The sequence below is a fragment of the Pseudomonas sp. LPB4.O genome (genome assembly GCF_038383825.1).
In the GTDB taxonomy this organism is placed as follows: domain Bacteria; phylum Pseudomonadota; class Gammaproteobacteria; order Pseudomonadales; family Pseudomonadaceae; genus Aquipseudomonas; species Aquipseudomonas putida.
In genome coordinates, this window is record NZ_CP151298.1 from 5,460,513 (window position 1) to 5,572,841 (window position 112,329).

The 112,329-nt window shown below is 63.3% G+C and carries 103 protein-coding genes and 2 tRNA genes (1 of these 105 cut by a window edge); 48 read left to right on the plus strand and 57 right to left on the minus strand.

Translation table 11 applies throughout. The annotated features are described in order from the left end of the window. Positions 1-982 carry the 3' portion of a bifunctional DedA family/phosphatase PAP2 family protein gene (locus MRBLPB4O_RS24725; RefSeq protein WP_341796870.1) on the plus strand. It extends 335 nt beyond the left edge of the window, so 982 of the gene's 1,317 nt are visible here — the last part of the coding sequence; the start codon falls outside the window, past its left edge; it ends in the stop codon at positions 980-982. Between the two features lie 66 nt (positions 983-1,048). On the opposite strand, the gene MRBLPB4O_RS24730 is transcribed toward MRBLPB4O_RS24725, so the two are convergent. From MRBLPB4O_RS24730 to MRBLPB4O_RS24740, 3 genes are read right to left on the minus strand one after another with little or no spacing between them, the layout of a single operon-like run. Continuing rightward, positions 1,049-1,639 carry an LON peptidase substrate-binding domain-containing protein gene (locus MRBLPB4O_RS24730; protein ID WP_016501812.1) on the minus strand — a complete coding sequence of 197 codons (591 nt, stop codon included), beginning with the start codon at positions 1,637-1,639 and terminating at the stop codon, positions 1,049-1,051. A gap of 9 nt (positions 1,640-1,648) precedes the next feature. Continuing rightward, the gene (locus MRBLPB4O_RS24735; RefSeq protein WP_341796871.1) at positions 1,649-2,365 is read right to left on the minus strand and encodes an LrgB family protein; all 717 of its coding nucleotides are present in this window, start codon (positions 2,363-2,365) and stop codon (positions 1,649-1,651) included. Next, the gene (locus tag MRBLPB4O_RS24740) at positions 2,362-2,724 is read right to left on the minus strand and encodes a CidA/LrgA family protein (RefSeq protein WP_341796872.1); all 363 of its coding nucleotides are present in this window, start codon (positions 2,722-2,724) and stop codon (positions 2,362-2,364) included. The genes MRBLPB4O_RS24735 and MRBLPB4O_RS24740 overlap by 4 nt, the downstream gene beginning before the upstream one ends. Positions 2,725-2,867: 143 nt before the next feature. On the opposite strand from MRBLPB4O_RS24740, the gene MRBLPB4O_RS24745 reads away from it, so the two are divergent. The 9 genes from MRBLPB4O_RS24745 to MRBLPB4O_RS24785 all read left to right on the plus strand — a co-directional run bounded on the left by MRBLPB4O_RS24745 (position 2,868) and on the right by MRBLPB4O_RS24785 (position 14,269). Beyond that, positions 2,868-3,323, plus strand: coding sequence for a MaoC family dehydratase (locus tag MRBLPB4O_RS24745; RefSeq protein ID WP_174370692.1), 456 nt, complete (start codon positions 2,868-2,870; stop codon positions 3,321-3,323). Positions 3,324-3,523: 200 nt separating this feature from the next. Continuing rightward, the gene (prmA, locus tag MRBLPB4O_RS24750; protein ID WP_341796873.1) at positions 3,524-4,402 is read left to right on the plus strand and encodes a 50S ribosomal protein L11 methyltransferase; all 879 of its coding nucleotides are present in this window, start codon (positions 3,524-3,526) and stop codon (positions 4,400-4,402) included. A gap of 42 nt (positions 4,403-4,444) precedes the next feature. Further along, complete coding sequence (locus MRBLPB4O_RS24755) at positions 4,445-5,803, plus strand: DUF3426 domain-containing protein (RefSeq protein ID WP_341796874.1); 1,359 nt, start codon at positions 4,445-4,447, stop codon at positions 5,801-5,803. A gap of 256 nt (positions 5,804-6,059) precedes the next feature. Beyond that, positions 6,060-7,073, plus strand: coding sequence for a tRNA dihydrouridine synthase DusB (gene dusB / locus MRBLPB4O_RS24760; RefSeq protein WP_341796875.1), 1,014 nt, complete (start codon positions 6,060-6,062; stop codon positions 7,071-7,073). Beyond that, a complete protein-coding gene (fis, locus tag MRBLPB4O_RS24765) occupies positions 7,070-7,390 on the plus strand; it encodes a DNA-binding transcriptional regulator Fis (protein WP_003249693.1) in 321 nt (106 codons plus the stop codon). The genes dusB and fis overlap by 4 nt, the downstream gene beginning before the upstream one ends. Before the next feature lie 81 nt (positions 7,391-7,471). Beyond that, a complete protein-coding gene (purH, locus tag MRBLPB4O_RS24770; protein WP_258909627.1) occupies positions 7,472-9,079 on the plus strand; it encodes a bifunctional phosphoribosylaminoimidazolecarboxamide formyltransferase/IMP cyclohydrolase in 1,608 nt (535 codons plus the stop codon). 182 nt (positions 9,080-9,261) lie between these two features. Further along, complete coding sequence (gene purD / locus MRBLPB4O_RS24775; protein WP_019472784.1) at positions 9,262-10,557, plus strand: phosphoribosylamine--glycine ligase; 1,296 nt, start codon at positions 9,262-9,264, stop codon at positions 10,555-10,557. Positions 10,558-10,707: 150 nt separating this feature from the next. Next, positions 10,708-13,479 carry a hybrid sensor histidine kinase/response regulator gene (locus tag MRBLPB4O_RS24780; protein ID WP_063422759.1) on the plus strand — a complete coding sequence of 924 codons (2,772 nt, stop codon included), beginning with the start codon at positions 10,708-10,710 and terminating at the stop codon, positions 13,477-13,479. 193 nt (positions 13,480-13,672) lie between these two features. Continuing rightward, positions 13,673-14,269 carry a MarC family protein gene (locus MRBLPB4O_RS24785; protein ID WP_016501822.1) on the plus strand — a complete coding sequence of 199 codons (597 nt, stop codon included), beginning with the start codon at positions 13,673-13,675 and terminating at the stop codon, positions 14,267-14,269. Here MRBLPB4O_RS24785 and MRBLPB4O_RS24790 read toward each other — a convergent pair. From MRBLPB4O_RS24790 to cobG, 7 genes are all read right to left on the minus strand, one after another. Then, positions 14,266-14,889: a hypothetical protein gene (locus MRBLPB4O_RS24790; protein ID WP_341796876.1), complete on the minus strand. Its 624-nt coding sequence runs from the start codon at positions 14,887-14,889 to the stop codon at positions 14,266-14,268. The genes MRBLPB4O_RS24785 and MRBLPB4O_RS24790 overlap by 4 nt on opposite strands. Further along, a complete protein-coding gene (locus MRBLPB4O_RS24795; RefSeq protein ID WP_341796877.1) occupies positions 14,886-15,575 on the minus strand; it encodes a hypothetical protein in 690 nt (229 codons plus the stop codon). Before MRBLPB4O_RS24795 ends, MRBLPB4O_RS24790 begins: the two co-directional genes overlap by 4 nt. 59 nt (positions 15,576-15,634) lie before the next feature. Continuing rightward, positions 15,635-16,315 (minus strand): hypothetical protein, encoded by a 681-nt coding sequence (locus tag MRBLPB4O_RS24800; RefSeq protein WP_341796878.1) that lies wholly within the window; start codon positions 16,313-16,315, stop codon positions 15,635-15,637. 93 nt (positions 16,316-16,408) lie between these two features. Further along, a complete protein-coding gene (gene cobJ, locus MRBLPB4O_RS24805; RefSeq protein ID WP_341796879.1) occupies positions 16,409-18,106 on the minus strand; it encodes a precorrin-3B C(17)-methyltransferase in 1,698 nt (565 codons plus the stop codon). Continuing rightward, a complete protein-coding gene (locus tag MRBLPB4O_RS24810) occupies positions 18,094-18,825 on the minus strand; it encodes a precorrin-2 C(20)-methyltransferase (RefSeq protein ID WP_016501827.1) in 732 nt (243 codons plus the stop codon). The genes cobJ and MRBLPB4O_RS24810 overlap by 13 nt, the downstream gene beginning before the upstream one ends. Beyond that, the gene (locus tag MRBLPB4O_RS24815) at positions 18,825-19,451 is read right to left on the minus strand and encodes a precorrin-8X methylmutase (protein ID WP_016489386.1); all 627 of its coding nucleotides are present in this window, start codon (positions 19,449-19,451) and stop codon (positions 18,825-18,827) included. The genes MRBLPB4O_RS24810 and MRBLPB4O_RS24815 overlap by 1 nt, the downstream gene beginning before the upstream one ends. Next, complete coding sequence (gene cobG, locus MRBLPB4O_RS24820) at positions 19,444-20,775, minus strand: precorrin-3B synthase (protein ID WP_341796880.1); 1,332 nt, start codon at positions 20,773-20,775, stop codon at positions 19,444-19,446. Before cobG ends, MRBLPB4O_RS24815 begins: the two co-directional genes overlap by 8 nt. 244 nt (positions 20,776-21,019) lie before the next feature. Here cobG and cbiE point away from each other — a divergent pair, with 244 nt between their 5' ends. The 5 genes from cbiE (at position 21,020) to MRBLPB4O_RS24845 (ending at position 25,481) form a co-directional block, all read left to right on the plus strand. Beyond that, the gene (cbiE, locus tag MRBLPB4O_RS24825; protein ID WP_341796881.1) at positions 21,020-22,231 is read left to right on the plus strand and encodes a precorrin-6y C5,15-methyltransferase (decarboxylating) subunit CbiE; all 1,212 of its coding nucleotides are present in this window, start codon (positions 21,020-21,022) and stop codon (positions 22,229-22,231) included. Further along, positions 22,224-23,318 (plus strand): cobalt-precorrin-5B (C(1))-methyltransferase, encoded by a 1,095-nt coding sequence (locus MRBLPB4O_RS24830; protein WP_341796882.1) that lies wholly within the window; start codon positions 22,224-22,226, stop codon positions 23,316-23,318. The genes cbiE and MRBLPB4O_RS24830 overlap by 8 nt, the downstream gene beginning before the upstream one ends. Further along, the gene (locus tag MRBLPB4O_RS24835; RefSeq protein ID WP_341796883.1) at positions 23,315-24,034 is read left to right on the plus strand and encodes a cobalt-precorrin-6A reductase; all 720 of its coding nucleotides are present in this window, start codon (positions 23,315-23,317) and stop codon (positions 24,032-24,034) included. Before MRBLPB4O_RS24830 ends, MRBLPB4O_RS24835 begins: the two co-directional genes overlap by 4 nt. Before the next feature lie 128 nt (positions 24,035-24,162). Next, the gene (locus MRBLPB4O_RS24840) at positions 24,163-24,600 is read left to right on the plus strand and encodes an NfeD family protein (protein WP_341796884.1); all 438 of its coding nucleotides are present in this window, start codon (positions 24,163-24,165) and stop codon (positions 24,598-24,600) included. Positions 24,601-24,626: 26 nt separating this feature from the next. Next, positions 24,627-25,481, plus strand: coding sequence for an SPFH domain-containing protein (locus MRBLPB4O_RS24845; protein ID WP_016501834.1), 855 nt, complete (start codon positions 24,627-24,629; stop codon positions 25,479-25,481). A gap of 69 nt (positions 25,482-25,550) precedes the next feature. Here the strand turns inward: MRBLPB4O_RS24845 and MRBLPB4O_RS24850 are convergent. After that, positions 25,551-26,911 (minus strand): IS3 family transposase gene (locus tag MRBLPB4O_RS24850; protein ID WP_341796297.1). Its coding sequence is split into 2 segments (ribosomal slippage): positions 25,551-26,443 and positions 26,443-26,911, totalling 1,362 coding nucleotides; the frame shifts between segments, so codons are not numbered across the junction. A gap of 219 nt (positions 26,912-27,130) precedes the next feature. Here MRBLPB4O_RS24850 and MRBLPB4O_RS24855 point away from each other — a divergent pair. From MRBLPB4O_RS24855 to MRBLPB4O_RS24910, 12 genes are all read left to right on the plus strand, one after another. Further along, positions 27,131-27,520, plus strand: a complete 390-nt coding sequence (locus MRBLPB4O_RS24855; protein WP_341796885.1) for a DUF2946 domain-containing protein — start codon at positions 27,131-27,133, stop codon at positions 27,518-27,520. A 46-nt stretch (positions 27,521-27,566) separates the two neighbouring features. Next, on the plus strand, positions 27,567-28,052 hold the full coding sequence (locus tag MRBLPB4O_RS24860) for a copper chaperone PCu(A)C (RefSeq protein WP_063422750.1): 486 nt from the start codon (positions 27,567-27,569) through the stop codon (positions 28,050-28,052). A 22-nt stretch (positions 28,053-28,074) separates the two neighbouring features. Continuing rightward, on the plus strand, positions 28,075-28,506 hold the full coding sequence (locus MRBLPB4O_RS24865) for a DUF2946 domain-containing protein (RefSeq protein WP_341796886.1): 432 nt from the start codon (positions 28,075-28,077) through the stop codon (positions 28,504-28,506). 66 nt (positions 28,507-28,572) lie between these two features. Continuing rightward, positions 28,573-30,639 carry a TonB-dependent copper receptor gene (locus tag MRBLPB4O_RS24870; RefSeq protein ID WP_341796887.1) on the plus strand — a complete coding sequence of 689 codons (2,067 nt, stop codon included), beginning with the start codon at positions 28,573-28,575 and terminating at the stop codon, positions 30,637-30,639. Between the two features lie 58 nt (positions 30,640-30,697). Further along, positions 30,698-32,065, plus strand: coding sequence for a PepSY domain-containing protein (locus tag MRBLPB4O_RS24875; RefSeq protein WP_341796888.1), 1,368 nt, complete (start codon positions 30,698-30,700; stop codon positions 32,063-32,065). Positions 32,066-32,241: 176 nt separating this feature from the next. Then, entirely contained in the window at positions 32,242-33,648 is a 1,407-nt protein-coding gene (gene cycA / locus MRBLPB4O_RS24880) for a D-serine/D-alanine/glycine transporter (protein ID WP_016501840.1), read from the plus strand. A gap of 188 nt (positions 33,649-33,836) precedes the next feature. Beyond that, positions 33,837-35,102 carry an urea ABC transporter substrate-binding protein gene (gene urtA, locus MRBLPB4O_RS24885; protein ID WP_016395201.1) on the plus strand — a complete coding sequence of 422 codons (1,266 nt, stop codon included), beginning with the start codon at positions 33,837-33,839 and terminating at the stop codon, positions 35,100-35,102. A gap of 177 nt (positions 35,103-35,279) precedes the next feature. Beyond that, positions 35,280-36,728, plus strand: a complete 1,449-nt coding sequence (gene urtB, locus MRBLPB4O_RS24890) for an urea ABC transporter permease subunit UrtB (RefSeq protein WP_232099868.1) — start codon at positions 35,280-35,282, stop codon at positions 36,726-36,728. Next, positions 36,728-37,807 (plus strand): urea ABC transporter permease subunit UrtC, encoded by a 1,080-nt coding sequence (gene urtC, locus MRBLPB4O_RS24895; protein WP_258654149.1) that lies wholly within the window; start codon positions 36,728-36,730, stop codon positions 37,805-37,807. The genes urtB and urtC overlap by 1 nt, the downstream gene beginning before the upstream one ends. Then, entirely contained in the window at positions 37,804-38,661 is an 858-nt protein-coding gene (gene urtD, locus MRBLPB4O_RS24900; RefSeq protein WP_338745388.1) for an urea ABC transporter ATP-binding protein UrtD, read from the plus strand. The genes urtC and urtD overlap by 4 nt, the downstream gene beginning before the upstream one ends. Before the next feature lie 98 nt (positions 38,662-38,759). Next, on the plus strand, positions 38,760-39,458 hold the full coding sequence (gene urtE / locus MRBLPB4O_RS24905; RefSeq protein ID WP_043200837.1) for an urea ABC transporter ATP-binding subunit UrtE: 699 nt from the start codon (positions 38,760-38,762) through the stop codon (positions 39,456-39,458). A 31-nt stretch (positions 39,459-39,489) separates the two neighbouring features. Next, positions 39,490-40,005, plus strand: a complete 516-nt coding sequence (locus MRBLPB4O_RS24910) for an N-acetyltransferase family protein (RefSeq protein ID WP_341796889.1) — start codon at positions 39,490-39,492, stop codon at positions 40,003-40,005. A gap of 68 nt (positions 40,006-40,073) precedes the next feature. Here MRBLPB4O_RS24910 and MRBLPB4O_RS24915 read toward each other — a convergent pair whose 3' ends face one another. Beyond that, entirely contained in the window at positions 40,074-40,379 is a 306-nt protein-coding gene (locus tag MRBLPB4O_RS24915; RefSeq protein ID WP_016501846.1) for a chaperone modulator CbpM, read from the minus strand. A 2-nt stretch (positions 40,380-40,381) separates the two neighbouring features. Further along, entirely contained in the window at positions 40,382-41,335 is a 954-nt protein-coding gene (cbpA, locus tag MRBLPB4O_RS24920) for a curved DNA-binding protein (RefSeq protein WP_341796890.1), read from the minus strand. 164 nt (positions 41,336-41,499) lie between these two features. Between cbpA and MRBLPB4O_RS24925 the strand changes: the two genes are divergently transcribed. Further along, positions 41,500-42,771 (plus strand): Hsp70 family protein, encoded by a 1,272-nt coding sequence (locus MRBLPB4O_RS24925; RefSeq protein WP_016501848.1) that lies wholly within the window; start codon positions 41,500-41,502, stop codon positions 42,769-42,771. Between the two features lie 37 nt (positions 42,772-42,808). Here the strand turns inward: MRBLPB4O_RS24925 and MRBLPB4O_RS24930 are convergent, their stop codons facing one another. The 3 genes from MRBLPB4O_RS24930 to MRBLPB4O_RS24940 form a co-directional block, all read right to left on the minus strand. Then, entirely contained in the window at positions 42,809-43,816 is a 1,008-nt protein-coding gene (locus MRBLPB4O_RS24930) for a hypothetical protein (protein WP_016501849.1), read from the minus strand. A gap of 70 nt (positions 43,817-43,886) precedes the next feature. Further along, positions 43,887-44,174 (minus strand): PsiF family protein, encoded by a 288-nt coding sequence (locus MRBLPB4O_RS24935; RefSeq protein WP_341796891.1) that lies wholly within the window; start codon positions 44,172-44,174, stop codon positions 43,887-43,889. A gap of 62 nt (positions 44,175-44,236) precedes the next feature. Next, entirely contained in the window at positions 44,237-45,025 is a 789-nt protein-coding gene (locus MRBLPB4O_RS24940) for a helix-turn-helix transcriptional regulator (RefSeq protein ID WP_341796892.1), read from the minus strand. A 251-nt stretch (positions 45,026-45,276) separates the two neighbouring features. Here MRBLPB4O_RS24940 and MRBLPB4O_RS24945 point away from each other — a divergent pair, with 251 nt between their 5' ends. Continuing rightward, entirely contained in the window at positions 45,277-46,149 is an 873-nt protein-coding gene (locus MRBLPB4O_RS24945) for a DMT family transporter (protein WP_341796893.1), read from the plus strand. Here the strand turns inward: MRBLPB4O_RS24945 and MRBLPB4O_RS24950 are convergent. After that, the gene (locus MRBLPB4O_RS24950) at positions 46,146-47,036 is read right to left on the minus strand and encodes a triacylglycerol lipase (RefSeq protein ID WP_341796894.1); all 891 of its coding nucleotides are present in this window, start codon (positions 47,034-47,036) and stop codon (positions 46,146-46,148) included. The two genes, MRBLPB4O_RS24945 and MRBLPB4O_RS24950, sit on opposite strands and share 4 nt — an antisense overlap. Positions 47,037-47,159: 123 nt before the next feature. On the opposite strand from MRBLPB4O_RS24950, the gene osmE reads away from it, so the two are divergent. Then, on the plus strand, positions 47,160-47,501 hold the full coding sequence (gene osmE / locus MRBLPB4O_RS24955) for an osmotically-inducible lipoprotein OsmE (RefSeq protein WP_016501854.1): 342 nt from the start codon (positions 47,160-47,162) through the stop codon (positions 47,499-47,501). A 42-nt stretch (positions 47,502-47,543) separates the two neighbouring features. Beyond that, positions 47,544-48,074 carry a ferritin-like domain-containing protein gene (locus MRBLPB4O_RS24960; protein WP_049274600.1) on the plus strand — a complete coding sequence of 177 codons (531 nt, stop codon included), beginning with the start codon at positions 47,544-47,546 and terminating at the stop codon, positions 48,072-48,074. Between the two features lie 111 nt (positions 48,075-48,185). Here the strand turns inward: MRBLPB4O_RS24960 and MRBLPB4O_RS24965 are convergent, their stop codons facing one another. Then, the gene (locus tag MRBLPB4O_RS24965; protein ID WP_341796895.1) at positions 48,186-50,252 is read right to left on the minus strand and encodes an AsmA family protein; all 2,067 of its coding nucleotides are present in this window, start codon (positions 50,250-50,252) and stop codon (positions 48,186-48,188) included. A gap of 341 nt (positions 50,253-50,593) precedes the next feature. On the opposite strand from MRBLPB4O_RS24965, the gene MRBLPB4O_RS24970 reads away from it, so the two are divergent. The 3 genes from MRBLPB4O_RS24970 (at position 50,594) to MRBLPB4O_RS24980 (ending at position 53,017) form a co-directional block, all read left to right on the plus strand. Beyond that, entirely contained in the window at positions 50,594-51,091 is a 498-nt protein-coding gene (locus MRBLPB4O_RS24970) for a phage infection protein (protein ID WP_341796896.1), read from the plus strand. Positions 51,092-51,213: 122 nt separating this feature from the next. After that, a complete protein-coding gene (locus MRBLPB4O_RS24975) occupies positions 51,214-51,846 on the plus strand; it encodes a TetR family transcriptional regulator (RefSeq protein WP_016501858.1) in 633 nt (210 codons plus the stop codon). A gap of 73 nt (positions 51,847-51,919) precedes the next feature. Further along, the gene (locus tag MRBLPB4O_RS24980; protein ID WP_341796897.1) at positions 51,920-53,017 is read left to right on the plus strand and encodes an AGE family epimerase/isomerase; all 1,098 of its coding nucleotides are present in this window, start codon (positions 51,920-51,922) and stop codon (positions 53,015-53,017) included. A gap of 101 nt (positions 53,018-53,118) precedes the next feature. Here MRBLPB4O_RS24980 and MRBLPB4O_RS24985 read toward each other — a convergent pair whose 3' ends face one another. From MRBLPB4O_RS24985 to MRBLPB4O_RS25010, 6 genes are all read right to left on the minus strand, one after another. Further along, positions 53,119-53,886, minus strand: coding sequence for an SDR family oxidoreductase (locus tag MRBLPB4O_RS24985; RefSeq protein WP_341796898.1), 768 nt, complete (start codon positions 53,884-53,886; stop codon positions 53,119-53,121). 692 nt (positions 53,887-54,578) lie between these two features. Continuing rightward, positions 54,579-55,295 (minus strand): ABC transporter ATP-binding protein, encoded by a 717-nt coding sequence (locus MRBLPB4O_RS24990; protein WP_043198088.1) that lies wholly within the window; start codon positions 55,293-55,295, stop codon positions 54,579-54,581. Continuing rightward, positions 55,292-56,167, minus strand: coding sequence for an ATP-binding cassette domain-containing protein (locus MRBLPB4O_RS24995; protein WP_063423426.1), 876 nt, complete (start codon positions 56,165-56,167; stop codon positions 55,292-55,294). Before MRBLPB4O_RS24995 ends, MRBLPB4O_RS24990 begins: the two co-directional genes overlap by 4 nt. Next, entirely contained in the window at positions 56,164-57,465 is a 1,302-nt protein-coding gene (gene livM, locus MRBLPB4O_RS25000) for a high-affinity branched-chain amino acid ABC transporter permease LivM (RefSeq protein WP_016501862.1), read from the minus strand. The genes MRBLPB4O_RS24995 and livM overlap by 4 nt, the downstream gene beginning before the upstream one ends. Before the next feature lie 2 nt (positions 57,466-57,467). After that, the gene (locus MRBLPB4O_RS25005) at positions 57,468-58,382 is read right to left on the minus strand and encodes a branched-chain amino acid ABC transporter permease (protein ID WP_016489422.1); all 915 of its coding nucleotides are present in this window, start codon (positions 58,380-58,382) and stop codon (positions 57,468-57,470) included. 154 nt (positions 58,383-58,536) lie between these two features. After that, on the minus strand, positions 58,537-59,673 hold the full coding sequence (locus MRBLPB4O_RS25010; protein WP_174370709.1) for a branched-chain amino acid ABC transporter substrate-binding protein: 1,137 nt from the start codon (positions 59,671-59,673) through the stop codon (positions 58,537-58,539). A 469-nt stretch (positions 59,674-60,142) separates the two neighbouring features. Here MRBLPB4O_RS25010 and pncB point away from each other — a divergent pair, with 469 nt between their 5' ends. Both pncB and nadE read left to right on the plus strand, forming a co-directional pair. Beyond that, the gene (pncB, locus tag MRBLPB4O_RS25015; RefSeq protein WP_341796899.1) at positions 60,143-61,348 is read left to right on the plus strand and encodes a nicotinate phosphoribosyltransferase; all 1,206 of its coding nucleotides are present in this window, start codon (positions 60,143-60,145) and stop codon (positions 61,346-61,348) included. 3 nt (positions 61,349-61,351) lie between these two features. Continuing rightward, positions 61,352-62,179, plus strand: coding sequence for an ammonia-dependent NAD(+) synthetase (gene nadE / locus MRBLPB4O_RS25020; RefSeq protein ID WP_016501866.1), 828 nt, complete (start codon positions 61,352-61,354; stop codon positions 62,177-62,179). 114 nt (positions 62,180-62,293) lie between these two features. Here the strand turns inward: nadE and azu are convergent, their stop codons facing one another. Continuing rightward, positions 62,294-62,743 carry an azurin gene (gene azu, locus MRBLPB4O_RS25025; protein WP_016501867.1) on the minus strand — a complete coding sequence of 150 codons (450 nt, stop codon included), beginning with the start codon at positions 62,741-62,743 and terminating at the stop codon, positions 62,294-62,296. A 349-nt stretch (positions 62,744-63,092) separates the two neighbouring features. Here azu and MRBLPB4O_RS25030 point away from each other — a divergent pair, with 349 nt between their 5' ends. Then, entirely contained in the window at positions 63,093-63,680 is a 588-nt protein-coding gene (locus MRBLPB4O_RS25030) for a TIGR00730 family Rossman fold protein (RefSeq protein ID WP_341796900.1), read from the plus strand. A gap of 128 nt (positions 63,681-63,808) precedes the next feature. Here the strand turns inward: MRBLPB4O_RS25030 and MRBLPB4O_RS25035 are convergent, their stop codons facing one another. After that, positions 63,809-66,109: a YgiQ family radical SAM protein gene (locus tag MRBLPB4O_RS25035; protein WP_341796901.1), complete on the minus strand. Its 2,301-nt coding sequence runs from the start codon at positions 66,107-66,109 to the stop codon at positions 63,809-63,811. 186 nt (positions 66,110-66,295) lie between these two features. Between MRBLPB4O_RS25035 and MRBLPB4O_RS25040 the strand changes: the two genes are divergently transcribed. Next, on the plus strand, positions 66,296-67,063 hold the full coding sequence (locus MRBLPB4O_RS25040) for an RHS repeat-associated core domain-containing protein (RefSeq protein ID WP_341796902.1): 768 nt from the start codon (positions 66,296-66,298) through the stop codon (positions 67,061-67,063). A 156-nt stretch (positions 67,064-67,219) separates the two neighbouring features. Here MRBLPB4O_RS25040 and dnaB read toward each other — a convergent pair whose 3' ends face one another. The 7 genes from dnaB to rnr form a co-directional block, all read right to left on the minus strand. Next, positions 67,220-68,617: a replicative DNA helicase gene (gene dnaB, locus MRBLPB4O_RS25045; protein WP_341796903.1), complete on the minus strand. Its 1,398-nt coding sequence runs from the start codon at positions 68,615-68,617 to the stop codon at positions 67,220-67,222. Between the two features lie 114 nt (positions 68,618-68,731). Then, on the minus strand, positions 68,732-69,178 hold the full coding sequence (gene rplI, locus MRBLPB4O_RS25050; RefSeq protein ID WP_012316464.1) for a 50S ribosomal protein L9: 447 nt from the start codon (positions 69,176-69,178) through the stop codon (positions 68,732-68,734). Between the two features lie 20 nt (positions 69,179-69,198). Then, entirely contained in the window at positions 69,199-70,062 is an 864-nt protein-coding gene (locus tag MRBLPB4O_RS25055) for a hypothetical protein (RefSeq protein ID WP_043198105.1), read from the minus strand. Positions 70,063-70,095: 33 nt separating this feature from the next. Further along, entirely contained in the window at positions 70,096-70,326 is a 231-nt protein-coding gene (gene rpsR / locus MRBLPB4O_RS25060) for a 30S ribosomal protein S18 (RefSeq protein WP_003249563.1), read from the minus strand. A 28-nt stretch (positions 70,327-70,354) separates the two neighbouring features. Continuing rightward, positions 70,355-70,780, minus strand: a complete 426-nt coding sequence (gene rpsF / locus MRBLPB4O_RS25065) for a 30S ribosomal protein S6 (RefSeq protein ID WP_003249557.1) — start codon at positions 70,778-70,780, stop codon at positions 70,355-70,357. 305 nt (positions 70,781-71,085) lie between these two features. After that, positions 71,086-71,832 carry a 23S rRNA (guanosine(2251)-2'-O)-methyltransferase RlmB gene (rlmB, locus tag MRBLPB4O_RS25070; protein ID WP_016489436.1) on the minus strand — a complete coding sequence of 249 codons (747 nt, stop codon included), beginning with the start codon at positions 71,830-71,832 and terminating at the stop codon, positions 71,086-71,088. Continuing rightward, the gene (gene rnr, locus MRBLPB4O_RS25075; RefSeq protein WP_341796904.1) at positions 71,829-74,414 is read right to left on the minus strand and encodes a ribonuclease R; all 2,586 of its coding nucleotides are present in this window, start codon (positions 74,412-74,414) and stop codon (positions 71,829-71,831) included. Before rnr ends, rlmB begins: the two co-directional genes overlap by 4 nt. A 272-nt stretch (positions 74,415-74,686) precedes the next feature. Here rnr and MRBLPB4O_RS25080 point away from each other — a divergent pair. From MRBLPB4O_RS25080 to MRBLPB4O_RS25095, 4 genes are all read left to right on the plus strand, one after another. Continuing rightward, a tRNA-Leu gene (locus MRBLPB4O_RS25080) sits at positions 74,687-74,773 on the plus strand. 88 nt (positions 74,774-74,861) lie between these two features. Beyond that, a tRNA-Leu gene (locus MRBLPB4O_RS25085) sits at positions 74,862-74,948 on the plus strand. Between the two features lie 185 nt (positions 74,949-75,133). After that, the gene (locus MRBLPB4O_RS25090) at positions 75,134-76,147 is read left to right on the plus strand and encodes an extracellular solute-binding protein (protein WP_016501876.1); all 1,014 of its coding nucleotides are present in this window, start codon (positions 75,134-75,136) and stop codon (positions 76,145-76,147) included. Beyond that, positions 76,147-77,712 (plus strand): iron ABC transporter permease, encoded by a 1,566-nt coding sequence (locus MRBLPB4O_RS25095; protein ID WP_016489439.1) that lies wholly within the window; start codon positions 76,147-76,149, stop codon positions 77,710-77,712. The genes MRBLPB4O_RS25090 and MRBLPB4O_RS25095 overlap by 1 nt, the downstream gene beginning before the upstream one ends. 101 nt (positions 77,713-77,813) lie before the next feature. On the opposite strand, the gene MRBLPB4O_RS25100 is transcribed toward MRBLPB4O_RS25095, so the two are convergent. The 13 genes from MRBLPB4O_RS25100 to MRBLPB4O_RS25160 all read right to left on the minus strand — a co-directional run bounded on the left by MRBLPB4O_RS25100 (position 77,814) and on the right by MRBLPB4O_RS25160 (position 92,798). Further along, complete coding sequence (locus tag MRBLPB4O_RS25100; RefSeq protein WP_341796905.1) at positions 77,814-78,281, minus strand: DUF2867 domain-containing protein; 468 nt, start codon at positions 78,279-78,281, stop codon at positions 77,814-77,816. A gap of 98 nt (positions 78,282-78,379) precedes the next feature. Next, positions 78,380-80,314, minus strand: a complete 1,935-nt coding sequence (locus MRBLPB4O_RS25105) for a methyl-accepting chemotaxis protein (protein WP_338745405.1) — start codon at positions 80,312-80,314, stop codon at positions 78,380-78,382. A 198-nt stretch (positions 80,315-80,512) separates the two neighbouring features. Continuing rightward, positions 80,513-81,805: an adenylosuccinate synthase gene (locus MRBLPB4O_RS25110; RefSeq protein ID WP_016489441.1), complete on the minus strand. Its 1,293-nt coding sequence runs from the start codon at positions 81,803-81,805 to the stop codon at positions 80,513-80,515. A gap of 56 nt (positions 81,806-81,861) precedes the next feature. Next, complete coding sequence (locus MRBLPB4O_RS25115; RefSeq protein ID WP_258909694.1) at positions 81,862-83,049, minus strand: ATP phosphoribosyltransferase regulatory subunit; 1,188 nt, start codon at positions 83,047-83,049, stop codon at positions 81,862-81,864. Positions 83,050-83,350: 301 nt separating this feature from the next. Further along, positions 83,351-84,220, minus strand: coding sequence for a protease modulator HflC (hflC, locus tag MRBLPB4O_RS25120; RefSeq protein WP_197898565.1), 870 nt, complete (start codon positions 84,218-84,220; stop codon positions 83,351-83,353). After that, complete coding sequence (gene hflK / locus MRBLPB4O_RS25125) at positions 84,220-85,401, minus strand: FtsH protease activity modulator HflK (RefSeq protein WP_016501881.1); 1,182 nt, start codon at positions 85,399-85,401, stop codon at positions 84,220-84,222. Before hflK ends, hflC begins: the two co-directional genes overlap by 1 nt. 96 nt (positions 85,402-85,497) lie before the next feature. Continuing rightward, entirely contained in the window at positions 85,498-86,799 is a 1,302-nt protein-coding gene (gene hflX / locus MRBLPB4O_RS25130) for a ribosome rescue GTPase HflX (RefSeq protein ID WP_341796906.1), read from the minus strand. A 12-nt stretch (positions 86,800-86,811) separates the two neighbouring features. Then, positions 86,812-87,072 (minus strand): RNA chaperone Hfq, encoded by a 261-nt coding sequence (gene hfq / locus MRBLPB4O_RS25135; RefSeq protein WP_016489445.1) that lies wholly within the window; start codon positions 87,070-87,072, stop codon positions 86,812-86,814. Positions 87,073-87,166: 94 nt separating this feature from the next. Beyond that, positions 87,167-88,138 (minus strand): tRNA (adenosine(37)-N6)-dimethylallyltransferase MiaA, encoded by a 972-nt coding sequence (miaA, locus tag MRBLPB4O_RS25140; RefSeq protein ID WP_341796907.1) that lies wholly within the window; start codon positions 88,136-88,138, stop codon positions 87,167-87,169. Between the two features lies 1 nt (position 88,139). Beyond that, positions 88,140-90,038 (minus strand): DNA mismatch repair endonuclease MutL, encoded by a 1,899-nt coding sequence (gene mutL, locus MRBLPB4O_RS25145; RefSeq protein ID WP_341796908.1) that lies wholly within the window; start codon positions 90,036-90,038, stop codon positions 88,140-88,142. Then, on the minus strand, positions 90,035-91,465 hold the full coding sequence (locus MRBLPB4O_RS25150; RefSeq protein WP_341796909.1) for an N-acetylmuramoyl-L-alanine amidase: 1,431 nt from the start codon (positions 91,463-91,465) through the stop codon (positions 90,035-90,037). The genes mutL and MRBLPB4O_RS25150 overlap by 4 nt, the downstream gene beginning before the upstream one ends. An 11-nt stretch (positions 91,466-91,476) precedes the next feature. Next, complete coding sequence (gene tsaE, locus MRBLPB4O_RS25155; RefSeq protein WP_016501886.1) at positions 91,477-91,950, minus strand: tRNA (adenosine(37)-N6)-threonylcarbamoyltransferase complex ATPase subunit type 1 TsaE; 474 nt, start codon at positions 91,948-91,950, stop codon at positions 91,477-91,479. Beyond that, positions 91,938-92,798: an NAD(P)H-hydrate dehydratase gene (locus tag MRBLPB4O_RS25160; protein ID WP_341796910.1), complete on the minus strand. Its 861-nt coding sequence runs from the start codon at positions 92,796-92,798 to the stop codon at positions 91,938-91,940. The genes tsaE and MRBLPB4O_RS25160 overlap by 13 nt, the downstream gene beginning before the upstream one ends. 65 nt (positions 92,799-92,863) lie before the next feature. On the opposite strand from MRBLPB4O_RS25160, the gene queG reads away from it, so the two are divergent. Next, on the plus strand, positions 92,864-93,928 hold the full coding sequence (queG, locus tag MRBLPB4O_RS25165; protein ID WP_341796911.1) for a tRNA epoxyqueuosine(34) reductase QueG: 1,065 nt from the start codon (positions 92,864-92,866) through the stop codon (positions 93,926-93,928). A 26-nt stretch (positions 93,929-93,954) separates the two neighbouring features. On the opposite strand, the gene MRBLPB4O_RS25170 is transcribed toward queG, so the two are convergent. Further along, positions 93,955-94,566, minus strand: coding sequence for a trimeric intracellular cation channel family protein (locus MRBLPB4O_RS25170; protein ID WP_003249516.1), 612 nt, complete (start codon positions 94,564-94,566; stop codon positions 93,955-93,957). A 91-nt stretch (positions 94,567-94,657) separates the two neighbouring features. After that, entirely contained in the window at positions 94,658-95,200 is a 543-nt protein-coding gene (gene orn / locus MRBLPB4O_RS25175) for an oligoribonuclease (protein WP_043198134.1), read from the minus strand. Between the two features lie 152 nt (positions 95,201-95,352). Here orn and rsgA point away from each other — a divergent pair, with 152 nt between their 5' ends. Beyond that, on the plus strand, positions 95,353-96,384 hold the full coding sequence (rsgA, locus tag MRBLPB4O_RS25180) for a small ribosomal subunit biogenesis GTPase RsgA (protein ID WP_341796912.1): 1,032 nt from the start codon (positions 95,353-95,355) through the stop codon (positions 96,382-96,384). A gap of 112 nt (positions 96,385-96,496) precedes the next feature. Here rsgA and motB read toward each other — a convergent pair whose 3' ends face one another. Then, complete coding sequence (gene motB / locus MRBLPB4O_RS25185; RefSeq protein WP_341796913.1) at positions 96,497-97,519, minus strand: flagellar motor protein MotB; 1,023 nt, start codon at positions 97,517-97,519, stop codon at positions 96,497-96,499. 3 nt (positions 97,520-97,522) lie between these two features. Beyond that, positions 97,523-98,374 carry a flagellar motor stator protein MotA gene (gene motA / locus MRBLPB4O_RS25190; protein WP_016489455.1) on the minus strand — a complete coding sequence of 284 codons (852 nt, stop codon included), beginning with the start codon at positions 98,372-98,374 and terminating at the stop codon, positions 97,523-97,525. Positions 98,375-98,504: 130 nt separating this feature from the next. On the opposite strand from motA, the gene MRBLPB4O_RS25195 reads away from it, so the two are divergent. From MRBLPB4O_RS25195 to asd, 3 genes are read left to right on the plus strand one after another with little or no spacing between them, the layout of a single operon-like run. Next, on the plus strand, positions 98,505-100,040 hold the full coding sequence (locus MRBLPB4O_RS25195) for an HDOD domain-containing protein (RefSeq protein ID WP_341796914.1): 1,536 nt from the start codon (positions 98,505-98,507) through the stop codon (positions 100,038-100,040). A gap of 44 nt (positions 100,041-100,084) precedes the next feature. Continuing rightward, positions 100,085-100,894 carry a rhodanese-like domain-containing protein gene (locus tag MRBLPB4O_RS25200; protein ID WP_341796915.1) on the plus strand — a complete coding sequence of 270 codons (810 nt, stop codon included), beginning with the start codon at positions 100,085-100,087 and terminating at the stop codon, positions 100,892-100,894. A gap of 9 nt (positions 100,895-100,903) precedes the next feature. After that, positions 100,904-101,767 carry an archaetidylserine decarboxylase gene (gene asd / locus MRBLPB4O_RS25205; RefSeq protein ID WP_341796916.1) on the plus strand — a complete coding sequence of 288 codons (864 nt, stop codon included), beginning with the start codon at positions 100,904-100,906 and terminating at the stop codon, positions 101,765-101,767. Between the two features lie 299 nt (positions 101,768-102,066). Here asd and serB read toward each other — a convergent pair whose 3' ends face one another. Continuing rightward, complete coding sequence (gene serB, locus MRBLPB4O_RS25210) at positions 102,067-103,281, minus strand: phosphoserine phosphatase SerB (protein WP_341796917.1); 1,215 nt, start codon at positions 103,279-103,281, stop codon at positions 102,067-102,069. A 134-nt stretch (positions 103,282-103,415) separates the two neighbouring features. On the opposite strand from serB, the gene MRBLPB4O_RS25215 reads away from it, so the two are divergent. Further along, on the plus strand, positions 103,416-104,873 hold the full coding sequence (locus MRBLPB4O_RS25215; protein WP_258654178.1) for an AhpA/YtjB family protein: 1,458 nt from the start codon (positions 103,416-103,418) through the stop codon (positions 104,871-104,873). A 168-nt stretch (positions 104,874-105,041) separates the two neighbouring features. Here MRBLPB4O_RS25215 and MRBLPB4O_RS25220 read toward each other — a convergent pair whose 3' ends face one another. The 6 genes from MRBLPB4O_RS25220 to MRBLPB4O_RS25245 all read right to left on the minus strand — a co-directional run bounded on the left by MRBLPB4O_RS25220 (position 105,042) and on the right by MRBLPB4O_RS25245 (position 112,240). After that, positions 105,042-105,752 carry a PqiC family protein gene (locus tag MRBLPB4O_RS25220; protein WP_063423446.1) on the minus strand — a complete coding sequence of 237 codons (711 nt, stop codon included), beginning with the start codon at positions 105,750-105,752 and terminating at the stop codon, positions 105,042-105,044. 172 nt (positions 105,753-105,924) lie between these two features. Beyond that, positions 105,925-108,183: a DNA topoisomerase IV subunit A gene (gene parC / locus MRBLPB4O_RS25225; RefSeq protein ID WP_019471318.1), complete on the minus strand. Its 2,259-nt coding sequence runs from the start codon at positions 108,181-108,183 to the stop codon at positions 105,925-105,927. A 10-nt stretch (positions 108,184-108,193) separates the two neighbouring features. Further along, positions 108,194-108,712, minus strand: coding sequence for a TIGR02281 family clan AA aspartic protease (locus MRBLPB4O_RS25230; protein WP_341796918.1), 519 nt, complete (start codon positions 108,710-108,712; stop codon positions 108,194-108,196). After that, positions 108,709-109,695, minus strand: coding sequence for an esterase-like activity of phytase family protein (locus tag MRBLPB4O_RS25235; protein WP_041167913.1), 987 nt, complete (start codon positions 109,693-109,695; stop codon positions 108,709-108,711). Before MRBLPB4O_RS25235 ends, MRBLPB4O_RS25230 begins: the two co-directional genes overlap by 4 nt. Further along, entirely contained in the window at positions 109,692-111,596 is a 1,905-nt protein-coding gene (gene parE / locus MRBLPB4O_RS25240) for a DNA topoisomerase IV subunit B (protein ID WP_341796919.1), read from the minus strand. The genes MRBLPB4O_RS25235 and parE overlap by 4 nt, the downstream gene beginning before the upstream one ends. A gap of 35 nt (positions 111,597-111,631) precedes the next feature. Beyond that, complete coding sequence (locus MRBLPB4O_RS25245) at positions 111,632-112,240, minus strand: YqiA/YcfP family alpha/beta fold hydrolase (protein WP_012274480.1); 609 nt, start codon at positions 112,238-112,240, stop codon at positions 111,632-111,634. Positions 112,241-112,329: the final 89 nt, after the last annotated feature.

Sequence of the window (112,329 nt, forward strand, 5' to 3'; positions counted from 1 at the left end):
CATCGCCAGCCTGCTGGTGGGGCGCTTCATCGGGCCGCTGCGGCCCATGCTGCCAATGGTCGCCGGCATGTTCGACATGCCCCTGCCGCGCTTCATCGCCGTCAGCCTGGTGGCCGGCGCCGGCTGGTCGGTGGCCTACCTGCTGCCAGGCTGGGCCACCGGCGCGGCCATGCGCCTGCCGCTGCCGGAAGGCTTCTGGCTGGATGCTGGCATCATCGCCGGCACCCTGGCAGTCATCATCGGCTTTAGCCTGACCACCAGCATTCGCGACCAGCGCCATGGAACACGACTGATCGCCGGCATGAGCTTCGCTGCCTTGGCCGGAGTATTTTTTGGCTGGCCTTACCTGCACGAGTTCGACCAAGGCGTGATGACACTGGTACAGGAACATCGCAGCCAGGCCATCGATGGCGCCGTGGTACTGGTGACCCGGCTGGGCGATTTCCGCACGCAACTGTTTCTTGGCGGCCTGCTGACCGGCCTGCTGCTGCTTGCCCGGCAATGGCGGCACGCCTTTTTTGCCGCCGGCGCGCTGATGGGCACGGCAATCGCCAACGGTACGCTGAAATGGCTGTTCGCCCGCGCAAGGCCGGAAGTGCTGACCGACCCACTGACCAGCTACAGCATGCCCAGCGGGCACAGCTCGGCGTCGTTTGCGTTCTTTCTGGTGATGGCGGTACTGGCAGGGCGCGGCCAGCCGCCACGGATGCGCCTGACTTGGGTGATGCTGGGTTGTATTCCGGCGCTGGCGATTGCCCTGTCACGGGTGTACCTGGGGGCGCACTGGCCGACCGATATCCTGGCTGGGGCGCTGCTGGCGTGCTGCGTGTGTGCGCTTAGCCTGGCAGTGGTGCAGCGCCAGCAAACACTGCCGGCCCTGCCGCTGCGGGTGTGGTGGCTGGTGTTGCCAGCATGTATAGCGCTGCTGGCGTTCTTTGCCATGCATGCGCTGCCGCAGGCTTTGCTCAGATACCAGTACTGACGTCGCCCTCACTGGCCTCTTCGCGAGCAAGCCCGCGAAGAGGCCAGCCCAAGCAGCACAAAGAGGTCAGGCGAAAAGCTCACCCTGAATCCGCTCCAGCAATTTCTGAATCTCCCCCAATCGCTGCTGCGGCGAGTCAAGGGTCAGCAGGTCCAGCTTGTCTTCTTCCATGAACGGCAGCAGGTACGCCAGCTGATTGGCCAGCGCCTGGCGCCCGTCCACCGGGCGCGGCATGTCCAGCGCCTCGACCATCGGGTGCTCGCCCAGCGCCACCAGCAGCGCCAACAGGTCGTCATCGGCCTCGAGCAACGGGCTGTCCGCCTGCTCCGGTAGCCATTGCACCTGCCCCACCAGCAACTGGTCCTTCTGCACTTCGGTGCTTTCCAGGTTGAAGCGCCGTACGCCCTCGACGCGAATCCCCAGCAAACCGTTGTCCTGCTGCACGAAGTCGCGGATCACTGCTTCACAGCCGATCGACGCGACCATCGGTGGCGCCTTGCCAACCTGCTCGCCCTCCAGGATGCAGACCACCCCAAAGCCTTCGCCCTGCTTCATGCAGCGCCCGATCATGTCCAGGTAGCGTGCCTCGAAAATCTGCAAATCGAGAAAGCAACCCGGGAACAGCACGGTATTGAGCGGAAACAGCGGTAGTGTCATCACAACTCCTCAAGCCACCAGGCTGACCGCCAACGGCAGGAACACTGCCGTGGCTACCCCCATCAAGCTCATCGCCAGCGCGGCAAAAGCGCCGCATTCGTCACCTTCCTGCAGGGCGACCGAAGTACCCACCGCATGCGCGGTCACACCCAACGACATGCCGCGCGCCTCAGGGCTGTGCACGCCGAAGCGGCTCAGCAGCGCCGGGCCGAAGATCGCGCCGATCACCCCGGTGATCAGTACGAACACTGCCGCCAGCGCCGCCACACCACCAATCTGCTCTGCGACCAGCATGGCGATTGGCGAGGTCACCGACTTGGGTGCCATGGTCATCAGGATCATGTGCTCGGCACCGAACCACCAGCCTAGCAACAGGCAGCAGAGCGTGGCGAACAGCCCCCCGATTACCAGCGTAGTAAATGTGGGCCAGAACAGCTGCCGGATACGCCGCAGGTTGAGATAGAGCGGCACGGCCAGCGCCACGGTGGCGGGGCCCAGCAGGATGTTCATGATTTCGGTGCTGTTGCGGTACTCGCTGTATTCGATGCCGCACAGCAGCAACACGCCGATTACCAGCAACATCGACACCAATACCGGCTGCAGGAAGATCCAGCGGGTTTTCTCGTAGGCCGCCAGCACCACCTGGTAGGCACCGAGCGTAATACCGATACCGAACAGAGGATGGTGCACCACGGCATTCAGCGCGCCTTGCCAATCGAGCATCATGGCTGCTCCTCGCGCTTGCCCTGGCGATGCATGAGCTTTTGCATCAGCACACCAACAAACACCAGCGTTAACAGGCAGGAAATCAGCAAGGCGCCGGCAATCGCCCAGAAGTCAGCGGCGATGTCCTTGGCATATACCATCACCCCCACTGCTGGCGGTACCAGCAACAGCGGCAGGTATCGCAGCAGGCTGCTGGCCGCCTCGTTCAGCGGCTTGCCCACCTCCCCACGGGCCATGAGGAAGAACAACAGCAGCACCAGGCCGATGATCGGCCCCGGCAGAAATGGCACCAACAGGTGATTGATCGCCGTCCCCAGCAGCTGGAACAGCACCAGCCAGGTCAAACCACGCAACAGCATAAGCATCTCCCTCGGGCATGGCCGCCATTATAAGCACGCGCAGCTATAGACCGATATTCGCCGAAAAGCACACAACTTGACTGAAACGGTTCGCCGTGCTGATCTTGCACTTTCGTACCAACTGACAACCTGGAGAGTCCGCGATGCCCTATGTACCGGTTACAGAGCTTTCGCAATATGTTGGTAAGGAACTGGGCCGCTCCGACTGGCTGAAAATCGACCAGCAGCGCATCAACCTGTTCGCCGAGGCGACGGGCGATTTCCAGTTCATCCATGTCGACCCTGAAAAGGCGGCCAAAACCCCGTTTGGCGGCACCATTGCCCACGGCTTCCTGACATTGTCACTGATCCCCAAGCTGATCGAGGACATCCTGGTCCTCCCAGAAGGGCTGAAGATGGTGGTGAACTATGGGCTGGACAGCGTACGGTTCATTCAGCCGGTCAAGGTCAACAGCCAGGTTCGGCTGAAAGTGGACCTGGCCGAAGTGGTGGAGAAAAAGCCGGGGCAGTGGTTGCTCAAGGCGATTGCCACGCTGGAAATCGAGGGTGAAGAGAAGCCTGCCTATATAGCTGAGTCGCTCTCGCTCTGTTTCGTCTGATTTATCCCCGGGGGCGCTACGCGCCCCATTCGCAGCACAAGGCTGCTCCTACAGGGGTATGCGATCTCCTGTAGGAGCAGCCTTGTGCTGCGAATGGGCTGCACAGCAGCCCCCGATCCACAAATCTTCCGCACTCGCGTAGACTGCCAGCCTCCGCGCAGCCTAGGGCTGCCCCTGTCGATTTACCAAAGGTGCCCGCCATGCCCTGGCTGCAAGTACGCCTGGCCATCAGCCCGGAACAAGCCGAAACCTACGAAGATGCCCTGCTCGAAGTAGGCGCCGTCTCGGTCACGTTCATGGACGCCGAAGATCAACCGATCTTCGAACCAGACCTCAACACCACCCCGCTGTGGTCGCACACCCACCTGCTGGCCCTGTTCGAGGCCGATGCCGAGCCCGAGCAGGTGTTTGCTCACCTGCGCCTGCTGACCGGCGCCGAGCTGCCACAGCACCAGGCTGAAGTGATCGAGGACCAGGACTGGGAGCGCAGCTGGATGGACAACTTCCAGCCCATGCGTTTCGGCCGCCGCCTGTGGATCGTGCCAAGCTGGCACGAGGCCCCGGAAAAGGACGCCGTCAACCTGCTGCTGGACCCGGGCCTGGCCTTCGGCACCGGCACCCACCCCACCACGGCCCTGTGCCTGGAATGGCTCGACGGCCAGCAACTCGAAGGCACCCAGGTGCTGGACTTCGGCTGCGGCTCGGGCATCCTGGCCATCGCCTCGCTGCTGCTGGGCGCCCGTGAAGCAGTCGGTACCGACATCGACGTGCAGGCCATCGAGGCTTCGCGCGACAATGCCCAGCGCAACGGCATCGCCGATGACAAGCTGGCCCTGTACCTGCCCGAGCACATGCCGGCCATGCAGGCAGACGTGCTGGTCGCCAACATCCTCGCTGGCCCGCTGGTGTCGCTGGCGCCGCAGTTGTCCGGCCTGGTGCGCCCTGGTGGCCTGCTGGCACTGTCCGGCATTCTGGCCGAACAGGGCGAGGAGGTGGCCGCGGCCTACGCCGCCGACTTCGAGCTGGACCCGATCGTCGTCCGCGACGGCTGGGTGCGCATCAGTGGTCGCCGCCGCTAAGCGGGCCTAGAATATCTCTCTGCATAGCTCCCGGATTGCCGCATGACCGACAGTTTCGTCACCCAGTGCCCGCATTGCCAGACCAGCTTTCGCGTCACCCACCACCAGTTGAGCGTGGCCCGCGGCGTGGTTCGCTGCGGCCATTGCCTGCAGGTGTTCAATGCCGCCAAGCAACTGCTGGAGCAGAACCGCGCCAGCGCACCTGAGGTGCCGGTAGCGGCGCCTGTGCCAGCGGCACCTGCCGAGCCAGTGGTCGAGCCGCCGGTTACCCCCGAGCCTGTCACCCGCGAGCGCAGCATCACGCCTGACGAGGACTGGGCCCTGACCGCCCAGGCGCTGGACGCACTCGACCTCGACCAGGAACTGGCACGCCTGGAGCGGCGCGGCCAGCCGGCCCCGGCACGCCCCGCCAACCTGGATGGCGGGCTGCAGGCGCGCCGTGACGAACTGCACCCGGACGAGCATGCGGACGACCTGTTCGGCAACGCCACCGATGAGCCCTTCGAGCCGCAAACGCCGGCAGAGCCCGCACCTGTGTTGCTGGAGCCGCAGCCGCTGGAGCTGGACCTGGAGCCCGTACCCGGCGAGCGCACCGAGCCGACCCTGGGCCGTAACCTTGACCTGGACATCGATGACGAGCCGCCCGTACACCGCGCAGCTGAAATCGACGACCAGCCCGCCTTCAGCGAACCGCTGCGCACCCGTGATGACGAAATCCCGGAAAAAGGCCTGAGCGCCCGCGACGATGAACCGCTGGCGCTGCACCTGTCGGCGCGCGACGACGACCCTGTCGAGCCGCTGCCGGGTGAACGCCTGGAGCCAGGCCTTGCCAGCAAGCCCGAGCGCCCGGCGCGCAAGGAGCCGCTGGTCGATGTGGTGGACGACCCGCTGCAACTGGGCTGGGAAAAACCCGCGCCCAACTGGGGCAAGCGCCTGCTGTGGGGCTTCCTGACCCTGCTGGCCGCTGGCCTGCTGGCATTCCAGTATGTGTGGTTCCACTTCGACGAAATGGCCCGCCAGGACCAGTACCGGCCGATCTTCCAGCAAATTTGCCCGATCGTCGGGTGCCAGGTGCCGACCCGCGTCGATATCGCAAGAATCAAGAGCAGCAACCTGGTGGTGCGCAGCCACCCGGACTTCAAGGGCGCACTGATCGTCGATGCGATCATCTACAACCGTGCACCGTTCGCCCAACCGTTCCCGCTGCTGGAACTGCGTTTTGCCGACCTCAATGGCCAGCTGATCGCCAGCCGGCGCTTCAAGCCCAGCGAGTACCTGTCCGGCGAGTTGGCCGGGCGTGGCGACATGCCAAGCCAGACGCCCATCCATATCGCCCTGGACATCCTCGACCCGGGGCCAAAGGCCGTGAACTACAGCCTCAGCTTCCGCTCGCCGGAATAGTCAGCACAACCCTGTGGGAGCGGGCATGCCCGCGAACACGGGCAAAGCCCGTGCCATGCACCGCGGCGTCTGCTTCGCGGGCGCGCCCGCTCCCACAGGGGTCCGCGCGATACCCGGGTCTTGGCTCATACCAAAAGTCATAAGCCGACAACTGTTCAGATTTTATCCAAATCCATCTTTATCCGGTCACCGAGAGCGGGTATCATGCCCACCCTTTTTCGAACTCCAAGATTCGGCCCCACAACAGGGATCACCTATGTCGGCGGTACGCATCGGCCCATACACACTACGTAACAACCTGATCCTCGCGCCCATGGCCGGGGTCACGGACCAGCCTTTCCGTACACTTTGCAAGCGTCTGGGCGCGGGCATGGTGGTGTCGGAGATGGTCTCCAGCGACATGAGCCTGTGGAACAGCCGCAAGTCGAGCCTGCGCCGCATCCATGAAGGTGATCCCGAGCCACGCTCGGTGCAGATCGCCGGTGGTGATGCGCAGATGATGGCTGCGGCAGCAAAGGCCAACGTCGAGGCGGGTGCCCAGATCATCGACATCAACATGGGCTGCCCGGCAAAAAAAGTCTGCAACAAAGCTGCAGGCTCTGCTTTATTGAGAGATGAAGCCTTGGTCAGCGAGATCCTCAACGCCGTGGTCGGCGCTGTGGACGTCCCGGTGACCCTGAAGATCCGCACCGGTTGGGACCGGGCAAACAAGAACGGCCTGAACGTGGCGAAGATCGCCGAACAGGCCGGCATCCAGGCGCTGGCGGTGCATGGCCGCACACGCGCCGACCTGTACACCGGCGAAGCCGAATACGACACCATCGCGGCCATCAAGCAAGCGGTGTCTATCCCGGTCTTTGCCAATGGCGATATCACTTCGCCAGAAAAGGCCCGGGCGGTGCTGGATGCCACCGGGGTCGACGGCCTGTTGATCGGCCGGGCTGCCCAGGGGCGGCCATGGATCTTTCGCGAGATCGAGCATTACCTGCGCACTGGCGAATACCTGCCAGCGCCGCAACTGGACGAAGTGGAACGCATCCTGCTGGAGCACCTGGCCGCGTTGCATGCCTTTTATGGCGATGTGATGGGCGTACGTATCGCCCGCAAGCACGTTGGCTGGTACCTGGCAACACGACCCGGCGGCAAGGAGTTTCGCTCCCGGTTCAACGCTTTGGAAGAGACACAAGCGCAGTGCGCCAACGTTCGTGCGTTTTTCAGCGAGCGTCGACAGAGCCTTGAGACAGAGGACGGACAAGGGGTGGCCGCATGACGATGATGACCGAGAATTTTGTGAGTGGAACAACGCCCGTGAGCGACAACGCCAACCTGAAACAGCACCTCAACACGCCGAGCGAAGAGGGCCAGACCCTTCGCGACAGCGTCGAGAAGGCGCTGCACAACTACTTCGCCCACCTGGAAGGCGCGACCGTGACGGACGTGTACAACCTGGTGCTCTCCGAAGTGGAGGCGCCACTGCTCGAAAGCGTGATGAACTACGTGAAGGGCAACCAGACCAAGGCCAGCGAGATGCTCGGGCTGAACCGAGGCACCCTGCGCAAGAAGCTCAAGCAGTACGACTTGCTGTAAGCCAGAATCCCAACCAGAAAAGGCGGCTCCCTGAACAGAGGCGCCTTTTTTGCAGACTCCACCGCGTTATTGGAACCCGAAATGACCGACCAGACTACCCGCCTGCCAGTCCGCCGCGCCCTGATCAGCGTCTCCGACAAGACCGGTATCCTCGAATTCGCCCGTGAGCTGCAGCAGCTCGGTGTCGAGATCCTGTCCACCGGCGGCACCTACAAGCTGCTGAAGGACAACGGCGTGAACGCGGTGGAAGTGGCCGACTACACCGGCTTTGCCGAAATGATGGATGGCCGGGTCAAGACCCTGCACCCGAAAATCCACGGTGGCATCCTCGGCCGTCGCGGCACCGACGACGCCATCATGAACGAGCACGGCATCAAGCCGATCGACCTGGTTGCGGTCAACCTGTACCCGTTCGAAGCCACCATTTCCAAGCCTGGCTGTGACCTGCCGACCGCCATCGAGAACATCGACATCGGCGGCCCGACCATGGTCCGTTCGGCAGCCAAGAACCACAAAGACGTCGCCATCGTGGTCAACGCCAGCGACTACGCCGGCATCGTCGAAGGCCTCAAGGCCGGCGGCCTGACCTACGCCCAGCGCTTCGACCTGATGCTCAAGGCGTTCGAGCACACTGCTGCCTATGACGGCATGATCGCCAACTACATGGGCACCATCGACCAGGCCAAGGACACCCTTTCGACTTCCGCACGCAGCGAATTCCCGCGCACCTTCAACAGCCAGTTCGTCAAGGCCCAGGAAATGCGCTACGGCGAGAACCCGCACCAGAGCGCGGCGTTCTACGTAGAAGCCAAAAAAGGCGAAGCCAGCATTTCCACCGCCACCCAGCTGCAGGGCAAGGAGTTGTCGTTCAACAACGTGGCCGACACCGACGCCGCACTGGAGTGCGTGAAGAGCTTCGTCAAGCCAGCCTGTGTCATCGTCAAGCACGCCAACCCGTGCGGCGTGGCCGTTGTGCCTGAAGACGAAGGCGGCATCCGCAAGGCCTACGACCTGGCCTACGCCACCGACACCGAGTCGGCCTTCGGCGGCATCATTGCCTTCAACCGCGAACTGGACGGCGAAACCGCCAAGGCCATCGTCGAGCGCCAGTTCGTCGAAGTGATCATCGCCCCGAAAATTTCCCAGGCCGCCCGCGACGTTGTAGCTGCCAAGCAGAACGTACGCCTGCTGGAGTGCGGCGAGTGGCCAGCTGAGCGCGCTGCCGGTTGGGACTTCAAGCGCGTCAACGGTGGCCTGCTGGTGCAAAGCCGCGATATCGGCATGATCACCGCAGACGACCTGAAGATCGTCACCAAGCGTGCCCCGACCGAGCAAGAAGTCCACGACCTGGTGTTTGCCTGGAAAGTGGCCAAGTTCGTCAAGTCCAACGCCATTGTCTACGCCAAGCAGCGCCAGACCATCGGCGTCGGCGCTGGCCAGATGAGCCGCGTCAACTCCGCCCGCATTGCTGCAATCAAGGCCGAGCATGCTGGCCTGCAAGTGCAGGGCGCGGTCATGGCATCGGATGCGTTCTTCCCGTTCCGTGATGGCATCGACAATGCGGCTAAAGTGGGTATCAGCGCCGTGATCCAGCCGGGTGGCTCGATGCGTGATGCCGAAGTCATTGCCGCTGCCGATGAGGCAGGTATCGCGATGGTGTTCACCGGTATGCGCCACTTCCGCCACTGATTTACGGCAATCGGCCGCACTGAAGCAGGCATCTGCTGCGTTGGGGCCGGTTCCGCTGATGCTCATTGCCAGAAGGCAACTCCGCTCATCGGAACCGGCCCCGCCTTGCATCTACCTGCTTCATTGCGACCTCGTACAGCGTGAGGCTTCGCTTTGCGCCCGAAAGAATTCGAGGTTTTGACATGAAAGTTTTGATCATCGGCAGCGGCGGCCGTGAGCACGCCCTGGCCTGGAAAGTTGCCCAGGACCCACGCGTCGAGAAAGTCTTCGTTGCCCCAGGCAACGCGGGTACCGCCATTGAAGCCAAGTGCGAGAACGTCGCCATCGACGTGTGCGCCCTGGAACAACTGGCCGATTTCGCCGAGAAGAACGTCGACCTGACCATCGTCGGCCCGGAAGCACCGCTGGTCATCGGTGTGGTCGACCTCTTCCGCAGCCGTGGCCTGGACTGCTTCGGCCCAACCAAGGGTGCGGCCCAGCTGGAAGGCTCCAAGGCCTTCACCAAGGACTTCCTGGCGCGTCACAAGATCCCGACCGCCGACTACCAGAACTTCACTGAAATCGAGCCGGCGCTGGCCTACCTGCAGGAAAAAGGTGCGCCGATCGTGATCAAGGCCGACGGCCTGGCTGCGGGCAAAGGCGTGATCGTCGCCATGACCCTCGAAGAAGCCGAAGCCGCCGTGCGTGACATGCTGGCCGGCAACGCCTTCGGTGAAGCCGGTTCGCGTGTGGTGATCGAAGAGTTCCTCGACGGCGAAGAAGCCAGCTTCATCGTCATGGTCGACGGCCACAACGTGCTGCCCATGGCCACCAGCCAGGACCACAAGCGCGTCGGCGACCAGGACACCGGCCCGAACACGGGCGGCATGGGTGCCTACTCCCCTGCCCCGGTCGTTACCGCCGACGTGCACCAGCGCGTGATGGACCAGGTAATCTGGCCAACCGTGCGCGGCATGGCCGAGGAAGGCAACGTCTACACCGGCTTCCTCTATGCTGGCCTGATGATCGACAAGGCAGGCAACCCCAAGGTCATCGAGTTCAACTGCCGCTTCGGCGACCCAGAGACCCAGCCAGTCATGCTGCGCCTGGAGTCGAGCCTGGTGCTGCTGATCGAAGCCGCCTTCGCCAAGGCGCTGGACAAGGTCGAAGCCCAGTGGGACCCACGCCCGAGCCTGGGCGTTGTGCTGGCGGCTGGCGGTTACCCGGGCGACTACGCCAAGGGCGACGTGATCAGCGGCCTGGACGCAGCAGCCAAGATCGAAGGCAAGGTATTCCATGCCGGTACTTCGCTCAAGGACGGCCAAGTGGCCACCAACGGCGGGCGCGTGCTGTGCGCCACGGCAATGGGCAGCACGGTTGCCGATGCGCAGCAGCAGGCTTACCGCCTGGCCAAGGAAGTGAGCTGGAACGGCAGTTTCTACCGCACTGACATCGGCTACCGGGCCATTGCCCGCGAGCGCGGTGAGCACCAGCAGTAAGCATTACCGGAACGCCGTGCCGCCCAAGGCTGTCAACCGCCCGGCGCACGGCATCCGGCTCGTCGACAAGGCCCGGCACGGGCCTTGCCTTCGACTTGGCGCGCCGCGCATAGTTAGTACCCGGCACATCGGCTAAGAAGGGATCTCGTAGTGCGTCGGCTTCGGATTGCCTCAGCTCTGATCGTCACCTTGCTGACCCTGCTCTGCATGTTCCCGGCTGCAGCCGAACATGACGCAGGCTGGACCGTTTTGCTCGACGAACAGGCCAACCTGCAACTGAGCGATGTACGCTCGGAGCGCTACCGCAACCAGTTCAGCCCGCTGGTGCTTACCGAGCTGGATGCCGCCCCGCCGGAACAGGCCTTGTGGCTGCACTACCGCCTGGAACCAGGCGACCAGGAGCAACTGCTACGGGTATTCGCCCCCGACCTGTCTGGCCTTGATCTCTACGCCCTCGAAGGCGACCAACTTCTGCGTCAGCTGCACCACGGGCGCCAGGCCGGCAATGCCAGCCCGACCCTGCGTGGCAGCGACCATGTACTGCCCCTGCCCAACAGCAAGCAACCGCTGGACATCTACCTGCGCCTGGTCTCCGAGCACCAGTTGCGCCCAGCCATCAGCCTGGAACCTGCGGCCGTAGCCGCCTCGGACCAGAGCCAGCCACTGTTGTTCGGCATGCTGTTCGGCGGCCTGGTCATGTTGATCCTGCACAACCTGATCCGCTTCCTCTACAGCCGCTCCACCACCACCCTGATCCTGGCGTTGTACCACGGCCTGATGCTGCTCAGCGGCCTGATCCTGCTGAACCTCAGCGGCCCCTGGTGGCACGTCTGGCACAACGCGCAAACCCCGGCCGCCTACCTGACACTGGTACTGGCCGGCCTGGCGGGGCTGTATTTCACCCAACACTTCTTCAACCCGTGCAACTCACCCCGGCTTAACCGCCTGCTGCAGGGCGAAATGCTGGTGGTGGGGGTCAGCGGGCTGGTGCTGTTGTTTGTCGACACCCTCCCCCTCAACCTGATGACCTACGCCCTGATGGCGTTGGGCAGCGTGAGCATGCTGCTGGTCAGCAGCTACCACTGGTACCGGGGTTACGCGCCTGGGCGCCTGTTCAGCCTGGCCATGGTGGTGTTCAACCTGGGCGGCCTGGTGCTGCTGCCGGCACTGCTGGGCCTGACCCGCACCTCGACGCCTTGGCTGCTGTGCGTCCTGCTGGGGCTGGCCGTGGCCAGCGGCCTGCTGCTCAACCTGGCAGTCAGCGAGCGCCTGCGCCGCATGAGCGAGGAGCGCTTCAGCGCCAGCCGCGCCCTGGCCGCCAGCGATGCCGAAATAAACGCCAAGGCCGAGTTCCTGGCCAAGATCAGCCACGAAATCCGCACCCCCATGAACGGCGTGCTGGGCATGACCGAGCTGCTGCTGGGCACACCGCTGTCCGTCAAACAACGTGACTACGTGCAGACAATCCACAGCGCCGGCAACGAGCTGCTGACGCTGATCAACGAGATTCTCGACATTTCCAAGCTGGAGTCCCGGCAGATCGAACTGGATGACGTGCAGTTCGACCTCAACGCGCTGATCGAGGACTGCCTGAACATCTTCCGCGCCAAGGCCGAGCAGCAGAACATCGAGCTGATCAGCTTTACCCAGCCGCAAGTACCGCGGGTGATCAGCGGCGACCCGACACGCCTGCGCCAAGCCTTGTCGAGCCTGCTGGAAAACGCCCTGAAAAACACCGACCAGGGCGAGATCCTGCTGGTCGTGGCGCTGGACCAACGGGGTGAGCTACCGCGCCTGCGCATCGCCGTGCAGGACAGCGGCGAGCCGTTGGCCGCCGCAGACCGTGAAGCCTTGTTGCAAGCCGAGTTGCACAGCCACCACTTCCTGTCCAGCAACAAGCTGGGTGGCCACCTTGGGTTGGTCATCGCCAAACAGCTGATCGGCCTGATGCAGGGCGAGTTCGGCATCAAGAGCAGCACCGGCATGGGCAACACCCTGTGGTTGACCCTGCCGCTGGACCCTTCTCGCCTGGAACAGCCACCGACCGACCTCGACAGCCCGCTGCGCGATGCCCGCGTGCTGGTGGTGGACGACAATGACACCTGCCGCAAGGTGCTGGTGCAACAATGCAGCGCCTGGGGCATGAATGTCAGCGCAGTGCCATCAGGCAAGGAAGCCCTGGCCCTTCTGCGCACCAAGGCCCACCTGCGCGACTACTTCGACGCGGTGCTGCTGGACCAGAACATGCCCGGCATGACCGGCATGCAGCTGGCCGCCAAGATCAAGGAAGACCCGAGCCTGAACCACGACATCCTGGTGGTGATGCTCACCGGCATCAGCAATGCGCCGAGCAAGGTCATCGCACGCAATGCCGGGGTGAAGCGGATACTTGCCAAGCCGGTGGCCGGCTACACGCTGAAAACCACCCTGGCCGAAGAACTGGCCCAACGCGGCCGCGATCAGGCAGTGCCGGCCAGCCTGCCCGGTGTTCCGCAGGCACTGGACCTGCCCGGCGACTTCCGCGTGCTGGTTGCCGAAGACAACAGCATTTCCACCAAGGTGATACGCGGCATGCTTGGCAAGCTGAACCTTGAGCCGGACACCGCGTGCAATGGCGAAGAGGCCCTGCAGGCGATGAAAAACCAGCGCTATGACCTGGTGCTGATGGACTGCGAAATGCCGATTCTGGACGGTTTCTCGGCCACCCAGCAGCTGCGCGCCTGGGAAACCGCCAACCAGCGCCAACGCACCCCGGTGGTGGCACTGACCGCGCACATTCTTACAGAACACAAGGAACGCGCCCGTCTGGCGGGCATGGACGGCCACATGGCCAAGCCGGTCGAGCTGTCGCAGTTGCGCGAGCTGATCCAGTACTGGGCCAATCACCGGGAAGCCAAGGTGGACCCGGCGCATACGTCCTAGACTACGCTGTCGAGCAGTGAACACTGCTCACAAGATCTCTACGGCCCCTGTGGGAGGGGGCGCGCCCGCGAAGAAGCCACCTCGCTGTATGGCACCGGCTCTGCCGGTGTTCGCGGGCATGCCCGCTCCCACAGAGATAGCGCACTTGTGCACCGAGCGCGCATCCTTTTTAAGTTTCCGAGGATCAGCACTCATGCTCCATGAGTTGTTCAGCGTCTACCTGAAAATGCTTGTGCTCTACAGCCCGTTCTTCGTGCTGTCGTGCTTCATCAGCCTCACCCGCGGCCACTCCAGCAAGGAACGCAAGCAACTGGCCTGGAAGGTAGCCTTCGCAGCCCTGCTCGCCAGCGTGCTGCTGTACCTGTTCGGTCGGGTGATCTTCGGCATTTTCGGCATCACCGCCGACGCCTTCCGCATCGGTGCCGGCAGCGTGCTGTTCATCTCGGCATTGGGTATGGCCCAGGGCAAGCCGGCGGTGCAGGCCGACAACGTGCAGCAGGATGTGACCATCGTGCCACTGACCATTCCGCTGACGGTGGGTCCCGGTACCATCGGGGCCCTGTTGGTGATGGGTGTGAGCCAGCCGCACTGGGACGACAAACTGCTGGCCATCGTCAGCATCGCGCTGGCCAGTTTCACTGTCGGCCTGGTGCTTTACCTGTCGCACGGTATCGAGCGGATCCTGGGCGACCAGGGCCTGCAGATCGTCAGCCGTCTGATGGGGCTGTTCGTCTGTGCCCTGGCGGCGCAGATCATTTTTACCGGGATCAAAGGGTACCTGGTGCCTTAGATGGCATAGTCATGAATGCGCGCGAGGGATACCTTGACGACGCTTTCCTGCACTTTTGGCATTACGCTGTTCTCGAAGGCCAGAATATTGAACCGGACCAGCTCCGCACGCACATTCTTGTAACTGCGCTTGCGGCTGATGAACCCTGCACTGAAAACAGACTGCTTGTCCGTTTCGTGGTAAATCACCATGTCGACACGGTTATTACCGGCCGGCGCGCAGGCCAACACTTGAAAGTGCTGCATCTCGAATGCCTTTTTCTCAAGTTCCTTCAGCACCGACGGCTTGGTCAGCAACGCTTGAATGGACACTTTGACCGACGACGCAAAGCTGTCCCCGGCAGTTTTAGACAGGGTCTGCAGCACGTGGTCCGTCTGTTGCGTACGCGTCTTGTCCGGCCAATGAATCTGCTCAGCCGTTACCGCATCCCACCCCATGAATTTGAGCTGGTTACGGTAATAAGCGAACCAGTCTTTAATCAGCCCCTCTTTGAAAGCGGCCTCGGTGGCTCTTTCGGCCATTGCCAAGGCCAGCTTCACCTTGTTTTTCTGCGCGGCGTCGACGCCCGGCAAGAACGAAACAATCCCAGCGCCGATCACGGCAGACGTGGTTTCACTCATGATGCTGCTCCTGTGGGTTGTGCGTAAGGGTCGAACCGGTAGACGGCCTGTGCATCCTTGGTTTTCATCAAGGCCTGCAATTCATCACGCTGGCGTTGAAAGCGCCCTTCATCCAACGCCAGGGAAACGCCGTTGAACTCGGCCTCGCCCTCAAGTACTTGTTCGCCCAGAAATGTCTCCAGCGAAACCAGCGAGAGTGGCTTATCGATTTGCAGCGAGATGCTGCACAAGTCCAGCGCCGGCCCCGGCTTGAGTACGCCAAGTTCGATGACCAGGGTGGAGCACTGCGCCAGATCATGCGCGCAGAAACTCAGCAAGTGCCGGAAGCCTTCGGCAGACTGGCCAAGGCCCGTTTTTATCGCCGCCAGCACAGCCTCATGGCGAAGCGAACGCATCTTCAGCCACGCTTCAAGTGGCTGTATATGCGCGTTGCGCACAGGTCGCCCCAACGGTTTCAGGTCATGGGTACTGGCCAGCTTGATCCAGCCCAGTTGGCGGTAGGCCTCCCGATACGCGGCATACCAGTTTTCATAATTGTCAACGCGTGAACCGGCGTGCTTGTTGGCTACCAACTGCGCGTACAGGACTGAATCGAAAGCGGCCTGGCGTTGTGCCTCGACTGCGCCTGGCGAATACAGCACTGCTGTTCCGCCAATCAACATCAGTTGCTCAGCTGCTCTATCCATCGTGTTACCTCGTCACAAAGAACCGAACAAGGCGGCGTTGCGACTACGCCGCCGAGCAATCAGATGTCGTACTCGAGCACGTTCTCGACACTGCGCACGCCGAGTTTGTTTTCTACGGTTTCGCGGACTTTGTCGTAGACAAAGTTATTGAGGGTGAGCACTGCCGTGCCGGCGTAGTAAGCGGCCCTGTCCAGCTTCCACTGGATGCCCAGCACGTCGTCGTCCAGTGTTGGGGCAGAGGTCTGGATGCAGCTCACCACCATGACCACATCGTTGTTTGCGGTTTCAATACAGGCGGCCATGCCAACCATACCCCTGGCTTTGTTCTTGCGCTTGTGGTCGAGCACCTTGGCGTCGTTTTCGACAGTGGTCATTTTGTCGAAGGCCCGCTTTGCCACTTCACCCAGCTTGGTGCCACCCAGCACCGCATTGCCAACCACACCTATGGTGCGGATGGCCACGGCGCCTACGGTGACGGACAGTTCCACCGAAGTTTCAAGTTCGAAGCTACGACGTGGGATGGTAAAGCCAAGGTCTCGCATGACATCGATGAATTTTTCGTACCACTCCCGGCTCTGCTTTTCGGCGTCAAAAGCTTTGTCGGCGACCAACGTGGCGAAGTGGAAGGCATTCTTCACATCATGACGGCTCTGCGCAGACATGCCCGCGCCGCAGGCAAGCAGGTTGCCGTCTACCAGGATGGCGGCATCGGTGGTGGTGATTTGGGTTGCATCGGACATCTGGAAACTCCTTGATGGTTGCCCCTTGAACCAGGGGCAATCACCTTAGCCAGCGCGCTGGCCACAAAGCGCGCTGAAGAGTTTCCGACGCAACTAGTTGGCAGTGGGGTACCAACGCGGCGTGTAGGCCCACACCCCGCCCGACAGACGAGGGAATACACAGGTTGTAGAGGAGCCGACCAGAACCATGGTGCGCATATCGACCATTTCCGGCAGCAGCTCGGCCAAGGTGACTACCTTAAGCGTCTGCCCCGGCCTACCGATGTCGCGCCCAAGGACTACAGGCGTGTTCCCCTCGCGGTGGCGACGCACAACTTCCAGGGCCACCCCGAGCTGGTGCGGCCTGGACTTGGAAATCGGGTTGTAGAAGGCCAGCACCAGGTCAGCCTGGGCCGCCAGGTCCAGGCGCTTTTCAATGATCGACCAGGGTTTGAGGTTGTCCGACAGCGACATCACACAGAAGTCATGCCCCAGCGGTGCCCCCGCCTGCGCAGCGGTAGCGAGCGAGGCCGACACCCCTGGCAAGATCTCGAGGTCGACGCGATGCCAGGCGGGGTCGCTGGATTCGTGCAGCGCTTCGAGCACTGCAGCGGCCATGGCGAACACGCCTGGGTCGCCCGACGAGACCACCACCACCGAACGGCCTTGTGCCGCCAGCTCGAAGGCATGCCGGGCGCGCTGCATCTCTTCACGGTTGTCGGTGCAGTGCAGCACCTGGTCGTCACGGAACGGCCCGGCCATGCGCACGTAGGTTTCGTAGCCGAGGATGTCCTCGGCGCGTGCAAGTTCTGCCTTGACCGCCGGCACCATTAGCTCGGCAGCGCCGGGGCCGAGGCCGATCACCGCCAGCCGGCCACGACGGCGGCCGACCTGCGCGGCATCCACCGGCGCCGGGGCCACGGCGATGACGGTATCCGCCTGCTCGATCAGCTCGGCGCCGGGCAGCGCCTGGGCCAGCATGCCTCGCAGGTCGCCAGGCTTGGCCGCAAAACGCAGCGCCACGCCAAGGGCCTGCGCGGCCTCGTGCAAGGCTGCATCAGCCATGGCGTGCTCGCCAGCCAGCAGGCAAGCCAGCGATTGTTCGGCGATACCCGCCGCCTGCAGCGCGGCGCGGATGCTTTGCAGGTCAGCGGTATCGACGCCCACCACCACCGAACGCGGGTGGATCAGCAGCTCATCACGGCTGCTCGGGCGTGCCTGATGGCCGACATGGATGGTGCGCCGGGCGCTCTCGCTGGCGGGGAGCTGCGCCTGCTCCAGCCAAGGTGCATCGCCTTCGACACGCACCGCCTCGCCAGCCAGCAAATCAGAGACAAAGCGCTTGCCTTGCTCGATATCCGCCAGTGCATAACCCTGCGGCGGGTTCAGCAGGCAAGTGCCGAAACGCAGCTCGCCACTGGTGGTAATCGCAGCAGCAACGCCCAGGACCTCTGCGATTTCGCGTGCCATCACGTTCACGCCACCCAGGCCACCGAGCAGCGGCACCACCGCACTGCCATCTTCGGCCACGGCCAGAACCGGCGGCTCGCTGCCCTTCTCGCTGAGCAGGCTGGCCAGGCTACGGATGACAATTCCCGCAGCGCACAGGGCGATGATCGGCGTATCCTGCTGATACAACCCGCGCAGGGTGTCGCCGAACGTGCTGTACGATTGGTCTGCACCCTCGACACGCCCCTCCAGGCCATGGATCGTGGCCTGTGGATAACAGTGCTGGATACGCTGCGCCGTCGCCAGGCTGCCCGGGCCAAGAATGATGATCGCCGGCGCCTTGTGGATGTTCAGCCCTGCCATTTTTCCCCCGGCACGATGATCAGCGAGAAGTACGGCGACGACTGTGGATCAACCTGATCGAGCGGCACGATCTTCTGGTTGGCCATGGTGGCCCGCTCCACATACAGCGCGCGCCCGTCCAGGCCCAGTTCGGTCAGTACTTCGCGTACTTTCGGGAAGTTGCGCCCAAGCTTCATGATCACTGCTGCATCGGCGTCGGCCAGGCGGCGCTTGAGCTCCTCGGCGGGCAACACGCCAGACAAGACCGAGAGGCTCTGGTTGCGGTACACCAGCGGCGCACCCAGCACCGAGGCGCCACCGAGCATCGAGCACACGCCAGGGATCACTTCAGCCTCATAGCGCTGGGCCAGGCGGTCGTGCAGGTACATGTAGGACCCGTAGAAGAACGGGTCACCTTCGCAGATCACCGCCACGTCGCGACCGGCATCCAGATGCTCGGCCACCTGCACGCTGGCTTCGTCGTAGAAGTCGCTGATCACCTGCTCGTAGGACAGCGGCGCCGGCAGGGCTTCGGTGGTGACCGGGTACACCAGCGGCAACAGCGTCTGCTGCGCTTGCAAGTGTGCCTCGATGATGCCGAAGGCATTGCCACGCTTGCCCTTGGCCACGAAGTAGCCGACCACTGGCGCTTCGCGCAGCAGGCGCAGGGCCTTGAGGGTGATCAGTTCAGGGTCGCCCGGGCCCACGCCCAGGCCAAGCAGACGTCCACGCGGCGCCATCACTCCACCTCCGTGGCCAGGGCGTTGACCGCGGCGGCGGCCATCGCGCTACCGCCCAGGCGGCCTTGCATGATCACGAATGGCACACCACGGCTGTCGGCGGCGAGCATCGCCTTGGACTCGGCAGCACCGACGAAACCGACCGGGAAGCCGAGGATCAGCGCCGGCTTGGGTGCACCGGCGTCAATCATCTCCAGCAGGTAGAACAGGGCGGTGGGCGCATTGCCGATCACCACCACACTGCCTTCCAGGTACGGGCGCCACAGTTCAAGGGCTACGGCAGAACGGGTGTTGCCGGCGTCCTTGGCAAGGCCCGGTACGCTTGGGTCGCGCAGGGTGCAGATGACTTTGTTGTCGGCTGGCAGGCGGGCCCGGGTGATGCCTTCGGCGACCATGTGCGCATCGCACAGGATTGGCGCGCCGTTAAGCAGCGCCTCGCGCCCGGCCCGGCCGGCGCCTTCGGAGAACTGCAGGCCATCGATGGCATCGACCATGCCACAGGCGTGGATAACGCGTACGGCGAGCTTTTCGAGGTCTGCGGGGATCCGCTCGAGTCGGGCTTCCTCACGGATGATCCGGAAGGAATTGCGATAGATCTCCTGACCATCGCGGATGTAGTCAATCATCAAGGTGCTCCGTCGGCAGGTCGAGCATGGCGCCTGCTTCATTCAAGGTAAGGTCGGTGGCGCGCAGGGCGCCGAAGCCCGGCTGGCGCGCGTCACGCAGATAGAGGTCATATCGGCCCGGCGAGCGGGCCAGCAGGGTGGCCGGGGCAACATGGGCCACGGCGCAGGAACGGGGGCAGCCGGACAAGTGCACGCTGGCAGGCACGCCAGGGCCCAGCAGCGCGGCAAGGGCAACGGCGTCGGCCTTGGTTTCGCCAAGGGCCTTGGCGCAGCCGCTGGCACCCGTGCAGGCGCTGATACGCGCCAGCGGCTCGTGGTCGTGGCACAGCAGGCCCAGGGCCGAGAGTTCAGCCTGGGCCTGGTCGATGAAGTCGGCTTGCAGGTTGGTCAGCACCAGGCTTTGCCATGGGCTGAGATGCAAGCTGCCATCGCCCCGCTCACGGGCAACCTGCGCGGCGCCGCGCAGCATGGCCGGGGTCAGGCGGCCTTGCGGCGGGGCGATGCCAAGGGCAACGCCATCTGCCTGCGGCAGCGTGCCCAGCCAGGAGGCGCGGTGATGTTCACGGCGCCAGGCGAGCACGGCGGCATCGCGGCGGATGCCCAGGCCGAGCCCATCGACGAAATCGCTTGCCGGGCACACCTCGAGCAGCTGGCGCATGCGCGATTGCATCGGGGTTGCCAGGTCGAGGAAGCGCTCCAGCACCGCACGCACCAGCGCCAGGCCCTGCGCCAGTGGCACGGCGCCGAGCACCTGGCCGTCCGCCGGGCAGCCCGCCAGGCCAAACGCCAGCCAGGTCTGCTGCTCCAGACGCAGGGCCGATAGCCACAGGTCGTGGGGGTGTTCGAGCATGGTCAGGCGCTCGCCGGCATCCAGCTGCACGGCAAACTTGGCCGACAACTGGTGAAAGCGCGGGGTCCCTTCCAACAGGTCGAGGATCTGCCCCGCCAAAGGCCGTGCGTCCAGCAGCATCGCCGGGTCATGCCCGGCCAGCGGGCTGAGCATCAGGTTGCGCACATCGTCACCGGCCGCGTCGCGCGGGCCCAGGCCAGCGGCGAGCAGGGTCTCGACCAGGGCGCGATGCTCGTTGCCAATGCCGCGAATCTGCAAATTGCCACGGTTGGTGGCCTCGATCACGCCGCCGGCGAAGCGCTCGGCCGCCGTCGCCACCGCTTCGGCCTGTTCGGCCAGCAGCAGGCCGCCCGGCAGCTTGATGCGGCAAATGCCGCCATCACGGGCACTGACAATGCGCCACAACCCCGGGCAGGCCGAGGGGCGGGGCGAAACGTTGGGGGCATGGGCCTGCGTCAAAGGGGCGTCCGGCAATCTGTGAAAATGCGCTTGAGTGTAGAAGGCGCGGTATTATGCCTGCTTTGTCCGGCGGCATGAAAAGCCGGTGGTCGAGCATCCTCAGCGATTGAGGAGAAATCCAGGGCTGTTTCGCCCTCTTCGCGGGCACGCCCGCTCCCACAGGATCATCGCTACCCTCAATGGCTGCGCTGTACCTGTGGGAGCGGGCGTGCCCGCGAAGGGGCGCGAAGCGGCCCCAAAAAATGGCGGAATGAAATACATGGCACCCTGGCTGACAGTAGTAGGCATTGGCGAAGACGGCTTCAGTGGCCTGGGCAAACAGGCCCGGCGCGCGCTGCTGGGCGCTGCGCGGGTCTTCGGCAGCCCGCGCCAGCTGGCCTTGCTGCCGCGCTGCGTGCCCGGCGAGCGGCTGGGCTGGCCAAGCCCGTTCTCGCTGGCCCCGGTGCTAGCCTTGCGCGGCGAACCGGTGTGCGTGCTGGCCAGCGGCGATCCGATGTTCTTCGGCGTCGGCGCCAGCCTGGCGCGGCAGGTGCCCGCCGATGAAATGCGCGTGCTGTCGATGCCCTCCTCCTGCGCCCTGGCCGCTGCCCGCCTGGGCTGGCCGTTGCAGGAGGTGCAGGTTGTGTCGCTGGTGGCGCGGCCACTGGCGGCGCTGAATGCCCACCTGCACAGCGGCATGCGCCTGCTGGTGCTGAGCAACGATGGCGACAGCCCGGCGGCAATTGCCGCACTGCTGCGCGAATGTGGCTTCGGGCCAAGCCGCCTGCGGGTTTTCGAGCACCTGGGTGGCCAGGAAGAACGCGAGTTGGCCGGTACCGCCCAGGACTGGCCGCACGCCGATATCGCCACGCTCAACCTGGTGGCCATCGAGTGCCTGGCCGCACCCGATGCGCCACGCCTGCACCGGCTGGCCGGGCTGCCCGACAGCGCCTTCCGGCACGACGGCCAACTGACCAAGCGTGACGTGCGCGCCATCACCCTGGCGCGCCTGGCGCCTCAGCCCGGCGAACTGCTGTGGGACGTGGGCGCGGGCTGCGGCTCGATCGGCATCGAATGGATGCGCGCCCACCCGGCCTGCCGCGCCTTGGCCATCGAGGCCGACGAAGGCCGACAAGGCTTCATCGAACACAACCGTGACGCGCTGGGTGTACCCGGCCTGCAACTGGTCTGCGGCAAGGCGCCTGCGGCACTGCAAGGCCTGGCGCAGCCCGATGCAATCTTCATCGGCGGCGGCGTCACCCGCGAAGGCGTGCTGGACCTGTGCTGGGCCAACCTGCGCCCAGGCGGCCGGCTGGTGGCCAATGCAGTGACCTTGCAAAGCGAACTGGCCCTGGCGCATTTCCGCGAGCAGCACGGTGGTGAGCTGACCCGCATCCATGTCGCCCATGCCCAGCCCCTGGGCGCGTTCGACACCTGGCGCCAGGCGCTGCCGATCACCCTGCTGGAAGTGGTGAAACCCGTCGATGCGTGAAGAAACCCGTGAACAGCCCGCGCCCCTGCGCAGCGGCCTGACCACCGGCAGCTGCGCCACCGCCACCAGCCTGGCAGCCGCTCGCTTGCTGCTGAACGGCGAAAGCAGCGACGCCGTCAGCATTACCCTGCCCAAGGGCAAGGTGGTGCAGATGCGCCTGGAATTCTGCCGCCTGATTGGCGAGCGTGCCGAAGCCGGAACCCTCAAGGATGCTGGCGACGACCCGGACGTGACCCACGGCGCCCTGCTCTACAGCCAGGTACGCCTGCTGGGCGAACCGGGTATCCGCTTTGTCGCCGGGGCCGGCGTTGGCACCGTGACCCGCCCGGGGCTGGTGCTGGCGGTGGGTGAGCCGGCCATCAACCCGGTGCCACGGCGCATGATCACTGAACACCTGCAACGCTTGGCCGACGAGTGCGGCTACCTCGGTGGTTTCGAGGTCACGGTCAATGTGCAGGGCGGCGACCAACTCGCCCTCAAGACCATGAACCCGCGCCTGGGCATCCTCGGCGGGCTGTCGATCCTCGGCACCAGCGGCATCGTGCGGCCGTTCTCCTGTGCGGCCTACATCGCTTCGATCCATCAGGGCATCGACGTGGCCCACACCAACGGCTACACGCACATCGCCGCCTGCACCGGCAACGCCAGTGAAGACACCATGCGACGGGTCTACGGCCTGCCGGAAATCGCCCTGATCGAAATGGGCGATTTCGTCGGCGCAGTGCTCAAGCACCTGCGCAAGGTGCCGGTGCCACGCCTGACCCTGTGTGGTGGCTTCGGCAAGATCAGCAAACTGGCCGCCGGGCACATGGACCTGCACAGCCGCCATTCCAGCATCGATTTGCCGCAACTGGCCGGCTGGGCGGCAGACATTGGCGCTGACGAGACGCTGCAGGCGGCCATCATCGGCGCCAACACCAGCCAGCAAGCGCTCGCCCTGGCTCATGCGGCCGGCATTGGCCTCGGTGACGCGGTGTGTGCCCACGCCCTGGCCTTCGCCCGCAGCGTCGTGCCGGCGCAGGTGCAAGTGGAAGTGTTCGCCATCGACCGCCAAGGCGGCATCGTTGGCCAGGCAGGTGTGCAATGACCACGCGCATCCTGCTGCTGGGCGGTGTCACTGAAGCCCTGGCCATCGCCCGCCGCCTCGGCCCACAGCATGTTTATAGCCTGGCCGGTATCGGCCGCGTGCCGCAGGACCTGCAATGCCAGGTGCGGGTCGGGGGTTTTGGCGGTGCCGAGGGCTTGGCCAGCTACCTGCGCGAGGCGGGTATCACACTGCTGATCGATGCCACCCATCCCTATGCCGCGCAGATCAGCCGCAATGCCGCCAGCGCCGCACGCAACGCTGGCATCCCGTGCTGGGCCTTGCGCCGCCCGGCCTGGCAGGCGCAAGAGGGGGATGACTGGCGCGAAGTCGAGGACTGGGCGGGGCTGATGGACGCGCTCAAACCGTTCCGCAGGCCGCTGTTTACGCTGGGGCGTGAGCCACTGCAGCACCTGGACGAGATTCCGCCGGAGCAGTTCTGGACGCTGCGTGCGCTGGAAGCGTGCCCTGGTAACGAGCGCTGCGAAGTGATTGGCGCGCGTGGGCCGTTCCATATCGAAGATGAGCGGGCGTTGTTCCAGCGCTGCCACATCGATGTGCTGATCAGCAAGAACAGCGGCAGTGTGGCGACCGAGCCGAAGCTGGAGGTAGCGCGGGAGCTTGGCGTGCCGGTGCTTGTCCTGAAACGTCCGACACTGCCGGAGGTGGACCGAACATTCGACTCACTGGCGGACCTGGCAACAGCGCTCGCCCTCTAGGCGCTGCCCTTTCGCGACACAAAGGCGCTCCTACAACGATTTCAGACTTTTCTTCCAACTAACCCAGTGGCCCGTTGCCGCTCTGCTGCCTTAAACTCGACGCCCCTCCCCCGGAAGGTTTCACCCATATGGAAATGCAATGGTGGATCTGGCTGGTCTTCGGTGTCGCGCTGATCCTGCTTGAACTGGTCCTGCCGACGTTCTTCATCCTCTGGTTCGGCATCGGTGCCGTGCTGGTCTCGCTCATCTCGCTCGCCGCACCCAGCCTGCAACTGGACATGCAGGTGCTGCTGTGGGTACTGCTGTCGTCTGTCACCACCGCGCTGTGGTTCAAAGTGTTCCGGCGCAAGCAGCCGGATGTGCGCTGGACCGCCGACAGCGTGATCGGCGAAGTGGGCTTGCTGACCGCTGGCGTTTCGGAGTTCCAGAAAGGCCGTGTGCGTTTCCAGAAGCCGATTCTTGGCAGCGAAGAATGGACCTGCATCGCCGACAGCGAGATCCCGGTTGGCGAACGGGTGCGCCTTACCGCCATTGAGGGCAACACAGCCCGTGTCATCCGGGCCTGAATCCGCACTAAAAGGAATTTCGCATCATGACCAGCCTCATCGTTGTCGCCGCCATCGCCCTGTTCGTCCTGATCACCGTGTTCAAGGGGGTACGTATCGTGCCCCAGGGCGAGGAATGGATCGTCGAGCGCCTTGGCCGCTACCACAGCACCCTCAAGCCCGGCCTGAACATCCTCATCCCGTACATGGATGTGGTCGCCTATCGCCTGCCGACCAAGGACATCATCCTCGATGTGCAGCAGCAGGAAATCATCACCAGAGACAACGCCGTGATCGTCGCCAACGCCCTGTGCTTCGCCAAGGTGGTCGACCCGCAGAAAGCCTCCTATGGCGTGCAGAACTTCTCGTTCGCCGTCACCAGCCTGACCATGACTTCGCTGCGCGCCATCGTCGGTGCCATGGACCTGGACGAAGCGCTGTCCAGCCGCGAGCAGATCAAGGCACGCCTGCGCGAGGCGATGTCGGAGCAGACCGAAGACTGGGGCGTGACCGTGCGCTCGGTGGAAATCCAGGACATCAAGCCTTCGGAAAACATGCAACTGGCCATGGAGCGCCAGGCGGCGGCCGAGCGTGAGCGCAAGGCCGATGTAACCCGCGCCGAAGGTGCCAAGCAGGCCGCGATCCTGGAAGCGGAAGCACGCCTGCAGGCGGCCAGGCTGGATGCCGAAGCACAGATCAGCCTGGCCGAGGCTTCGGCGCGGGCGATTTCGCTGGTCAAGGAAGCGGTGGGCAACGAGACCGTGCCGGCGATGTATTTGCTGGGTGAGCGTTATGTCGGGGCCATGGAGAACCTGGCGAGCAGCAACAACGCCAAGGTGGTGGTGCTGCCGGCGGACCTGCAAGAGACCGTACGCGGGCTGATGGGCCGAAACAAGGCTTGAGATTGATTTCACCCTCCGCGGGCACGCCCGCTCCCACAGATTGGACTGCCCCCCAAAAGTTGGACAGTTTCAGCTAGCAGACTCAGCAGCATGGGCCCTGTATTCCACAGGGCTCATGCCATTGAGCTTTAGCTTGATGCGGTCATGGTTGTAGTAGTGGATGTACTCGTCCAGACCGGCTTTCAGTTCTTCAACGCTCTCGAAACGCTTCAGGTAGAAAAACTCGGACTTAAGCGTACCAAAAAAGCTCTCCATTGCCGCATTGTCCAGGCAGTTTCCTTTGCGTGACATGCTCTGGTTCAGTCCTCGCTCTGCCAGCTTATGGCGGTACTGGGAGTGCTGGTAGTGCCACCCTTGATCCGAGTGAAGCACCAGCTTCGGCTTGTTTCCCAGGCGCTTGAAGGCCTTGTCCAGCATGTTGGTAACCAGCCCGAGGCAAGGCCTGCTGGCCACTTCGTATGCCACGATTTCGGCGTTGTACAAGTCCATCACAGGAGAGAGATAGACCTTTTTCTCAGCTACTTTAAACTCGGTCACATCGGTCACCCACTTCTGATTCGGGCGCTGCGCGAGGAAGTTTCGCTCCAGCAGGTTAGGCGCGATAGTGCCGACGACGCCCTTGTACGACCGATACTTTTTGGGCCGTACGAGTGAGCGAAGATCAAGCGCGACCATCAAGCGTTCTACGACCTTCTTGTTAACCAAGGTGCCGGCGTTGCGGATCACCGCCGTCACACGCCGGTAACCGTAGAGCCCTTTTTCCTCGTGATAGACACGCTGAATCAGCTGTTTCAGGACAGCATGCTTGTCAGGTTTGGCCTGCGCCTGAAGTTGGTAATAGAACGTGCTGCGAGGTAAGTCAGCCAGTTGCAGAACGGCGGCCAAGGGAAACCTGTCCTTGAGCGCCGACACGATCAGGGCTTTTTGGGCTGACTTCGCTCCTGCTTCTTCAGTTCTTCCAGCTTTTTTAGGTAAGCGTTCTCCATACGCAGCCACTCAAGCTCAGCCAGCAACTGGTCGCGGCTTTTATCGGTGTCATCGGACGTCGTAGGTTTTATGGGGTAAGGCTTTTTCGACATGGCAGCGGGTTTTCTTCTCTTGGGAGCAGGTAAATCCAGACTCCCACTGTAGTGCTGCCGCGCCCAAATGCCTATCTGCGAGGACTGACCAAGACCAAAATGGGCGGCGGTCTGGCGCAAGGAAAGCTGATGCTTGTGCATGTACTCAAGGACTGAGCGCTTGTAGGCCGTGCTGTACCGCTGGCCGGTTTTGCGCAGGCTGAACTGACCATGCTTCTGGAAAGCGGAGAACCAGCGCCGCAGCAGGCTGAAGTCCACTGCAAATCGCCGAGCTACTGTTCTAAATCCTTCACCACCCTCCAGGTAGGCCTGGACGGCGGTGAGCTTGAATTGATCTGAGTACTTGCTCATGTGAACACCCCAAGAAATTGGATTGGTGTCCAACTTCCTGGGGGCAGTCCAGATACCCCCGCAGCTCTCAAGGTTGTTGGTAATCCTGTGGGAGCGGGCGTGCCCGCGAAGCCGGCGACACCGATTCAACTGCCTGCCTGCGTCACTTCACCGCACCCCGCCATTTTTACCTATACTGCGCCTTACAATAGCCACCACGATTCCTGACCGGATCTCTCCATGCCCCCACGTCGGCACATCGCCTGGATAGCCTGCCTTGCAGTGCTGTTCAACCTGCTGGCCATGCCGCTGGCCTCTGCCGTGCCCAAGGGCCCGGCCGAGCAGCTGCTGTGGGGGGCTTTCTGTTCCAGCATGGCCAACAAGGCCAATGTCGACGTCCAGGCCCTGGCCAAGATCGACCTCGGCCCGCAAAGCGACGACAGCGCCAGCATGATGAATTGCTGGTGCTGCTCGGGCGCTGCACCACTGCTGGCCCTGCCCGGCTACCCGCCGCAGCTGCACAACCCGCCAACACTGTTTGCCGGCCTGCTGCCGCCCCCCGCCGACTACCAACCCACGCCGCGCCAGCTCTGGCCTGCGTTAAACCCCCGTGCCTCTCCGCTGGCCTGAGTTCATCACGCTGTCTGCCTGAACCTGAACAGAACGGAGATTCACCATGCTCAAGCACGCCCTCGTCATGGCCGCCCTGCTGCTGCCCGGCGCCTTTGCCAATGCCCACGAATACAGCGTGGGCGACCTGCACATCGCCCACCCCTGGTCGCTGCAGCTGCCGCCCAACGCCCCCAATGTCGCCGCGTATTTCGTGGTTCACAACAATGGCCAGGCCGATGACCGCCTGTTGAGTGTCGACAGCCCCATCAGCGATGACGCGCAACTGCACGAGCACGCCATGAGCGCCAGCGGTGCCATGAAGATGCAGCAAGTACCCAGCGTTGTAGTGCCTGCCGGCAAGGACCTGACCTTCGCCCCCAGCGCCTACCATGTGATGCTGATGCAGCCCAAGGACCGCAGCCTGCTCAGCGACGGCAAGCGCTTCCCGTTGACCCTGCACTTCGAGAAGGCCGGCGACGTCACCGTCGAAGTGGCCGTGCAGAAGCAGGCGCCAGCGGACCAGCCGCAAGCCCACGAACACGCGCACTGACACCTGCTGACAGGCACTCGCCATGAGCCTGCCGCGCAACAGCATCAGCCGTACCACCCGCCCTGACCGCAGGCGCGCCGGTGGCGGATGGCTGAGCCTGTTCGCCATGTGGATGATCTTCATCGGCCCGCTGATTTCCCAGTCGATGCCGATGGACCAGCACGCCGGCATGAGCATGCCGATGGACATGCCGATGGCGGCTGCCCATCAGCATGGCGGCGACGCCCATCACGGCCACGGCGGCGATGGCCAGCTGCACGTGATGTGGGAAAAATGCGGTTACTGCAGCCTGTTGTTCAACTGCCCGGCCCTGCCCCAGGCCCTCAGCCCGCTCAGCGCCGGCAGCGTCGTCCCCACCACCCACCTGCTTGCGCCAACGCACCAGGGCCATGCCCGGCAGGCTGTATTCCCCGGTGCGCGCAGCCGCGCCCCACCCTCCTCGATCAGCGTCTGAACCCACATTTTGCGCACGGAGCCAGGAGGCTTCGCGCTAACTCATGACTGATCGACTGGAATCATTATGTCCGGCTGTACCCCTGTTTTTGCCTTGTCCCTGCGTGGGGCCCTAGCCGCTGTGTGCGGCTCGCTGCTCGCGCCCGTGGCCCTGGCCGCCGAAACTGGCCATGAAGGCCATGCGCACGACGCCCCCGAGCTGAGCCCGACGGTAATCACCGCCGTGGCCCCGAGCTCGCCGCTGACCGTGGTCACCAACCCGAAAGACCCGCGCCAGCCAGTGCCGGCCAGCGACGGCGCCGACTACCTGAAGACCATCCCCGGCTTCTCGGCGATCCGTGCCGGCGGCACCAACGGTGACCCGGTGTTGCGCGGCATGTTCGGCTCGCGCCTGAACATCCTCACCAATGGCGGCCTGATGCTGGGCGCCTGCCCCAACCGCATGGACGCGCCCACGTCCTATATTTCGCCGGAAACCTACGACCGCCTGACCGTGATCAAAGGCCCGCAAAGCGTGATCTGGGGCCCGGGCGGTTCGGCAGGCACCATTCTTTTCGAACGTGACCCCGAAAAGTTCGGCACCCTCGGCAGCCGGGTAAACGCCAGCCTGCTGGCCGGCTCCAACGGCCGCTTCGACAAGGTGCTGGATGCCGCCGCCGGCAACAGCCAGGCCTACGCCCGCTTCGTCGGCAACCAGTCGCGCTCGGATGACTACCACGACGGCAACAACGACACCGTGCCGTCGCGCTGGGAAAAATGGAACGGCGATGTCGCCCTCGGCTGGACGCCCGACCAAGACACCCTGCTGGAGCTGACGGCCGGCAAGGGCGATGGCGAGGCCCGCTATGCCGGGCGCGGCATGGACGGCTCGCAGTTCAAGCGTGAAAGCCTGGGCCTGCGCTTTGAAAAGTCCAACCTTGGTGAGGTGCTCGACAAGGTCGAGGCGCAGGTCTACTACAACTACGCCGACCATGTGATGGACAACTACAGCCTGCGTACCCCATCGGGCAGCGGCATGATGGGCATGCCGATGGTCAGCAACGTCGACCGTCGCACCATGGGCGCACGCATCAAGGCCACCTGGCGCTGGGCCGATGTGCAGCTGATCAGTGGCATCGACGCGCAAACCAACGAACATCGCCAGCGTGGGGGCATGGGCGTAGACGCACACAAGGGCCAGGCCTGGACCAAGGACGCCGACTTCCACAACTACGGTGCCTTCAGCGAACTGACCTGGTATGTCAGCGGTGAAGACCGGCTGATCACCGGTGCCCGCCTGGACCGCGCCTCGGCCCGAGACTTCCGTAAAGGCAGCGCCACAGAAGGTGATAGCCGCGCCGACACCCTGCCCAGCGGTTTCATACGCTATGAGCACGACCTGGCAGCCATCCCGGCCACCACCTATATCGGCCTCGGCCATGCCCAGCGTTTCCCCGATTACTGGGAGCTGTTCTCGCCCAAGCTGGCACCGCCCGGTGCAGCAAATGCCTTTGACGGCATCAAGCCAGAGAAGACCACCCAGCTCGACTTCGGCATCCAGTACCGCACCGAGCGCCTGGAAGCCTGGGCTTCGGGCTATGTCGGGCAAATCCGCGACTACATCCTGTTCGACTACCGCACGGGCATGATGGGCATGAGCACCTCGCAGGCACAGAACATCGACGCCCGCATCATGGGCGGCGAACTGGGTGCCGCCTACCAGCTGACCGAAAACTGGAAGGCCGACGGGACGCTGGCCTACGCTTGGGGCAAGAACAGCAGTGATGGCAAAGCGCTACCGCAAATGCCACCCCTGGAAAGCCGCCTGGGGCTGACCTACAGCCGCGATGTATGGAGCGTCGGTGCACTGTGGCGGCTGGTGGCGGCGCAAAACCGCATTGCCGAGAACCAGGGCAACGTGGTCGGCAAGGACTACGACAAGAGCGCCGGCTTCGGCGTGTTCTCCCTGAACGGCGCCTACAAGGTGAACAAAAACCTCAAGCTCAGCGCAGGGGTCGACAACCTGTTCGACAAAACCTACGCCGAGCACTTGAACCTGGCCGGGAACGCCGGGTTCGGCTACCCGGCTACCGATCCACAGCCGGTCAACGAGCCAGGCAGGACCTTCTGGACCAAGGTCGACTTCAGCTTCTGACAACAACCACGGGCGCAGCCTCGGTTGCGCCCCTCTGCTGGTCAAACAGGAGGTTCCCATGAGAGGAACACGCACCAATTTCTATAACCTGGCCTGGCGTTGGCACTTTTATGCGGGGCTGTTCGTGGCCCCGTTCATGATCCTGTTGGCGATCACCGGGATCATCTACCTGTTCAAGCCGCAGCTCGACCCGCTGCTGTACCGCGACCTGATGGTGGTCGAAGCCGGCCACCACCGACAGGGCGCCGATGCGATGCTGGCGGAAGTGCGCCAGGCTTACCCCAAAGGCCACGTCGGCCAGTACCTGCCGCCCATCAACGCCGAGCGCAGTGCGCAGTTCGTGGTGCATGACAGCGGGCGCGAACTGAACGTGTTCGTCGATCCGTACAGCGGCAAGGTCCTCGGCGAGCAGGACGCCAAGCAGAACCTGCAGGCCATTGCCCGCGCCCTGCATGGCGAGCTGATGGTCGGCACGGTCGGTGACCGCCTGGTGGAGCTGGCCGCAGGCTGGGGCATCGTGCTGGTGGTGTCGGGCCTGTACCTCTGGTGGCCACGCGGGCGCAATGGCGCTGGCGTGCTATGGCCACGGCTGTCGGCACGCGGCCGGTTGTTCTGGCGCGACCTGCACGCGGTTACCGGCTTCTGGGGCTCGGCCTTGCTGTTGCTGATGCTGGTCAGCGGCATGACCTGGACCGGGCTTTGGGGCAAGCAGTACGCCGATTTGTGGAACCGTTTCCCGGCAGCCATGTGGAACGACGTGCCCAAGTCGGACCAGCAGGCGGGTGAGCTTAATAGTGCCCACCGCCAGACCGTGCCCTGGGCGGTGGAAAACACGCCGATGCCGCAGTCCGGCGCACACGCCGAACACGCCGGGCACCACATGATGTCGGACATGCCCGCAGCGCCCCAGGTGAGCGTGCAGCAGGTCGAAGACATCGCCACCTCCCGCCAGGTCGAGCCGGGCTACAGCATTACCCTGCCGACCACGGCAGACGGTGTGTTCACCATTGCCGTGTTCGCCGACGACCCTCGCAACGACGCCACCCTGCATGTCGACCAGTACACCGGCAAGGTCCTGGCCGATGTGCGCTGGCAGGACTACAGCCCGGTCGCCCGCGCCACCGAGCTGGGGGTGATGCTGCATGAGGGCAAGATGTTCGGGGCGTTCAACCAGATCATCATCCTGCTGGTGTGCCTGATGATTCTGCTGGGGTCGGTGAGCGGGCTGGTGATGTGGTGGAAGCGCCGGCCTGAAGGCGGGCTGGGTGTGCCGCCGCTGCGCCATGACCTGCCGCGCTGGAAGGCGGCGGTGGGGGTGATGCTGGTGCTGGGGCTTATGTTCCCGTTGGTGGGCGTATCGATGGTGGTGATGTGGGTGGTGGACAGCCTGGTGGTGCGCCGCCGTCGGGAGCTGGCCAGCGCCTGAGCCCTGCATAACCTGCACTGGCCTCTTCGCGGGCTTGCCCGCGAAGAGGCCGGCGAAGGTGTCGAACTTTTCCTACTGAAGCACGGCTGCCATCTGAAAATCGTGGCGATCTGTCGCGATCTCGAATTGGAACGCCCGTGTTAGCCTAGCCGGCGACTTTCAAGGGAATGCAGCTTATGACCGCAATTTCACCAAAACCACAAGAAGAGCAGCACCTGCAACGCAACCTGACCAACCGCCACATCCAGCTGATCGCCATCGGCGGCGCGATCGGTACCGGCCTGTTCATGGGCTCGGGCAAGACCATCAGCCTGGCGGGCCCGTCGATCATCTTCGTCTACATGATCATCGGCTTCATGTTGTTTTTCGTCATGCGCGCCATGGGCGAACTGCTGCTGTCGAACCTCAACTACAAATCGTTCATCGACTTCTCGGCCGACCTGCTCGGCCCCTGGGCCGGTTACTTCACCGGCTGGACCTACTGGTTCTGCTGGGTGGTCACCGGTATCGCCGACGTGGTCGCCATCGCCGCCTACACACAGTTCTGGTTCCCCGACCTGCCGCAGTGGATACCGGCGCTGACCTGCGTAGGGCTGCTGCTGTCGCTGAACCTGGTGACGGTAAAAATGTTCGGCGAGATGGAGTTCTGGTTCGCCCTGGTCAAGATCATCGCCATCCTCGGCCTGGTCGCTACCGGCCTGTACATGGTCATCACCGGCTTCACCTCGCCCAGCGGGCGCACTGCACAGCTGGCCAACCTGTGGAATGACGGCGGCATGTTCCCCCATGGGCTGATGGGTTTCTTCGCCGGTTTCCAGATCGCCGTGTTCGCCTTCGTCGGTATCGAGCTGGTGGGCACCACCGCCGCCGAAGCGAAAAACCCGGAGCGCACCCTGCCGCGGGCGATCAACTCGATCCCGATCCGCATCATCGTGTTCTATGTGCTGGCGCTGATCGCGATCATGGCCGTCACCCCATGGCGCGACGTGGTCCCGGGCAAGAGCCCGTTCGTCGAGCTGTTCGTGCTGGCCGGCCTTCCAGCGGCGGCCAGCATCATCAACTTCGTGGTACTGACCTCGGCGGCCTCGTCGGCCAACAGCGGCGTGTTCTCCACCAGCCGCATGCTCTTCGGCCTGAGCCAGGAGGGTGATGCACCCAAGGCGTTCGAGAAGCTTTCGAGCCGCTCGGTGCCGGCCAACGGCCTGTACTTCTCCTGCACCTGCCTGCTGCTCGGTGCAGTGCTGATCTACCTGGTGCCGAACGTGGTCGAGGCGTTCACCCTGGTGACCACGGTTTCGGCGGTGCTGTTCATGTTCGTGTGGACGCTGATTTTGCTGTCGTACCTGAAGTACCGCAAAAACCGCGCGGCGCTGCATCAGGCGTCGAAGTACAAGATGCCGGGCGGGCGCTTCATGTGCTACGTGTGCCTGGTGTTCTTTGCCTTCATTCTGGTGTTGCTGAGCCTGGAGGCAGACACGCGTTCAGCGCTGGTGGTAACGCCGATCTGGTTCGTATTGCTGGCGGTGACCTATCAGTTTGTACGCAGCAGGCGCCATCCGCGTTCGGCTGTGCGCAACGGCTGATAGCCTCGGGGGCTGCTCTGCAGCCCCAATCCTGTGCACATCAATGTCCCAGGCACCAACCTGGACCTCGCAAACGCCCCAACACCTCGCACAACCCCTCTATTACGCCCATTTCGCCACTAGGCACACCCCTTGCAACGCCCCTCCCCGCTTGCCCAACACTCTAAAAAACTCAGCGGAGAGAGCACATGAAGCGTCGCAGTCTGATCAAGGCTTTTACCCTCAGCGCATCGATTGCGGCGATGGGCCTGAGCTGGAGCATCCAGGCCGCCGAGACCATCAAGGTTGGCATCCTGCATTCGCTGTCGGGGACCATGGCCATTTCCGAGACCTCGCTCAAGGACATGGCGCTGATGACCATCGACGAGATCAACGCCAAGGGCGGCGTGAACGGCAAGATGCTCGAACCGGTGGTGGTCGACCCGGCCTCCAACTGGCCGCTGTTCGCTGAAAAGAGCCGCCAGCTGCTGACCCAGGACAAGGTCGCGGTGGTGTTCGGCTGCTGGACCTCGGTGTCGCGCAAGTCGGTGCTGCCAGTGTTCGAAGAGCTCAACGGCCTGCTGTTCTACCCGGTGCAGTACGAGGGTGAAGAGATGTCGCCGAACGTGTTCTACACCGGCGCCGCCCCCAACCAGCAGGCCATTCCTGCCGTCGAATACCTGATGAGCGAAGACGGCGGCAGCGCCAAGCGCTTCTTCCTGCTGGGCACCGACTACGTCTACCCGCGCACCACCAACAAGATCCTGCGCGCTTTCCTGCACAGCAAAGGCGTGGCCGACAAGGACATCGAAGAGGTGTACACGCCGTTCGGCCACGCCGATTACCAGACCATCGTTGCCAACATCAAGAAGTTCTCCGCCGGCGGCAAGACGGCGGTGATTTCCACGGTCAACGGCGACTCCAACGTACCGTTCTACAAAGAACTGGCCAACCAGGGCCTGAAGGCCACCGACGTGCCGGTGGTGGCGTTCTCGGTGGGCGAAGAAGAGCTGCGCGGCATCGACACCAAACCGTTGGTGGGGCACCTGGCAGCGTGGAACTACTTCGAGTCGGTGGATAACCCGGTGAACCAGAAGTTCGTCGCCGACTGGAAGGCCTACGCCAAGGCCAAGGGCCTGCCAGGCGCTGACAAGGCGGTGACCAACGACCCGATGGAAGCCACCTACGTGGGCATCCACATGTGGGCGCAGGCCGCCGAGAAGGCCAAGTCCACCGACGTCGACAAGGTACGTGAAGCACTGGCCGGGCAGAGCTTCAAGGCACCGTCGGGCTTCACCCTGACCATGGACAAGACCAACCACCACCTGCACAAGCCGGTGATGATCGGCGAGATCCAGGATGACGGGCAGTTCAGTGTGGTGTGGGAAACCGAGCAGCCGCTGCGGGCGCAGCCTTGGAGCCCGTTCATTCCAGGGAATGACAAGCGACCTGACTACGCAGTGAAAGGTAACTGAGTGCACTGGGGCCGCTATGCGGCCCATTCGCGGGCTTGCCCGCTCCCACAGGTCCCCACTGCCCTCTGGACCAGTGAAATACGTGTGGGAGCGGGCAAGCCCGCGAAGAATCCACCACTGTATTCCAGGATTGCCCGCATGCTCAGAATGCTGCTCACCCTGCTTCTGCTACTCCCCATGGCCACCCAGGCCAGCGAGGGCGAATTCTTCCTCACCGCCAAGCCCGCCGAGCAGGCCCGCCTGCTCGAAAGCTGGGCGGCGCAACCCGATGCCGCGCGCCTGCCACTGCTCGACAACCTGCGCCAGGGCCGCATTGCCACTGACGACACCCGCAAGGTGCGCCTGAACAACCGCCTGCGCGGCCTGATCGACAACGCCCTGGCCAGCCACCAGCTGCTCAGCGACAACAGCGAAACGCGCCTGGCCGCCGCCCAGCAACTGCAAAAAAGCGCACAGCCCGCGCAAATGGCCTTCCTCGACCGGCGCTTCGCCAGCGAGCCGGATGCCGCCGTGCACGCCGCCATCGGCCTGGCCCTGGCCAACCTGCAACTGGGCGCCAGCGAACCGGCAGTACGCCTGGCCGCCGTGCGCCTGCTGGGCGAAACCGGTGACCCGCTGGCCCGCACCCGCCTCGAAGCGCTGCTGCAACCCGACGCTGAAGCCGACCCGGGCGTGCGCACCGCTGCCGAAACCAGCCTGGCCCAGGTCAAACGCAAGCTGCTGGTGGGCGAACTGCTCGGCCAGGCCTTCAGCGGCCTGTCGCTAGGCTCGATCCTGCTGCTGGCGGCGCTCGGCCTTGCCATCACCTTCGGCCTGCTCGGGGTGATCAACATGGCCCACGGCGAGATGCTGATGCTCGGCGCCTACAGCACCTATATGGTCCAAGTGCTGGTGCAGCGCTATGCCCCGGGCGCCATCGAGTTCTACCCGCTGATTGCCCTGCCGGTGGCCTTCGCAGTGAGTGCCGGGGTCGGCATGGCGCTGGAACGCACCGTGATCCGCCACCTGTACGGCCGCCCGCTGGAGACCCTGCTGGCCACCTGGGGCATCAGCCTGATGCTGATCCAGGCCATCCGCCTACTGTTTGGCGCGCAGAACGTCGAGGTGAGCAACCCGGCGTGGCTCTCGGGTGGCATTCAGCTGCTGCCCAACCTGGTGCTGCCGTACAACCGCCTGGTGATCATCGGCTTCGCCCTGGCCGTGGTGCTGCTCACCTGGCTGCTGCTCAACCGCACACGGCTGGGCCTGAACGTGCGCGCAGTCACCCAGAACCGCAACATGGCCGCCTGCTGCGGCGTGTCCACCGGGCGCGTCGACATGCTTGCCTTCGGTTTGGGTTCTGGCATCGCCGGGCTTGGTGGCGTGGCCCTGAGCCAGGTCGGCAACGTCGGCCCGGACCTGGGCCAGAGCTACATCATCGACTCGTTCCTGGTGGTGGTGCTGGGCGGTGTCGGGCAGCTGGCCGGCAGCCTCTGGGCCGCGTTCGGCCTTGGCATCGCCAACAAGCTGCTGGAGCCGCAGATCGGTGCCGTGCTCGGCAAGATCCTCATCCTTGCGTTGATCATTCTGTTTATCCAGAAGCGCCCGCAAGGCCTGTTCGCCCTCAAGGGACGGGTAATCGACTGATGAACCAGCCACTGCTTGTCACCGCTACGCAAAAGGCCGGGCCGCGCCTGACCCTGGCCATCGGCGCCATCGTCGTGCTGCTGTTGCTGGCCCTGCCGCTGTTGTCGCTGCTGCCGGCGGATCACGCGCTGCAGGTGTCGGCGTACACCCTGACCCTGGTCGGCAAGATCCTCTGCTACGCCATCGTCGCCCTGGCCCTGGACCTGGTCTGGGGCTATGCCGGCCTGCTGTCGCTGGGGCACGGCCTGTTCTTCGCCCTGGGCGGCTACGCCATGGGCATGTACCTGATGCGCCAGGCGGCGGGTGACGGCCTGCCGGGGTTCATGACTTTCCTGTCATGGACCGAGCTGCCGTGGTACTGGGCCGGTACCCAGCATTTCGCCTGGGCCCTGTGCCTGGTGGTGCTGGCGCCCGGCTTGCTGGCACTGGTGTTCGGCTGGTTCGCCTTCCGCTCGCGGATCAAGGGCGTGTACTTCTCGATCATGACCCAGGCCCTGACCTTTGCCGGCATGTTGCTGTTCTTCCGCAACGAAACCGGCTTTGGCGGTAACAACGGCTTCACCAGCTTCCGCACCATCCTCGGCTTCGACATAGCCGCCCAAGGTACCCGCGCGGTGCTGTTCCTGCTCACGGTCGGCCTGCTGCTGGCCAGCCTGTACCTGTGCTGGCGCCTGACCCGCAGCAAGTTCGGCCGCCTGCTCACCGCCGTGCGCGACGCCGAAAACCGCCTGATGTTCTGCGGCTACGACCCACGCGGTTTCAAGTTGCTGGTGTGGGTGCTCAGCGCCGTGCTGTGCGGCCTGGCGGGCGCGCTGTATGTGCCGCAGGTGGGCATCATCAACCCCAGCGAAATGTCGCCGACCAACTCCATCGAAGCCGCCGTGTGGGTAGCCTTGGGCGGGCGCGGCACGCTGATCGGCCCGCTGCTCGGCGCCGGCCTGGTCAATGGCATGAAAAGCTGGTTCACCGTGGCCTTCCCGGAGTTCTGGCTGTTCTTCCTCGGCGCGCTGTTCATCCTTGTCACCCTGTACCTGCCCAAGGGCGTGGTCGGCCTGTTGAAGAAAAGGAGCCAGCCATGAGAGGCGTGCCCCCGGTACACCCTGAGTTCATGCTCGAACCGGTGTTCGACACCCTCGGCAGTGGTCGCGAAGCGATCGGCCTGGGCCAAAGCCGCAAGGCCGGCCTCGACACCCGCCACGGCACGGTGCTGAGCCTGGAGGACATCAGCGTCAGCTTCGACGGTTTCAAGGCTCTCAACGGGCTGAACCTGTATATCGGCGTGGGCGAACTGCGCTGCATCATCGGCCCCAACGGCGCCGGCAAGACCACGATGATGGACGTGATCACCGGCAAGACCCGCCCCGACACTGGCAGCGCCTACTTTGGCGACACCCTCGACCTGACCCGCATGAGCGAATACCAGATCGCTCAGGCCGGCATTGGCCGCAAGTTCCAGAAGCCCACGGTGTTCGAGGCACTGACGGTGTTCGAAAACCTGGAGCTGGCGCTGAAGACCGACAAGTCGGTGTGGGCCAGCCTGGCCGCGCGCCTGGGTGGCGAGCAGCGCCAGCGCATCGAAGAAGTGTTGACCACCTTGCGCCTGCTGCCCCTGGCCCAGCGCCAGGCCGGCTTGCTGTCGCACGGGCAGAAGCAGTTTCTAGAGATTGGCATGCTGCTGGTGCAGGAGCCGCAATTGCTGCTGCTAGATGAGCCGGTGGCCGGCATGACCGATGCCGAGACCGAGTTCACCGCCGAGCTGTTCAAGGGCCTGGCTGGCAAGCATTCGCTGATGGTGGTGGAGCATGACATGGGCTTTGTCGGCAGCATTGCCGACCATGTGACCGTGCTGCACCAGGGCAGTGTGCTGGCAGAAGGGTCGCTGGAGCAGGTCCAGGCGGATGAGCGGGTGGTCGAGGTGTATCTGGGCCGCTAGACATTGAAGCCTGTACCGGCCCTATCGCCGGCAAGCCAGCTCCCACAAGCCCGCGAAAGGGCCAGCACAGGCACAGAAACTCTTTCAGGAACACTCACATGCTCAAGATCGACACCCTGCACCAGTACTACGGCGGCAGCCACATCCTGCGCGGCCTGTCCTTCGAAGCCAAGGTCGGCGAAGTCACCTGCCTGCTGGGCCGCAATGGCGTGGGCAAGACCACCCTGCTGCGCTGCCTGATGGGCCTGGTACCCGCCCGTGACGGCAGCATCGAATGGGAGGGCAAGCCGATCACCAGCCTCAAGCCCCAGCAACGGGTCCAGGCCGGCATCGCCTACGTGCCCCAGGGTCGTGAAATCTTCCCGCGCCTTACCGTCGAGGAAAACCTGCTGATGGGCCTGTCACGCTTCCCGGCCCGTGAGGCCCGCGAAGTGCCCGCCTTCATCTACGAACTGTTCCCGGTGCTGGAGCAAATGAAGCAGCGCCGCGGCGGCGACCTGTCTGGTGGCCAGCAGCAACAGCTGGCCATCGGCCGCGCCCTGGCCAGCCGCCCACGGCTGCTGATTCTCGACGAGCCCACCGAAGGTATCCAGCCCTCGGTGATCAAGGAGATCGGCGCGGTCATCCGCCGCCTGGCCCAGCGTGGCGACATGGCGATCCTGCTGGTGGAGCAGTTCTACGACTTTGCCGAAGAACTGGCCGACCAGTACCTGGTCATGGCCCGTGGCGAGATCGTGCAACATGGCCGCGGCGAAAACATGCAAGCCGAAGGTGTGCGCGGGCTGGTAACCATTTAATCTGCGAGCAACGACCCTGCGAGACGCTGTCATGAGTTACGAAATCCGCGACGCCCTGCCCAGCGACGTGCCGGGCATCCTCGACATCTACAACGACGCGGTGCGCAACACCACGGCGATCTGGAACGAAACGCCGGTTGACCTCGGCAACCGTCAGGCCTGGTTTGAAGCGCGGGCGCAGCAGGGGTATCCCATTTTGGTGGCAGTGGATGAGACGGGTGTACTGGGGTATGCCTCGTTTGGCGACTGGCGGCCGTTTGAAGGGTTTCGTAACACCGTTGAGCACTCGGTGTATATCCGCGCAGACCAGCGTGGCAAAGGGCTGGGGCCGGTGTTGATGGCAGCGCTGGTGGAGCGTGCGCGCGGGTGTGGCAAGCATGTGATGGTGGCGGCCATCGAGAGTGGCAATGCGGCGTCGGTGCGCCTGCATGAGCGGCTGGGCTTCGTGGTGACCGGGCAGATGCCGCAGGTGGGGGTGAAGTTTGGCCGCTGGCTGGACCTGACCTTCATGCAGCTGGTACTGAACCCCGGAGCCGAACCCAACTGAGCACTTAGGCCTGACGCGATCCCTGTAGGAGCGGCCTTGTGCCGCTCCTACAGGGGACGATGCAGCGTTTACATCTGGGTAAACCTGCCCAGCCGCTGGCGCAGCATGGTGTTCTCGCTGCGCAACTGCTGCACTTCCTGCAACAGCTCCAGCGCCAGCGCCACCCCTTCCCACTCCAGTTCCAGCTCCTGGTGCAGCTTCGCCGCGCGCTTGGCCACCAACGGCGCCTGATCGTCGAACAACCAGTCCTCAGGCGTTCGCCCGGAGGGTTCGACAATGCCGTGTTCGACGATCTCGATCACGCAGTCCGCCGTGACATCGGCTTCCTGACACAAGGTACGCATGTCCAGTTGAACGATCAGGGTGCTGCTCATGATCACTTACTCCATTGTGTCCTCGGGTTGAACGCCGCTTTCTCGGAAAGCTTGGCCCACAATTCGCGGGCAGCCTCGTCGGAGGTCGGCGGCATGACCACTTTCAGTTGCGCATAAAGGTTGCCGCGCTCGCCGCTCTTGTTCGCCAGGCCCTTGCCCGGTACACGCAGGCGCTGGCCGCTCTGGCTGTCGGGGCGGATGGTCAGGTTGATCTTGCCTTCCAGGGTCGGCACCGCAACCTTGGTGCCCAGCGCCGCCTCCCACGGTGCCAGCGGCACAGTGATGATCAGGTCATGTCCTTCGACATCGAACAGCGGGTGCGGTGCCATGCGGATGGTCAGGAACAGGTCACCATTGGCCCCACCACCGCTGCCTGGCGCGCCTTGGCCCTTGAGGCGGATACGCTCACCGTCGGTCACACCGGCCGGGATCTTCACGTTCAGGGTCTTGGTGGTGAAGCCGGTGCGTTGGCCCAAGGCATTGGTTTGCGGCACCTGGAAGCTGATCTGCTTGGACTCCTTGTTCAGGGTCTCTTCAAGGAACACAGCCAGTTCAAGCTCCACATCCTGCCCTCGCCTGCCGGCACTGCGTTGCTGCTGCCGGGCACCACCGAAGGGGTTGCCACCCCGCCCACCGAAGACCGAACTGAAGAAGTCGGAGAAGTCGCCGCCCTCGAAGCCGCCGCCACCGCCACGGCTCTCCCAGCCCGGTGGTGCCTGGAACGGCCGGCCATGTTGGCCGCCGTACTTGCGAATTTCGTCGAACTCGGCTCGTTTTTGCGCGTCGCCCAGCACTTCGTAGGCCTCGTTGGCCTCCTTGAACTTGTCCTCGGCGTCGCGCTCCTTGCTGACATCGGGGTGATACTTGCGCGCAAGCTTGCGGTACGCGGCCTTGATCGCCTTGTCGTCCGCCGTGGGCTCTACGCCGAGTATCTTGTAATAGTCTTTGAAGTCCATCTGTGGATCACCAATGTGAATGTGCGTGTTGCAACAGAAGATAGGGGTCAAGCATAGCCTTTCAAGACCGCCTTGGGTTTGCGCCATGGCAGACGACTGGTCTTGATTCTGTAGCCAAGTGGCATAAACTGCGCGGCCGTTTTCCTTCCGGAAGCTGATTTCCCATGTCTGACGTATCCCCGGCCCGCGCCCTGGGCATCGACTTTGGCACCTCCAACTCCACGGTCGGCTGGCACCGCCCTGGCGTGGAGTCGCTGATTGCCCTGGAAGACGGCAAGATCACCTTGCCTTCGGTGGTGTTCTTCAATATCGAAGAGCGGCGCCCGGTGTATGGCCGCCTGGCACTGCACGAATACCTGGAAGGCTACGAAGGCCGCCTGATGCGCTCGTTGAAGAGCCTGTTGGGCTCCAAGCTGATCAAGCACGACACCAGCGTGCTGGGCAGTGCCCTGCCGTTCAAGGACCTGCTGGGCATGTTCATCGGTGAGCTGAAAAAGCGCGCCGAAACCGCCGCTGGCCGCGAATTCGACCAGGTGGTGCTGGGCCGCCCGGTGTTCTTCGTCGACGAAGACCCGGCTGCCGACCAGGAGGCCGAGGACACCCTGGCCGACGTGGCGCGCAAGATCGGCTTCAAGGATGTGTCATTCCAGTACGAGCCGATTGCTGCGGCCTTCGACTACGAGTCGGGCATCAGCCGTGAAGAACTGGTGCTGATCGTCGACATCGGTGGTGGTACTTCGGACTTCACGTTGATCCGCCTGTCGCCCGAGCGCCACCTGATCGCCGAACGCCAAAGCGACATTCTCGCCACCGGCGGCGTGCACATCGGCGGTACCGACTTCGACAAGCAGCTGAGCCTGCAAGGCGTGATGCCGCTGTTCGGCTACGGCAGCCGCATGAAAAGCGGCGCGCTGATGCCCACCAGCTATCACCTTAACCTGGCCACTTGGCACACCATCAACGCCCTGTACTCGCAGAAGTCGCAGCTGGCGCTGGGCAGCATGCGCTATGACATCGAGGACAGTTTCGGTATCGACCGCCTGTTCAAGCTGATCGAGCAGCGCGCCGGGCACTGGCTGGCGATGGAAGTGGAGGCCAGCAAGATCGAGCTGACCGAGCAAGACAGCCGCCACATCGACCTGCGCCGTGTCGAGCCCGAACTGACCGCAGCGCTGACCCGTGCGCTGTTCGAAGAGGCGATCGAAGGCCTGCTGGAGCGCGTGCGCGGCAGTGTGACCGAGCTGCTGGCCAAGGCTGGCGTGAGCGAAAGCCAGGTTGACACAGTGTTCTTCACGGGCGGTTCCAGCGGCATTCCGGCGCTGCGCAACAGTGTGTCGGCGATGTTGCCGAATGCGCGGCATGTGGAAGGCAACATCTTTGGCAGCATTGGTAGCGGCCTGGCCATCGAAGCCCGCAAGCGTTACGGCGCAGCCTGAGCCATTTTTGGGGCTGCTTTGCAGCCCCGGCAATCTGTCAGACCAGCTCTTCGCGCTTCAGCTCACTCTTCAGGTAGGCATAGTAGATCGGCCCCGCCACCACGCCGGGCAGCCCGAATGCCGCCTCGAACACCAGCATCGCCAGCAGCAGTTCCCAGGCCTTGGCACTGATCTGCCCGCCAACGATCCGCGCGTTGAGGAAGTACTCGACCTTGTGGATGACGATCAGGTAACCCAGCGCTGCCGCCGCCACCCAGATCGACAGCGACAGGCCGACAATGGTGATCAGGGTGTTGGACATCAGGTTGCCGATCACCGGCAGCAAGCCCAGCAGGAAGGTCAGCACGATCAGCGTCTTGGTCAGCGGCAGGTGCACGCCGAACAGCGGCATCACCACCGCCAGGAAGATGCCGGTAAAGGCCGTGTTGAGCAGCGAGATCTTGATTTGCGCGAACACGATGTTGCGAAACGCCTTCACCAGCAGGTTCAGCCGTTCGAACAGCGCTGCCGCCAGAGGCTTGCGCCGGGAAACATCGGGGATGCGCTGCAAGGCGATGATCGCGCCGAGGATCATGCCGATCAGCAGCGTCACGAACATGTGTGCCATGCCCTTGCCCACCAGTTGCAAGTCGCTCAGGTGGCTCTTGATCCAGTCACCGATGGCCACCTTGAACTCAGCGGCACTGGCGGGCAGGTAGCCCTCGATGAAGGGCGGCAGCTGACCGCGGGCACGCTCCACCAGGGCCATGAACTTGTCCAGCGAGGCGCCGGGGTTTTCCGCCTCGTGCAACAAGAAGCTGAAGGCACCGGCAATCAACAGCGTCAAGGTAATGACCACCAACGTACCGAGCAGCGCTACGGCCAGCCAGCGCGCGCGTTGGCCGGCCAGTAGCGGTTGCAGGCGCGGGGTCAGCATGTTGACCAGTTCGAACACCAGCAGGCCGGCCAGCAGGCTGGGCAACAACTTCAGGGGCAAAGCCAGCAGCAGGCCAGCCATGACGATGATCAGGCTGGCCAGAGTGATCTGACGGGGGGTAAAGGTCATACAGCCTCGACGGCAGACAGCGGGAATGCCCGCAGTCTGCCAGCCTTGGCGGCGCAGGCATAGGCGCAGGTCATTTCTTCTTCAGGCAGTCGCTCATGTACGCCTTGCGCTCGTCACCCTTCAGAGCTTTGGTGGTGGCGTCGGCGTTGCAGGTCTTCATCTTCTCCTGCTGGGTTTGTGGCACGTCCTTCTTCAGGCAGGTGCTCATGAAGGCTTTTCGTTCATCGCCCTTCAGGGCTTTGGTAGTGGCGTCGGCGTTGCAGGTTTTCATTTTTTCCTGCTGCGCGGTATTGGCCGCGAAGCCTTGGGCGCTGAACAACACCGCCAACACCAGCAATGGAATTTGCAGCACTTTCATGGAGTGGTCTCCTTGGCTCCGTGCCCGACGCACGGGGGTCGAGCAGAGTGTAGCCAAGAATTTCAGCGCCCCGCCCGGGCCTGCCGACGGTACTGCTCGGGTGTGCACTGGGCCTGGCGCTGGAACATGGCGATGAACGCCGACGCGCTGCTGTAGCCAAGGTCGAAAGCAATCGCCTGAATCGGCAGGCCAGCCTCCAGCGCTTCGATGGCACGCAGAAAACGCAGGCGCACGCGCCATTCGCCAAAACTGATGCCCAGTTCGCGCAAGAACTGGCGGGCCAGGGTGCGTTCGCTGACATGCACGCGGGCGGCCCAATCGGCCAGCGGGCGGTTGTCACCGGGCTCGGCACCGAGGCCATCGAGTACCTGGCGCAGGCCATCGCTGTGGGCAAACGGCAGGTAGCAGGCCTGGGTGGGCGCCAGCAGCAACTGGTCGAGCAGTACCTGCACCAGGCGCTGGTCGCGCTCGTCCTCGGCCACCTTCAGGTCACGCCGGGCGAAGTCGCCAAGGATGGCCTTGAGGATATCGCTGATCATCAGGCTGCACGGTTGCTGCGGCAGGGCTGTGCACAGGCTGCGGTCGAGATAGATGGAGCGGTAGACGATGGCCTGCGGGTTGTAGCAGCCATGGGCGGTGTCGGGCGGTACCCAAACAGCGTATTGCGGCGGTGACAGAAAACGCTGGCCGGCCACATCCAGGTGCATCACGCCGTGAGCGGAGTAGTTGAGCTGGCCCCAGGCGTGGCAGTGCACGGCGCTGTGGGTGTCGGCAACGAACTCGTCGTGGCGGAAGTACACCGGGGCCGGCAGTTGGGTGAATTGGGGGATATCCAGGAGTTTGCGCGGCATGCTGTCTGCTTTGCGGGGTGGGTTGTCTGGATAGGAGTATAGGCTTATGAACAGACAGTTGATAATGGCTGGTACCGGGGCCTGCAGCCACATCGAGCCCCTGTAGGAGCAGCCTTGTGCTGCGAAGAGGCCGGCACCGTCATGAAAGATCTTTCGCCCACACAGGCCCTTTCGCAGCACAAGGCTGCTCCTGCAGGGACCGCGCAAGCAGTACGACTCGCCCCAAAACCGCCATACCGAGTACCTGCAACATGAATTACCTGTTCCCCCTCACCGCCATCCTCATCTGGGCCGGCAACACCGTGGTCACCAAGATGTCCGCTGGCGCCATCCACCCTGCCGAAATCGGCTTCTACCGCTGGCTGCTGGCCGGCTTGCTGTTCACGCCGTTCCTGCTGCCCGCCGTGTGGCGCAACCGCGCAGCCATTCGCCCGCACCTGGGCAAAGTGTTCGTGCTGGGCGTGCTGGGCATGGCGATGTACCAGAGCCTGGCCTACTTCGCCGCCGGCATCACCAGCGCCACCAACATGGGCATCATCCTCTCGCTGATGCCGCTGATGTCGCTGGCGCTGTCCATCGCCTGGCTGGGCCAGCGCCTGAGCTACGGCGCCCTGCTGGGGGCGGTGGTGTCATTTTTCGGCGTGCTGGAAGTGGTCAGTGCCGGCTACCCCGCCAGCCTGCTTGAACAGGGCCTGAACGGCGGCGACCTGTTGATGCTGGTGGCCACCCTGGCCTACGCGCTGTACAGCTTTCTGCTGAAGAAATGGCAGTTGCGCCTGCCACCGCTGCAGTTGCTGTACTTGCAGGTGCTGGTGGCAATCGTGGTGCTGCTGCCGCTGTACCTGCTGTCGGAAAAGACGGGCCTGCACAGCCATAACATCGGCCTGGTGCTGTACGCCTGCGTGCTGGCTTCGATGATCGCGCCGCTGCTGTGGATGCAGGCCGTGCACCGCCTGGGCCCAAGCCGCACCACGCTGTTTTTCAACCTGCTGCCGCTGGTCACCGCACTGATCGCCGCCGTGGTGCTGGACGAGCAACTGGCCAGTTACCACTTGGTCGGCGGCGTGCTGACCCTGGTCGGTGTGGTGCTGGCTGAGCGCTGGACCACGCCGATACGCCGCTAAAGCCCGGCTGCCTTGAGCCGGGCTGCATGCTCGGTGAACAGCCGCACCGGCTCGGCGCCCTTGCCCACGGCGCCGAGCGACTGGTTGACGATATCCAGGTGATCAAGTGGATAGTCATCGCCGATCACCTGCCCCAGGTGCGAACTGAAACGCCCGACCATGCCGTCGCACTGGCCCTTTTCCTTGACGAAGCTGCGCGCGAACAGGCGGCAGAAGCGGTTGCTGCCGTCAAAGCGGTTGCGCCCCTGGTCAGTCAACCCGGGCTGCAAGGTGCCGGACCACGAGTAGTAGCGCACGCCATTGACCTCATAGGCCCCTTCCCCGCCCCAAGTGTTAGGCAGGCCCTGTGGATAAGCCTGGTTGAACAGCGCGACCCCGGCGCTGGTCAGCGCCTGGTGCGAGGCATGCACATCGACCGGCAGCGGGTCGCGGCGCCAGCCGGTTTCCAGCCACACCAGCAACACGGCAAAGCCATGCAGCACGGCCTTCAGGATACGCCCTTGGGGTGAATGGCCCGGTGCCGTGCGATCAAGGTGGTCGGCCAGTTCCGAGCCGTGATTGGGGCCGGCCACCGAGGTGACCGAAGCCACCCGACCAGGCCGCTTGGCCGCTGCGTAACGGGCGCTCAGGGCGCCCTGGCTGTGGCCGATGAGGTTGACCTTGTCGGCGCCGGTGCGCTGGCAGATGTCTTCGATGATCGCCAGCAACTGCTCGCCGCGCACCTCGCTGGAATGCAGCGGCGAAACCTGCACCGGGAACACCTGCGCCCCGCCCTTGCGCAGGGCAGGCACGATGCCGAACCAGTAGGGGTAGAGCACTAGCCGGACAAACCCGAGCATGCCCGGCACCAGCACCAACGGGTATCGCGTGGCCAATTCCTGCTGCATTGCCCCAGCCCCTTTCCGTGGACGACCGGCCAACACTACAGCGCCAATCATGACCATCGCAATCGAACTCCCGGCGCGCGCTGTGGTTCCAAACCACACAGACCCTTTGCAAGGAGCGGGACCATGTACAAGCAGACCCTGGCAATCCTTCTGGCAAGCGCCACCTTGGCCGCCTGCGGCAGCCGCCCGGAAAACCCGGTGGACTACGTCACCTACCGCGACGAACCGCTGGTCAAGCAGGTGGAGCACGGCATGACCATGCAGAAGGTCATCGCCATCGGCGGCAGCCCGTCGAACGTGATCGACCTGCCGCACGGGGGTACCTGCAACGACTACATCCTCAACCGTGACGGCAAGCAACAGCCCTACTACGTGCGCTTCGATGCCACCGGCCACGTCGATGCCAAAGGGTTCAAGACCTGTAAACAACGCCAAGAGGACAGCGACGCCGTCCCCGGCGCGTAAGCCTGCGTCACCACCCTGACCCTGATCCGCCTGGAGATAAACATGAGCAACGTTGAACTGACCGATGTGAAAACCCTGCGCGAACGTGCCCGCCAGCATGTGGAGCAAGGCGCGGTGACCGAGGGTTACCACGCCGACCGTCAGGAAATCCTGCGCCTGCTGAATGAATCGCTGGCCACCGAGCTGGTCTGCGTGCTGCGCTACAAGCGCCACTACTTCATGGCCAGTGGCATCAAGGCCAGCGTGGCTGCCGAGGAATTTCTGGAGCATGCAAACCAGGAAGCCGAACATGCCGACAAGCTGGCCGAGCGCATCGTGCAGTTGGGCGGCGAGCCGGATTTCAACCCCGATAACCTGACAAAAAACTCCCATGCCCAGTACGTGGCGGGTAATTCGTTGAAGGAGATGGTGCTGGAAGACCTGGTGGCTGAGCGGATTGCCATTGATAGCTACCGCGAGATCATCCAGTACATCGGCGACAAGGACCCGACCACCCGACGCATCTTCGAAGACATCCTGGCCCAGGAAGAAGAGCACGCGGACGACATGTCCGACCTGCTGCAAGGGCTGTAATCGCTAGGGCTGCTTTGCAGCCCATTCGCGGCACAAGGCCGCTCCTACAAGGGATCGCTTACCCCTGCAGGAGCGGCCTTGTGCCGCGAATGGGCCGCAACGCGGCCCCCATCATTTCTTGCCTTTCACTGCAGCCGGCGCCTTGCCCGCCTTCATCTGCTGCAACAGCGGTGTGCACTGATTGGGATCATCCCCGCTGCTGGGCGCAATCAGCGCCAGCAACCCCGCTGCCGGCCCGGCCACCACACCCAGCGCCACCATTCCCGCCCCGCGCAGTGCCAGCGGCAATGCCTGCACGCCGGCATTGGGCTTGGCAAACGGCCCGCGCACATACAGCGGCGAACGCAGCGAGAACAGCCGCAGGCCTTTCGATTCCGGGGTCACCTTCAAGTCCAACTGCTCGGAGGCAAAATTGGCCGTGCCGTTGATGTAGATGATCGCGTTCTCGGTATCGAAGATGAACAGCCGCGTAGTCGCCAGGCCATCCTTGATACCCACATCAGCCGCCGCGCAATTGATCTTCACATCCTCATCACCAAACAGCTTGCCGACCACATAGTTGCCCACGTTCAAGCCGGCGATCTCCATCAGGCTGCGGCTGATCGCGCCATCGTTGATCAGCATGCGCAGGTCGCCATTGGCCGTCCCCAGCAAGGCCGCAACCGAATTGCCGCGGCCGCTGATGTCGGCATCGCCGTTCAGCTCGCCAAAGCTGGTCTGCATCGGCGCAAAAGTGGGGAACAGCTGCTTGAGCTTAAAGCCCCGGGCAGTCAATTGGGCGCGGCCCTGCAAAGGCACGCTGCGACCATCCAGACGGATTTTGGAGGCCAGGTTGCCGCCGGCCACACCAAAACGCAGGGGCTCCAGACGCAGCAGGCCGTCCTCAAGCATCACATGGGCCGAAAGGTCGTTGAACGGCAGTTGCGTGCTGTGCACGATGCGCTTGCCGGCAAAGGTGACGTCGGCGTCCATCGCGCGCCAGCGCTCTGTGCGAAATTCTTCAACCGGCAGCACCTTGCCCGTCGGCTGCTTGCTGGCACCACCACGTGCCTTCTGCTCGGCGTTGGAGTCGGCGCCGATCAGTGGCGCCAGGTCCTTGAACAGCAACTGGTTGGACACCAGGTTGCCGGACAGCTTGGGCCGTGGCTGGCTGGCGACGAAGGCCAGGTCGCCGTGGATGTCGCTGTCACCGATCTTGCCGTTGAAGCCCTGGTAGTTGAACGTTGCGCCTTGCGGCGCATGCAGGTTGGCGCTGAGGCGGCCGTCGGTCGAGTAGGCCGGGGTATCTGGCAGGGTTACCCCGGTCAATGGGTAGAGGTTGCCCAGGCTGGCACCGGACAGGCGAAGGCGTAGGTCGAGCGCGCCGAGGTTGCGCGGGTCGGTCAGGGTGCCGGCGAGCACTACATGGGTGTCGGCGATGCGCACGTCGGCTTGCAGCGGAAAAGGCTGGTTGGCGTCCTGCAGGGCCAGCAGGCCGCCGATCTTGCCGGTGCCGGACACCGGCTGGCCTTTGTAGCGGCCTTGGGCCTTGAGCCCGAAGGCGTAATCCTGTGCACCACCGGCCTTCTCCGCGCTGGCCTTGCCGACAATGTCGCTGAACGGGATCGGCTTGCCCAGCGGGTCGATCTGCACCTTCATGCTGGTTTTCAGGGTCTGGTCGTCGAAGCTGACATTCCCTTGGTCGAAACCGATCGCACCGATATCCAGCTGCCATTTGGACGGTTCTGCGTTTTCATCCTTGGGGCCGAAGTCGAACGTCCAGTTGGCACGGCCATCGGCCAGGCGGGTGAGGCTGGCAGTGGGCTTGGTCAGGTCGATGCGCGGGATGCTGATCTGCTGGAACAGCAGCGGCAACGGCGCCAGGCGGAACTCCACGCGCTCCAGGCCGACCATCTTGGGTTCCTTGAGCCAGTCCGGGTTGCCCAGGGTCAGGTCCTCGGCAATAAAATGCGGCCATGGCACCCAGGCACGCCAGCCACCCTCTTCAGGCTCGGTGCGCCAGTGAACGGCCAGGTTGCCGTTGATTGCGAAGGGCCGGTGCAGGGCCTCGGAAACCTTTTCGTTGAGCAGGGGTTTTACGCGGTTCCAGTCGAAGGTGGCGATCACCACCACCAGAATCGCCAGCAGGGTTAACAGGGTGGCGAGGGCCCAGAGGAGGATTCTGGCGGGACGCGTCATTGCGTGATTCTCCTTGCGGTATGGCACAAAACGGGTGCAGCGATGGCAGTCAATATGTCGGACTGTGGAAAACCCGTGGGGTTTTATCGAGAGCGCCATGATAGCGAAGTTTTCCTGGCCTTTTGCTCAGCAATACGTCGCGCCAAGCGATGCCTGCTACCCGGCAACAGCTCAACCAAAATCGTCATCACCCGACCTGTATGGCGCTGCCTAGAGCGCTTGCAAACCTCTATCAATGCGGTCGATTGTTACCATTACCCGTATGAACTTCTCTCTGGCGTTACCGAGCGTAGCATTGGCTCCGTACCCACTTTCCAGCCCCCGAGAGGAGCACCGAAATCATGAAACGCCACCTGCTGACCCTGACCCTGTCCATCCTGGCTGCCAATGCTTTTGCCCTGCCAGCCGACGAACAACACCTGACCGCCGAATCCCGCTCCAGCGCTGCCGAAATCGCCCAGCCGCTGAAAACCGTTGCCGAAGGGGGCTCTGACCGCCTGATCGAACGCAGTGGCCGTGTTGCCGAAGGTGGCTCGGATCGCCTGATCGAACGCACTGGCCGCGTCGCTGAAGGTGGCTCGGATCGCCTGATCGAACGCACTGGCCGCGTCGCTGAAGGTGGCTCGGATCGCCTGATCGAACGCACTGGCCGCGTCGCTGAAGGTGGCTCGGATCGCCTGATCGAACGCACTGGCCGCGTCGCTGAAGGTGGCTCGGATCGCCTGATCGAACGCACCGGCCGCGTCGCTGAAGGTGGCTCGGATCGCCTGATCGAACGCACTGGCCGCGTCGCTGAAGGTGGCTCGGATCGCCTGGTTGAACTCAGCCGTGTGAGCTGATCGCCATGGCCGAAAAGAACAACCTGAGTCACAACGCGTGCTCCCCTCCAGGCCCGGTCCATTGACCGGGCTTTGTTTTTTTATCTAGAGTGCCCAGCCTTACCGCCACAGAAGCCCGCACCATGCTGCCGCGCGCCGAACAGAAACTACAGACCCGCCAGGCCCTGCTCGATGCCGCCTGCCTGCTGATGGAGAGTGGCCGTGGTTTCGGCAGTATCAGCCTGCGTGAAGTGGCGAAGACGGCCGGCATCGTGCCCACCGGCTTCTACCGGCATTTTCCCGACATGGACGCCCTCGGCCTGGCCCTGGTGGCCGAAATCGACACCACCTTCCGCCAGACCATCCGCCTGGTGCGCCAGAACGAATTCGAACTGGGCGGCATCACAGACGCTTCGGTGCGCATTTTCCTCGACGTGGTGGCTGCTCACCGCGCGCAGTTCCTGTTTCTGGCCCGCGAGCAATACGGTGGCTCACAGGCCGTGCGCCAGGCCATTGCCCGCCTGCGCCAGGACATCAGCGACGATCTGGCCACCGACCTGGCGCGCATGAAGCGCTGGCAGCACCTGGACAACGCCGCGCTGGCAGTGATGGCCGACCTTGTGGTGAAGACTGTGTTCGCGACCCTGCCCGAGCTTATCGACAGCCCCGAATCGGGTTATCCACAGGCGCTGACGGCGCAGGAAAAGATCACCCAGCAATTGCGCTTCATCTTCGTCGGCGCGCGGCATTGGCAAGGGCTCGGCAACCCGGGCTGATGGGCCGGCACAGGCTACCGAAAACCCCAGTTCTGCTACCATGGCGCCCTGCCCGACAGCGACGAGCGCCGAAATGTCCAACCCCCGCCCCACCCTGCCTGAACTGGCCCGCTTCAACCAGCACTTCGCCGAATGCATCGTGCCGTTGTGGCAAGGCCCAGGCTGGAATGCCGACATGGCCCTGCCCTACGAGGCGCTGGACGCCAAGCACCAACCGTTGCCGGCGCAGCGCTACCGGGCCATGGCCTGCGCCCGCCAGCTGTACCTGTTCAGCAGCCGTATCGGGCAACCGGGCGCGGCCGAGCGCGCGGCGGCGTTGTTCCGCTCGCTGCAAAAGCACTTCCACGATGCCGAGCACGGTGGCTGGTTCTACAGCATCGACGCCCAAGGCAAGCCGCTGGACCGGCGCAAGGACCTGTACACCCACGCATTCATCGTCTTTGCCTGCGCGCACTACTGGGGCAAGGTGCGCGAAAGCCTGGTGGAATCCACCCTGAACGCTGCGCTGGGCATCATCGACCAGCAATTCGCCCGTGACGATGGCCTGTACGAGGCCAGCCTGGGCGAAGACTGGGCTGACCTGGGCAGCGGCCCGCTGCAGAACCCACAGATGCACCTGGCCGAGGCGTTCCTGCAGGTGCTGGCGGTGCGCGTTGATGAACATACCCAGCAGTCGCTGCTGCAGTTGTGTGAAGCGCTGCAGGCGCACTTCGTCGAACCAGCCCATGGCCTGATGCTGGAAAAGCCACGCGGGGCTGTGGATAACTGGTTCGAGCCGGGGCATCAGTTCGAGTGGTTCTACCTGCTGCACACCTCACCGCTACTGCGTGACACGCCACTGCATGCATCCATTGACCGGGCGTTCGGCTTTGCCGAGCAGTTCGGGGTGAAGAATGGGGCAGTGTTGGCAATGCTGGATGTGGATGGCCGGGTGCTGGATGCCACGCAACGCATCTGGGCCCAGGCGGAGTACCTGCGGGCGCTGGTGCTGCGCGCGGGGAGTGAGGCGAAGCTGGTTGACCAGTTGCAGGCGCTGCAAGCGCGGTTCTTGCGCGAAGCGGGCTGGTATGAGTGCCGAGATGGTGAGGGCAACGTCAGCCGACATGATATGCCTTCTACTACGCCCTACCATCTGGCGACTTGCCTGGAAGGGTTGCAGCGCCTGAGCTGACGCTTTCGCAGCACAAGGCTGCTCCTACCGAAACCTGCGCAATGCCTGTAGGAGCAGCCTTGTGCTGCGAATGGGCCGCAAAGCGGCCCCACTTTCCTGAATCAGCCCTTGACCGAACGGTCGATGGAGAACCCTGCCCAATCCTGGCTCACCGGCATCAGCTCCAGGCTGTTGATGTTGATGTGCGCTGGCTGGTTGAGGATCCAGAAGATGGTCTCGGCAATGTCCTGCGGCTGGATCGGCTCGGCACCCGCGTAAGTGGCGTCGTACTTGGCCTGGTCACCGCCGAACCGCACCAGCGAGAACTCGCTCTCGCACAGGCCCGGCTCGATGTTGCTCACGCGCACACCAGTGCCGCGCAGGTCGCAGCGCAGGCTTAGCGAGAACTGGCCGACGAAGGCCTTGGTGCCGCCATACACGTTGCTGCCCGGGTACGGGTAGTTGCCCGCCACAGAACCTACGTTGAGGATCGACGCGCCGCGACCGTGGGCGATCAGGCGTGGCAGCAGCAGGCGGGTGGTGTACATCAAGCCCTTGATATTGGTGTCGACCATGGTTTCCCAGTCGTCCAGGCTGCAGTTCTGCGCCGCATCCACACCCAGTGCCAGGCCGGCGTTGTTGACCAGGCCGCGAATCTTCTCGAACCCGGCCGGCAAGCTGGCGATGGCCTGCTCCATGGCCTTGCGGTCACGCACGTCGAGCACCAGGGCGTGGACCTCGGTCTTGGCCGACAGCTCTGCGCATAGGGCATCCAGGCGCTCCTTGCGGCGGCCAGTGAGCACCAGCTTCCAGCCAGCTTCGGCAAAGCGGCGGGCGGTGGCCTCGCCGAAACCGGAAGTGGCGCCAGTGATGAATACGGTGGACGTCATGCTCTGTTCCTCACGGTAGGTTGTCATCGGCAGCTTTGCAGCATGCCCGCGCCGCGCGCGGGCAGCAAGCCGTTCAGGGCGCTGTACATTTTTTGTACATGTCCGGCAAACCCTTGCGGCAGAAGGCTCGGCGCCAGCTATGCGCATGTTATCCACAAGGCTTTCCCCACAGATTGGGGGCAACTCGTCCACAGTGCGGAACCCTTTCAGCGTTGGGTGGTCGGTGGATATCTTTTCGTTGAGGATGCAAAGCTTTCAAGCATGCAGCCTGCAGCAGTCTGTCCAAGGTTTTCCCACAGAGTTATCCACAGCTTTGTCATTGATTTCCAGGTGCTTTCGGGTCTGTGAAAAACCCTGAAAAGTCATCCACAGGAACCATGTGATCAAAAAATGATCGCATCGCTGCAGGGCACGGTATCAGAGGGCTGGAGCGAGATGCCACCATGTTTTCCACAGGCGGTTCCACATTATCCGTGGACAAGATCACGCCTGTGGAAACAAGGGCTTGCGAGGGAGTATTGGCGTGTCTCGAGAATAAGGCGCGGCAAGTTGTCCACATGGGAATGGGGCTGCTTTGCAGCCCATCGCAGGCAAGCCAGCTCCTACAGATATTGCGCTGCCTTCAAGGTTTGTGCGGTACCTGTGGGAGCTGGCTTGCCTGCGATGGGCCGCAAAGCGGCCCCGGATGTAACTCAGTGCCCGCCAAGATAGGCGTTGCGCACTTCCTCGTTGACCAGCAGCTCCTGCCCGGTGCCGGTCATGCGAATCTCCCCGTTGACCATCACATAAGCCCGGTCGGACAGCTTCAAGGCATGGTTGGCGTTCTGCTCCACCAGAAAAATGGTCATCCCGGTCTTGGCCAGCTCACGCAGGGTCGAGAAGATCTGCTTGACCACGATCGGTGCCAGCCCCAACGAGGGCTCATCCAGCAACAGCAACTTCGGCCGGCTCATCAGCGCCCGGGCAATCGCCAGCATCTGCTGCTCGCCACCGGACATGGTCATGGCCCGCTGGGTACGCCGCTCCTTCAGCCGCGGGAACAGTTCGTACATGCGCTGCATGTCTTCAGCGGCATGCTTGTCGCCGATGGGGATGGTGCCCATCATCAGGTTTTCCTCGACGGTCATGTCGGGGAATACCCGGCGTCCTTCCGGCGACTGGGCAATACCGTTGGAAGCAATGTAGTGCGACGACTTGCGGGTAATGTCGGTGCCGCGATAGACGATATGCCCGGATGCCGCCCGCGGCTGGCCGAAGATCGACATCAGCAGGGTGGACTTGCCGGCACCGTTGGCACCGATCAGGCTGACCGTCTCGCCTTCGTTGATGTGCATCGAAACCTTTTTCAGCGCCTGGATCGGCCCGTAGAACACGTCCAGGTCCTTCAGTTCGAGAATGGGTGCACTCATACCAGTTCCTCTTCATCTGCACCCAGGTAGGCGGCGATCACCGTCGGGTTGTGGCGGATTTCCTGCGGCGCGCCTTCGGCAATCACGTTGCCGTGGTCCAGCACCACGATATGGTCGGAAATGCTCATGACCATGCCCATGTCGTGCTCGATCAGCACCACGGTGATGTCATGCTCGTCACGCAGCACACGAATCATGCGGCTTAGGGCTTCGGTTTCCTGCGGGTTCAGGCCCGCCGCCGGTTCGTCCAGGCAGATGATCTTCGGCCGCGTGCACATGGCCCGGGCAATTTCCAGGCGGCGCTGCTGGCCGTACGACAGCTCGCCGGCCAGGCGGTTGGCGCAGTCAACCAGGTCGACCACTTCCAGCCAGTAGAACGCATGGTCCAGCGCGTCGCTTTCGGCCTTGCGGTAGGCCTTGGTGTTGAGCACCCCGGCCAGCAGGTTGCGGTTGACCCACATGTGCTGGGCCACCAGCAGGTTTTCCACTACCGACATTTCCTTGAACAGGCGGATGTTCTGGAAGGTGCGCGCCAGGCCTGCGCGGTTGACCAGGTGTGTGCCGCCGAACATCTTGTAATACAGGCGGTTGGCAAAGCGCGCCGGCGACACGAAGTCCGCCGCCTGGAAGCGCTCGCCAAGCAACTGGATGACGTTGGTGTGGGTGCCGCGCACGTTCAACTCGATGCGCCCGCCACTGGCCTTGTAAAAGCCGGTCAGGCAGTTGAACACCGTGGTCTTGCCGGCGCCGTTGGGGCCGATCAGGGCGAAGATCTGGTTGCGCCGGACCTTCAGGCTGACATCACTCAGCGCCTTGATGCCACCGAACTGCATCATCAGGTTGTCGACAGAGAGAATGATATCGTCGCTCATGGCGCCACTCCTTTACGCGGGGTCACACCGGTCCGGCTGATGCGGATCAGCCCACGCGGTCGCCAGATCATCATCAGCACCATCAGCACACCGAACAGCAGCACCCGGTATTCGGAGAAGCTGCGCAGCAGTTCGGGCGCCACGGTCAGTACGAACGCTGCAATCACCACGCCCACGGTCGAGCCCATGCCACCCAGCACGACAATGGCGAGGATCAGCGCCGACTCGAAGAAGGTGAACGACGACGGGTTGACGAAGCCCTGGTAGGTGGCGAAAAACACCCCCGCCAGGCCAGCCGTGGAGGCACCCAGGGTAAACGCCGAAAGCTTGACCAGCACGTGGTTCAGGCCCATCGAGCGGCAGGCGATCTCGTCTTCGCGCAGCGCTTCCCACGCGCGGCCTACCGGCATGCGGGTCAGGCGGTGCTTGATGTACAGCACGGCCAACACCACCAGGAACAGCACCGCGTAGATGAACACGAACTTGAGGTTGGCGTTGTAATCGAAGCCGAAGAACTCGTGGATCGGTACCCCGCCATCTTTGGCCCGGCGGCCGAATTCCAGGCCGAAGAAGGTTGGCGAAGGCGCCGGCATGCCGTTGGGGCCTCCGGTGAACGACAGCCAGTTGTTCAGCACCAGGCGGATGATCTCGCCAAAGCCCAGGGTCACGATAGCCAGGTAGTCACCGTGCATTCGTAGCACCGGGAAGCCCAGTATGCACCCCGCCAACGCGGCGGCGATGGCCGCCAGGGGCAGCACGCTCCAGAAACCCAGGCCAAGGTACTGGTAACCCAGTGCCAGGCCGTAGGCGCCAATGGCGTAGAACGCCACGTAGCCCAGGTCGAGCAGGCCGGCCAGGCCGACCACGATGTTAAGGCCAAGCCCCAGCAACACGTAGATCAGCCCGAGGATGACGACGGTCAGCAGGTACTTGTTGGCGAAGATCGGGAAGACGATGGCAATCACCACCAGCGCCGGGATGATGTAGCGCAAGCGCGACTTGTAGTCCGGCGCGTTCACATGCACGCCAGAGCCACCGTTATCGAAGCCCTGGAGCATGCGCACGCCAGCGGCGGTCTGCAGGTACAGGCTGAGCAGGAAGCGCCCCACCATCACCCCGCCGACCAGCCAGGCTACGCGGCGCGGCTCGGCATTGAAGGTGTAGCCGTCGAGCACCACGCCGACGACCGGGCCAAACACAATGAGTGCCAGCAGGCCGGCGACGAGGGTCTCCAGCAGGCTGCGTTTAAGGTCGAAACCCTTGGTTTCGGAAGCAGAGGCAGTTTTGGCAACGGACATGTTCACACCTTAGCCACGAGCGGGCGACCCAGCAGGCCTTGTGGGCGGAAGATAAGGATCATCACCAGCAGCGAGAAGCTGAACACGTCCTTGTAGTCGGAGTTGATCAGGCCAGAGAACAGCGACTCGGAAATCCCCAGGATGATGCCGCCAAGCATGGCGCCAGGCAGCGAGCCGATACCACCGAGCACTGCGGCGGTGAACGCCTTGATGCCGATGATGAAGCCGGCATAGAAGTCGAAGGTGCCGTAGTTCATGGTGATCAGCACACCGGCCAAGGCGGCCATTACCGCACCGATGACAAACACGTACGAAATCACCCGGTCGGTGTTGATGCCCAGGATCGAGGCCATCTTGCGGTCTTGCTGTGTGGCACGGCACATGCGGCCGAGCTTGGTGTACTTGATCACGTAGGTGAGCAGGCCCATGCCCACGAAGGCGGCGATCAGGATGAAGATCTTGGTGTAGGTCAGTTGCACGAAGCCGGTGCCGACTTCGACACGCAAGGCCCCTTCAAGCAGGGTGGGCACGCCTTGTTGGCGGGCGCCCTGGCTGATCTGTGCGTAGTTCTGCAGGATCAGCGAGATGCCGATGGCACTGATCAGCGGCGCCAGGCGGGTGGAGTTACGCAGGGGTTTGTAGGCGATGCGTTCGATGGTGAACCCATAGACGCCCGTGACGACGACGGTGAACAACAGCGTGCCCAACATCAGGAGCGGGAACGACTCGACGCCGAAATAGGCCAGCAATGCCAGGCTGATTGCCGCGAGGTACGCGGAAATCATATACACCTCGCCGTGCGCGAAGTTGATCATGCCGATGATGCCATAGACCATTGTGTAGCCGATGGCGATCAGGCCATAGACCGACCCGAGGGTCAGGCCGTTGACCAGTTGCTGCAGGAAAATACCATCCATAACGCAATCTCACCTGATTGAGATTGCACGAGCGCCGACCACGGCAGGCCACGGATAAAGCGGCCCCCGCAGTGCAGAACCGTGCAGATCTCCGAATAAAGACAGGTACCGCAGGGGCTTGGGCCCGGGCATCAGCCCGGGCCGTGGGCCGTTATTATTTTTGTTTTTCCAGCTGGTGGTATTTACCGTCTTTGTCCCACTGGTAGACCACGTAGTCGGACACGGTCAGGTCACCCTTGCTGTCCCACTTCTTCTCGCCCATCACGGTCTGCACCGGGTTGGCCTTGAGCCACTTGGCGGCGTCTTCGCCCTTGTTGGATTTGGAGCCATTGAAGGCTGCGGCCAGCGCTTGTACCGAAGCGTAGGCATACAGGGTGTAGCCTTCGGGCTCGGTACCGCCTTTGCGGAACTCTTCCACCACGGCCTTGCTGTCTGGCAACAGGCGTGGGTCGGCGCCGAAGGTCATGTACACACCATCGACGTACTGCTTGCCGCCGGCGGTGGACACCAGTTCGTCGGTGACGATGCCGTCATCGGACATGAACTTGACGTCCTTCAGGCCCTGCTCGCGCAGCTGGCGGACCAGCGGGCCGGCCTCTGGGTGCAGGCCGCCGAAGTACACCACGTCGGCACCGGTGGAACGGATCTTGGTAACCACGGCGCTGAAGTCTTTCTCGCCACGGGTCAGGCCTTCATACAGCACCGGCTTGACGCCGCGCTTCTCAAGCTGCGCCTTGGTCGCATCGGCCAGGCCCTGGCCGTAGGTGTCCTTGTCGTGCAGCACCGCGACTTTCTTGCCCTTGAGCACGTCGACGATGTAGTCACCGGCCACGATGCCCTGCTGGTCGTCACGGCCGCACATGCGGAACATGGCGCTGAGGCCGCGCTCGGTCACTTGTGGGTTGGTCGAGCCCGGGGTAATGGCGATGATGCCCGCTTCGTCATACACCTCGGACGCCGGAATGGTGTTGGAAGAACAGAAGTGGCCCACTACGCCGATCACTTTGTCCTGGTCGGCCAGGCGGTTGGCCACGGCCACGGCCTGCTTCGGTTCGCAGGCGTCATCGCCTTTGACCAGGACGATTTTCTCGCCGTTCACGCCACCGGCGGCGTTGATCTTGTCGGCCGCTGCCTGCGCACCTTTCATGTACTGCTCGCCAAACGCCGCGTTAGCCCCGGTCATCGGGCCCGCTACACCGATCTTGACGTCGGCCTGAACATACGAAGAAACACCCAGGGCCGTAGCGACGGCCAGTGCCAGGAAACCTTTCTTGTAAAACGTCTGCGACATGAGGTGGTGCTCCTAGAGTTTTTTTTGGTTGGCACTACAACTTCTCAACCCTGTGCTCAGAGCAAGGGCCGTGCCATAGGTTTTGTCTTCCGGGAAAACACACTGCGCAGGTGCACTGCAGGCGACCGACGGCCTTTTCTTTATTGAGCGTGCAACCGTCTGCCGCGCGGCGGGCGCCACCACACGTACAGACAAGGAGCAACCGCCATGTGCCATCATTGCAACCCTGGCAAGTGTTTACGTGCAACCGCCCTGTAACAGCGGACGTCACCGAAGTGCACACCGCTGGTGCGCGACTGCTACAGGCGGCACCGTTTGAAGGCTAGCCGGTGCACGGAAAAACACCTCTGTTTTGGCACATACGCAGCCCTGTGGGAGCGCGTTCACCCGCGAAGAGGCCAGCCCAGACACAACAAGGCCCAAAAGGCTGGCACAATGTCGGCCATTCGCCGCTTCCGGAGCCCCCTTGATGAGCGAGAGCGCATTCGCCGAGCGCATCGTGCACAACCTGCTCGACACCGACTTCTACAAACTCACGATGATGCAGGGCGTGTTGCACAACTACCCGGACGCCGACGTCGAATGGGAATTCCGCTGCCGTAACGGCGAGGACCTGCGCCCCTACCTGGGCGAGATCCGCCACCAGCTCGAACTGCTCAGCGACCTCACCCTGGATGATGGCCAGCTGGCCTTCCTCGAACGCATCAGCTTCCTCAAACCCGACTTCCTGCGCTTTCTGCGCCTGTTCCGCTTCAACCTGCGCTACGTGCACGTCGGCATTGAAAACGACCAGCTGTTCCTGCGCCTGAAAGGCCCGTGGCTGCATGTGATCCTGTTCGAAGTGCCACTGCTGGCCATCATCAGCGAAGTGCGCAACCGCCATCTGCACCCGCACATGCGCCTGGCCGAGGCCCGCGACCAGCTGTACCGCAAGTTCGACTGGCTGCGCGCGCATGCCAGCGATGACGAACTGGCCAACCTGCAGGTAGCCGACTTCGGCACCCGCCGGCGCTTTTCCAGCCGTGTGCAGGAAGACGTGGTGCGGGTGCTGCGCGACGACTTCCCGGCCCGCTTCGTCGGCACCAGCAACGTCGACCTGGCATGGAAACTGGATATCAAGCCGCTGGGCACCATGGCCCATGAGTGGATCATGGCCCACCAGCAACTCGGCCCGCGCCTGATCGACAGCCAGATCGCCGCGCTGGACTGCTGGGTGCGCGAGTACCGCGGCCTGCTCGGCATCGCCCTGACCGACTGCATCACCATGGATGCCTTCCTTGGCGATTTCGACCTGTACTTCGCCAAGCTGTTCGACGGCCTGCGCCACGACTCGGGCGAGCCGGTGGCCTGGGCGGAGAAGGCCATTGCCCATTACCAGAAACTGGGTATCGACCCGATGACCAAGACCCTGGTGTTTTCCGACGGCCTCAACCTGACCCGCTCACTGGAGATCTTCCGTGCCCTGCGCGGTCGCATCAACGTCAGCTTTGGCATCGGCACCAACCTGACCTGCGACATACCGGGTGTGGCGCCGATGAACATCGTGCTTAAAATGACCGACTGCAACGGCGCGCCAGTGGCCAAGATCTCGGATGAAGCTGCCAAGACCCAATGCCGTGACGAGAACTTCGTCGCCTACATGCGCCACGTATTCAAAGTCCCCAGCAAGGAGTAACCCATGCAAGCGGTTCAGCAAGAGATTGCCCAGGCGCTGAAGGTACAGCCGCCGTTCGCCGACGCTGCAGCGCTCGAGGCCGAAGTCGCCCGGCGTGTGGCGTTCATCAAGGATTGCCTGGCCAACGCCCGGCTCAAGACCCTGGTGCTGGGCATCAGCGGCGGTGTCGACTCGCTGACTGCCGCCTTGCTCGCCCAGCGCGCCGTGAATGAACTGCGGGCCGAAACCGGCGACAAGGCATACACCTTCATTGCCGTGCGCCTGCCCTACCAGGTGCAGCATGACGAGCATGACGCCCAGGCCTGCCTGGACGTGATCAAGGCCGATGAAGTGCACACCGTGGATATCGCCCCGGCGGTGCGGGCATTGGCCGCTGAAGTGGTGGAATTGAAGAACGGCTCGCCGACGCTGGTGGACTTCGTGGTGGGCAACGTCAAGGCACGTACCCGCATGGTTGCCCAGTACACCATCGCCGGGGCCCGCGCGGGCCTGGTGATCGGTACCGACCACGCCGCCGAGGCGGTAATGGGCTTCTTTACCAAGTTTGGTGATGGTGCCTGCGACCTGGCGCCCCTGAGCGGGCTGGTGAAGAACCAGGTACGGGCCATTGCGCGCAGCTTTGGCGCACCGGAGTCACTGGTGGAGAAGGTGCCGACGGCGGACCTTGAAGACCTGGAGCCGGGCAAGCCGGACGAAGCATCCCATGGCGTGACCTACCAGCAGATCGACGCCTTCCTGCATGGGTTGCCGGTTGATCAGGCTGCGTTCGATATCATCGTCGCCACCTACCGCAAGACCCAGCACAAGCGCGAATTGCCGTTCGCCCCGTAAAAGCTTCGCGGGCACGCCCGCTCCCACAGGATTTTCACTGCCCTTGAAAACAGTGATTAACCTGTGGGAGCGGGCGTGCCCGCGAATAGGCCCGAGAGGCCTACACAGCTGTCTTTACTTGACGACGACCTTGCCTTTCATCATCGAGATGTGGCCCGGGAAGGTGCAGAAGAAGCTGTAGTCACCACCGGCTTCCAGCTTGGAAGTGTCGAACTTCACTTCGGTCTCTTTTTCCGGTGCACCGATCATCGCGGTGTGGGCGATGATGTTGGCGTTATCTTCCTTCAGGTAGCCCTTATCGATGCCCTGGGTCATACCTTCAGTGGCAATGCCCTGCATGTCGGCAGTCTTGCTGATCACCAGGTTGTGGCCCATGACGTTCTTCGGCAGGTTGCCGGAGTGGGTCAGTTTGACGGTGAATTCCTTGCAGCTCTTGTCGACGGTGAATTCTTTGGTGGTGTAGGACATCTGGTCCGTCGATTCGACAGTCACCGAGCATTCGGCTGCAAAGACAGAGGCGCTGGCGAGGGTCAGCAGGGATACCGCTACAGCTTTCGCAAACATCATGAATCTCCTTGGCAGGGTTTTATCAATTGCGAGACTGCCTGAAACCGTTCAGCCCCTTGCTGATATGGGTCAAGGGGGTGTCAACAGGCCAGCCAGTAGAATTGTTCAATGGATTGTATACAACCAATCTAAGAGCACATCATGCCCTTTTAATAGACGATGGGACAACCTCTCATTTAGGAGCAATACCAAATGCCCATCTCTGCATTTATCAACAGCCTGCTCGCCGCCTATGCCCACGGGGCAACGGGCGCCATCTGCGAATTCTCCCGCCCGGAATGAACGTGGCCTTGGAAGCGACGGGCATGCGCCGTACCCTGTCCACCTGAGTGACAGGAGATGAGCAATGCCCGTACGTTCCGTTTGTGTGTTCTGCGGCGCCAGCATCGGCGCCAACCCTGCCTACCGTGAAGCAGCCATCGCACTTGGCCAGGCCATTGCGCGCCGCGGCCTGACCCTCGTCTATGGCGGTGGCGCGGTCGGCCTGATGGGCACCGTTGCCGACGCGGCCATGGCGGCCGGTGGCGAAGTGATCGGGATCATTCCCGAAAGCCTGATGAACGCCGAAATCGGCCACAAGGGCCTCAGCCGCCTGGAAGTGGTCGACGGCATGCATGCGCGCAAGGCACGCATGGCCGAGCTTAGCGATGCCTTCATCGCACTGCCGGGTGGGCTGGGTACGCTGGAAGAATTGTTCGAGGTATGGACCTGGGGGCAACTGGGCTATCACGCCAAGCCGTTGGGGCTGCTGGATGTGAACGGCTTCTACACGAAACTGGGCGGGTTCCTGGACCATATCGTCGAAGAAGGCTTTGTGCGGCCGCAACATCGGGCGATGTTGCTGCTGGGGCAGCAGCCGGACGCGCTGCTGGACGGGATGGACAGCTTTGTGGCGCCGGTGGTGCCGAAGTGGGTCGACAAGCAGCCTGACTAAAGCTGAGATTTTTGGGACCGCTTTGCGGTCCTTTCGCGGCACAAGGCCGCTCCTACAGGGAATCGCGGTTTCTTGTAGGAGCGGCCTTGTGCCGCGAAAGGGCTGCAAAGCAGCCCCAAATAGATCAATCAGCGCGGAATAACGGGCTGACGCGGCTTCTTGTTGCCCTTGCCGCCCTTGGCTGCTTCCTTGCGCTCCTTGGCCGCCTGCTGGTTACGCGCAAACGCCTCGGCCTTGGCCTTCTCACGCTTGTCCCACGGCTTGCTGCCATCGCTACCACGCGGCGGCAGGCCGGTGTGCTGGGTGAGGATCTTCTGGTCCTTGCCCACCTTGTGGCTGCCCGCTGGGGTCGAGTTCTTGCGGCGCGCGCTCTGGTACGTGTCGGACTGCGGCTGGTGCAGCGGGATCAGCTGATGCTTGCCCGGCCCGATCAGGTCGGCGCGGCCCATACGCTCCAGCGCTTCACGCAGCATCGGCCAGCCCTTCGGGTCGTGGTAGCGCAAGAACGCCTTGTGCAGGCGGCGTTGCTCGTCGCTCTTGACGATCTCCACCCCTTCACTCTTGTAGGTCACTTTACGCAGGGGGTTCTTGCCCGAGTGGTACATGGCCGTGGCCGAGGCCATCGGCGACGGGTAGAACGCCTGCACCTGATCAGCGCGGAAGCCGTTGCCCTTCAGCCACAGGGCCAGGTTCATCATGTCTTCGTCGGTGGTGCCCGGGTGCGCGGCGATGAAGTACGGGATCAGGTACTGCTCCTTGCCCGCCTCTTTCGAATACTTCTCGAACATACGCTTGAAGCGGTCGTACGAGCCGATACCCGGCTTCATCATCTTGTCCAGCGGGCCACGCTCGGTGTGCTCCGGGGCAATCTTCAGGTAGCCGCCCACGTGGTGGGTAACCAGTTCCTTGACGTACTCCGGCGACTCCACGGCCAGGTCGTAGCGCAGGCCCGAGGCGATCAGGATCTTCTTCACACCTGGCAGGGCACGGGCCTTGCGGTACAGCTCGATCAGCGAGCTGTGGTCGGTGTTGAGGTTTTCGCAGATACCCGGGAACACGCACGACGGCTTGCGGCAGTGCTTCTCGATTTCATGGCTCTTGCAGGCGATGCGGTACATGTTGGCGGTCGGCCCGCCAAGGTCGGAGACCACGCCGGTGAAGCCCGGCACCTTGTCGCGCATCTCTTCGATCTCGTGCAGGATCGACTCGTGCGAGCGGTTCTGGATGATGCGGCCTTCGTGCTCGGTGATCGAGCAGAAGGTGCAGCCACCGAAGCAGCCACGCATGATGTTCACCGAGAAACGGATCATCTCGTAGGCCGGGATGCGCTCCTTGCCATAGGCCGGGTGTGGCACACGGGCGTAGGGCATGCCGAACACGTAGTCCATTTCTTCGGTGGTCATGGGGATGGGTGGCGGGTTGAACCACACATCCACTTCGCCATGCTTCTGCACCAGGGCGCGGGCGTTACCCGGGTTGGTCTCCAGGTGCAGCACGCGGTTGGCGTGGGCATAAAGCACCGGGTCGTTACGTACTTTTTCGAACGACGGCAGGCGGATTACCGACTTTTCCCGGGTCACGCTCGGGCTGTCGAGAATCTGCACGACCTTGGCTTCGTTCGGGTCTTCCTGGTCGCCCTTGGCCTGCTCGATGGCGCAGGCCTGGGTGTCCTGGGTGTTCACGTACGGGTTGATGATCTTGTCGACGCGGCCCGGGCGGTCGATGCGCGTGGAGTCGATCTCGTACCAGCCCTGCGGGGTATCACGGCGCACGAACGCGGTGCCGCGGATGTCAGTGATGCTCTCGATCGTCTCGCCACTGGCCAGGCGCTGGGCCACCTCGACCACCGCACGCTCGGCGTTGCCGAACAGCAGGATGTCGGCGCTGGCGTCGATCAGGATCGAGTGACGCACCTTGTCCTGCCAGTAGTCGTAGTGGGCGATGCGGCGCAGGGAAGCCTCGATGCCACCGAGTACGATCGGCACATGCTTGTAGGCTTCCTTGCAGCGCTGGCTGTACACCAGGCTGGCGCGGTCCGGACGGCTGCCGGCCAGGCCACCTGGGGTGTAGGCGTCGTCGGAACGGATCTTCTTGTCTGCGGTGTAGCGGTTGATCATCGAATCCATGTTGCCCGCGGCCACGCCGAAGAACAGGTTCGGCTCGCCAAGCTTCATGAAGTCGTCTTTCGACTGCCAGTTCGGCTGGGCGATGATGCCCACGCGGAAGCCCTGGGCTTCCAGCAGGCGGCCGATGATGGCCATGCCGAACGACGGATGGTCGACGTAGGCATCACCGGTCACGATGATGATGTCGCAGGAATCCCAGCCGAGCAGATCCATCTCCTGCCTGCTCATTGGCAGGAAAGGTGCTGGCCCGAAGCATTCGGCCCAGTACTTGGGATAGTCGTAGAGTGGTTTGGCTGCTTGCATGTCAGTGACCGGTTCTGGTGTGCAGGGAAATCGCGGGCGCGGAATATAGCACAAATTTTGACCAAATCCGACGATGGTGGTCGGATGTTTTACCTGTAGCCTTTGCACCTGCCAGATTTGACAGTTTCGTCCGGCTCAGGGCAACGCTAGCATTGCAACTGCATCGGCATCATCAAAGGCTCGGACATGAAAATCTCGCCTACCACCTCTTGCCTGACCGCCGCGCCACCGAGACTGACGCAACGAGCTTTCAGCGCTTACGGCTGCAGCGTCAGAGCCAATACCGCCATAGGTTTCAAAGGCGAATATCAGGAGCCTTTTACTGATCAGTACCTATTGGGTAATGGCTATCGTAGCTACAGCCCTGGCCTGATGCGATTCACCTGCCCGGACAGGGAAAGCCCTTTTGAAACAGGAGGATTGAACTGCTATGCGTTTGCCCTCAATGATCCGATCAATGGCAGCGACCCTACAGGAAAGGCTCCAGAATTTGGCACCCTACTAGGCAGAACGCTATCGCAGAAGGCTTATCGTGGGAGGGTTTTCGTTGAATTCGATGGAGTCGTCGCCTTTATGGAGCAACAACCAAACGGGTACAGGCCATCGACCTTGTATATCAGCGCCCATGGCGCACCAGGTTCGGTGATCGGCAGTAGCAAGGACGGGTACAACGCTGCGCGTCTTTACCGACAGCTGGATCGTGATATTGATATGTCGGGTCGGCCAACTCATTTTCTGAGCTGTCACTCCAGCGCGCCTGCCCCGCAGTCCGGTACGTCACTCATCGAGGATATGAGCAAATTGACTGGAGCAGCTTCCTCCGGTTATGCAACCCGTGTGTCAGTAACCAGAGCTAGGAACGGCGATGAATTTATCGCATACAAACATTTCAAGCTATTACCCGGCTTCACTTCAACCAAAGTCACGATCGGTACGATCAGGGATCCCAAATAAACTACACCGAGCCTTGCCCCTTCTGCGGCCGGAGTTGACCGGCCGCTATTTGGGACACCGCCGCAGGGGCTTTTAAGTCTCGAAAGAGCAACCATAGGGCAGTTGTTCTTGGTCACCGTCGAGGCGAGCGAAAGGTGTCGCGATACTTAGTCAGGCTTATTCGTCGTCATCGAAGTTGTACATCCCCGGCGCCAGGTTCTCGAAGCGGGTGTACTTGCCAATAAATGCCAGGCGTACGAAACCGATGGGGCCGTTACGCTGTTTACCGATGATGATTTCCGCAATCCCCTTGTGCTCGGTCTCGGGGTGATAAACCTCGTCCCGGTACACGAACATGATCACGTCGGCGTCCTGCTCGATTGCACCCGATTCACGCAAGTCGGAGTTCACCGGGCGTTTGTTGGGGCGCTGTTCCAGGGAGCGGTTCAGCTGCGACAGGGCGATGACCGGGCAGTTGAACTCCTTGGCCAGGGCCTTGAGCGAGCGGGAGATTTCAGAAATTTCGTTGGTGCGGTTGTCACCGGAAGAGCCCGGGATCTGCATCAGCTGCAGGTAGTCGACCATGATCATGCCGATTTCACCGTGCTCACGCGCCAGACGACGCGTGCGCGCACGCATTTCCGACGGGCTGATGCCAGCGGTATCGTCGATGAACAGCTTGCGGTCGTTGAGCAGGTTGACTGCGGAGGTAAGCCGCGGCCAGTCGTCGTCGTCCAGCTGGCCGGAACGCACCTTGGTCTGGTCGATACGGCCCAGGGACGACAGCATACGCATGATCAGCGATTCACCTGGCATCTCGAGGGAAAACACCAGCACCGCCTTTTCGCTGCGCAGCACGGCGTTTTCCACCAGGTTCATGGCGAAGGTGGTTTTACCCATCGACGGACGGCCGGCGACGATGATCAAGTCGGCTGCCTGCAGGCCGCTGGTTTTCTCGTCCAGGTCGGTGTAGCCGGTAGAAATACCGGTGATATCACTGTCGGAGTTGAACAGCGTATCGATACGGTCGATGGCCATGGTCAACAGCTCGTTGACGCCTACCGGGCCGCCGGTCTTTGGCCGTGCCTCGGCGATCTGGAAGATCTGCCGCTCGGCATCGTCCAGAATCTCTGCAGCGTTGCGCCCCTGCGGGTTGAACGCGTTGTCGGCAATATCGGTGCTGATGCTGATCAGCTGGCGCAGTGTGGCCCGTTCGCGAATGATCGCGGCGTAGGCCTTGATGTTGGCCACCGACGGGGTGTTCTTGGCCAGTTCGGCCAGGTACGCCAAGCCGCCTACCTGCGAGGACAGGCCTTCCTTGTCCAGCTGCTCGTGCAGGGTCACCACGTCAAATGGCTGGTTGGCATCAGCCAACTTGTGCACGGCGCGGAAGATCAGCCGGTGGTCATGCCGGTAGAAATCGCCGTCCGACACCTGGTCCAGCACTCGCTCCCAGGCGTCGTTGTCCAGCATCAGGCCACCGAGCACGGCCTGTTCGGCCTCGATGGAATGCGGCGGCACCTTCAGGGCGGCGGTTTGCAGGTCAAGCTGTTCGGAGGTGGTGATCTCGTTCATGGCCACGAAAGAATTCTGGAGGGATGAAAAAGACAAAGGGCACGGCCTGCATAAAACAGGACCGTGCCCGATGTTAACCGCCTGACCCGCAAGGAGCCAGCCAGTTAGCGCAGCTTAGGCAGCTACGACAACCACGCGTACGGTGGCTTCAACGTCGCTGTGCAGGTGCACGGCTACGTCGTATTCGCCAACCTGACGGATGGTGCCGTTCGGCAGACGAACTTCAGCTTTGGCCACTTCAACGCCGGAGGCGGTCAGGGCGTCAGCGATGTCGTGGGTGCCGATCGAACCGAACAGCTTGCCTTCGTCGCCAGCGGTGGCAGTGATGGTCACTTCCAGCTCGGCCAGTTGGGCAGCGCGGCTTTCAGCCGACGATTTACGGTCAGCAGCTGCTTTTTCCAGCTCGGCGCGACGCTCTTCGAACGCAGCCAGGTTGGCGGCGTTGGCAACGGTGGCCTTGCCGAATGGCAGCAGGAAGTTACGGCCGTAACCAGCCTTAACTTTTACTTTGTCGCCCAGGTTGCCCAGGTTAGCGACTTTTTCCAGCAGGATCAGTTCCATTTGGTAAAACCTCTTAACTTTTAACCTTCACCGTTCGCGGAGTCATTCCCCTTGGGGGACTTGCGACCGCGAAAATCAATCAGGCTGTCGACAATGGCCAAAACCACCAGCAACGGATAAATCAGCTGCATGATCAGCGGTAGCGTCACGTACATGCCCACCAGCCAGAAACCGGCCAGTCGGCCCTGTGCCACCAGCCCGTGCATCAAAGCGATGCCGGCCAGTACCAGTACCAGGCTCGAAGCCGATGCCAGGATGATGAACTGCGGCCCGATAAACGGAGCCACCACCATCACTGCCACCAAGACCGCCATGGTCTGTTTTGGCAACTTCAGGGCGCGAAACTCGCGACCGAAGCCTCCAGGGTTGTACAACGCTGCCTGCCAGTAGCGCGCCAGCACCAAGGCCAGCACACTGAACAATTGCACCGTCACTGCTGTGGAAGCGACCAGCACAGGGCGGATCAGCTCACCGGAGAGCACGGGTTGCCCCTCGATTTTCGGCATGGCTTCGGCAAACGCCTTGGCCAGCACATCGAAGGTTTGCGCCAGCGCCAGATCGAGCACGAGGCTGAAAGCCACGGCGAACACGGCACTGACCACCAACACCCGGCTCCAGGGATGCTCGGCTCGCAACAGGGCGGCCAGGCTCAGGGCTCCTGCAATCACCAGAAAGGTGATGGGATCGCCCATGACCCACACAGCCAACCCGGCCAGCAGGCCGCCGGCGATGACCGTTGTAGCATCCTTGAAACCACGCCGCAGCAGCACAAAGCTGCATGCAGCGGCACTCAACCAGAACAGCAGCGGCAGTACCGCGCTGATGACCACCACGAGGGTGGCCTGCACACGACCGCGCATGATGAAACTTGCTAACGCTCGCATGCTAATCCCTTACTGCTTGTCGACGACCCGGTCTCAGCGGCCGTGGCTGTCGGTGTAGGGCAGCAGGGCCAGGAAGCGGGCGCGCTTGATAGCGGTAGCCAGCTGACGCTGATAACGAGCTTTGGTACCGGTGATGCGGCTTGGAACGATCTTGCCGGTTTCGGATACGTAAGCTTTCAGGGTGTTGAGATCTTTGAAGTCGATCTCTTTCACGTCTTCAGCAGTGAAGCGGCAGAATTTACGACGACGGAAGAAACGTGCCATTTAATAGGCTCCTCTAAAGGTCCGTGGATTACTCGTCAGCGTTATCGCTGGAGTCGCTGTCATTGCTGTCGTCGCCTTCGGCGGAGTCAGCATGCTCAGGACGCTCACGACGCTCACGGCGCTCGCTGCGGTTTTCTTCAGCCTTCAGCATCTCGGACTGGCCGGTAACGGCTTCGTCGCGACGGATGACCAGGTTACGGATAACGGCATCGTTGTAGCGGAAGTTGTCTTCCAGCTCGGCCAGGGCCTTGCCGGTGCACTCAACGTTCAGCATCACGTAGTGAGCCTTGTGAACATTGTTGATTGCGTAGGCCAGTTGACGACGGCCCCAGTCTTCCAGGCGGTGGATTTTGCCACCGTCTTCTTCGATCAGCTTGGTGTAACGCTCAACCATGCCGCCGACTTGCTCGCTCTGGTCCGGGTGAACCAGGAAGATGATTTCGTAATGACGCATGAATGCTCCTTACGGGTTAGTAGTCTGCCAGCGTATCTGGTCAGACAAGGAGTGAATGACACTGTATGTCTTGCACGGAGGGGAGGCACATGAGCACCTGCCAGCTCGGCAAGGGGCGCAATTGTAGAGAAGGCGTGGCGCACAAGCAAGGCAATTGGCGAATATTTGAACAGCCTGATACATATTCACAGGCTACCCGCCATTTCGCGGGTAAACCCACTCTCACAGGGACTTCACTGCTTGAAAGCCAGTGAAAAACCTGTGGGAGCGAGCGCGCCCGCGAATGGACCGGAACAGGCTGAAGCTCAGCGCTTGGCCTGGCGTTGACGCACGGCTTCGAACAGGCAAACCCCGGTGGCCACCGAAACGTTCAGGCTGCTGACGCTACCGCCCATCGGCAACTTCACCAGGAAGTCGCAATGTTCACGGGTCAGCCGGCGCATGCCTTTGCCTTCTGCGCCCATGATCATCACCAGAGGCCCGGTCAGGTCCTGCTGGTAGATCTCCTGCTCGGCCTCGCCGGCGGTACCCACCACCCACAGGCCACGCTGCTGCAGTTTCTCGAGCGTGCGCGCCAGGTTGGTCACGGCCACCAGCGGAATCACCTCTGCCGCGCCGCACGCCACCTTGCGCACCACAGGCGTCAGGGTCGCCGACTTGTCCTTGGGCACCAGCACCGCCGTGGCACCGGCCGCATCGGCCGTGCGCAGGCATGCGCCGAGGTTGTGCGGGTCGGTAACACCGTCCAGCACCAGGATCAGCGGCGGCGTTTCGGTGCGCTCGAGCAACTCTTCGAGCATCAATTCGCCCCACACCTGGCTTGGGCTCACCTCGGCGACAACGCCCTGGTGCACGCCTTCAACCCAGGCGTCCATCTCACGGCGCTCGGCCTGGCCAACCTGCACACGGTTTTCTGCAGCCAGCGCCAGCAGGGTCTGCAGGCGTGGCTCGCTGCGCCCTTCCGACAGCCAGATCTGTTTGACCCGCTTCGGATGGTGCTGCAGCAACGCCTGCACGGCGTGCACGCCGTAGATCTTTTCCAGCTGACTCATGACTTGCTCTTGCTCTTGCGTGGCGCGCCGGACTTCGGCGGGCCTTTACGGTGCTTGGTCGGCTTGCCGGCGGCCTTGCCACCTTTGTCCGACTTGCTGCTGGACGAGCCGCCGGTGCGGGCATCGCTCATCAGCGCCTTTTTCATTTCACGGCTTTTGCGCACTTCGGCGTTACGCTGCACGGCGTCTTTCGGGAAATACGCCTCGGAGGTTTCGCTCTTGCGGCTGCGCGGCTTCGGCGTGGCCCGGGCCTCGACCGGTGCTGGCTCGGGCTTGTCGGCTTTGTCGGCAGCCGGCGCGGCGCCGCGCTGCTTGCGGCCAATCGGCGCAGCAAGCGTCTTGTCGGCCACTTCGAAGTCGATCTTGCGCTCGTCCAGGTCAACACGCATGACCTTGACTTCAATCGTGTCGCCCAGGCGGAAGCTGCGCCCGGTGCGCTCACCGGACAGGCGGTGGTGGACCGGGTCGAAGTGGTAGTAGTCGCCCGGCAGTGCACTGACGTGCACCAGGCCTTCTACATAGATATCGGTCAGCTCGACGAACAGGCCGAAGCCGGTCACCGCGGTGATCACGCCTGGGAAGGTTTCGCCCACGCGGTCCTTCATGTACTCGCACTTGAGCCAGTTGACCACGTCACGGGTGGCTTCATCAGCCCGGCGCTCGGTCATCGAGCACTGCTCGCCAAGCTGCTCGAGGGTGTTTTCGTCGTACGGGTAAATGCGCGCCTTGGGGATGCTCATGGCGCCGGCACGCTTGACGTGCGGGGTGTCGACCTTGGAACGGATGATGCTGCGGATGGCGCGGTGCACCAGCAGGTCCGGGTAACGGCGGATCGGCGAGGTGAAGTGGGTGTACGCCTCGTAATTCAAGCCGAAGTGGCCGTTGTTTTCGGTGCTGTACACCGCCTGGCTCAGCGAGCGCAGCATTACGGTCTGGATCAGGTGGAAATCCGGGCGCCCGGCGATGCTCGCCAGCAGGGCCTGGTAATCCTTCGGCGACGGGTCCTTGCCCTTGTGCAGGCTCAGGCCCAGCTCGCCCAGGAAGGCACGCAGTTTTTCCAGGCGCTCCGGCGGCGGGCCGTCGTGCACGCGGTACAGTGCCGGCACGCCGTGCTTCTGCAGGAACTCGGCGGTGGCCACGTTGGCCGCCAGCATGCATTCCTCGATCAGCTTGTGGGCTTCGTTGCGCACGGTCGGGCGAATTTCCGCGATCTTGCGCTCATCGCCGAAGATGATGCGAGTTTCCTGGGTCTCGAAGTCGATGGCACCGCGGGTGTGGCGGGCATCCAACAGCACCTTGTACAGGTTGTACAGGTTCTTCAGGTCCGGCACGACCGCCTTGTACTCCTCGCGCAGCGCCTTGCCCTCACGGGTGCGGGCGTGCTCGAGCATGCTGCTGACCTTGTTGTAGGTCAGGCGGGCGTGGGAGTGGATGACACCTTCGTAGAACTGGTAGTCGACCATCTGGCCGGCTTTGTTCATGGTCATTTCACAGACCATGGCCAAGCGGTCGACGTGCGGGTTCAGCGAGCACAGGCCGTTGGACAGCTCTTCGGGGAGCATCGGCACCACACGCTCGGGGAAGTACACCGAGTTACCGCGCTGCTGGGCCTCGACGTCCAGGGCCGAGCCAAGGCGCACGTAGCTGGACACGTCGGCGATGGCCACATACAGGCGCCAGCCACCGGAGAACAGGCGCAGCTTGCCCAGCGGTTCGCAATAGACAGCGTCATCGAAGTCGCGGGCGTCTTCACCGTCGATAGTGACGAACGGCAAATGACGCAGGTCGACGCGCTTCTCTTTGTCTTTGTCTTCGACTTCGGAGCGGAACTTGCGCGCTTCCTTGACCACATCTTCGGGCCAGACGTGCGGGATGTCGTAGCTGCGCAGGGCAACGTCGATTTCCATGCCCGGCGCCATGTAGTTGCCGATGACTTCTACCACGTCGCCTTGTGGCTGGAAGCGCGGCGTTGGCCAGTGAGTGATCTTGATCTCGACGAACTGGCCGATCTTGGCACCACCGTTACGCCCGGCAGTCACCAGCACTTCCTGCTGGATCTTCGGGTTGTCCGGGGTTACGTAGCCGATGCCGCCTTCTTCAAAGTAGCGGCCGACCACGCTTTCGTGGGCACGGGAGATGACCTCGACGATCACGCCTTCACGGCGCCCACGGCGGTCGGTACCGGAAACACGCGCCAGCGCGCGGTCGCCGTCGAAGGCCAGGCGCATCTGCGACGGGCTGAGGAACAAGTCATCGCTGCCATCATCGGGAATGAGGAAACCAAACCCATCGCGGTGGCCGGAGATACGGCCGCAGATCAGGTCGAGCTTGTCCACCGGGGCATATGTGCCGCGCCGGGTATAGATAAGCTGGCCGTCGCGCTCCATGGCACGCAGGCGGCGGCGCAGGGCTTCGATCTGGTCTTCTTCATACAGACCAAACTCTTTCGCCAGCTCCTCGCGCGCGGCGGGCTCGCCGCGGTCGGCAAGGCGCTGCAGGATCAGCTCACGGCTGGGAATGGGGTTGTCGTATTTTTCCGCTTCGCGAGCGGCCTCGGGATCGAGGGATTGCCAATCGGCCATCAGAAGGGGTTCACCTTGGGGTATATAGATATGAATTCTGGCATAGGCCTATTGAAACCGGAAATGTCTGCCTTGGACAGCCCCCACTGCCGTGCATCCAGAACGGTAATAGGCCTGTGGAATCAACAAGTTGAATTTTTTGAAATTTTTTTTGATTGGGGGGTTTACAGCCTTGGGGAGCGTCCGTATAGTGCGCACCACAACGACGGACAACCCCGACGTTGTAGTAGAGATGAACGGCGCTGTAAAGCATCTTTTAATCTCGAATGTGTGCCCAGGTGGCGGAATTGGTAGACGCGCTGGTTTCAGGTATCAGTGACCGCAAGGTCGTGGAAGTTCGAGTCTTCTCCTGGGCACCAAATATTTTCAAGTAACAGATGACCAAGGATCTGTTACTACTGTGTGAAAGCGAACGATAGTCGCCTTCTACAGATGATGTAAAGCTTTGCCCAGGTGGCGGAATTGGTAGACGCGCTGGTTTCAGGTATCAGTGACCGCAAGGTCGTGGAAGTTCGAGTCTTCTCCTGGGCACCATACAAAAACCCACTAGCTTGCTAGTGGGTTTTTTCTTGCCTGCGTTTTTTGCCCCCGCCCTTCCCGCGCGCTCCCAGTGCCTACACCATGGTCTGCCCATGAATTTCTCGTCATACGGCCACTTGAGAAACAATTTCGTTTACCATTGTTTCCAAATATGTAGCCGTAAGCGAGGAAGTACCCGCATGACGATCCGCCCGCAACCGCTGATGCGCACCTTGGCCGCCGCCGTGCTGAGCCTGGTCATCGGCGCTCCGGCCGCCATGGCAGACGCACCGGTCACCCTGACCATGTACAACGGTCAGCACAAGGAAATCGGCGAAGCCATCGCCAAGGCCTACGAGGCCAAGACCGGTATTCACATCGACATTCGCAAGGGCAGCAGCAACCAGCTGGCCAGCCAGATCATCGAAGAAGGCGACCGGTCGCCGGCCGACATCATCTACACCGAAGAGTCCCCGCCCCTGAACAACCTGGGCGAGCTGGGCCTGCTGGCGAAGATCGACGACGCCACCTCGAACATGGTGCCCAAGGAGTACGTTGGCGCCAACGGCACCTGGATGGGCATCACGGCCCGTACCCGCATCGTGGTGTACAACCCGAAAAAGGTCGACGAAAAAGACCTGCCAACCACGGTGATGGACTTCGCCAACCCCGAGTGGGAAGGCCGCGTCGGCTATGTACCCACCAGTGGTGCGTTCCAGGAGCAGGCCGTGGCCATCCTGAAAATGCACGGTCGAGAAGCCACCGAAGAATGGCTGACCGGCCTGAAAGCCTTCGGCAAGACCTACACCAACAACATGGTCGCCCTCAAAGCCGTGGAAAAAGGCGAAGTGGCTGCGGTACTGGTGAACAACTACTACTGGTACGCGCTTGAACGCGAACGCGGCAAGCTGGACACCAAACTCTACTACCTGGCCGACGGCGATGCCGGCAACCTGGTCACCATCTCCGGCGCGGCCGTGGTCAAGGCCAGCAAGCACCCGAAAGAAGCCCAGGCCCTGCTCAACTGGATGGCCAGCGAAGAAGGCCAGCGCGTGATCACCCAGACCACCGCCGAGTACCCGCTGCACAAGGGCATGGTTTCTGACCGTGGCCTGAAGCCGTTCGATGAGCTGCGCCCGCCGAAGATCTCGCCGGCCGACCTGGGTAACGCCGAAGAAGCCATCGAGCTTGAACGCGAGGTCGGTCTGCTCTGATGACTGCCGCCCTGTCCGCACCGGCGCCGGTGCGCTTCGTACCGCGCCGCAAGCGCCCCTCCATCTGGGTGGTGCTACCTGTGCTGTTCCTGGTGGCGATGAGCCTGCTGCCACTGGCCTATGTCGCCATCAAAGCCTGGGAAGCCGGCTGGCGCGAGGCCTTGCACCTGCTGTGGCGTCCCTTTGTCTGGGGGCTGATGCGCAACACCCTGTTGCTGATGGTCGGGGTGACGCTGACCTGCATGGTGGTGGGCCTGGCGCTGGCCTGGCTGCTGGAGCGCAGCAACCTGGCCGGCCGCCGGCTGTGGGGCGTGGTGCTATGCCTGCCGTTCGCAGTGCCGTCGTTCGTCAGCAGCTTCACCTGGGTATCGTTGAGTTCGGACTTCGAAGGCCTCGGCGGGGCGATCATGGTCATGGCCCTGTCCAAATACCCGTTGGTGTTCCTGCCCGTTGCCGCAACCCTGCGCAACCTCGACACCTCGCTGGAGGAGTCGGCGCGCACCCTCGGTTGCAGCCGCTGGGGCGTGTTCAGCAAGGTCACCCTGCCGCTGCTGTGGCCGTCGATGCTCGGCGGCGCGCTGCTGATTGCCCTGCACATGCTGGTGGAGTTCGGCGCCTTGTCGATCCTCGGCCTGCAAACCTTCACCACCGCCATCTACCAACAGTTCGAACTGGAGTTCAGCAACGCCAACGCGGCCATGCTGTCTGCCGTGTTGCTGGCGATGTGCCTGGTGATGCTGTGGCTGGAACTGCGCGTACGCGGCAAAGCCCGCCATGTGCGCATCGGCCAGGGCGTAGCGCGGCGTGCGCAACCGGTGCGGCTGCGTGGCTGGGCGGTGCTGGCACAGCTGTTTTGCGTGGGCCTGGCGGTGCTGGGCAGCGGTATTCCGCTGGCCATGCTCGGCTACTGGCTGAGCGTGGGGTCGTCAGCAGCGTTCCCGGTCGCGGCCATCTCCAAGGCACTGTTCACTTCGTTGTCGGTGTCGCTTGGCGGTGCTGGCTTCTGCGTGCTGCTGGCCCTGCCGATCAGCTTCTTGGTGGTGCGCTACAAGGGTCGCCTGGCGATTTGGGCTGAGCGTCTGCCCTACCTCCTGCACGCCCTGCCCGGCCTGGTGATTGCCCTGACGTTGGTGTTCTTCGCTCTGCACTACGTGCCGGCGCTGTACCAGACCACGGCACTGCTGCTGCTGGCTTATGCGCTGCTGTTCCTGCCGCTGGCCCAGTCGCCGGTGCGCACCGCGCTGAACAAGGCCTCGCCAACGCTTGAGGAAGCTGCACGCACCCTGGGCGCGAGCAGCTTTACCGCGTTCTGCCGGGTGACCCTGCCGATCATCTTCCCGGCCATGGCGGCGGCTTTTGCGCTGGTGTTCCTGGATGCCATGAAGGAACTGACTGCCACGCTACTGCTCAGCCCCACGGGCATGACCACACTGGCCACCGAGGTGTGGGCGCATACAGCCAACGTCGAGTTCGCGGCAGCGGCGCCTTATGCGGCATTGCTGATCGTAGTGTCGGGGTTGCCGGTTTATCTGCTGACGACGCGGATGTACCTGAACAAAGCTTGACCCGCGTCGCCTTCATCCGGCAAGCCAGCTCCCACAGGTACCGCGCCGCCCGCAAGGCCTGTGCAGTACCTGTGGGAGCTGGCTTGCCGGCGATGAGGCCATCAGATGTTACGCAGCATCCGGCGAACGATTGGCCCATGAGCCTTGCCGACGGGCAGCATGTAGAGGCGGCCGAAACGATTGGAGCACTGCACCGAGGTGGTCACATTCAAGCGTTGCCGGCCCTGCTCTGCTTCATCCAGATCCATGCTCACCATCACCGCCAGGTGCGTGTCACGCGACGTCAGGACCAGTTGCTGGTCGCTGATTCCCTCGACGGTAAAGAAATCCAGTAGCTCACCCACTGCCGGAACCCGCTCAGGGCTGCGCGATGAAAAACCGTGGATAGTGGCAACGTTGAACCGGCGCGAGATGAAGTCGCGCAGGCGAAAGGCCATGGCCAGCCAGCCCGGAACGTCCGAGGTCATGGCGCAGTAGGCCTGGATGGCGGTCATTGGTGCGGTGACGCAAATGCCATCGCTATGAAGAAAATCCAGTTCAGCCGGAGCGGCGACCAGTTGGGCGGACATGAACAACTCCCTTTGCCATGTGTCGCCGCCATCATAGCAACACCTCCCACTGTAGGAGCGGCCCATCGCGACGCAAGGCCGCTCCTACAGGGACCGCGTCAGGCGCGGAATTGGCCAAGGCTTGCCCGTAGCTGCGCGGCGAGGTCATCCAGCACCTTGCTGCTGGCCGTGGTCTGCATCACCACTTCGGCCGAGCGCTCAGCCTGGGCATGGATAGTCTCCACCCGCCCCCGCACGGCCTGCGCCCCGCTCGCTTGCTGCTCAGCTGCGCGGGTGGCTAGCCCAATGGCCGCATGCACCTGCTCCACCGCCGCCTGCACCGACTGCTGCCGGCGCTCGTTATCACGCAGTACCAGCAGCCCTTCGCTGGCCTTGAGCCCGGCCTGGCTGATGGTCGCCACGGCTTCCTTGGCGCCCTTCTGCAGCGCCGCGATGTGCGACTGGATATCCCCCGTGGAGCTCTGCGTCTTGCTCGCCAGCGCTCGCACCTCATCGGCCACCACGGCAAACCCGCGCCCGGTCTCACCTGCCCGGGCGGCTTCGATGGCCGCGTTCAGCGCCAGCAGGTTGGTCTGCTCGGCAATGCCGTGGATCACCGTCAACACCACTTCGATCTGCTCACTCTGCTTGGCCAGACGCTCGATCACCTGTGAGCCGGTCTCTACCTGGCCTGCCAGGTTCTCGATCAACCCCGCGAGCTGGGTCGAGGTGCGGCTGTTTTCGTCGGTGGCCTGGCGGATATCCACCACCTGTTTCAAGGCCGCCTGCATCGCGTGGCTTTCGGCCTGAGCTTCGTCGGCCATGCTCGAAAGGTCGCGCAGGCTGGCTGCCACTTCATCACGTTGCAGTGCCGCAGCCGCATCAGCGCCGGCATTGCGCTGGGCCATCGCGCCAATCTCGACACCGGTACGCTGCGCCACCTCGCCCGCCTCACGTACGATCGGTTGCAGCTTGTCGACAAAGCGGTTCACCGCCGAAGCCATGTCGCCAATTTCGTCGCGGCTGTCGAGCGGCACGCGCTTGGTCAGGTCGCCTTCGCCCGCCGCCAGGTCGTCCAGGGCAGCAATCAGCAGGCGCAGCTTGCTCAGCACTCGGCGGCCGAGCACCACGGCCACCACCAGCAGCACACCCAGGCCGACCAGCACCAGGCCCAGGCCAATGCGCCAGCGCAGTTCGGCAGCGGCATCGCGCACAGTCTGTGCGGTATTGGCCTGCATCGCTGCAGCACTGCCTTGCGCCTTCTCCAGGCGCTCACGCAGGGTTTTGCCGCTGTCGGCTGCGGCACCCACCAGGCTGTCGCCAACCAGTTGCTCACCGCTGGCAATCAGCGCCGCGAAGCGCTGGTCCAGGGCCTTGAGCTCCTGGTCGATGCCCGCCGTGGAAACCCCCATCACCACCTTGCCGATTTCTGCGCCATTGGGATTGATCGAAGCTTCGACAAAGTACACCGCCGGGTCGCGTCGGGCGGCATCGATCACCTTGTCCAGCGCACGCTCGCCCTGGCCCTTGTCCATCAAAGCCTGGTTGATCGGGTTTTGCCGGTTCAGGTAACGGGTCAGGTGCTGGCCCTGGGCATCGTCGTACACCACGAACAGCACATTGGGATTGCGCTGGGCACGCCGGGCAAAGTCGGAGAGCACCGGCACATCGTTGTCCCAGATCGCCCGCGGGGCAACCGAAGCCAGCAGCTCGGCCATGTCGTTGGCGGAGTCCTTCAGGTTCTTTTCCAGGGTGCTGCGCAGTTGCTGCTGTTCGCTTTGCAGGCGCTCCGACAACCCGGCGCTCAGGCGCTGGCGGGTGCTGCTGGACAGGCCGTCGAGGCCCGAGCGCACATCTTGCCCGGCTTGCTCCAGGTCATTGGCCAGCTGGCGGCTGTCGTTACCCAGGCGTTCGCCAAGGTCGGCCTCCAGGGCGGTGACCGTGCTTCGGGTGAGCGCAACGGCAACCAGCACCTGCACCAAAAGAGCGATACCAAGGGCAACAAACACAGGCCGCAAAAGGCGGCTTCGTAACAGTGAGAGGATGGCAGACACGGTGTAACCCTCGTGTTTTCTGGCGCCACTATTTTGATGGCATCTTCAGAAACTTCTTACAGCAAGGGTTGTGCCGAAGGCAGCAGGGATAAACGCCATGGTTCAGCAAGGTGGATTGGCCGGTACTGGTGTACCCCACAAATGAAAACGCCGCGGCCCTTTTCAGGGCCACGGCGTCAGATCAGCCTGGAGGGCGGATCAGGCGAACGGGTGACGCAGCACGATGGTCTCGTTGCGGTCCGGGCCGGTCGAGATGATGTCGATCGGCGCGCCGACCAGCTCTTCGATGCGCTTGATGTAGTCACGCGCAGCTTGCGGCAGCTCTTCCAGGGTTTTTGCACCCAGGGTCGACTCGCTCCAGCCTGGCATCTCTTCGTACACCGGCTCCAGGCCGATGTAGCTGTCGGCATCGGAAGGCGCGTCGATGACAGCACCGTTCTCGTTCTTGTAGCCAACGCAGATGTTGATGGTTTCCAGGCCGTCCAGCACGTCCAGCTTGGTCAGGCAGATGCCCGAAATGCTGTTGACGTCGATGGCGCGACGCAGGATGACGGCATCGAACCAGCCGCAACGACGGGCACGGCCAGTGGTGGAGCCGAACTCGTGGCCACGCTTGGCCAGGGTAGCGCCGGTCTCGTCGAACAGTTCGGTCGGGAACGGACCGGAACCCACGCGAGTGGTGTAGGCCTTGGTGATGCCCAGGATGTAGTCCAGGTACATCGGGCCAACGCCGGAACCGGTGGAGATACCGCCAGCAGTGGTGTTGGAGCTGGTGACGTACGGGTAGGTACCGTGGTCGATGTCCAGCAGCGAGCCCTGGGCACCTTCGAACATGATGTCCTTGCCGGCGCGACGCAGGTTGTGCAGCTCGGCGGTGACGTCGAGCATCATCGGCTTGAGCTGTTCAGCGTAGGCCATGCACTCGTCCAGGGTTTGCTGGAAGTCGATGGCCGGCTCTTTGTAGTAGTTCACCAGCTGGAAGTTGTGGTAGTCCAGCAGCTCACCCAGCTTGGCAGCGAAACGCTCGCGGTGGAACAGGTCGCCCACACGCAGGCCGCGGCGCGCGACCTTGTCTTCGTAGGCTGGGCCGATACCACGGCCGGTGGTGCCGATCTTGGCTTCGCCACGGGCTTTTTCGCGGGCCTGGTCCAGCGCCACGTGGTACGACAGGATCAGCGGCGCAGCCGGGGAAATGCGCAGGCGCTCGCGCACCGGTACGCCTTTTTCTTCCAGCTTGGTGATTTCGCGCATCAGGGCGTCCGGGGCAACGACCACGCCGTTGCCGATCAGGCACTGTACGCCTTCACGCAGGATGCCGGACGGAATCAGGTGCAGAACGGTCTTTTCACCGTTGATCACCAGGGTGTGACCCGCGTTGTGGCCACCCTGGTAGCGCACTACGGCGGCAGCATGTTCGGTCAGCAGATCGACGATCTTGCCTTTGCCCTCATCACCCCACTGGGTGCCCAGGACGACGACATTCTTACCCATTACATTGGTCCTCATTCACGCAAACTTGGTTGCCGGCCTGTTGCCGACGCAGAAACTCACTGGGCCAGCGGCAGAACCTGCCAGCGCCCGTCTTGCTGAATCAATTGCCGATCACAATCCGCCTCGAGAGCAGCACTCAACGGCTGGCCAGGCAGGGCCTGGACCACACGCTGGCCCTCGTTGCGCAACTGGCAGACTTGCTGCCAGAGGGCCGCGTCGCCACTGTCCGGCATCCAGATGCCGCCCGTTGGCAATACGACCTCCGCTCGCCCCAGTGTGACCAGGGTCTTCAAATCCGTGGAGAAACCGGTGGCCGGACGTGCCCGGCCAAAGTCGGCGCCGATGTCGTCGTAGCGCCCGCCCTGGGCGATCGATTGACCCTCGCCCGGTACGAACACGGCGAACACCACGCCGGTGTGATAGTTGTAGCCGCGCAGCTCGCCGAGGTCGAAGTACAGCGGCAGGTCCGGGAAGCGCGACGTCAGGCGATCGGCGATCGACAGCAGGTCGTCCAGCGCTGCCAGCACGCCGGCCGGAGCACGACCCAGACGCACCCGGGCTTCGGCCAGCACTTCACGGCCACCGCACAGTTCGACCAGTGCGCGCAGCATGTTGCCCAAGTCCTTCGGCAGGTCGGCGGTCAGTGCCTGCACTTCATCGACGGCCTTGCGCTGCAGGGCGTCGAACAGCTGTTGCTCGACCGCACCGGACAGGCCGGCAGCACGGGCCAGGCCGCGGTAGATACCGACGTGGCCCAGGTCCATGTGTACGTCCGGCACATCGGCCAGTTGCAGCGTGGCCAGCATCAGGCTGATGACTTCCACGTCGCTGGTCGGGCTGGCATCGCCATACAGCTCGGCGCCCAGCTGGATCGGGCTGCGCGAGGTGGACAGTGCACGCGGCTGGGCGTGCAGCACGCTGCCGGCGTAGCACAGGCGGCTCGGGCCTTCACGGCGCAGGGTGTGGGCGTCGATGCGCGCCACCTGCGGGGTGAAGTCGGCGCGGAAGCCCATCAGGCGGCCGGACTGCGGGTCCACTACCTTGAAGGTGCGCTGATCCAGGTCCTGGCCGGCGCCGGTGAGCAGCGACTCCAGGTACTCGATATGCGGGGTGACGACCAGCTCGTAGCCCCAACTCTGGAACAGGTCCAACACCTGACGGCGCGCGATCTCGATGCGCGCAGCCTCAGGTGGCAGTACTTCCTCGATGCCATCTGGCAGCAGCCAGCGGTCTACCGTTGCCATTACGCCTTTTCCCCTCTGGTCCGGGCGGCTTGCCAGCAGGCGAGCCGTCAGTAAAGCCGGTATCACGCACAGCAGCGGGCAGCACTGATCCCAGCGCAGCCACCGTACCCGATACCCTCGAATTGCCTTGCGAGCTGACCAAACCGTCAACTGGCGCTTTGCCAATCAACCTTTCAGACGCAAAAAAGCCGGGAAATTTCCCGGCTGCCTCATCATACACCCCTTTTCATTCAGGATGCACCCCGCCTGGTGTTTTAGCTGCCCGGCGGGGCGCCCCTGCATGAAAATCAGGGCCTGAGCATCACGGCCTGCTCTTGTCCAGGTAACGGAAGAACTCGTTCTTCGGGTCCAGAACCAGCACGTCGCTTTTGCTCGAGAAGCTCTCGCGGTATGCCTGCAGGCTACGGTGGAACGCATAGAAATCAGCGTCCTGGCTGTAGGCCTTGGCATAGATGGCAGCCGCCTGGGCGTCGCCGTCACCACGGGTTTCTTCTGCTTCGCGGTAGGCCTCGGCCAGCAGCACACGGCGCTGGCGGTCAGCATCGGCACGAATACCTTCAGCCAGCTCGTTACCCTTGGCACGGTGCTCGCGAGCTTCACGCTCACGCTCGGTGCTCATACGGTCGAACACACTGCGGTTGACTTCCTTCGGCAGGTCGATGGCCTTGACGCGCACGTCGACCACCTCGATGCCCAGCTCCTTGTTGGCCATGCGGTTCAGCGATGCAGTGATGTCAGCCATCAGTGCGTCACGTTCACCGGAAACCACCTCGTGCAGGGTACGTTTACCGAACTGGTCGCGCAGGCCGCTTTCCAGACGACGCGACAGACGCTCGTCGGCGATCTGCTTCATGCCGGACGTGGCGGTGTAGAAGCGCTCGGCATCCTTGACGCGCCACTTGGCGTAGGCGTCGACCATCACCGCTTTCTTCTCCAGGGTCAGGAACCGCTGGGTCGGGGCGTCGAGGGTCATGAGGCGGGCGTCGAACTTGCGCACCTGGTTCACGTACGGAATCTTCACGTGCAGGCCTGGCTGGACATCTGCCTGGACCACCTTACCGAAGCGCAGCAGTACCGCACGCTCTGTCTGGGACACGATATAGAAGCTGTTCCAGGCCACGATGGCCAGAACGACGGCGGCGATCAGGGCGATCAGCGATCTATTGCTCATCAGCGGCTCTCCCTAGTACGCAGCGGCTGCTGTTGCTGTTGCAGGTCCTGCGCCGCACGGGCGGCCGCATCGTTGACCGATGGCGACACGCTGGTGGTTGGCGTGGACGGGTTGCGGCTGCCTTCGACCATCTTGTCCAGTGGCAGGTAGAGCAGGTTGTTCTGCCCGTCCTTGGTCGCCACCATGACCTTGCTCGAATTGCTGTAGACCTCTTGCATGGTCTCCAGGTACAGACGCTGACGGGTCACGTCAGGTGCCTTGTGGTACTCGGTGACCAGCTTGGTGAAGCGGTCGGCCTCACCCTTGGCCCGGGCGATGACTTCGTCGCGATAACCGTTGGCGTCCTCGATGATGCGCTGGGCCTGACCACGGGCTTCCGGCACCACGCCATTGGCGTAGGACTCGGCCTGGTTGCGGGCACGCTGCTCGTCTTCGCGGGCACGGATCACGTCGTCGAAGGCTTCCTGCACTTCACGCGGGGCTGCCGCGCTCTGTACGTTGACCTGGGTAACGGTGATACCGGTACGGTAGTTGTCGAGGAAGCGCTGCAGGCGTTCGCGGATATCCACGGCCATCTGCTCACGGCCTTCGGTCAGTACCTGGTCCATCGAGGTGGAACCCACCACGTGGCGCAGGGCACTGTCGGTCGCGTGCTGCAGGCTTACCTCAGGCTGGTCGACGTTAAGCACGAAGTCCTGCAGGTTGCTGATCTTGTACTGGACGGTCAGCGGCACCTCGACGATGTTCTCGTCTTCGGTCAGCATCTGGCCCTGTTTGGTATAGGCACGCTCACGCGTGACGTTTTCCATGTACTTGCGATCAATCGGCGGGAAGTAGATGTTCAGGCCGGGACCGACCGTCTCATGGTACTTGCCGAAGCGCAGCACCACAGCCTGCTCCTGCTCGTCGACCACGTACACGGCACTGTACAGCCAGATGGCAGCCAGTACCGCCAGGCCGATGCCCAGCAGGCCCAGGCCACCGCCCTTGCCGACATTGCGGTCACCGCCGCCACGTTTCTTGTTACCGCCGAACATGCCGTTCAGGCTGTCCTGCAGTTTGCGGAAGGCCTCGTCCAGATCCGGCGGACCTTTCTTGTCACCACCACCGCCACCGCCACCACGGCGGCCGCCCCAGGGATCCTGATTGTTCGAGTTGCCACCCGGCTCGTTCCAAGCCATAGCGCTCTCCATCTGATAAAGCAAAGACGCGCCCACGGCGCGCCGTCCAATGCTACAGAATGCCTGTCACTGCTGCCCGGCGACCTCGACGAGCATTTATTGCAAAGTGTGTTGCTCGACAAACACTTGCGGCTCCATGCCTTCGCGGCTGACCAGGCGATTCAATTCGACCCTGGGCAGTCGCACGCTTAGCAGGCTGCGCCCTTCTTCATCATGCTCTTCACTCTGCACGGCACCCAGAGCAAAGAATTGCGCGCGCAAGCGTGCAAAATGCTGCTCCAGGCACAGGGTACCGACAAACAGATCATCCCCCAGCAACTCGGCAATCGCCTGGCCAACCAGCTCCAGACCACGCCCATCGCGTGCCGATACCCAGACCCGTTCCGGCTTGCCATCGGCATTGCGCTGGATCTGCGGCTCGACATCTTCGAGCAGGTCGAGTTTGTTATACACCTCGAGGATGGGCAAGCCTTCAGCGCCAATCTCGCCCAACACGGCCAGCACCTGCTCGATCTGTTCCATGCGCTCTGGCTCATGGGCGTCGATCACGTGCAGCAGCAGGTCGGAGTTGCTCGACTCTTCGAGCGTAGCCCGAAATGCCTCGACCAGCTTGTGCGGCAGGTGACGAATGAAGCCCACGGTGTCAGCCAGCACGATCGGCCCCAGGTCGTTGAGCTCGAGCCGGCGCAGGGTCGGGTCGAGGGTGGCGAACAGCTGGTCCGCGGCGTACACCTCGGATTCGGTGAGCGCGTTGAACAGCGTGGACTTGCCGGCGTTGGTGTAACCCACCAGCGACACAGAAGGGATATCCGCGCGCTTGCGCCCGCGACGCGCCTGCTCACGCTGGCTGCGTACCTTCTCCAGTCGTGACTTGATCTGGCGAATGCGCACCCGCAACAGGCGGCGGTCGGTTTCGAGCTGGGTTTCACCCGGGCCACGCAGGCCAATACCGCCTTTTTGTCGCTCAAGGTGGGTCCAGCCGCGCACCAGCCGCGTGCTCATGTGATCAAGCTGGGCCAGTTCGACCTGCAGCTTGCCTTCATGGGTACGCGCCCGTTGGGCGAAAATATCGAGGATCAGCCCGGTACGATCGAGCACACGGCACTCGAACACACGTTCAAGGTTGCGCTCCTGACTGGGCGTAAGGGTGTGATTGAAAATCACAAGGTCTACCTGTTCGGCATGGACCAGGTCGTGCAATTCCTCGACCTTGCCGCTGCCAATCAGGTATTTAGCCGTTGGCTGATGCCGTGTCACGGTCACCAGCGAGACGATGTCCGCCCCGGCCGACAGTGCCAGCTCCCGAAACTCCTGCGGATCTTCGCGCGCCTCAGGGTTCTGACCTTCCAAGTGAACGAGCAACGCCCGTTCACCACCACCGTGGCGCTCAAAGAACAATGCAGGCTCCTATCAGGCGTTGCCTGGCTCGCTGTCGCCGAGGTCGGAATCGGACGGGCTTGGCAGGCGAACCGGACGGGCAGGTACCACAGTCGAAATGGCGTGTTTGTAGACCATTTGGCTGACGGTGTTCTTCAGCAGTACAACGAACTGGTCGAACGATTCGATCGAGCCCTGCAGTTTGATGCCGTTGACCAGGTAGATGGATACCGGAACCTTTTCTTTTCTCAAGGTGTTCAAGTAAGGGTCTTGTAGCGAATGCCCTTTTGACATATGCCGCACTCCTGTAAGGATAAATAATAGAAAATCAAGAAAATCGATAAATTAGGCCGCCCCTTCGCAAGAATAGACGGCAATCAGCAGGGACTCAGCTCAATATGGAGATGGCCCCAAGGTATTTCAAGATGCGGGACAGATTGTCGCAGGCCATGCTGTCAAGCCAGTGCACATCAGGCCAGCCACGCAACCAGGTGAACTGCCGCTTGGCCAGCTGCCGGGTAGCGATGATACCGCGTTCTCGCATCTCATTCTCAGTCAGCGTGCCGTCCAGGTAATCCCAGACCTGCCGATAACCCACAGCCCGTATAGACGGCAGCCCGGCGTGCAAGTCACTTCTGGCTCGCAGCGATCGGACCTCGTCAACGAAGCCCTGTTCCAACATCTGCGAAAATCGTAACGCAATTCGCTGATGCAAAATGTGACGATCTGTAGGAGCAATCGCCAAACTCGCGACAGTATAGGGCAAATGTCCGCCAGCGCCTGCGTCTGCGCCGCGACTTTCCGCGAATTGACGCTGGCGATGAGCCGTCATGCTCTCGCCGCTCACCCGGTACACCTCCAGCGCGCGAATTAACCGCTGCGGGTCGTTGGGGTGGATGCGCGCCGCCGATTCAGGGTCGATCTCGGCCAACTGGCGGTGCAGTTCGGCCAGCCCCAACGCCTGGGCCTGGGCTTCCAGGTCGGCTCGCACCGCAGCGTCAGCTGCCGGCATGTCGGCCAGGCCATCGATCAACGCCTTGTAATAGAGCATGGTGCCGCCCACCAGCAGCGGGATCTTCCCGCGCGCGGTGATGTCGGCCATGGCCTCCAGAGCATCGGCGCGAAATTGCGCGGCCGAATAGCTCTCGGCCGGGTCACGGATGTCGATCAGGCGGTGCGGGTGGGCGGCCAGAATTTCTTTTGACGGCTTGGCCGAACCGATGTCCATGCCGCGATAGACCAGCGCCGAGTCGACGCTTATCAGCTCGCACGGCAGCACTTTGGTCAGCTCGATGGCCAGGTCGGTCTTGCCGGCCGCCGTCGGGCCCATCAGGAATATTGCAGGGGGCTTGCCGCTCATTTCATCGACCGCGCAGGAAAAGTTTGTCCAGATCGTCCAGGCCCATCTGGGTCCAGGTGGGACGGCCATGGTTGCACTGGCCACTGCGTTCGGTGTTTTCCATGTCGCGCAGCAGGGCATTCATTTCGGGGATCGCCAGGCGCCGGTTGGCACGCACGGCGCCGTGGCAGGCCATGGTGCCGAGCAGTTCATTGAGGTGGGCCTGGATACGGTCGCTGGTGCCGTACTCCATCAGGTCGGCGAGCACATCCTGAACCAGGCGGTTGGCCTCGGCCTGCTTGAGCAAGGCCGGAATCTGGCGAATCGCCAAGGTCTCGGGGCCCAGGCGCTGCAGTTCGAAGCCCAGGCGTTGGAACCACTGCGCATGCTCTTCGGCGCAATCAGCTTCACGCTGGCTCAGGGCCAGGGTTTCGGGCACCAGCAGCGGCTGGCCGCTAAGGCCTTCGCTGGCCATGGCCACCTTGAGGCGCTCGTACATGATGCGCTCGTGGGCAGCGTGCATGTCCACAAGCACCAGGCCAACGGCGTTCTCGGCCAGGATGTAGATACCCTTGAGCTGCGCCAGTGCGTAGCCCAACGGGGGAATGTCACCCTGGCTTTCGGGCAGCGTGGTTACCGGTGCCGCTCCGTCTTCCAGCGGTTTGTAGAACTCGCGATACACCGCCTGCGCCTCCGCGGCCGGCACGGGCTGCGAGGGGCGCGGGGTGTATTGATACTGGTAACCGGCGCCACTGCCGCCATTGGAAATCGTATGCTGCGGCGCCTGGGGCCGTTCAAGCACTGGCGAGGCCAGGCGCATTTCGCCCTGCGGGCCGAATTCACCAGCCTGCTGGCCAGTAGGGCGGACCATCTCAGGTACTGCGGCAGGCGCGGCCAAGTGGTCTTCCGGGCGCACATCAGCCAGCGCGCGGTGCAGCGTGCCATACAGGAAATCGTGCACCGAGCGCCCCTCGCGGAAGCGCACTTCGTGCTTGGTCGGGTGCACATTGACGTCAACGCCGTTGGGCTCCAGCTCCAGGAACAGCACGAATGTCGGGTGCCGGCCATTGAACAGCACGTCACGGTAAGCCTGGCGCACAGCGTGGGCGACCAGCTTGTCGCGCACCGCACGGCCATTGACAAAGAAGTACTGCAGGTCTGCCTGGCTGCGCGAGAAGGTCGGCAGGCCGACCCAGCCCCACAGGCGCAGGCCGTTACGCTCGACGTCGATCGGCAGCGCCTGCTCCATGAAGCCCGGGCCGCAGATGGCGCCCACCCGCCGCGCCCGGGCAGTTTCGTCATGGGCCTCGTGCAGGCTGAGGATGCTCTTGCCGTTGTGGCGCAGGTGGAAGCCGACGTCGAAACGCGCCAGCGCCAGCCGGCGGATGACTTCCTGCAGGTGATCGAATTCGGTTCTCTCGGCCTTCAGGAATTTGCGCCGCGCCGGGGTATTGAAGAACAGGTCGCGGACTTCTACCGAAGTACCCACCGGGTGCGCCGCCGGCTGCACGCGCGGGGTCATGTCACGGCCTTCGGTTTCGACCTGCCAGGCCTCGCTGGCACTGGCGGTACGCGAAGTCAGGGTCAGGCGCGCCACCGAGCTGATCGATGCCAGGGCCTCGCCACGGAAACCCAGGCTCAATACCCCTTCAAGGTCTTCAAGCTCACGAATCTTGCTGGTGGCGTGGCGGGCCAAGGCCAGCGGCAGGTCGTCAGCAGAAATACCACTGCCATCGTCCCGTACCTTGAGCAACTTGACGCCGCCCTGCTCGACGTCCACGTCGATGCGTCGGGCGCCGGAGTCCAGGCTGTTTTCCAACAGCTCCTTGGCGACGGAGGCGGGCCGCTCGACTACCTCGCCGGCGGCAATCTGGTTGGCCAGCCGCGGGCTGAGCAGCTGGATGCGCGAACCGCCACTCATTGCGCGGCCAATGTGGTAGCAGGGATGTCGAGGCGCTGGCCGACCTTCAGTTCATCCGTCTTGAGGCTGTTGGTGCTGCGCAGGCTGGCCACGCTGACCTGGTAGCGCACGGCGAGCATCGCCAGGGTTTCGCCAGGGCGCACCGTGTGCTCACGCGGGCCGGCGGCAATCTTGCCGGTATCACGCAGCCAGGCGATATAGGTACCCGGCGGCGGGTTCTGCTGGAAGTACTGACGCACACCGGTATGAATCGAACGGGCCAAGGCCTGCTGATGGCTGGCGGTGGCCAGCTTGGCAGCTTCGTTGTTATTCGAGATGAACCCGGTTTCAACGAGGATCGACGGGATATCCGGCGACTTCAGCACCATGAAGCCAGCCTGCTCCACACGCTGCTTGTGCAGCGAGGTGACACGGCCCATGTTGCCCAGCACCTTCTGCCCCACGTTGAGGCTGGAGCTGAGCGTGGCGGTCATCGACAGGTCCAGCAGCACGCCGGCCAGCATGCGGTCCTTGTCATCGAGGCTGACGTTGCCGGCACCGCCGATCAGGTCGGAACGGTTTTCCGTGTCTGCCAGCCAGCGCGCGGTCTCGGAGGTGGCGCCGCGGTCAGACAAGGCGAACACCGAAGCACCAAATGCAGCCCGCGACGGCGCGGCGTCGGCGTGGATCGAGATGAACAGGTCGGCACCCTTCTTGCGGGCGATTTCGGTGCGTTTGCGCAGCGGAATGAAATAGTCGCCCGTACGGGTCAGTTCGGCACGGAAGCCCCTTTCGCTGTTGATCTGGCGCTGAAGCTCTTTGGCAATCTGCAGCACGATGTCTTTTTCATGCTGGCCGCGCGAACCGGACGCACCCGGGTCTTCGCCACCGTGGCCGGCATCGATGGCCACCACGATTTCACGCTTGCCGCTAGGTACCGGCGGCAACTTGATGGCGGGCTGGGCCGGGGATACCGGCACCGCTGGTGTGGTCGCCGGCGTCTGTACCGGCGCCGGTGCCGGCGGTGGCGCGCTGGCCGCAATGGCATCGGCTTCCTGGTCGTACAGGTCGACCACCAGGCGATTGCCGTACTGGGCGTTCGGCGCCAGCGTGAAGCTTTTCGGGGTGACCGACTTTTTCAGGTCGACCACCACCCGCAGGTCGGTCGGGGTGCGCTGAGCCGAACGCACGCTAGTGATCGGCGTGTTGGAGGTGGCCACGTTCAATGGCGCGGCCAGTGTCGCGCCATTGATGTCGATAACCAGGCGATCAGGCGCGCTCAAGGTGAAGACGCTGTGCTGCACGGGGCCAGACAGGTCGAAGACCAGCCGCGTGTTGTCTGGCGCGCGCCACAGGCGCACGCTCTTGACTTGAGTGACGGCCAGAGCCTCAACGGTCACCGTTGTCAGCAGCAGCCCAACGATGGCGACCAGTGCGCGTATGCGCATACCTACCCCACTTACTGTTTATAGTGTTTGGCCAGTGCCATGCACCAGGCCTCGCCGCGAGCCCCCTGCGGCGAAAGGATCAGCGAGCGTCCGCCCGCTTGGGGGCTTATGGTAATGGTCAGGTCAGGCTTTGGCAAAACGCCCGCACCCTTTTGTGGCCACTCGAACAAGCACAGCGGGTCGCCCTCGAAATAGTCACGAATCCCCATGAACTCCAGCTCCTCCGGATCGACCAGGCGATACAGGTCGAAATGGAAGGCTCGCACCTCACCGATTTCGTAGGGTTCGACCACGGTGAAGGTCGGGCTTTTCACTGCACCTGTATGGCCCAGGCCACGGATCAGCCCTCGGGAAAGCGTAGTCTTGCCCGCACCCAGGTCGCCCTCAAGAAAGATCACGCCGCGACCGCCGGTCACCTCGGCCAGTGCTGCGCCAAACTTGACCGTGGCGTCTTCATCGGCCAGAAACAGGGTTATGCCAGACACGCAGAATGCTCCTCCAGTAACTCACGAATGACCGGCGCCAGATCACTGGCCGCCAAGCCTCTACCTTTTACACCCGGCCGCTCGCCTGCACAGGCATGCAACCACACCCCCAGGCCAGCGGCCTGCCAGGCATCCAGCCCTTGGGCCAACAACGCCGCCAGCACACCGGTCAGCACATCGCCAAAGCCGGCCCCGGCCATGGCCGGGTGGCCTCGTTCGCACAGCATCAGTTGCCCGGCCGGGTCGGCCACCAGGGTGCCGGCGCCCTTGAGCACGCAAACGCTGTTGTAACGGCGCGCCAGCTTGCGCGCAGCGCCCTGGCGGTCGGCCTGTACCGCTTCGGTGGAAATACCCAGCAGCCGCGCCGCCTCCCCCGGATGCGGGGTGAGGATGCTGCCACTGGGCAGGGCCAGAGGGGTACGCGCCAGCAAATTCAGGGCATCGGCGTCCCACACCTGCGGCTGTTCGGCGTTGGCCACTGCCGAGAGCAGGCTACGCCCCCACGCCGCCTGCCCCAACCCCGGGCCCACCACCAGCACCGAGGCGCGCTCCAGCACGCCCATCAACTGGTTGGCCGAGCTGACGCCCAGGCACATGGTTTCGGGCAGACGGGCCAGGCTCGCGCTCACATGCTCATTTCGCGTCGCCACGCTGACCAGCCCGGCGCCGCAGCGCAGGGCGGCTTCAGCGCTCAACAGCACAGCGCCGCCTGTGCCCAGATCGCCACCGACCACCAGCACATGGCCGAAGTCGCCTTTATGGGCATGCACAGGCCGCGTCGGCAGGTGCGCGACGGTCACGCTGCTGAGCGATTGCGGGGCATGGCTGGGGGGTTTGGTCTGCGGCATGGGGTCAAAGGCTCCAATGTCTGGCAGAATTATACGCACCTGAGCCCGTATTGCCTTGCCCATCCATGTCCAGCTGCACACCTGACCTCGCCCAACTGGCCCAATCGATCAAGATTTGGGGCCAGGAACTCGGTTTTGCCCATGTCGGCATCGCCGGGGTCGACCTTGGCGAACACGAACACCACCTGCAGCGCTGGCTCGATGCCGGCTACCAGGGCGAAATGGAGTACCTGGGCGCGCACGGCAGCAAGCGCTCGCACCCCGACCAACTGATTCCCGGCACGGTGCGGGTGGTCTCGCTGCGCATGGACTACCTGTCCGGCGACACACAGATGGCGCAGCGCCTGGCACAGCCGGAAAAGGCCTACATATCGCGCTATGCACTGGGCCGGGACTACCACAAGCTGGTGCGCAAGCGCGTGCAATTCCTGGCCGACCGCATCCAGGAAGCCATCGGCCCGTTCGGCTACCGCGCATTCGTCGACAGCGCGCCGGTACTGGAGAAGGCCCTGGCCGAACAGGCCGGGTTGGGCTGGATCGGCAAGAACACCCTGCTGCTCAACCGCAAGGCGGGCAGTTACTTCTTCCTTGCAGAGCTGTTTGTCGATTTGCCGCTACCGGTGGACGAAGCGACTACCAGCGAGCACTGCGGGCGCTGCCAGGCCTGCCTGGACATCTGCCCGACCCAGGCGTTTGTCGGGCCCTATGTGCTGGATGCGCGGCGTTGCATCTCGTACCTGACCATCGAGCTGAGAGGCGCGATCCCTGTCGAGTTGCGCGCAAAGATGGGCAACCGGGTGTTCGGCTGCGATGACTGCCAGATCGTCTGCCCGTGGAACCGCTTTGCCAAGCACAGCCAGGAACAGGACTTCCAGCCGCGGCACGGGCTGGAGAATGCCGAGTTGGCGCAGATGTTCCTGTGGGATGAGCGCACCTTCCTGCGCAAGACTGAGGGCGGGCCGTTGCGGCGGGCGGGGTATGAGCGATTCTTGCGCAACCTGGCGGTGGGGTTGGGCAACGCCCCTTCCACCATTCCTGTGATCGAGGCGCTGAAGGCCCGGCGCGAGGATGAATCAGAACTGGTGCGCGAGCATGTGGAGTGGGCATTGGCCCGTCACGGCATTCAATAACGGGGGCCGCTTTGCGGCCCCATGTGTCACTGCTGGTCGTTGTAGTGGAACTTGGGCATTTCCCAGTGGAAGCGGATCGCCAGCAACCGCACCAGGAACCCGCCAAACAAGGTCAGCAGCATCGCCTGCTCTGCCGGCACCTTGAAATACACGCACCCCAGGTAGAACCATGCCGCCGCAAACGACACGCTGGCATACAGCTCGCGGCGGAACACCAGTGGAATGTCGTTGCAGAAGATATCCCGCAAGATCCCGCCAAATACCCCGGTGATCACCCCACTGATCGACGCCACCAGCATGCCCTGCCCCATCTCCAGCGCGGTCATGCAGCCGATCAGGGTAAAGGCCACCAGCCCCAGGGCATCGAGCACCAGGAACAGCGAGCGCAGGCGGCGCATCATCGGGGCAATGAAAATGGTCAGCAACGCCGCAAAGCTGGTCAGCACCAGGTACTCCGGGTGCTTCACCCAGGTCAGCGGGTAATGCCCGAGCAGCACGTCGCGCACCGAACCGCCACCCAGCGCGGTGACGCAGGCGATCAGCACCACGCCAAACCAGTCCATGCCGCGGCGCCCGGCAGACAACGCGCCGGTCATGGCTTCGGCGGTGATAGCGATGAGGTAGAGCATCAACAACATGGCGCGGGTCCGTGCGAGAAAGGCGCGCAGTCTAACCAGTTGCCCAGGGCACCAAAAGGGGGCGCAGATACAATATCTGCGCCTTTTCGGCTCACACCTTGATGAAATGCTCGCGGTAGTGGCGCAGTTCGGCGATCGATTCGCGGATATCGTCCAGCGCCAGGTGGGTGTTGCCCTTCTTGAAGCTGTCACGCACGTCCGGCGCCCAGCGCGCGGCCAGCTCTTTCAGGGTGGAGACATCCAGGTTGCGGTAGTGGAAGTAGTTTTCCAGATTGCGCATGTGGCGATAGAGGAAGCGGCGGTCCTGGCAGATGCTGTTGCCGCAGATTGGCGACTTGCCTTTCGGCACCCACTGCTCGAGGAAGGCGATGGTCTGCGCCTCGGCTTCAGCCATGCTGACCTTGCTCTCGCGCACGCGCTGGGTCAGGCCCGAAGCACCGTGGGTGCGGGTGTTCCATTCGTCCATGCGCGCCAGCACTTCGTCACTGTGGTGGATGGCGATCACCGGCCCTTCCGCCAGGGTGTTCAGCTCGCTGTCGGTGACGATGGTGGCCATCTCGATGATGACATCGCTGTCCGGATCCAGGCCGGTCATTTCCAGGTCGATCCAGATCAGGTTCTGTGGGTTTTGCATGCAGGGCTCCTCATATAGGCCGTCATATTAGCCTAGTGGCCAAAAGCACGCCCATTCACCGCTTCAAAGGTAAGCGCCATGGTCCAGCGCCTGGCGTGCTAAACTGCCAGCCGTTTTCAATGCCCTGCCCGGGCCTTCCACACGGTACCTTCATGGCCAAACGCCAGCTCAATCGCCGCCAGAACTGGCGGATCGAAAAAATCCAGGGCGAGCGCGCCGCTCGCGCCGCCAAACGCGAGCAGCATGCGCTGCAGGAACTGGAAGGCGGCGACCTGGGGCCAGAGCAACTGGGCCTGGTGATCGCGCACTTTGGCGTGCAGGTAGAAGTTGAAGCCCAGGATGGCGAAACCGCAGGCCAGGTGTTCCGCTGCCATTTGCGCGCCAACCTGCCGGCGCTGGTCACTGGCGACCGTGTCGTGTGGCGTGCGGGTAACCAGGGCATCGGCGTAATCGTGGCGCAGATGCCGCGCAGCACCGAGCTGTGCCGGCCGAACAACCACGGTCAACTCAAGCCGGTGGCCGCCAACGTCGACCTGATCGTGATTGTGTTCGCCCCTGCTCCCGAGCCGCACCCGAACCTGATCGACCGCTACCTGGTAGCTGCCGAGCACGCTGGCCTGCGCCCGCTGCTGCTGCTGAACAAGGCCGACCTGATCAACGACGAGAATGGCCCCGGCCTGCATGCGCTGCTGGAGGTCTACCGTGAACTGGGCTACCCGCTGCTGGAAGTATCGGCACACCAGGGTGACGGCATGCAGCGCCTGCAACAGCAACTCGACGGCCACATCAGTGTGTTCGTCGGCCAGTCGGGGGTGGGCAAGTCGTCGCTGGTCAACAGCCTGCTGCCAGATGCCGGCACCCGTGTCGGCGACCTGTCGGAATGGTCGGGCCAAGGTACTCACACCACCACCACGGCGCGGCTGTACCATTTCCCTAACGGCGGCGACCTGATCGACTCGCCGGGCATCCGCGAGTTCGGCCTCGGCCATGTCAGCCGCGACGACGTGGAAGATGGCTTCATCGAGTTCCGCGACCTGTTTGGCACCTGCCGCTTCCGCGACTGCAAGCATGACCGCGAACCGGGCTGCGCGCTGCTCAAGGCACTGGACGAGGGGCGCATCAAGCCGCAACGCATGAACAGCTACCGCTCGATCATCGCCAGCCTGAGCGAAGACAGCTACTGATAGGGCAAGGTTGCGCAGACGACCAAGACCGTGAGCGCGCCGCCCCCCTGTGGGAGCGGGCATGCCTGCTCCCACAGGAATAGCGAATTCCTGCAATTAACACAAAAGCCGCTTACTGCTCCTTGGCCTCATCCATCTTCAGCGTGCCATCTTCAAAGATGTTCAGCTTCTGGCGCAGCTCACGCGGTTGCATCGGTGCTTGCTCCGCTTCCGGTGCGGCAGCCCCAGGCACAGGGCCGCTAGCCGGCGGTGCAGCAGGCTCGCCGGCCGGCGCTTCCGGCGCCCCCTGCTCACCCTCGATATTGCGCTGGGCCTTCTTGGTCAGCACGATGATATCGATACGGCGGTTGACTGGGTTGAACGGGTCCTTGCGGTCGAACAGCGACGACGAGGCGTAACCCACCACCCGCGCCACCTGCCCGTCCGGGTAACCACCGGCCACCAGCGCACGGCGCGCCGCGTTGGCACGGTTGGCCGACAGTTCCCAGTTGCCGAACTCACCACTGCCGGCATACGGCTTGGCGTCGGTGTGGCCGCTGATGCTGATCTTGTTCGGCACCGCCTTGATGGTGTCGGCCATGGCCAGCAGGATATCTTCAAAGTAGGGCTGCAAGCGGGCACTGCCGATGTCGAACATCGGCCGGTTCTCGGCATCCATGATCTGGATGCGCAGCCCGTCCTGGGTAATTTCGAACAGGATCTGGTCCTTGAACTTCTGCAGCTGCGGGTTCTCTTCCACCTTGTTCTGCAGTTCCTGCAGCAGCAACTCCAGGCGCTCGCGCTCGACCTGCTCGGCCATGGTCTCGACCTGGTCCTTGCTCAGCTGGGTCGTGCTCTCGGGCATCGGCTCGGATTTCACTTCCGGGTTGATGGTTTTCTCCGGCGCCAGTTCAGGCGAGCCGCCCAGGTCGATGACATAAGGCGTACCGCTTTCCGAGAAGCCGATCGGGTCCTTGAAGTAACCAGCAATGGCAATCTTCTGCTCCGGCGTGGCCGTGGACATCAACCACAGCACCAGGAAGAACGCCATCATTGCCGTAGCAAAGTCGGCAAATGCGATTTTCCAGGCGCCGCCGTGGTGGCCGCCGCCAAAGCGCTTGACGCGCTTTACGATGATGGGCTGATTGTTTTCCATGACTCAGCGACCGCGAACCGCTTGTTCCAGCTCGGCAAAACTTGGGCGATGCATGGGGTACAGCACCTTGCGCCCGAACTCCACGGCCAGCGAAGGTGGCATGCCCGAGGCCGAGGCAACCAGCGAAGCCTTGATCGATTCGTAGAGGTTCAGCTCTTCCTTGGCATCGTGCTCCAGGCACTTGGCCAACGGGCCGAAGAAGCCGTAGGCAGCGAGGATACCGAAGAAGGTACCCACCAGCGCCGCACCCACGTGCATGCCGATGGCCGCCTGGTCACCCTCGCCCAGCGAGGCCATGGTCACCACAATACCCAGTACCGCCGCGACGATACCGAAACCAGGCATGCCGTCAGCGATGCCGGTCACCGCATGGGACGGGTGCTCCAGCTCTTCCTTCATGCTCAGCAGCTCCATGTCGAACAGGCCCTCGAGTTCGTGCGGGGCCATGTTGCCGGTGGACATGATGCGCAGGTAGTCGCAGACAAACGCGGTCATGCGCTCATCGGCCAGTACCGTCGGGTACTTGGCGAAGATCGGGCTGGCGGCGGCGTCTTCGATGTCAGCCTCGATGGCCATCATGCCTTCGCGACGGCTCTTGTTGAGGATCTCGTACACCAGGCCCAGTACCTCCAGGTAGTAGGCATGGGTGAAGCGCGAGCCGAACATCTTCATCGACTTCTTGATGACGTGCATGGTCATGTGGCCAGGGTTGGCCTGCAGGAATGCACCAAAGGCTGCACCGCCGATGATCAGTACTTCGAACGGCTGGATCAGCGCTGCGATCTTGCCGTGGGAGAGCACGTAGCCGCCGAGCACGCTCGCGAATACGACGATGATGCCGATAATTTTAGCCATAGGTTCAAAGCACTTGCTGTCGTGGTCAGGGGAAGAGACGGGAGCTTTAAAACTCTTCTTCTACTTATCGGCAGAACTGCGCCAGACTATAGCCACTCAATGCGAAAAGCCAGTTCGGACTGATGTCAAAATGCCAATTGAAACCAAGGTGCCCGCTCAGGCCCCGCGTACGCTAGAAGCCTGGGTAAAGCTGCTAGAGAGTGTTCGCATCCCCGTGCCGAAGCACAGCTACGACCGGGTCATGGCTGCCATCCACGATAGCCGCCGCTCGCTGCGCGACATCGCCGAACTGATGCAGGATAGCCCGGCACTGGTGCTATCGGTGATGCGCGAAGCCAATCACCCCACCAACGCCAGCCAGGCCGAGCCAGCCGAAAGCCTGGAGGTCGCCCTCAACCGCCTGGGCCTGGAGCGCAGTGAGCAACTGCTCAAGCGCCTGCCCTCGCTGCCGGTCGAAGAAATCCCGCCCGTGCTCAGCCAGTTCCAGCTGATCAGCCAGCACGCCTCGCAGCAGGCCAGCGGCCTGTTCGCCAGCCGCCTGGCACGGCTGTGGCAGGAAATCCACTGGGGCAGCCTGCTGTTCCTGTCACCACTTTGGCCGCTGGCACTGGTCTACCCCAAGCTGCTCGATACCTGGGAGCTGCGGGTTATCCACAAGGGCGAGGACGCCGCCCAGGTAGAGGAAGAGCTGTTTGGCGTGCGAATCATGGCGCTGTGCCAGACCATGGCGGAGTACTGGCGCCTGCCGCAGTGGGTAACCCAGGGTTACCGCCTGCTGCTGGAAGAACGCGAACAGCTGGCCCAGGTGCTGAGCATCGCCCGCGACGAAGACCTGCTCAGCCAGCAGCACCGCCTGGATGCCGAGCCCGGCCTGCGCCGCTGGTTCAACCAGCCGGCCAACACCGTGCTGCTGGCCAACAACCTTGCGCTGGCGGCGCAGGTGGGCTGGGACAACCCGCACCTGCTGCGCTGGCAACTGCTGACGGCGCTGTACCTGCAGACCTCGCTGGAAGACGTGCAGCAGCAAGTGCACCAACAAGCTGCCGCCAGTGCCCGCCGCCACGCCAGGCATGCCCTGTTCCACCCGGCTGAAGCACTGATCTGGCCCTGGCACCAGCGCCGCCCGCACCCGGACATGCTGGCCCCGCCCCCGCCCAGCAGCGACGACCTGGCGCGTTGGCGAAAGCTGTGCCAGGACCTGCTGGCCCAGCCCAGCCCGTTCACCAATACCGTGCACCTCGCCACCCAGGCCCGCGAAGCCCTGCTGGCCTGCGGCATGCAGCGCCTTATGCTGCTGAGCCTGGACAAGGCCAGCGACTACCTGCGCGTGCAGCAGACCGCCGGCTTGCCCAAAGAGGCCGCGGCCCTGGCCCTGCAGGTGTCGCAAAACAAGCTGCTGCAAAAGCTGATGGCCCAGGCCGGGCAACTGCGCATTACCCCGGAAAACCACAGCCAGTTTTCGGCCCTGCTGCCTGCCCCGCTGCGTGCGCTGTTCCGCAGCGAGCACGTGCTGTTGCGCTCGCTGGCGGTGAACGATCAGGTGCTGATGCTGATGGTGGCCGACCAGGGCTGCCGGCCCTTGGCCGACATCAGCGTGCAGGCCTTCGGCAAGACCGCGCAATGCACCGAGCGGGCACTGTCGGTGTTTGCCAACCGCAAGGGCTGAGCCTTGCGCTACAATCGCCCCTCTTTCCACACTGGAGACCGTGGATGACTGACTTTTCCGGCCTGCCCCTGGTGATCGAAGCCGCGGACCTGCTGCCACGCCTGGGTTCGCCACAGTTGATCCTGGTCGACCTGAGCAGTGCCAACCGCTATGTCAGCGGGCATATCCCCGGCGCTCGCTTTGTCGAAGGCAAGCGTACCCAGCTTGGCCAGCCTCCAGCGCCGGGCCTGCTGCCGTCCCTGGGCGAGCTGGAAAAACTGTTCAGCGAACTCGGCCACCGCGACGACGCCGTCTATGTGGTGTATGACGATGAAGGCGGGGGCTGGGCCGGGCGCTTCATCTGGCTGCTCGACGTGATTGGTCACAAGGCCTATCACTACCTCAATGGCGGTATCCAGGCCTGGCCGGCTGACACCCTGTCCACCGACGTGCCCGCCAGCGTCAACAGCCCGGTGCACCTGCGTATCGACAACGCCCCCACCGCCACCCGCGAGTACCTGCAAAGCCGCCTGGGCGCCGATGACCTGGTCATCTGGGACGCCCGCGGCCCGCAGGAATTCAGCGGCGAGAAGGTATTGGCTGCCAAGGGCGGGCACATTCCCGGCGCGATCAACTTCGAGTGGACCGCCGGCATGGACCTCAACGACCACTTGCGCATTCGCCAAGACATCAAAAATGTCCTCGAGCAACTGGGCATCACCCCTGACAAGGAAGTGATCACCCACTGCCAGACCCACCGCCGCTCCGGCTTCACTTATCTGGTGGCCAAGGCCCTCGGCTACCCACGCGTCAAGGCCTACGCCGGCTCGTGGAGCGAATGGGGCAACCACCCGGACACGCCTGTAGAAGTTTAAGGAACCTGCATGAAATCCCGTTTGTTCATCATCAGCCAGTACCTGCTGCCGCACCACCTGCTGTCGCGGCTGGCCGGCTGCATCGCCGAGTGCCGCGTGCGCTGGTTCAAGAATGCCTTTACCGCCTGGTTCGCCAAGCGCTACCAGGTAAACATGTCTGAAGCGCTGGTCGAGGACTTGAGCGCCTACGAGCACTTCAATGCGTTTTTCACCCGCGCCCTGAAACCGGGTGCCCGCCCGCAGGACGAAACCCCGGGCGCCATCCTGTGCCCGGCCGACGGTGCCGTCAGCCAGCTCGGCCCGATCGAGCACGGCCGCATCTTCCAGGCCAAGGGCCACGGCTTCAGCGCGCAGGAGCTGCTGGGCGGTGACCCGGCCATGGCAGCGCCGTTCATGGGCGGCGAGTTTGCCACCATCTACCTGTCGCCCAAGGACTACCACCGCGTGCACATGCCGCTGGCCGGCACCCTGCGCGAAATGGTCTATGTGCCGGGGCGCCTGTTCTCGGTCAACCAGACCACCGCAGAGAACGTTCCCGAGCTGTTCGCCCGCAACGAGCGCGTGGTCTGCCTGTTCGACACCGAGCGTGGGCCGATGGCCGTGGTGCTGGTGGGTGCGATGATCGTCGCCTCGATCGAAACCGTGTGGGCCGGACTGGTGACGCCGCCCAAGCGTGAGCTGAAGACCTTCCGTTACGACGAAGCCAGCCGCGCGCCGATCCACCTGGAGAAAGGTGCCGAGCTGGGCCGCTTCAAGCTGGGCTCGACCGCCATCGTGCTGTTCGGGCCGGAGCAGGTGAAGTGGGCTGAGAACCTGGGCGCTGGTTCTGCAGTGCGCATGGGGCAGCTGCTGGCGGCGCCTGCACAGGCTTGACCGTGGTTTTTGCTTCGAGGTGATCGGCGGGGGTTCTCCAGCGCCTGTGAGATCGAGCGCCGCCCGCGCGGCGCTTCGCAGCACAAGGCTGCTCCTACATTTGTTTCAGGCCAATGATTTCTGAGGGGAAGGCGCGCGGTGCCTTGGCGTCCGCCTCGATGTCGCGTGGGACAAACAAGGCGGTCGCGTGCGCTGGTACAGGCTTGACTGGTCAGAAACAGATGCAGGAGCAGCCTTGTGCTGCGAAGCGCCGCGCGGGCGGCGCTCGATTTCACACGCGCTGCAGACTAGACGGCAAACTAGCCGCGGGCGTCGCGGTCGCGCAGGCCCAACAGGTACAGCACGCCATCCAGCCCCAGGGTGGAAATCGCCTGCTTGGCCGACTGGCGCACCAGCGGCTTGGCGCGGAACGCTACGCCCAGGCCGGCGAGCGACAGCATCGGCAGGTCGTTGGCGCCATCACCCACGGCGATGGTCTGCTCCAGCTGCAAGCCTTCTTCACTGGCCAGCTGTTGCAGCAGCTCGGCCTTGCGCTGGGCATCGACGATCGGCTCGACAGCCACACCAGTCACCTTGCCGTCGACTACTTCCAGCTCGTTGGCGAACACATAGTCGATACCCAGGCGCGCCTGCACCTGGCGGGCAAAGTAGGTAAAGCCACCGGACAGGATCGCGGTCTTGTAACCCAGGCGCTTGAGCTCTGCGAACAGGTTTTCGGCACCTTCGGTCAGGCGCAGCGAGGCACCGATTTCGTCCAGCACACCCACATCCAGGCCCTTGAGCAGCGCCATGCGCTCCTTGAAGCTGGCGCGGAAGTCCAGCTCACCGCGCATGGCGCGCTCGGTGATTGCCGCCACCTGCTCACCCACGCCGGCCGCCTTGGCCAGTTCGTCGATGACTTCGGCTTCGATCAGCGTCGAGTCCATATCGAACACCGCCAGGCGGCGGTTGCGGCGGAACAGGTCGTCCTTCTGGAAGGCGATGTCGATGCTCAGCGCTTCGGCCAGGGCAAAGAAGTCGGCACGCAGGGCCTGGGCATCGCTCGGCGCGCCGCGCACGGAGATTTCGATGGCCGCTTTGCCCTTGTCGGTTTCGGCATCCAGCGCCACACGCGCCGACAGACGCTCGATACGCTCGATGGTCAGGCCGTACTGGCTGATCACCGCACTCACCCGCTGCAGTTGCTCGGGGGTGATCTTGCGGCTGAGCAGGGTGACGATGTGGCGCGCCTCGCCCTGGCCGTCAGCCCAGTGCTGGTAGTCCGCCTCGGAAATCGGCGTGTAGCGGGCCTGCAGGTTCAGTTCGTGGGCCTTGGCCTGCACGCCTTGCAGCAGGGCGGTAGCCACTTCGTTGTCCGGGATGTCGACCAGGATACCGAACGACAAAGTGCCGTGCATGACCGCCAGGCCGATGTCGAGGATGCTCACACCGCCCTGCAGCAGGACGCCGGTGATAGCCGCAGTGAGACCGGGACGGTCCTCACCGGTGATGTTGATCAGGACGATTTCGCGCACAACCTGGCTCCGACTTCGATGAAAAATGCGCATTCTACCGATTTTCCGTGACCATCGGGCGCCAACGATACTTTGCCGACAAAACCCGGGTCGCTATACTGCCCCACACTTTCTGCCATTAAGAGCCGAGCTCAGTGAACCGGCCCACGCCCGTCAAACCAGACAATTTCTTCCTGATGATCTATCGTGCCCTGAGTCAACGTCGCGTGCCGCTGGCATTGCGCATCGCTTGCACCAACATCTTCCTGGTCGCGCTGGCGCTGGTGATCTATGCCTGCGTGATGGGCCTGCAGTTCAAGCAGGCCATGCACGAGCAGGCTGATGCCCTTGGCCAGAGCCTGACCACCCAGACCGCCACCTCGGCGACCGAGCTGCTGGTGTCTAACGACATCCTCAGTCTCAACGTGCTGCTGGGCAACCTGGTGAAAAACCCGCTGGTGGCCCACGCGGCCATCTACAGCGTGGACAACCGCATCCTCGCCGAGGCCGGCCAGCGCCCGCGCAACAGCCTGCTGGGCGAGGCAGAGGGCCTGTACCAGACCAAGATCACCTTCCAGGACGTGACGGCCGGGCAACTGCGCATCAGCCTGGACATGAGCCAGTTCCAGCAGCCGATGCTGATCAGCCTGCAGAGCATGGGCATCATGGCGGCAATCCTGCTGGCCCTGGCCCTCAGCCTGAGCCTGCGACAGGGCCGCTATATCACCCTGCCGCTGCTGCAGTTGCGGGTGTGGCTGCGAGACCCCCAGCCCTATACCCCGGCCACCGACCGCCAGGACGAGATCGGCGACATCGCCCGCCAGCTGCACGCGCGCCTGGCCCCGCCGCCGCCACCGGAGCCAGAGCTGGAGGAAGAGGACGACGAGCATTTCGACGACTTCCACGACGCAGCGCCGGCTCCCAAGGCAGCCCCGCGCCCCAAGGTTGCCGCATTGGCCGAGGACGATGACGACGAAGCCTTTGCCGGTTTGCTGGACGACGACAGTGCGCCCAAAGCCGCCCCGGTCGAATCTGACGAGCCGCAGTACAGCGCCGTACTTGCCGTGCAACTGGGCTCACAGGAACAACTGCGCCGCCTGCCGCGTACACGCCTGACCGAGCTGACTGACCGCTACCGCGATTGCCTGGAGCATGCTGCCTCGCTCTACGACGGTGAAACCCACACGCTCAACGACGGCAGCACCCTGGTGCTGTTCCACAGCCGCGACTGTGGCGAGGACTACCTGACCAACGCCATCTGCTGCGGCGAGCTGCTGCGCGCCCTGGGCCATGCCCTGCAGATCGAAGTGGCCGACAGCGGCATCACCCTTCAGCTGCAACTGGGCCTGGTCCTGGGCAACGACCTGCAAGGGCTGGAGCTGGTGGACTTGCTGATGGCCGAAAAGGTCCAGGATGCCCTGGCGCTGTCGCAGCACAGCCGCAACCTGTTGCTGGTGGAGCGGCAGATCAGCGATGACGCGCTGATTCGCCAGCGTGCCCGCATTCGCCCGATTGCCAGCCCTGAGGGTGCCTGCTGTGTGGAGCGTTTGATGGAGCCTTACCCGTCGATGCTGGAGCGCCAGCTGGCGCGCATGCACGAGCGCCGCGCCTGATAGTTTCTCCCTGTGGGAGCGGGCGCGCCCGCGAATCAGGCGCCGCGGTGCATGGCACCGGCTGCGCCGGTGTTCGCGGGCACGCCCGCTCCCACAAAGGCCGCATCTATCCTTTAGGTACAAAAAAGCCCGCAACAAATGCGGGCTTTTTTGTGGGTGTCAGTTCGATCAGAACCGATAAACTTCCATGTCGGTGCGAATCGGCGAGGCCATCGGAATCTTGGATTTCTCCGGCCCCTTTTTGACCTGCACCGGTGCAGCGGGCTTTTTCGGTGCTTCTTCGGCAATCGCCGGCTGGTTGGCCAGCGGCTTGACCGCAGTGCTCAGCTGTTCGGCCAGCTTCTGAAGCAGTTGACCCTGGGCCTGAACTTGCGACGACTCGCTGCCCTCGTGCGGCTGCTCGAGGTGAACGATACGGTTGTCACGCACATGGCCACGGCGATCCAGCAGACGCCACTGAGCATCCAGGATGGCCGGCTGGTTTTTGCCTGAGTCCAGGCGCGTGATCGACAACAGCACCTGCACGTCCGGGCTGAAGCCAGCGGTCGCCGGCGCCAGCACCACGCGCTGGCTGTCCAGGCGCCAGGCAAGTTGACGCACCAGCAGCTGGTCGATATCCGACGAAAGGCTACCCGCCCAGCGGCCGTCAGTCGCCGCGCTCAGGCTGCCGTCGGCTTGACGCTGCAGGAACGTTTCACGCTGAAGGTAATCGGCTACCGATACCGGGCCGAGTACCACGGCCATGCCCGCACTCTGCGACGGCTGGCCAGGATCACCACTGTCGAGCTGATACAGGGCAACCGGCTGATGCATGGTGCACCCGCCAAGGCCGAGCAGGCCAGTCATCAACAGCGCAAATGGAAGGCGCAGAAATTTCATCATCCCATCCAGGCGGCCGCCATAAGGCACACCGCAGTGATACATGTAGATTCAAACGGGCACACGGCCACGCCGGCACCGCAAGGGCCATATCATCCGCGAAATAACCGTCCGACTCCAGCATTTCTGCCCGGAACGGCGCTGAAATTGCCGTTCCAGACATTTCTGCCCGTTACGCCGGCACTTCCACCTGCAACCCATCGACGCGCTGGAAGCCGCGTGGCAGCTTGCTGCCTCGCCGTCCGCGCTCGCCCTTGTAGTGCTCAAGATCGTCCGCTTTCAGAGACAGGGTACGCTTGCCTGCTTGCAATACAAGGGTCGCGCCTTCGGCAATCACGGCCAGATCGGTGACAAATTCTTCACGGCTGGCTACCCGGTCGCCCGGCACGCCAATGATCTTGTTGCCCTTGCCCTTGCCCAACTGCGGCAAATCGCTGACCTTGAACACCAGCAGGCGGCCTTCGGTGGTCACCGCTGCCAGCCAGTCCTGCTCGCGATTGGCCACCGGGCGTGGGGTCATGACCTTGGCACCGTTGGGCAGGCTGAGCAAACCCTTGCCGGCCTTGTTCTTGGCCTGCAAGTCCTCACCCTTGACCACGAAGCCGTAGCCCGCATCCGAGGCAACCACGTACAGCGCGTCGTCCTCCGGCAACAGCACACACTCGAAGGTGGCGCCTGGGGGTGGCGTCAGGCGGCCGGTCAGCGGCTCGCCCTGACCACGTGCCGAGGGCAAGCTGTGAGCCGCCACCGAATAACTGCGCCCCGTAGAGTCGATGAGCACGGCAAACTGGTTGGAACGCCCGGCTGCGGCGGCCTTGAAGCCATCGCCGGCCTTGTACGACAAGCCGGTGGCGTCGATGTCGTGGCCTTTGGCGCAACGCACCCAGCCCTTCTCCGACAGCACCACGGTGACCGGCTCGGTCGGCATCAGCTCGTTTTCAGACAGGGCCTTGGCTTCGACGCGCTCGACGATTGGCGAACGGCGCGCGTCGCCGTAGGTTTCGGCATCCTTGATCAGTTCGCTGCGCACCAGCTTGCGCAGTTTGGCCTCGCTGCCCAGCAGCGCCTGCAGCTTGGCCTGTTCCTTGAGCAGTTCGTCCTGCTCGCCGCGGATCTTCATCTCTTCCAGGCGCGCCAGCTGACGCAGACGGGTCTCGAGGATGTACTCGGCCTGGATTTCGCTCAGCTCGAACCTGGCAATCAGGGCCTGCTTGGGGTGCTCCTCGGTACGGATGATGTGGATCACTTCATCCAGGTTGAGGAATGCGGTGAGCAAACCATCCAGCAGGTGCAGGCGCCGCTCCACCTTGTCCAGGCGATGCTGCAACCGGCGGCGAACAGTGTTGGTGCGAAACTCCAGCCACTCCACCAATATCGCACGCAGGTTCTTCAACTGCGGGCGGCCGTCCAGGCCAATGATATTGACGTTGACCCGGTAGCTGCTCTCCAGGTCGGTGGTGGCGAACAGGTGCTGCATCAGTTCGTCGGCATCCACACGGTTGGAGCGCGGGATGATGACGATGCGGCACGGGTTCTCATGGTCGGATTCGTCACGCAGGTCGGCAACCATCGGCAGCTTCTTGGCCTGCATCTGTGCGGCGATCTGCTCCAGCACCTTGGCCCCGGAGACCTGGTGCGGCAGCGCAGTCACTACGATATCGCCATCCTCGACGCGGTAAACGGCACGCATGCGGATCGAGCCGCGGCCGCTTTCGTACATCTTGAGGATTTCTGCCCGTGGCGTGATGATTTCCGCCTCGGTCGGGTAATCCGGCCCCTGGATGTGCTCACACAATTGCTCGATGGTGGCCTTGGGCTCGTCGAGCAGGCGCACGCAGGCGCTGGCCACTTCACGCAGGTTGTGCGGCGGCACGTCGGTCGCCATGCCCACGGCGATACCGGTGGTCCCGTTGAGCAGGATGTTGGGCAGCCGCGCCGGCAGCACGGCCGGCTCCTGCAGGGTACCGTCAAAGTTCGGTACCCAGTCCACGGTGCCTTGGCCAACTTCGCTGAGCAGCACTTCGGCGTAGCGCGACAAACGCGCCTCGGTATAACGCATGGCGGCGAACGACTTCGGATCGTCCGGCGCACCCCAGTTACCCTGGCCGTCGACCAGGGTATAGCGGTAGCTGAACGGCTGCGCCATCAGCACCATGGCCTCGTAGCAGGCCGAGTCGCCATGGGGATGGAACTTGCCGAGCACGTCACCGACGGTACGCGCCGACTTCTTGTGCTTGGCATCGGCATCCAGCCCCAACTCGCTCATGGCATAGACGATGCGTCGCTGCACCGGCTTCAGGCCGTCGCCGATGTGCGGCAAGGCGCGGTCCATGATCACGTACATGGAATAGTTGAGGTAGGCCTGTTCGGTGAAGTCAGCCAGCGAGCGGCGTTCGACGCCGTCCAGGCTGAGTTCCAGTGAGTCGCTCATGCGGGCCTCGTCATTTCAGGTTCTGGCGCAACAGCATGGTGCCGCCGCGCTGGGTAAATTCAAGTTGTTTCAGGGCACTCATGCCCAGCAGTACGATGGGCCCGTCCAGGCCCGGCACCACGGTGGCGCGTACGTCCTGCAGCCGGATATCGCCCAGCTGCAGGCTGGCCAGGCGCGTGCGGTAGCCTTCGGCGCGGCCATTGGCGGTGCTGAGCAGCACCGGGCTGCCGCGCTCAAGGTTCAGGTCACGGGCCAACACCTCGGGGATCGCCACATCGGTGGCGCCGGTGTCGAGCATGAAATGCACCGCCTGGCCGTTGATGGCGCCATCCACCATGAAGTGGCCCTGGCCGTTGCCCAGCAGGCGCACTTCGACAAAGCCCTCGCCGTGTTCGGATTGCACCTGGGCATTGGGGTTGCGCTTATTGTCTTCCCACTGGCCGAAAAAGCGCGTGGCAAGGAACATCGCGGCCGCCCAGGCGAGGACCATCAGCACCCTGCCCGCCCGTTTGCCCGGCGCCTGGCTCATGACTTGGCGCTCCAGCCACCTTCCGGTGCATCAAAGCGCCAGACGATCGGGCGCGTTTCGCCATCGGCGCGGGCGCCGTTGTTGTTGTCCAGGCCGATCCAGGCGCCCTTGGCATCGATCACAAGGGCTTCGGCCAGGCCGAACGGTTGCGGGTAACGGCGGGCCTCGACCAAGGCGTCGGCAGCAAACGACCAGCAGCGTTCTACTTTGCCGCTGTCGGTATCACGCCGGCAGACCCGGTAGGCATTGCGTTCGAGTGTGAACAGCTTGCCCTCGAACCAGGCCAGGTCGGCAAAATCGCGCGACAGTGCCCGGGCATTGGGCATTTGCGCCGGCTGCATCTCCACCCCGGCCTCGCTCAGCAGCACACAGCTGCGCCCGCAAGTCCACACCGATTGCTGGCGCTCGATGGCCACCAGGCCACGGCGCTCGCGTTCTGCGGCCAGCCACAGGCGATCGCCCGCAGGGTTGATCGCCAAGCCCTCGAACAAAGCATTGAAGTTCAGCAGCATGCCGCTGGCACGGGCCTGACGCACCATGGCCGGGTCGATCTTCAGCCAGTCCGGCTCGCCTTCCAGCGGTAATTGCAACACGGCGGCATGGGCTTCGCTGGCCAGGTACAGGTTACCCGCCTGGTCACAGGTGATGCCTTCGAAATCCAGCTCGCCCCCGCGAATGTACGACGCCGCCCAATTGCGCGACTTGAGGCCCCACGGCAGGCCGCTTTCCGGCGGCGGTGGCGGGGTAAAGGTCAGCGGTTGCGCGCGCCAGGTCGGTTTTTGCTGGTCGAAGCGGTAGATGCGGTCGTCGTCGCGGTCGGACACGCCCCACAGCCCGCCCCGGCATTCCACCAGGCCAGACAGGTTGCCACCACGCATGCCGTCGATCGGGTGCTCGGCACTGAGCTTCAGCTCCGGCCAGTTACCCGCCAGGGCAGGCAAGGTAACCAGCGCAAGGCAAACGGCAAGTACTTGCCGAATCAAACCATGACCTCGGCCAGGTTGCCTTTGGTCTCCAGCCAGTTCTTGCGGTCACCGGCGCGCTTCTTGGCCAGCAGCTTGTCCATCAGTTCGCAGGTGGCCTCAACGTCGTCCAGGGTCAGCTGCACCAGGCGCCGGGTGTTCGGGTCCATGGTGGTTTCACGCAGTTGCGGCGGGTTCATTTCACCCAGGCCCTTGAAGCGGGTGACCTGCGGTTTGCCGCGTTTCTTCTCGGCCACCAGGCGGTCGAGGATGCCGTCACGCTCGGCTTCGTCGAGGGCGTAGTAGATTTCCTTGCCCAGGTCGATGCGGTACAGCGGCGGCATGGCCACGTACACATGCCCGGCCTCCACCAGCGCGCGGAAGTGCTGGACGAACAGCGCGCACAGCAGCGTGGCGATGTGCAGGCCGTCGGAGTCGGCGTCGGCAAGGATGCAGACTTTGCCGTAGCGCAGTTGCGCCAGGTCTGTGGCACCCGGGTCGACACCGATGGCCACGGCGATGTTGTGCACCTCCTGGCTGGCCAGGACTTCGCCACCGTCCACTTCCCAGGTGTTGAGGATCTTGCCGCGCAGCGGCAGGATCGCCTGGTACTCCTTGTCCCGTGCCTGCTTGGCCGAGCCACCCGCCGAGTCACCCTCGACCAGGAACAGCTCGGCACGCATCGGGTCCTGGCCGGCGCAATCGGCCAGCTTGCCAGGCAGCGCCGGGCCTTGGGTGATGCGCTTGCGCTCGACCTTCTTGCTGGCCTTGAGGCGACGCCCGGCGTTGCTGATGGCCAGCTCGGCCAGTTGCATGCCCAGCTCGGGGTGGGCGTTCAGCCACAGGCTGAAGGCGTCCTTGACCACGCCGGAAACAAAGGCAGCCGCCTCGCGCGAGGACAGGCGCTCCTTGGTCTGCCCGGAGAACTGCGGCTCCTGCATTTTCATCGAGAGCACGAAAGAGATGCGCTCCCAGATGTCTTCAGGCGCCAGCTTCACACCGCGCGGGAGCAGATTGCGGAACTCGCAGAACTCGCGCATGGCATCCAGCAGGCCCTGACGCAGGCCGTTGACATGGGTGCCGCCCTGAGCGGTGGGGATCAGGTTGACGTAGCTTTCCTGGACGCTGTCGCCGCCTTCTGGCAACCACAGCAAGGCCCAGTCTGCGGCCTCCTTGTTGCCCGCCAGGCTGCCGCAGAACGGCTCGTCAGGCAGGCGCTGGAACTCGCTGACCGCATCGACCAGGTAGGAACGCAGGCCGTCTTCGTAGTGCCACTCGACCTTCTCGCCACTGGCCTTGTCCTCGAAGCTGACCAGCAGGCCCGGGCACAGCACGGCCTTGGCCTTGAGCACATGCTTGAGGCGGCTGATGGAGAACTTGGGCGAGTCGAAGTACTTGGGGTCGGGGCTGAAGTAGACGCTGGTGCCAGTGTTGCGCTTGCCGACCGAGCCGACCACTTCCAGCTCGCTGGCCTTGAAGCCATCGGCGAAGGTCATCTGGTATTCGTTGCCGTCACGCTTGACGCGCACGCGCACCTGGGTCGACAGGGCGTTGACCACCGAGATACCCACACCGTGCAAACCGCCGGAGAACTGGTAGTTCTTGTTGGAGAACTTGCCGCCGGCGTGCAGCTTGGTAAGGATCAGCTCGACCCCGGACACGCCTTCTTCCGGGTGGATGTCCACTGGCATGCCACGGCCATCGTCGCTGACTTCCAGCGAGTGGTCGGCATGCAGGATGACCTGCACCGAACGGGCGTGGCCGGCCAGGGCTTCGTCGACACTGTTGTCGATGACTTCCTGGGCCAGGTGGTTGGGGCGGCTGGTATCGGTGTACATGCCCGGCCGCTTGCGGACCGGGTCAAGGCCCGAGAGGACTTCGATGGCGTCTGCGTTATAGGCGCTAGCGCTGGGATTGGCCATAGGGTCTCTTCGTCAGTCTGGTGAGTGCAAAAAAGTCAAAATACAGAAAAATCGAGCGCCGCATACTGCCCGCGAGCAATGCCGGCAAAAGCCAGCAGAGCCGGCAGGCGCTCGGCGAAGCCCTGGAAACTGTGGTCGCCGCCAGCCTGTATACGCAGGGCACATGCACGGTAATAGCGCTCGGCGTGGCGATAGTCCAGGGTTTCATCGGCCGTCTGCAGCCACACTTGATAGCGGCTGGCATCTACCGGGGCCGGCACTTCCAGCTCGGCCAGGGCCTGTACGTGATCATGGGTCAGTTCCCAGGTTTCACCGCTGTAGTGATTGCGCTGAGTGCCCAGGTACCCGTCAAAATGCTTGTGTGGCGTTACCGCAGGGTTCACCAACAGGGCCTTGAGGCCATGGCGCTCGGCCAGATGGGTCGCATAGTAGCCGCCGAGCGAACTGCCCACCAGCAATGGCGCGCCCAGTTCGGCGATGGCAGCTTCAAGCTGGGCGATAGCCTGCCGCGGGTGGTGATGCAAGGCGGGCACACGTAGCTGGGCCGACAGGCCCAGTTGCTGCATCACGGCTTCGAGCTGGCGCGCCTTGGTCGAAAGCGGCGAGCTGTTGAAGCCATGGATATAGAGGATGGAACCCGACATGCTGCCCCCGGAATCTGTGGCTTCGCGCCTGATGATGCGGGCGCAGGGACGCGCAGTGTAGCGCGTTCGCCGGGTTTTGACGCAGTGTC

Excerpts from the sequence above, each read along its gene's own strand:
- MRBLPB4O_RS24730 (WP_016501812.1), bottom strand. The coding sequence starts at position 1,639 with ATGACACTACCGCTGTTTCCGCTCAATACCGTGCTGTTCCCGGGTTGC.
- MRBLPB4O_RS24735 (WP_341796871.1), bottom strand. The coding sequence starts at position 2,365 with ATGATGCTCGATTGGCAAGGCGCGCTGAATGCCGTGGTGCACCATCCT.
- MRBLPB4O_RS24740 (WP_341796872.1), bottom strand. The coding sequence starts at position 2,724 with ATGCTGTTGCGTGGTTTGACCTGGCTGGTGCTGTTCCAGCTGCTGGGG.
- MRBLPB4O_RS24745 (WP_174370692.1), top strand. The coding sequence starts at position 2,868 with ATGCCCTATGTACCGGTTACAGAGCTTTCGCAATATGTTGGTAAGGAA.
- prmA (WP_341796873.1), top strand. The coding sequence starts at position 3,524 with ATGCCCTGGCTGCAAGTACGCCTGGCCATCAGCCCGGAACAAGCCGAA.
- MRBLPB4O_RS24755 (WP_341796874.1), top strand. The coding sequence starts at position 4,445 with ATGACCGACAGTTTCGTCACCCAGTGCCCGCATTGCCAGACCAGCTTT.
- dusB (WP_341796875.1), top strand. The coding sequence starts at position 6,060 with ATGTCGGCGGTACGCATCGGCCCATACACACTACGTAACAACCTGATC.
- fis (WP_003249693.1), top strand. The coding sequence starts at position 7,070 with ATGACGATGATGACCGAGAATTTTGTGAGTGGAACAACGCCCGTGAGC.
- purH (WP_258909627.1), top strand. The coding sequence starts at position 7,472 with ATGACCGACCAGACTACCCGCCTGCCAGTCCGCCGCGCCCTGATCAGC.
- purD (WP_019472784.1), top strand. The coding sequence starts at position 9,262 with ATGAAAGTTTTGATCATCGGCAGCGGCGGCCGTGAGCACGCCCTGGCC.
- MRBLPB4O_RS24785 (WP_016501822.1), top strand. The coding sequence starts at position 13,673 with ATGCTCCATGAGTTGTTCAGCGTCTACCTGAAAATGCTTGTGCTCTAC.
- MRBLPB4O_RS24790 (WP_341796876.1), bottom strand. The coding sequence starts at position 14,889 with ATGAGTGAAACCACGTCTGCCGTGATCGGCGCTGGGATTGTTTCGTTC.
- MRBLPB4O_RS24795 (WP_341796877.1), bottom strand. The coding sequence starts at position 15,575 with ATGGATAGAGCAGCTGAGCAACTGATGTTGATTGGCGGAACAGCAGTG.
- MRBLPB4O_RS24800 (WP_341796878.1), bottom strand. The coding sequence starts at position 16,315 with ATGTCCGATGCAACCCAAATCACCACCACCGATGCCGCCATCCTGGTA.
- cobJ (WP_341796879.1), bottom strand. The coding sequence starts at position 18,106 with ATGGCAGGGCTGAACATCCACAAGGCGCCGGCGATCATCATTCTTGGC.
- MRBLPB4O_RS24810 (WP_016501827.1), bottom strand. The coding sequence starts at position 18,825 with ATGGCGCCGCGTGGACGTCTGCTTGGCCTGGGCGTGGGCCCGGGCGAC.
- MRBLPB4O_RS24815 (WP_016489386.1), bottom strand. The coding sequence starts at position 19,451 with ATGATTGACTACATCCGCGATGGTCAGGAGATCTATCGCAATTCCTTC.
- cbiE (WP_341796881.1), top strand. The coding sequence starts at position 21,020 with ATGGCACCCTGGCTGACAGTAGTAGGCATTGGCGAAGACGGCTTCAGT.
- MRBLPB4O_RS24830 (WP_341796882.1), top strand. The coding sequence starts at position 22,224 with ATGCGTGAAGAAACCCGTGAACAGCCCGCGCCCCTGCGCAGCGGCCTG.
- MRBLPB4O_RS24835 (WP_341796883.1), top strand. The coding sequence starts at position 23,315 with ATGACCACGCGCATCCTGCTGCTGGGCGGTGTCACTGAAGCCCTGGCC.
- MRBLPB4O_RS24840 (WP_341796884.1), top strand. The coding sequence starts at position 24,163 with ATGGAAATGCAATGGTGGATCTGGCTGGTCTTCGGTGTCGCGCTGATC.
- MRBLPB4O_RS24845 (WP_016501834.1), top strand. The coding sequence starts at position 24,627 with ATGACCAGCCTCATCGTTGTCGCCGCCATCGCCCTGTTCGTCCTGATC.
- MRBLPB4O_RS24855 (WP_341796885.1), top strand. The coding sequence starts at position 27,131 with ATGCCCCCACGTCGGCACATCGCCTGGATAGCCTGCCTTGCAGTGCTG.
- MRBLPB4O_RS24860 (WP_063422750.1), top strand. The coding sequence starts at position 27,567 with ATGCTCAAGCACGCCCTCGTCATGGCCGCCCTGCTGCTGCCCGGCGCC.
- MRBLPB4O_RS24865 (WP_341796886.1), top strand. The coding sequence starts at position 28,075 with ATGAGCCTGCCGCGCAACAGCATCAGCCGTACCACCCGCCCTGACCGC.
- MRBLPB4O_RS24870 (WP_341796887.1), top strand. The coding sequence starts at position 28,573 with ATGTCCGGCTGTACCCCTGTTTTTGCCTTGTCCCTGCGTGGGGCCCTA.
- MRBLPB4O_RS24875 (WP_341796888.1), top strand. The coding sequence starts at position 30,698 with ATGAGAGGAACACGCACCAATTTCTATAACCTGGCCTGGCGTTGGCAC.
- cycA (WP_016501840.1), top strand. The coding sequence starts at position 32,242 with ATGACCGCAATTTCACCAAAACCACAAGAAGAGCAGCACCTGCAACGC.
- urtA (WP_016395201.1), top strand. The coding sequence starts at position 33,837 with ATGAAGCGTCGCAGTCTGATCAAGGCTTTTACCCTCAGCGCATCGATT.
- urtB (WP_232099868.1), top strand. The coding sequence starts at position 35,280 with ATGGCCACCCAGGCCAGCGAGGGCGAATTCTTCCTCACCGCCAAGCCC.
- urtC (WP_258654149.1), top strand. The coding sequence starts at position 36,728 with ATGAACCAGCCACTGCTTGTCACCGCTACGCAAAAGGCCGGGCCGCGC.
- urtD (WP_338745388.1), top strand. The coding sequence starts at position 37,804 with ATGAGAGGCGTGCCCCCGGTACACCCTGAGTTCATGCTCGAACCGGTG.
- urtE (WP_043200837.1), top strand. The coding sequence starts at position 38,760 with ATGCTCAAGATCGACACCCTGCACCAGTACTACGGCGGCAGCCACATC.
- MRBLPB4O_RS24910 (WP_341796889.1), top strand. The coding sequence starts at position 39,490 with ATGAGTTACGAAATCCGCGACGCCCTGCCCAGCGACGTGCCGGGCATC.
- MRBLPB4O_RS24915 (WP_016501846.1), bottom strand. The coding sequence starts at position 40,379 with ATGAGCAGCACCCTGATCGTTCAACTGGACATGCGTACCTTGTGTCAG.
- cbpA (WP_341796890.1), bottom strand. The coding sequence starts at position 41,335 with ATGGACTTCAAAGACTATTACAAGATACTCGGCGTAGAGCCCACGGCG.
- MRBLPB4O_RS24925 (WP_016501848.1), top strand. The coding sequence starts at position 41,500 with ATGTCTGACGTATCCCCGGCCCGCGCCCTGGGCATCGACTTTGGCACC.
- MRBLPB4O_RS24930 (WP_016501849.1), bottom strand. The coding sequence starts at position 43,816 with ATGACCTTTACCCCCCGTCAGATCACTCTGGCCAGCCTGATCATCGTC.
- MRBLPB4O_RS24935 (WP_341796891.1), bottom strand. The coding sequence starts at position 44,174 with ATGAAAGTGCTGCAAATTCCATTGCTGGTGTTGGCGGTGTTGTTCAGC.
- MRBLPB4O_RS24940 (WP_341796892.1), bottom strand. The coding sequence starts at position 45,025 with ATGCCGCGCAAACTCCTGGATATCCCCCAATTCACCCAACTGCCGGCC.
- MRBLPB4O_RS24945 (WP_341796893.1), top strand. The coding sequence starts at position 45,277 with ATGAATTACCTGTTCCCCCTCACCGCCATCCTCATCTGGGCCGGCAAC.
- MRBLPB4O_RS24950 (WP_341796894.1), bottom strand. The coding sequence starts at position 47,036 with ATGCAGCAGGAATTGGCCACGCGATACCCGTTGGTGCTGGTGCCGGGC.
- osmE (WP_016501854.1), top strand. The coding sequence starts at position 47,160 with ATGTACAAGCAGACCCTGGCAATCCTTCTGGCAAGCGCCACCTTGGCC.
- MRBLPB4O_RS24960 (WP_049274600.1), top strand. The coding sequence starts at position 47,544 with ATGAGCAACGTTGAACTGACCGATGTGAAAACCCTGCGCGAACGTGCC.
- MRBLPB4O_RS24965 (WP_341796895.1), bottom strand. The coding sequence starts at position 50,252 with ATGACGCGTCCCGCCAGAATCCTCCTCTGGGCCCTCGCCACCCTGTTA.
- MRBLPB4O_RS24970 (WP_341796896.1), top strand. The coding sequence starts at position 50,594 with ATGAAACGCCACCTGCTGACCCTGACCCTGTCCATCCTGGCTGCCAAT.
- MRBLPB4O_RS24975 (WP_016501858.1), top strand. The coding sequence starts at position 51,214 with ATGCTGCCGCGCGCCGAACAGAAACTACAGACCCGCCAGGCCCTGCTC.
- MRBLPB4O_RS24980 (WP_341796897.1), top strand. The coding sequence starts at position 51,920 with ATGTCCAACCCCCGCCCCACCCTGCCTGAACTGGCCCGCTTCAACCAG.
- MRBLPB4O_RS24985 (WP_341796898.1), bottom strand. The coding sequence starts at position 53,886 with ATGACGTCCACCGTATTCATCACTGGCGCCACTTCCGGTTTCGGCGAG.
- MRBLPB4O_RS24990 (WP_043198088.1), bottom strand. The coding sequence starts at position 55,295 with ATGAGTGCACCCATTCTCGAACTGAAGGACCTGGACGTGTTCTACGGG.
- MRBLPB4O_RS24995 (WP_063423426.1), bottom strand. The coding sequence starts at position 56,167 with ATGAGCGACGATATCATTCTCTCTGTCGACAACCTGATGATGCAGTTC.
- livM (WP_016501862.1), bottom strand. The coding sequence starts at position 57,465 with ATGTCCGTTGCCAAAACTGCCTCTGCTTCCGAAACCAAGGGTTTCGAC.
- MRBLPB4O_RS25005 (WP_016489422.1), bottom strand. The coding sequence starts at position 58,382 with ATGGATGGTATTTTCCTGCAGCAACTGGTCAACGGCCTGACCCTCGGG.
- MRBLPB4O_RS25010 (WP_174370709.1), bottom strand. The coding sequence starts at position 59,673 with ATGTCGCAGACGTTTTACAAGAAAGGTTTCCTGGCACTGGCCGTCGCT.
- pncB (WP_341796899.1), top strand. The coding sequence starts at position 60,143 with ATGAGCGAGAGCGCATTCGCCGAGCGCATCGTGCACAACCTGCTCGAC.
- nadE (WP_016501866.1), top strand. The coding sequence starts at position 61,352 with ATGCAAGCGGTTCAGCAAGAGATTGCCCAGGCGCTGAAGGTACAGCCG.
- azu (WP_016501867.1), bottom strand. The coding sequence starts at position 62,743 with ATGTTTGCGAAAGCTGTAGCGGTATCCCTGCTGACCCTCGCCAGCGCC.
- MRBLPB4O_RS25030 (WP_341796900.1), top strand. The coding sequence starts at position 63,093 with ATGCCCGTACGTTCCGTTTGTGTGTTCTGCGGCGCCAGCATCGGCGCC.
- MRBLPB4O_RS25035 (WP_341796901.1), bottom strand. The coding sequence starts at position 66,109 with ATGCAAGCAGCCAAACCACTCTACGACTATCCCAAGTACTGGGCCGAA.
- MRBLPB4O_RS25040 (WP_341796902.1), top strand. The coding sequence starts at position 66,296 with ATGAAAATCTCGCCTACCACCTCTTGCCTGACCGCCGCGCCACCGAGA.
- dnaB (WP_341796903.1), bottom strand. The coding sequence starts at position 68,617 with ATGAACGAGATCACCACCTCCGAACAGCTTGACCTGCAAACCGCCGCC.
- rplI (WP_012316464.1), bottom strand. The coding sequence starts at position 69,178 with ATGGAACTGATCCTGCTGGAAAAAGTCGCTAACCTGGGCAACCTGGGC.
- MRBLPB4O_RS25055 (WP_043198105.1), bottom strand. The coding sequence starts at position 70,062 with ATGCGAGCGTTAGCAAGTTTCATCATGCGCGGTCGTGTGCAGGCCACC.
- rpsR (WP_003249563.1), bottom strand. The coding sequence starts at position 70,326 with ATGGCACGTTTCTTCCGTCGTCGTAAATTCTGCCGCTTCACTGCTGAA.
- rpsF (WP_003249557.1), bottom strand. The coding sequence starts at position 70,780 with ATGCGTCATTACGAAATCATCTTCCTGGTTCACCCGGACCAGAGCGAG.
- rlmB (WP_016489436.1), bottom strand. The coding sequence starts at position 71,832 with ATGAGTCAGCTGGAAAAGATCTACGGCGTGCACGCCGTGCAGGCGTTG.
- rnr (WP_341796904.1), bottom strand. The coding sequence starts at position 74,414 with ATGGCCGATTGGCAATCCCTCGATCCCGAGGCCGCTCGCGAAGCGGAA.
- MRBLPB4O_RS25090 (WP_016501876.1), top strand. The coding sequence starts at position 75,134 with ATGACGATCCGCCCGCAACCGCTGATGCGCACCTTGGCCGCCGCCGTG.
- MRBLPB4O_RS25095 (WP_016489439.1), top strand. The coding sequence starts at position 76,147 with ATGACTGCCGCCCTGTCCGCACCGGCGCCGGTGCGCTTCGTACCGCGC.
- MRBLPB4O_RS25100 (WP_341796905.1), bottom strand. The coding sequence starts at position 78,281 with ATGTCCGCCCAACTGGTCGCCGCTCCGGCTGAACTGGATTTTCTTCAT.
- MRBLPB4O_RS25110 (WP_016489441.1), bottom strand. The coding sequence starts at position 81,805 with ATGGGTAAGAATGTCGTCGTCCTGGGCACCCAGTGGGGTGATGAGGGC.
- MRBLPB4O_RS25115 (WP_258909694.1), bottom strand. The coding sequence starts at position 83,049 with ATGGCAACGGTAGACCGCTGGCTGCTGCCAGATGGCATCGAGGAAGTA.
- hflC (WP_197898565.1), bottom strand. The coding sequence starts at position 84,220 with ATGAGCAATAGATCGCTGATCGCCCTGATCGCCGCCGTCGTTCTGGCC.
- hflK (WP_016501881.1), bottom strand. The coding sequence starts at position 85,401 with ATGGCTTGGAACGAGCCGGGTGGCAACTCGAACAATCAGGATCCCTGG.
- hfq (WP_016489445.1), bottom strand. The coding sequence starts at position 87,072 with ATGTCAAAAGGGCATTCGCTACAAGACCCTTACTTGAACACCTTGAGA.
- miaA (WP_341796907.1), bottom strand. The coding sequence starts at position 88,138 with ATGAGCGGCAAGCCCCCTGCAATATTCCTGATGGGCCCGACGGCGGCC.
- mutL (WP_341796908.1), bottom strand. The coding sequence starts at position 90,038 with ATGAGTGGCGGTTCGCGCATCCAGCTGCTCAGCCCGCGGCTGGCCAAC.
- MRBLPB4O_RS25150 (WP_341796909.1), bottom strand. The coding sequence starts at position 91,465 with ATGCGCATACGCGCACTGGTCGCCATCGTTGGGCTGCTGCTGACAACG.
- MRBLPB4O_RS25160 (WP_341796910.1), bottom strand. The coding sequence starts at position 92,798 with ATGCCGCAGACCAAACCCCCCAGCCATGCCCCGCAATCGCTCAGCAGC.
- queG (WP_341796911.1), top strand. The coding sequence starts at position 92,864 with ATGTCCAGCTGCACACCTGACCTCGCCCAACTGGCCCAATCGATCAAG.
- MRBLPB4O_RS25170 (WP_003249516.1), bottom strand. The coding sequence starts at position 94,566 with ATGTTGTTGATGCTCTACCTCATCGCTATCACCGCCGAAGCCATGACC.
- orn (WP_043198134.1), bottom strand. The coding sequence starts at position 95,200 with ATGCAAAACCCACAGAACCTGATCTGGATCGACCTGGAAATGACCGGC.
- rsgA (WP_341796912.1), top strand. The coding sequence starts at position 95,353 with ATGGCCAAACGCCAGCTCAATCGCCGCCAGAACTGGCGGATCGAAAAA.
- motB (WP_341796913.1), bottom strand. The coding sequence starts at position 97,519 with ATGGAAAACAATCAGCCCATCATCGTAAAGCGCGTCAAGCGCTTTGGC.
- motA (WP_016489455.1), bottom strand. The coding sequence starts at position 98,374 with ATGGCTAAAATTATCGGCATCATCGTCGTATTCGCGAGCGTGCTCGGC.
- MRBLPB4O_RS25195 (WP_341796914.1), top strand. The coding sequence starts at position 98,505 with ATGCCAATTGAAACCAAGGTGCCCGCTCAGGCCCCGCGTACGCTAGAA.
- MRBLPB4O_RS25200 (WP_341796915.1), top strand. The coding sequence starts at position 100,085 with ATGACTGACTTTTCCGGCCTGCCCCTGGTGATCGAAGCCGCGGACCTG.
- asd (WP_341796916.1), top strand. The coding sequence starts at position 100,904 with ATGAAATCCCGTTTGTTCATCATCAGCCAGTACCTGCTGCCGCACCAC.
- MRBLPB4O_RS25220 (WP_063423446.1), bottom strand. The coding sequence starts at position 105,752 with ATGAAATTTCTGCGCCTTCCATTTGCGCTGTTGATGACTGGCCTGCTC.
- parC (WP_019471318.1), bottom strand. The coding sequence starts at position 108,183 with ATGAGCGACTCACTGGAACTCAGCCTGGACGGCGTCGAACGCCGCTCG.
- MRBLPB4O_RS25230 (WP_341796918.1), bottom strand. The coding sequence starts at position 108,712 with ATGAGCCAGGCGCCGGGCAAACGGGCGGGCAGGGTGCTGATGGTCCTC.
- parE (WP_341796919.1), bottom strand. The coding sequence starts at position 111,596 with ATGGCCAATCCCAGCGCTAGCGCCTATAACGCAGACGCCATCGAAGTC.
- MRBLPB4O_RS25245 (WP_012274480.1), bottom strand. The coding sequence starts at position 112,240 with ATGTCGGGTTCCATCCTCTATATCCATGGCTTCAACAGCTCGCCGCTT.